This window comes from Bradyrhizobium ottawaense, from assembly GCF_900099825.1.
Classification (GTDB): domain Bacteria; phylum Pseudomonadota; class Alphaproteobacteria; order Rhizobiales; family Xanthobacteraceae; genus Bradyrhizobium; species Bradyrhizobium ottawaense_A.
Genome location: NZ_LT629693.1, coordinates 729875 through 844214 on the forward strand (window position 1 = coordinate 729875; position 114340 = coordinate 844214).

Below are 114340 nucleotides of genomic sequence, written 5' to 3' on the forward strand. Positions count from 1 at the left end.
TACGCGAAGCCCTGCGCAGCCTCGAGATCGCCGGCGTCGTCGGCCTGCACAAGGGCGCGCGCGGCGGCGCCTTCATCCTGAAGGGCGACCCCGATATCGTGACGCGATCAATCCGCGACATGTTCCATCTCGGCCGGATTTCGCTGGATAATCTGACGGAAGCCCGCACGCTCGTGATGCAAACGGCAATAGAGCTTGTCTGCGCGCGAATTCGGCCGACAGCGTTGGCAGCGCTGGAGAAGAACGTCGATCGGCTGACGACGCTTCCCACCTCCGGCAAGGCTTCGGAGCGCGTGGCAATCAGCGCAGAATTCTACCGCTTGATCTCGCAGGCCACCGACAACACGGTGTTGCAGGTAATCATCGAAGCCCTGACCGACATCGTGCTGCAGCAAGTCGAGCAATCCAACATCGAGTTCTTTCCGAACCTGATCGCGCACCGGCGACGGCTGGTCCAATACATTGCCACGCGTCAGGTGGACGAAGCCAAGCGGGAAATGACCGAACATCTGCAACGTCTTCGTCGCCATCTGATGCGCGCCGAGCGCACCGCGGCCGACAACAGGGCCACTAGCGCGCTGGCCGAAGAATCCTCGCTATAGATTTCCTGAGGCGTCCGTCACGAGCCGTACCTGGCTTCCGCAGCGCGGCGCAAAACAAAGCGGCAACCGGCCCCCTCCTTCATTCCCTGTCCATGCATCGCTGCCGGTCGATTGCAGCGGAACCGCCGTCATGCGCTGCCCAGCGGCGTGCCATGAGCGAAGCGCGGTTTGACATTCAAACCGGGCTGATCCTAGTATGGTCTGACCAATGATCCTTAAACAAAGAAATTAAAGATGACCTCACCCGCTTGCTCGATGGCTGAACTGCAGGCGGTGCTGCTGGCGCGCGACCTGCGTGACGGCGAAAAGGCGATCATCGGCACCAACAGCGACGTCCAGGTCGCGGCCTGCAATCTCGCACGCTGCCGGCAGGCGCCGACGCTGTGGTGGGTCTCGGGCCCCGGCGGCATGGTCAATTGCAACGAACCGGTGATCCGCTCGACCGCGCGCACGGAAAACATCGCCTGGAGCGAGGCGATGATGGACCTGCCGCAGATGGTCGATTTCATCGACTGGAAAATCCATTTTTTCGATTTTGCCATTCTCGGTGCCATCCAGGTTGACCGGTTCGGCAACATCAATACCGTCTGCGTCGGGCCCCACGATAAGCCGCGGCTACGCGGCCCCGGCACGGTCGGCATCAGCGCCCTCACCGCGCTGGCGCGGCGGTTCTACGTTGTGATGGCGCGGCACGACCGCGGCAGCTTTCCCGAACGGGTCGATTTTCTCAACGGCCCCGGCTTTCTCGACGGCGGCACTTCGCGCACCGACCGCGGCCTGCCCGAAGGCGGGCCCAAGCTGGTGCTGAGTCCGTTCGGCATTTTCGATTTCGAACCGGTGTCGAAAAAAATGCGCCTGAAGTCGCTCAATCCGGGCGTCACGGTTGAGCAGGTTCAAGAGGCGACCGGCTTTGAGCTGCTGATTGAGGGCACGCCCCCAGTCACGTCGATGCCGACCGCCGACGAACTGCGCGACCTTCGCGAAAACGTCGACTCGACCGGCGTGCTGCGCGAGCGGCGGCGCGCCTAGCCCGACAAGAATCGCAAAAAAATCCAGGGAAACGTCCAAGGAAACCTTCATGTACCTGACCGAAGAGCAGACCGCGTTCGTCGACAGCATCAAGAGAATGGTCGATCGGCACATCGCGCCGATCGCGGCCGAAATCGACGAGAGCGATCGCTTTCCCGAAGAGCTGGTGCCGATCTTTGGCGATATGGGCCTGCTTCAGCAGTGGGTGCCGGAGGAATATGGTGGCCCCGGCGGAAACCTGACGCTGTTGTGTCTCGCCAAACACGAGATCGCCAAGGTCTCGATGGCGTGCTCGATCCTGGCCGGCCAGAACTCGATCGGAATGGCGCTTCCGGTGCTGCATTTCGGCACCGAGGAACAAAAGCGCCGGTTCCTGCCGCTATCGGCCAAAGGCAGAACGCTGACGGCGGTCGCGATGTCCGAGCCGCATTGCGGCTCCGACGTCGCGGCCATGAAAACCAAGGCAGTGCGCGACGGCTCGTCCTATGTCATCAACGGCCAGAAGTGTTTCATCACCTTCGGCAGCGTGGCGCATTGGGTGCTGCTGTTTGCACGCACTTCCGAGGGCCGCGGCGTCGACGGTATCAGCGCCTTCATGGTGGATACCAAGACAACGGGATTCAAGGTCGGCCGCAACGAGCGCAAGATGGGGCTAGGCGGCGTGCCCAATGTGCAATTGTTCTTCGAAAACATGCGGGTGCCGCTGGAAAACCGGCTCGGCGAAGAGGGGCAAGGCTTCAAGGCCTGCATGCACATCCTCAACCTGAACCGGCCGACCGTTGCGGCTGCATCGATCGGTCTCGGCCAGGGCGCGCTCGACGCGGCGATCGCCTACGCCAAGGAGCGCAAGGCGTTTGGCAAGGCCATTGCGAGCAATCAGGGCCTGCAATGGATGATCGCTGACATGGCGATCCAGCTCGAGGCGGCCCGTGCACTGCTGTTCGAATGTACCCGGCAGGTCGACATGGGCGACTTCAGCCAGCTCTCGATGATGGCCTCGATGGCCAAATGCTTCGGCAGCGACGTCGCCATGAAGGTGACGACCGACGCGGTGCAGATTTTCGGCGGTGTCGGCTACCTCAAGGATTATCCGGTCGAGCGGATGATGCGCGACGCCAAGATCAACCAGATCTGGGAAGGCACCAACCAGATCCAGCGCATCGTGATCTCGCGCCATTTGCTCGGAAGGGAGGCCTGATGTCCAAGCTCAAGGATATCTCCGAAGCGCTCGACGGCATCGAGGACGGCGCGACCATCGGCATCGGCGGCTGGATTTTCAATTCGCAGCCGATGGCACTGGTGCGCGAGCTGATCCGCCGCAACAAACGCAATTTGCGCCTTGTCCCGGCTCCCGGCAGTATCGCACCCGACATGCTGATCGGTGCCGGCTGCGTCGCCGAAACCGGATGCGTGTTCATCTCCTTTGAGCAGTTCGGGCTGGCGCCGCATTTTCGCCGCGCCGCTGAATCCGGTTCGATCAGGATTCATGAGCTCGACGGCCCGGCAATTGCCGGCGGCCTGCGCGCCGCCGCCTGCGACCTGCCCTATGGTCTGATTCCGGACATGTGCACCGATCTGGCGCGCGTCAATCCGCAGACCTATCAACCCGTTCCCCGCACGACCGGCGAGCGGGCCATGCTGAAGGTGCCGGCGATTCACCTGGACGTGGTGCTGCTTCATGCGCAACAAGCCGACGAACTCGGCAATGTGCAATATTTCGGGCCGGTGTTCTTCGACGTGCTGATGGCGCAGGCAGCAAAGAAGGTCATCGTATCGGTCGATCGCATCGTGCCGACGGAAGTGATCCGGCGCAGCAATCACCTGACCAAATTGCCCTCGGCCTTCGTGCACAGCGTGGTCGAGACGCCATTCGGAGCTCATCCGACGTCGAGCGGCGGCCTGTATGAAGCCGATGACGATCATCTCGGTGAGTATGTCAGAGCCAGTGGCGGTGCCGCCTCGTTCGCCAAGTATCTCGAAACCTATGTCAGCGGCGTCGCCAGTCATCGCGACTATCACAAGCGCATCGGCAGCCCGCGGTTGCCCGAACCCGCGGCACCACAGGCCGGGGTCTGACGATGGCCGCGTCCCCTTCCCGCCCTCCATCGCGGCCGGGCCCGTTAAGCGGCATTCGGGTGCTCGATTTCACCGCGATGCTGGCGGGCCCGCACTGCACCCGCCTGATGGCCGACCTCGGCGCCGAGGTCATCAAGGTCGAGGGACCCGAAGGCGACTTGATCCGCGGACGTGCGCCGCTGCGCGACGGCCATAGCACCTATTTCGGCGCCCTGAACTGCGGCAAGAAAAGCCTGGCGATCGACCTGAAGAGTGACGCCGCCAAGGCCATCATTTATGACCTTGCCAAACTTTGCGACGTCGTGGTGGAGAATTTCCGCCCCGGCGTGATGGCGCGGCTCGGCTTCGATTACGCCGCGCTGGCGACGCATAATCCAAAGCTGGTTTACTGTTCGATCTCCGGTTACGGCCAGTCGGGCCCGGGCGCTACCCGTGCGGCCTATGCACCGATCGTCCACGCCGCCAGCGGTTACGATGCAGCCAACCTCAGCTATCAGACCGAGCAGGACTATCCGGCTTCGACCGGCATATTCATTGCCGACATTCTGTCGGGCGCTTACGCCTTCGGAGCCATTCAGGCAGCCCTGGTACATCGCGAACGAACCGGACAGGGACAGGCCGTCGATGTGTCGCTGATGGACTCGATGCTCAATCTGATGGTGTTCGAGTGCCAGGAAGCGCAGTTCCCGAGCGAGCAGAAGCGCCCGGTCTATGTGCCGATGAAGACGCGGGACGGCCACGTCATCATCGCCCCGATCAGTCAGAAGAATTTTGAGCAGATGGCGGAGGCGATGAAGCGGCCCGATCTGAAAACTGACACGCGGTTCTCGACGGGTCAGGCCCGCGTGCAGCACTGGACCGAGCTCATGGCGATCATGGAGCATTGGACCGAACAACGCACCGGGATCGAGGTCGAATCGATCATGGACGCCAACAGCGTGCCCTGCTCCCGATTTCTCACCGTCGCGGACGCCATGAAGGATCCGCAACTGGCGGAACGCGGCAGCCTGTCAGGGATCAACGACCAGGCGGGCAATTTTCTGGTGCCCAACGCGCCATTTCAGTTCCTCGCCACGCCGGCAGCGGCCGGCCCGTCGGTATCCGGACTGGGGACCGATAGCATGGACGTGCTTTCCGGCCTGCTCGGGTTTTCCGGCGAGAGGATCGAAAAGCTGCGACGCGATGGCGTTCTTTCTCCGAAGCAATAATGGAAACCAGGTTCATGACTGATCTCGTCTCGCTTGAAGGTCGCACCATCATCGTCACCGGCGCAGCGCAGGGAATCGGCAAGGCGATTACCGAACTTGCGATCGGATTGGGGGGCGCGGTGGTCGCACTGGATCTGAACGGCGATGCGTTGAAGGCCGCGGTAGGGTCGCTGCCTTCCGAGCGCGTGATGACGGTCACCGGAAGCGTGGTGGACGCCGATCTCGCCGCCCACACGGTCGAAGCGGCGGTGAAGCGGTTCGGCGCGGTGCACGGCCTCGTCAACAATGCAGGGATCACGCGGCCCGCCATGATCGAGAAGATGACCATTCAACAATGGCAGGAAGTGATCGACGTTCACCTCACCGGCGCGTTCTACTGGTTGCAGGCCGCGGGCCGCCACATGGTTCAGCGCGCCAAGGCCGGCGAAAAGAGCGGCGGATCGATTGTCAATATTTCCTCCGACGCCGGCCGCAAAGGCTCGATCGGGCAGATCAATTATGCCGCGGCGAAAGCCGGCATGTTCGGCCTGACCATGACCGCGGCCCGCGAATGGGGAAAATTCAACGTGCGAGCCAATTCGATCTGCTTTGGCGTGGTCGAAACCCCGATGACCGAGGTGGTGCGCGGACACAAGTTCCGCGACGGCATTTTGGCGCAGATTCCGATGGGACGCTGGGCCCAGCCTGAGGAAGTGGTGAAAACCGTGTGCTTCCTGCTGTCCGACGCCTCGTCCTACACCACAGGCCAGCATCTCGGCGTCAACGGCGGCTTCCACGTCACCGTGTGAAGCCAGGACCAAGTGAACTAATCGATCGCGCCATTTCTCTATCGGTAGCGACATTGCGGGAGAGAACAACAAATGGGACCGTCACCAGTCCTACGCGGTAGTCGTCGCCGACATTTGAGAGCGATTGCGCCCGTGCTGATTGCCGGCCTGCTCGCGGCCACCGGCAGCGCCGGTGCCGCCGAAAAAAAGTACGGTCCAGGGGTCACCGACACCGAGATCAAGATCGGGCAGACGGTGCCGTTCAGCGGCCCGGCCTCCTCCTTCGCCATCGTCGCGCGAATTGATGCCGCATACCTGCAGATGATCAACAGCAAGGGCGGCGTCAATGGCCGCAAGATCGAGCTGATCCAGCTCGACGATGCCTATAGCCCGCCGCGCGCCGTCGAGCAGACCCGCAAGCTCGTGGACAGCGACGAGGTGCTGGCGGTCGCGGGAACGGTCGGAACGCCGTCAAACCTGGCGGTTGCGAAATATCTCAACGCCGCCAAGGTCCCGCAAATCCTGGCGATGAGCGGATCTGCAGCGCTCGACAATGCGCAGCTCTATCCCTGGACGACGCTTTTTTACGCGCCGCAGGTCGTCGAAGGCCGCATCGCAGCGCGCTACATCCTAGACACCAAGCCGGACGCCAAATTAGCGATCCTTTTCCAGAATGACGAGTTCGGGAAGGGTTACCTCAACGCCTTCAAGGCCGAATTGGGCAGCAAGGCGCAGTCGATGATCGTGAAGGAAGAATCCTACGACCTGGGCTCTCCGACGATCGACTCGCAGATCGTTTCGCTCAAGGCATCGGGCGCGGACGCCTTCTTTCAGGCGACCACGCCGAAATTCACCGCGCAGGCAATCCGCAAGGCGCATGAGATCGGCTGGAAGCCGCTGCATGTGATCCTCGCAACCTCGTCGCAGCCATCGACAACGCTGAAATCGGCGGGCTTTGACGCTTCGACCGGCATCGTCACCTCGATCTGGCGCAAGTTGCCGGGCAATCCCGAATGGGCCGATGACGCCGCGATGAAGGATTACTTCGGCTTCATGAAGCAATGGGCGTCGAAAGAAGATCCCGAAGATCCGACCGCCCTGCTCGGTTACATCTGGGCGCAAATGCTGGTGGAAGTGATCAGGCGGTGTGGGGACGATCTGTCACGCGAGAACCTGATGAAACAGGCGACCACGATATCCGATCTTCAGATGCCGATGTTCCTCCCCGGTATCAAGATCAACATAAGTTCCACCATCCGGACACCATGGCGGGCGGCACAAATCGTTTCCTTTGACGGACGCGACTGGGTTCGTTCCGGCGGCCTCATCACGGTGCCGCTCGAGAACTGACCGGAATTCCCCACGAAACTGCGATCCAGCGGGCACGTATGACCACAGAGCAGATATTTCTCGACGAGCGCTCCACCGATCGAGACCAGGTGCTGGCCAATGCCGCGCGCGCGGCAAGCGGCCTTGAGGCCATTGGCGTTCGTGAAGGCGATGCCATCGCGCTGTTGCTGCGCAACGATTTCGCATTCATCGAGGCGACGCAGGCCTGCGCGCTGCTCGGCGCCTATTGTGTTCCGATCAACTGGCACGGCAAGCCTGATGACGTCAGCTACATTCTGGACGAGGCCAGGGTACTTGTTGCCCATGCCGACCTGATCGCTCCGTTACGCGGCGCGCTTCCGGCGGGCCTGATCGTTTTGATGGTGCCGACGCCAAACGAGGTTGAGATCGAGCTGGGCAAGACCGGCGAGCCGATGCCCGACGATATCATTTGGCCGGATTGGCTATCCGGTCATGCGCCATGGACAGGCGAGCCAAAGCGAAGCCGTGCGACGCTGATTTACACGTCCGGGACGACGGAACGCCCGAAAGGCGTCAAGCGCCGGCCTTCGAGCCCCGAGCAGGCGAGCGCCTACGCCGAATTGATGCGGACGGTATACGGCGTCACCAAGGGCTGCCGCGTCCTGATCGGTGGTCCGCTGTATCACGCCTCACCCAATGCCTGCCTGCGCCAGGCCATCGCGCAGGCCGAACTTATGCTGTTGCAAACCAGGTTCGACGCCGAGCGCACCCTTGCCGCGATCGAGCGGCATCGCATCACCCACGCCGTGATGGTTCCGACCATGTTCATACGGCTGGTGAAGCTGCCGGAGCAAGTTCGCCGCCGATATGATGTGAGTTCGCTGAGCTGGATCATTCATACCGGCGCACCCTGCCCGCCCGAGATCAAGGCAGAATTGATGGCCTGGTGGGGGCCCGTGATCTACGAGACCTATGGCGGTACCGAGGTCGGCGCCGTGATGCTGAGCACACCACAGGATTGGCTTGCACATCCCGGCAGTGTCGGCCGACTGACGCCGGGAGCGCGTATTGCGATTTATGGCGACGATGGTTCGCCGGTTGCCCCCGGCGGGATCGGCGAGATTTTCGTGCGTCAGCCGGCCTTGGCGGATTTCACCTATCTTAACCAGGATGAGAAGCGCCGGCAGATCGAACGCGACGGCCTCATCAGCGTCGGTGATGTCGGCTATATGAAGGACGATCGGCTATACCTTTGCGATCGCCGTTCGGACATGGTCATCAGTGGCGGCGTGAACATCTATCCCGCGGAAATCGAGCAGGCGCTGGTGCAATGCCCCGGCGTCAGAGATTGCGCCGTGTTTGGAATCCCGGACGATGATCTTGGCGAGACGTTGATGGCCGTCGTTGAAGCAGCGCCGGATGCCACAATCAGCGCCGATGATATCCGTGCGTTTCTCCGCCCGCGCCTTGCCAGGTACAAGGTTCCGCGGGACATCACGTTCCAGGACTCGCTGCCGCGGGAAGAGAGCGGAAAGATCTTCAAGCGCCGATTGCGCGATCCGTTCTGGGAATCTACCGGCCGTCGTATTTAGCTATTATCGCATTCATATCTCACCTGTTCTTTCCTTAGACCCTTTCGATAACGACCGCTGGAGCCATTCCGCCGGCAGCGCAAATGATCACGAGTCCTCATTTCGTCCGGTGAGAACTCTCACTGACATGCCCGCGGCGATCAAGAGCGGACGCACGCGCTACCCCTGCGGCCAAGGTTCATCCATTGGCCGCACGTGGCGTCTCTGCAAAGGCCTTCGCGATCTCGCGTAGCTGATATTTCTGTATCTTGCCCGCCGGGGCCTTCGGCAGGTCGGCGACAATCTCGACGCGTTCCGGCCAGTATTGTTTTGCGACCTTATGCTCCGCCATTAGCGCCTGCACCGCAGCCAGATCGAGCGTTTGCCCCGGACGGAGCACCACGAATGCACAGGCCCGTTCTCCCAGGCGAGGATCCGGATAGCCCACGATAGCGGTCGAAAGCACGGCGGGATGCTTGAACATCAGGTTCTCGATATCGAATACCGGCACGTTCTCGCCGCCGCGGATAATGATGTCCTTGATGCGGCCATCGATCCGTATATAGCCCTCGTCATCCATATAGGCCATGTCGCCGGTGTCGAACCAACCCTCGGCGTCGAACGGCTCCATGTCCTCGCGCTTGTAGTAGCCGAGGCACATCTGAGCGCCGCGGACCTTGAGCAAACCCTTCTCCCCGACCGCCGCCGGAGAGCCGTCCATCCGAATAACCTTCACCGCAACGCCCTCGAGCGGGCGGCCATCCGTCTTCGAGGATTTTTCAAGCGCCCGCTCCGGTTCGGTCAAGGTACTCGACAGGGACTCCGTCATGCCCCACAGCGAACAGACCTTCAGATCGAGTTCCCGGTAGACGCGATCGATCAGCGCGGGCGGAATTGGCGCACCGGCGCACAGGAAATTGCGTAGCCGCCCGGGCTTCGGCGATCCGCTCGCGACCGCTTCGCACATGTCGGCCAGAAACGTCGCCGCGCCCGCCGAATAAGTGACGCCCTCGTTGGCCATGATGGCGACGCCTCGCTTCGGCTCCCATACGTCCTGAAAGACGACGGTAGCCCCGATCTTCAGACCGAGCAGCATGCCTGCTGCAAAGCCGGTCATGTGACCCAACGGCGAACACACCAGCATCGTATCGCTCGCACCGAGGTGAAACCTGCCGCCGAGTGCAATGCTGCAGGCCATCAGCGAATTGAGACAATGCATGACGCCTTTGGGCGATCCGGTGGTGCCGGACGTGAACATCAGGACTGCCATCTGGTCGGTGGGGAGCGCGCCAATTTCTCCAACAGCCGGCGGACCGAGACGTTCGTTACCGGACAGGAATGCCTGATCGAAGCTGCTCGCACCTTCGCCGTCGACGACGATCACATGCTGAAGTTTCGGCAGCTTGGGCTGCAATGAACGCGCCATGTCCTCGTGGTCGAATCCACGAAACAGCTTTGGTACGATCAGCAGCTTGGTCTCGGCGAATTCGAGCATGTAAGACAGCTCGTGCTCCCGGAAGATAGGCATCAGCGGATTCACGATGGCACCGACCCGAAAGGCGGCGAGCGAGATCACCGCGAACTCCCACCAATTGGGCAACTGTACGGAGATGACATCGCGAGGGCCGATGCCGAGGCGTCTCAATGCGGCGGCCGTACGGGAAATCAGGTCGCCGAGCTCGGCGTAGGTGAACCGTCGGGGCTCTGCCCGATCCGCACGGTCAGCGATCAGCGCCAGCTTTTCCGGCGATGTGGAAATCGTCAGCTGCAGAAATTCGTCGAAGCTTCGGTCGACCCAAAAACCCTGGTCGCGCATCGACCGCGCGTGGGCAGCGGAATCAAATCGATTTTCGCTCATGCTTCCCTCCATGGACGTCGCAACGCGGCTCTTGGCGGCCAATTCGTTTGCTAGTGTACTAGTTTTGGAGCCCTTCGCAACTGCCAAATATGCGACATTTTTCGTATATCCGGGCGGGAATATTCAGAGGCACGCCCCCGGAAAGCAGATATGATAAGCGTGTGTCCGAATGCCGGAATTGTCTCTGCTGCGCGTACGGCCGTCCGCCAATCCCGGCGAAGCGTCAGATCGAAATATGGTAGCCGCCATCCACGGCGATATGCTGCCCGGTGATGTAAGACGCGCCATCGGAGAGCAGAAAACACACCGGCTTGACCGCCTCCTCCGGCGCGGCCCAACGCCCCATCGGAATCCGCGCCAATATGCCGTCCCGAAACTGGTCTCCCCTGATCGTTTCGGTCATCGGCGTCTCGACAACGCCGAAACAGACGGAGTTGGTCCGCACGCCGAATTTAGACCATTCCCTGGCGGCCGACATCGTCATGCCAAGCAGGCCGCTCTTGGCCGCAGCGTAGTTGATCTGGCCGACCGAGCCACCCCGTCCGGCGTCCGATGAGATGTTCACGATGGATCCCGGGCTTTCCCGGCCGGCCTTCCCCTGCGCAACCATGATGCGGCCCACGGCCTGGGTCCAGAGGAACGCGCCGGTCAGATGGACCGAAATGACTTCGCTCCATTGCTGCAGTGTCATCTTTTCGATCATCGCCGGCCGCGTGATTCCGGCATTGTTGACGAGACCGTCAATGGCGCCGATCCGCGCCTTGACATCGCTCACTGTTGCTTCCGTGAACTCTGGATCAGCCACGCTCCCCACATAAGACAGCAACCGGCCGTTCATGGCCGCGGCAAGGGCGTTGAGCTTGTCGGCGTTGAGATCGACGCCGACGACCCGCGCCCCGAGGCCGATCGCGAGACTGGCGACCGCCTGCCCGATACCCTGCGCGGCACCGGTCACGACAATTGTCTTACCTTCCAGTGACATCACATCTGGCATGGACTGCTCTCTCCTGGGCGCGGCGGCCGCCTGAAACCAACATCCTAGATACTATCGATCGAATCCAGATCGCCCATCGCCGTCGTGATCCGCTCGATCATCGTCAGCGACGTGTCCTCGGGCTGCATGTTCGGCAACAGCGGCGAGTGACACAGCGTGATCGTCCACATCGCGAGCGCATGCACAATCTGCTGACGGTAACGCAGGAAGCTGAGGTCGAAATCCGGTTTGACGCCGGTTGTCTCCGCAAATTTCTCGATGTAGCGGGCCAACAGCTCACGCTCCCAACTCCGGCGATCGTCCGGTGTCAGCGAGGCCGTCACGGCATAGGCGAAATCGCGCGACCAGTGGCCGCGCGAGAGACATTGCCAGTCGCATAGTCCCATCTGACCCGCGCCCGTCCGATACCAGTTACCGATATGCACGTCGGAATGGATGAGACCCTGCGGCTCGCTGTCATGCAGCGCGAGCGCGCGCATCGTTGCCGGCCAGACATCGTCACGGCGCGCCAGGACCTGGGCCGGAATAACGTGGGCGGCGGCGTCAAATGCCTTGCGGGTGTAATATTCCGTGCCCATTTTCGCAGCACCGATGGTGAACCAGCGGGGATAGCTGGCGAGCCACCGGTAGCGTTCGGCCAGCGTTGGATCACCGTAGAAGCGGCCGTGCAGCGAGGCCAATCGATCGACCATGTCGTCGGCCATGGCGCGCGTGACATAGGTCTTGTGATTGCAGAATGTCGCGGACTTGGTTGCGACCAGATCTTCCAGCAGATGAATCGCCGCAAACGTCTGCCGATCGTAGGCGGAGTGATAGCACAGCGGGGCTTCGATATCGAGCCGAGGGCGAATCTGCGTGTAGAAGCTGCCCTCGACGCGCGCCGTACCGTTGAAGCCGCCGATCATGCGGGTGACGATACTCGGCAGCGATTTGGTAAAGATCGACACCGGCAATCCGGCACGGCGGCCTTCCTCGTTGTAGGACACTTTCAACTGATGGCGTTCGTGGGTTCCTGCGCTCGCCGGCTTGACGTCGACCTGCGTAACGATGGCCCCAGGAGTCTTGCTGCACAAGACCGCCGTCAGCCATTCCGCCGTGACGGCATAGGGTGAACAGGGCACATCGTCGAACCGCCGCGCCTTTGGCCGCGCCAGACGCTCGTAAGCGACACGGCCTCCGATTTTCAGCGCGGCCAGGGCCGTATTGGTTGATCGCCCCATTTATCCAACTCCCCGTTAAGCTGCGCAAACCTCACCCGATCACGCGGGCCCGCCGTAACTCGCTGATGGTTTCCAATGACCACCCGATTTCACCCAACACGTCGTCGGTGTGCTGCCCGAGGACGGGCGGCGGCAAGCCGGCCTGACGCGCCGCCCTGTTGATCAGAACGGGATGGCCGACGCCCTTCAGCCGGCCCGCCGTCTGGTGTTCGTAGTCGACAATGATGCCGCTCGCCTTGGTGTGCGGATGGTCGAGCAATTGCGCGATCGAATTGATGGGTGCGCAGGGCACGCCGACGCCGGTCAGGACCTCATTCCAGTGCGCGACAGATTTTTGCCTCAGCGCGGCCTGAACATGATCGAGGGCTTCCTTGCGGTACGCAACGCGATCCGCATTCGTCCTGAACTTCGGGTCGTCGACAATCGCGTTCAAGCCGGTGACCCCGCAGAACTTGCGCCAGAGACTGTCGTTGGCGACCCCGATCATGATCGGACCGTCGGCCGCCTCGAAGGCCTGATAGGGGCAGAGCGATTCGTGGCTCGAACCGCATTTCGGCGGCTGCACGCCGCGCTCCCAGAAGGTCTGGAGATTATAGCCCAACAGGCCGAGCGCCGTTTCGAACAGCGAAACCTGGATCTCGCCGCCCTGCCCGGTTTTCTCCCGCGCATACAGCAGCGCCAGGATGCCGCTGAAGGCATGCACACCGGTCATCTGGTCAATCGGCGAGATCGGACTGCGGATGTAGCCGCCGTCCTCGTCTCCGGTCATCGACATGACCCCGCAAAACGCCTGCAGGATCACGTCATAACCCGGCGAGTTCTTCAGCGGCCCCGCGCGGCCGAAGCCGGAGATGCTGCAATGGATCAGACGGTCGTTGAGGCCGCGCAGCGTCGCCGCATCGATGCCGAGGCGCTCGGCGACACCGGTTCCGAAACTTTCGATGGCGACGTCGGCGGATTTAGCCAGGGCATGAACGATCTCGCGCCCTTTTTCGGTTTTCATGTCGACGGCGATGCTGCGCTTGTTACGGTTGGCGCTGAGAAAGACCGTGCCAAGGCCCGGCGCCGGAAACGGCGGCCAACCGCGCGTTTCATCACCCTGGCCGACGGTCTCCACCTTGATGATGTCGGCGCCGAGATCGCCGAGATATTGGGCGCACAATGGACCCGCGAGGACTTTCGACAGGTCGAGGACGCGGACGCCGGTCAGGGGTTTTGACACTGCTGTTCTCTCGATTGGAGTTGCGTCGGGGTCGCGGATTTTTCCGAAGCCGACGCCGATCAGGCGCCGGGCTCGGCGGAGGAGAAAGCGCCCGCGATATAGGCGGGAAAGCCATGATTCTTGACCAATAGATAATCCGCGGCGCGGCGCTGATCCTCGGAGAAGACGGCCCGCCATTTGTCCGCCGCGGCGTATGCCCGCGTCAGGCGTTCGCGCAACGCGCGTTTGCCGTCGGTAACAGGTTCCGCCTCGAGCCAGAACGCGGACTGAGAAATGACACCATCGAACACGGGTGGCTTGCTCGACCGCTGAAAGCCGGCACGAGCGAGGGCCTCCGCAAGCGTTGCATCCGCCGCTTCATCGACCCGCAGCGCCTCGGAAACGACCGCCACAGCCTGTTCGACAGGCGCCGGAATGCCCCCCGCCTTGCGAAGCCGATCATGATCGAGCCGGCCAAGAAACAGCGTCCTGATCATGTTGCGCGGCTCGCGCCGCTGGATGAGTTTTGCAAATATCTGCATCTCGGTGCGGATCGCCGCATCGAATGACTGCGGCAGTCCCTCGCTGACGCAATCGAGAATGGCAAGCGGCGCCGGATAGTTTCCGAGTGTTTCGGCCAGAACGCTTTGGCGTTTCCGCTCGATGATTGAAGCTGCATCATCCAGATCTACCGGTCGCCATCCGGGGCGGTCCCAGGGTTGCGACACCGACGCATGCGACAGCACCCATCGTTCCGCCGCCGCCACCTCTTCGCCGGCCGGCACGAGTTGATCGACCACGCCGGCGGCGAGAGCCGCCTGCCCGGACAATCGCGCACCTTCCAACAGGACTGGGAGCGCCTTTTCAATTCCGGCCAGGCGGGGCAGCCGTTGGGTTCCCCCGGCGCCCGGCAACAGCCCGACCAGCGACTCCGGCAAACCAAACGCAACCTTGGGGTCGTCGACCATGACCCGATGATGGGCCGCCAGCGCCAGTTCGCCGCCGCCGCCCAGCGCGAGGCCGGAGATGGCAGCCACGACCGGTTTGCCCGCGGTTTCGATCGCACGCAGCGCCTGGCTGAGCGGAAAAAAGTGGTCAAACGCCACGCGACCGCGGATCTCGGCCGGTGCGGCCATGATCATGTCGTAGGCCAGTCCCAACTCGGCGAGGTCGGCGCCGGCGCAGAATGCCGATCGCTTTCCTGAACGGATCACCACACCCCTCACGTCGCTTCCGCGCAACCATTGGCTAAAGACGGAAAGTTCGGCGATGGCGGCGTTGGAGAACACATTCATCGGACGGCCGGGCATGTCGAAAACAAGATGCAGGATATTGCTTTCGGTGCGTTCCGCCCGGAATTGCTGCAACTTCCCCAGTTCGCTCATGACCGTCTCCGCTGCCATATTTAGCGCCTATAGCATATCGTATATCTGTGTACTAGTTTAAACGAGAGATCTCGCGGTTGCAGAAAATCCCTCGTTCGGCTGCCTGACTTGTCGACCGGTGAAGCAAAAAGCCCGCGGCACCAGCTTGCCTTTGACCATCACGAACCATATAGTACACTACCTAACTAAATTGACGTGGACGGATTTCGATGATCGAGCGCACCATTTTCCGCGAGGAACATCATATTTTCCGGGAATCGGTCCGGCGTTTCGTCGATCGCGAGATCGTGCCGTTTCATGCGCAGTGGGAAAAGGACGGCATCGTGCCACGGGAACTGTGGCTCAAGGCCGGCGCCGAAGGCCTGCTCTGCTGTACCGTGCCCGAAGAATATGGCGGCATGGGCCTCGACTATCTCTTCGACGTTGTCGTGTTCGAGGAACTCTGGCGCTCCGGCGCGAGCGGCCCGGGATTTCTGATTCACACCGATCTGGTCGCGACCTATCTGCTTTCGTTCGGAACCGAAGCTCAGAAGCGGCAATGGCTGCCGAAGATGGTGTCGGGCGAAGCGATCGGCTCACTCGGCATGACGGAACCGCATGCCGGCAGCGACCTCAAGGCGATCCGAACCCGCGCGGTGCGTGATGGCGATGATTTCGTCATCAACGGCCAGAAGGTTTTCATCTCCAACGGCCAACTCTGCGATTTCGTCGTGCTGGCAACCAAGACCGACGGCAGCGCCGGCGCCAAGGGCGTGACGCTGTTCATCGTCGAGAGTAACCGGCCGGGATTTCAGCGCGGACGAAACCTCGAAAAGATCGGGATGAAGGCGCAGGATACCTCCGAGCTGTTCTTCGAGGACATCCGCATTCCCGCTACCAATATGCTTGGACAGGAAGGCAAGGGTTTCGCGCTGATGATGACCAAGCTGTCGCAGGAACGGCTCGCCCAGGCGATCCGGTCGGCGACCGTCGTCGAAACCGTCCTCGATTGGACCGTCGCGTATACGTCGGACCGAAGCGTGTTCGGCCAGAAGCTCGCGAACTTCCAGAATACGCAGTTCAAGCTCGCCGACCTGAAGACCAAGGCGACGGTCGCGCGCGTCTTTACCGATCGATGCATTTCGCTCTTCATGGAAGGAAAGCTCGATCCGGTCGACGCGGCGATGGCCAAGATGTTCACTTCCGAACTTCACTGCGAAGCGGTCGATGAATGCCTGCAGTTGTTCGGCGGCTGGGGCTATATGTCGGAATACCCGATCGCGCGCGCCTATGTCGACGCCAGGATCGTCAAGATCGCGGGCGGATCCATCGAGATCATGAAGACCATCATCGCCCGCCAGATGTTCGCGCAATGCGGCTTCGCTCTGGCCAAGAGCGGCTGATTGCACACAGCCGGCGGACGCCAACGGATCCCGCCGGGGAAAACAGACGACCAACAAAACAGACGACCCAAGCGTCGCAAACCACGGGAGTGAAATCTTGAGAGGCTTATCAGGCAAGGTAGCGATCGTTACCGGCGGCGGCCAGGGCATCGGGCGCGCCATCACCCTGCGGCTCGCGGAAGAAGGCTGCAAGGTCGCGATTTTCGACATCAATCCCGACGCAGGACATGAGACGGCGAAACTGGCGCCGCAGTCGGCGATCACAACCTATACCGTCGATGTCGGCGACCGGGCCTCGGTGGATCGCGCGGTCACGCGGGTCGAGGCCGAACTCGGCCCAACCTGGGTTCTCGTCAACAATGCCGGCTGGGATCGGCCGATGCCGTTCCTGAAGACTGACAAGGACCTCTGGGACAAGATCATTCGCATCAATCTGTATGGTCCGCTCAACACCCATCACGCCATCGCACCGCTGATGGTGGAACATGGCGGCGGCCGCATCATCAACATCGCATCCGATGCCGCCCGCGTCGGCACCAGCGACGAGGCGGTCTACTCGGCTTGCAAGGGCGGGCTTATCTCCTTTACCAAATCAATCGCCCGCGAACTCGCGCGGAAGAATGTACTCCTGAACGCGGTGTGTCCGGGTCCCACCAATACGCCGATGATGGCGGCGGTGCTGGGCGAAGGCGAACAGGCCGTGAAATGGAAGGACGCGATGGTGCGCGGTATTCCCCTGAAGCGAATGGGCGAGCCCGACGACTATGCCGGGATTATCGCTTTGCTTGCGTCGGACGACGGGAAATTCATTACCGGACAGGCCATCTCGGTCTCCGGCGGCATGAACATGATCTAGCAGATGTGAGGACAATATGATGTTCGACCCGACCAAATTCACCGATGTAATTTACGAAGTCCGCGATCGTGCCGCCTGGATCATCATCAATCGTCCCAAGGTCTATAATGCCTTTCGCGGTCAGACGCTTGAGGAACTAATTCAGGCGTTCCAGATTGCCGCGAACGACCGCCAGGTCGCGAGCATTGTGCTGACTGGCGCAGGCGACAAGGCTTTTTGCACCGGCGGCGACCAGTCGGCGCACGAGGGACAATATGACGGCCGCGGCGTCGTCGGACTGCCGATCGACGAGTTGCAGGGCCTGATCCGCGACGTTCCCAAGCCCGTCATCGCGCGCGTCAACGGCTTCGCCATCGGCGGCGGCAATGTGCTGGCAACGCTGTGCGATCTGACGATCGCCGCCGACACAGCTCAATTCGGACAGGTCGGCCCAAAGGTCGGTTCTGTCGATGCGGGCTGGGGCACCGCCTTGCTGGCGCGCCATGTCGGCGACAAGAAGGCGCGCGAAATCTGGTTCATCAACGACCGCTACACCGCCGAACAGGCGCGTGAAATGGGCCTCGTCAACAAGGTCGTTCCGGCTACCGAACTCGATGCGGCCGTCAAGGACTGGACCGACAAGCTTGCGCAGCGGTCACCGACCGCGATCGCGCTGGCGAAGCGTTCCTTCAACGCCGACACCGACAACATTCGCGGTATCAGCAACCTCGCGCTTCATGCCGTGAAGCTGTTCTACGATACCGCGGAATCGAAGGAAGGCGTCGCGGCCTTCAACGAGAAGCGGACGCCGGACTTCCACAAGTTCACGTCCTGAGTTCACGATTCGACAGTGAACGCCTCGCCCCTCGCATTCGCCGATGCCCTCTTCGGGCATCGGCTGATCACGCTGTGCAAAGGAAAACACCGTGCCGGCACGTAAGGTCATCATCTCCTGCGCAATCACGGGCTCGATCCACACCCCCTCGATGTCACCTCACCTCCCGGTGACGGCAGCGGAGATCGCCGAATCCGCTCTCGGTGCCGCCGAAGCCGGCGCTGCGATCGTGCATCTTCACGCCCGCAATCCGCAGGACGGCCGGCCGGACCAGTCTCCGGAAGCCTTCGAACCGTTTCTTCGCGTCATCAAGCAGCGATCCGACGTGGTCGTGAACCTGACGACCGGCGGCTCCCCCTATATGACCGTCGAGGAGCGGATCAAGCCCGCGGCGGTTTGGAAGCCGGAGGTCGCCAGCCTGAACATGGGGTCGATGAACTTCGGCCTGTTCCCGATGCTCAAGCGATACAAGCAATTCAAGCACGACTGGGAGCCGGCGATGCTGGAAGGCTCCCACGATCTCGTCTTCCGGAATTCCTTCAAGGACATCCGCTACGCCCTGGAAACGCTCAACTCGACCGGCGCGCGCTACGAGTTCGAGTGCTACGACACCAGTCACCTTTACAATCTGCATTACTTCTGGACCGAAGGTCTGGTGAAGGCCCCGTTGTTCATCCAGACCGTGTTCGGCCTGTTGGGTGGCATCGGCGCACACCCGGAAGACGTCATGCACATGAAGCGGACCGCCGATCGCCTGTTCGGCGACAATTATCGCTGGTCGGTGCTGGGCGCCGGCCGCGCGCAAATGCCGGTCGCGGCGATCGCGGCGGCCGTCGGCGGCAATGTGCGGGTCGGCCTGGAAGACAGCCTCTGGATCGGCGCCGGCCAACTCGCGGCATCCAATGCCGACCAGGTGACGCAGGTTCGAAAGATCATCGAAGGACTGGGGCTGGATGTGGCGACGGCCGACGAGGCGCGCGAAATCCTCGAACTCAAGGGCGGCGACAAGGTCGCGTTCTAAACCCTGATCGATCCGAACGATGCGGCGGCCGGACCGCCAACACCAATACACGGGAGGCCTCGATGCTACCCCATCGCAGGGTTTACAACGAAGAGCACGACCAGTTCCGGGAAACCGTGCGGCGTTTCGCAGCGTCGAAGATCGCGCCTGATTTCGCACGATGGGAAGAAGCCGGCATCGTCGACAGGAAGCTGTGGGGCGCCGGAGGTGCAGCCGGCCTGCTGTGCCCGCAGGTACCCGAGGAATTCGGCGGCGCCGGCGGCGACTTCCGGCACAATGCCGTCGTGATCGAGGAACTCAGTTATTCCGGCTTCGCCGGCCCTGCCACCGACTTCTCCGTGCACAACGATGTCTGCTGCGGCTATCTGCTCAGTTATGGAACCCCCGAACAGAAGAAAAAATGGCTGCCGCGCATGGTGTCGGGCGAAACCGTCTGCGCCATCGCGATGACCGAACCCGGCACCGGCAGCGACCTTCAGGGCATTCGCACCCGCGCCGTGCGCGAGGGCGACGAGTTCGTGATATCGGGCCAGAAGACCTTCATTTCCAATGGGCAGATGTGCGATCTCGTTATCGTCGTGGTTCGAACCGCGCCGGAAGGCGGCTCGCGGGGCATGAGCCTGGTTCTGGTCGAGACCGACCGGCCCGGCTTCCGCCACGGCCGTAACCTTGAAAAACTCGGGCATCTCTCCGCGGATACTTCCGAACTGTTCTTCGATGCCGTGCGCGTCCCCGTCAGCAATCTGCTGGGCGCGGAAGGCGGCGCGATGGGCGCGCTGATGAGCGAACTGCCGCAGGAACGCCTGACCATTGCACTGCATTCGATCGCCGCCGCACAGAAGGCGTTCGATCTTGCCAAGGACTACGTCCAGCAGCGCAGCGCCTTTGGATCGCCGATCGGCAACTTCCAGAATACAAGGTTCAAACTGGCCGACCTGAAATCCGATCTCGCGGTTGGCTGGGCCTATGCCGACCAGTGCCTGCATGACCATCTCAAGCACGAACTGACGACCTACGCGGCGTCAACCGCAAAACTCTGGATCACCGAAATGCATGGCCGGCTCGTAGACCAATGCCTGCAATTCTTCGGCGGCTACGGTTTCATGCGCGAATATGAGATCTGTCGTCTCTACGCCGACGCGCGGGTGCTGCGGATCTACGGCGGCACCTCGGAAATCATGCGCGAACTGATTTCACGCAACCTTTGAGTTTTCCTAGTAGCTCTTCGGCAGCTCCAGCACCTTTTCGGCGATGAAACTGAGGATCAGCTGCTCGGTAATCGGCGCGAGCCGTGTGATCGACACTTCGCGGAACAGACGCTCGACATGATACTCCTTGGCGTAGCCAAAGCCGCCGTGGGTCATGATCGCCTGCCACGCGGCATCGTGACCGGCGCGGGCGCCGAGGAATTTGGCGGCGTTGGCTTCGGCGCCACAGGGTTTGTCGTGATCGTAGAGCCACGCGGCGCGCATCGCCATCTGCCAGGCTGACTCCAGATACATCCAGTTTTCCGCCAACGGATGCTGGATGCCCTGATTCTGCCCGATCGGCCGGTCGAACACCACGCGCTCGCGCGCATATTTCGCCGCCCGCCGCAGCGCATCCTGGCCAATCCCGATCGCTTCGACGGCGATCAGGATGCGCTCGGGATTCAGGCTGTGCAGGATGTAGGAGAAGCCCTTGCCCTCCTCGCCGATTCGATCCGAATCCGGAATGAACAGGCCGTCGATGAAGATGGCATTGGAATCGACCGCCTTGCGGCCCATTTTTGGAATTCTGTGAACATCGATCTTCGATCGGTCGAGATCTGTGTAGAAGATCGTGATGCCGTCGGTCGGCCGCGCACAATCCTCGTATTTGGTGGTCCGGGTCAGGAGCATGATCTTGTTGGCGACCTGCGCGGTCGAGGTCCAGACCTTCTGGCCGTGCACGAGGTAGCCGCCAGGAACCTTCTGCGCGAAGGTCTTGATACGGGTGGTGTTGAGCCCGGCATCCGGCTCGGTGAAACCGAAGCAGCATTGGTCTTCGCCGGCGACCAACCGCGGCACCCAGCGGGCTTTTTGCTCCGGCGTGCCCTTCACCACAATCGGATGCGGCCCGAACAGATTGATGTGCACCGCCGAGGTTGCGGACATTCCGCCGCCGTGGCTTGCGACTTCATGCATCATGACCGCGGCCTCGGTCACGCCGAGGCCGGAGCCGCCATACTCTTCGGGCATCGTGATGCCGAGCCAGCCAGCCTCGGCCATCGCGCGATGAAACTCGAACGGAAACTTGCCGTCATCATCACGCGCCAGCCAGTAGTCATCGCCGAAGCGGGTGACGACCGCGCGCACGCCTTCGCGAATTGCTGCGTGGTCGTCTGCCGGCTCGAACTCGTTGGTCAATGCACTCATGTGCAGTCCTCCCCGGCCGAGGCGAGCGCGCGTTTCGCCGCGATCAAATGCGGCATGTCATACATTTTGCCGTCGATTCCGAGCGTCCCCGCCTCGGGTTGGGCTGCGAACGCCGCCACCACGCGGCGCGCATGGGCCAGATCGGCGTCGGACGGCGTAAAGCATTCATTGATCGTCGCAACCTGATTGGGGTGAATGGCGATCCGCCCGACAAAACCGTCGCGGCGCGCGATCCGGCAGCTTGCCGCCAGCCCCTCCTGATCCTTGAAGTCGCCATACAGCGTATCGAGCGCCATGACGCCGGCTGCGCCCGCTGCAAACAAGCATTGCGCCCGCGCCACCTGATAGGGAAATGTCCAGCTGCCGTCGGCTTCCTTGTTGGAAAGTGCGCCAAGCGCCGCGCCGAGATCCTCCGCACCCCACGTCATGGCGATGAGGCGACGGTTCGGGGTTGCATAGCTGGCAAAGCCGATCATCGCGGCCGGCGTCTCGGTTGCGACCACCAGCAGCTTTACATGACCCGGTGTGACCCCGGCAGCGACCTCCAGTACATCGACGTAATTCGAAATCAGCTCGATGTCCGCCATACCGCTGGCCTTTGGAATCAAGATGCCATCGAGGCCGGGGCGGACAATGGCGGCGAGGTCGCCAAGCGTCAGACCGCTACCAAGCGGATTGATGCGCACCAGGAACGCCCAATCGCGCGGTGGACCGCTCAGCAAAGCCTTTACCATCTCGCGCGCCAGCGCCTTGCGCGGCGGCGCAACGGAATCCTCGAGATCGAGAATCAGCGCATCGGCGCCGATGGCTGACGCTTTTGCGAATTTGTGTTCGCTGTCGGCAGGCACAAACAGAAGGGAGCGTAACTTCATGCGGGACGCCTCATCATCAGCCCGGTGCGACGGCAATAGGCGATTTCCTCGTGGTGCTGATTGAAGCCACGATGTTCGAACGTAACGATGCCCTGGGTCGGCCGGGACTTGCTTTCACGCACGGCCAGAATTTTCGTCTCGGCCCTGATCGTATCGCCGGCAAACACCGGGCGTGGAAACCTGGTATCTTCCATACCCAGATTCCCGACCGTCGTGCCCAGGGTAGTGTCCTGCACCGACAGGCCGATGATCAGGCCGAGCGTGAAGATCGAATTCATCAGCGGTTTGCCGAATTCGGTCGATTTGGCATATTCGTGATCGATATGGACCGCCGCCGGATTATAGGTCAGCGACGAGAACAGAATGTTGTCCATGTCGGTGACCGTCCGCCTGATCTCGTGGACAAACGTTTGCCCAACAGAAAATTGTTCAAAATAGAGCCCGGCCATTTCGTCACCTCGCTTCTCCCATTCGTACACACACGTACCAATTCATCGCCAATGGGTATCACGGAGCCTCCTTCAAGGCCTCCGGAAGCCTGGAACGATGAAACCCTTCAAACGGCGCGCTTCGGTTATGCGGCTCGAGCTTCCACGTGGTGCGCGCGTTCGGCGTGCCGCCATCGACCCGGACGCAGGAACCGGTGACGTAGGCGGCCGCCGGCGACAACAGGAAGAGGATGGCCGCCGAAATTTCGGCTTCGGTGCCGAACCGCTGCAAAGGAACGCCAGCCGTGAAATCATGCAGCTTCTTCTGCATTTCCGGCGTGTAGGTATCAAAGCCGCTCGACACGATGCCACCCGGCGCGACCGCATTGACGCGAACGCCCGAAGCGGACCATTCGCACGCCGCGGTTTCGGTCAACGTCAGCATTCCGCCGCGCGCCGCGCCGGAATGCGCGAACTCGGGCCAGCCGTGCCAGATGTCGGCAATGATATTGACGATCGCCCCGCCATTGGCCTCCATCCAGCGATTGTAGACCTCGCGCATGAAAATGAACCCGCCGGTCAAATTGCTGCGCACGACCGCCTCGAAACCCTTGGTCGAGATCGTCTTCAATGGCGCGCGATATTGGCCGCCGGCATTGTTGACCAGCCCGTCGATGCGGCCATAGGTGCCAAGCACGGCGTCAATCGCGGCGATCACCATCGTCTCGTCGCGGATATCGCAAACCTGCGCAAGAACCCGGCCGCCGTCTTCCTCGATCTCCGCCTTCACTTCCGCGAGTTTTTCAGGGGTGCGACCAAGGATAGCGACGTTGGCGCCGAGCGCCACCAGTTCGTGTGCGGTGCAACGACCGATGCCACTGCCGCCGCCGGTAACAATGATCGTCTGGCCTTTGAAGAGATCCGGCCTGAAAATCGACTGATATGGCATCGTATTCTCCGAACTGGTCGTACCGACCGGCGCCAGGCGAGCATTGAATAATTAGTACACTACATTATGATATGATGTATTCTCTTTCGCAAGCGAGCATTTGGAACTGAACGGGACCAGCGGTTTCAAGCCACAACGCGACGATATGGCTATCGGCGCATGACCGTGACATCCTGCCGGCGCGACGATGGCCGGTGCCCGAAGGGAAGCGCACGACATGGACAAGTTCACGACTATCACCGTCGAACAGCGTGACGCCGTCGAAATCCTCTCCCTCAATCGGCCGGATGCCCTCAATGCGGTGACGCCGGCGATGGCCGACGAGCTGACCGCCTATTTTTCGGAACTCCATGATCGCCTGACGACGCGTATCGTCATCTTCCGAGGCAATGGACGGGCGTTTTGCGCCGGAGCCGAACTCGGTTCGGATGCGTTCGCAGCTCCCGGCCCCGGGCGCCCGCAGCGGCAGCTCGACATGCAGCAGCGCTACTCACGGATCATCCGGCTGATGCGAAGCTGCCCGCAACCGATCGTGGCACTGGTTCAGGGTGCGGCCTGCGGCGCCGGGTTTTCCCTGCTGCTGGCCTCCGATGTTCGCTTTGCCACGTCGGCGGCGCGGATGAACGCCGCCTACATACGTGTCGGCGTCGGCGGCTGTGACATGGGATCCGGCTATCTGTTGCCGCGACTGATAGGCCTCTCCGTGGCGTCGGAATTGTTGCTGACCGGGCGGTTTCTCGAAGCGGACCGGGCCAAGGCCGTGGGGCTGGTCAGCGATGTCGTCGCCGACGACAAGTTGCTCGAGACCGGCCTCGCCTTTGCCGCCGAAATGGCCCGCGCCTCGCCGATGGGTTTGCGCCTGACCAAGCAAACCCTCAACGCGCTGATCGACGCGCCCGGCATCGATGCCGCGCTGATGATCGAAGATCGTCAGCAGGTGATGCTGCTTGAGACCGGCGACCACCAGGAGGCTGTCGCGGCATTCCGGGAGCGGCGGGACCCGATCTATTCCGATCGATAGAGCCCGCGCCTACTTTCCCGTAAATTTCGGTTTGCGCTTCTCACGGAAGGCTTTTATGCCCTCCTGCGCATCCGCGGTTCGCGAGATGGCCGCGAGGGTCTGTGCCTCCTCTTCCAACTGACTTTCGATCGAACGGTTGGGCGTCTGCAGGAACAGGCGCTTGATCCCGCCATAGGCTTCGGTGGGACCGGATGCCAACTCGCGCGCGATCTTTTCGGCCTCGGCAATGACCGCATCGTCGTTGACGACATAGTCGACCAATCCAGCCGCCAGCGCGGCGTCGGCGTCCATCGTTTCCGCCAGCAGGAAAAAACGCCGGGCGCGGGCGACCCCGATTCGGCGCGTCACTGTCGTTGTCGAGCCGCTATCGGGCGTGAAACCGATCCTGGCAAACGCGGACGAGACTCGCGCCGACTTCGCCAGCACCACCAGATCGCCTGCGGCCATCAGCGAGACGCTGCCGCCTGCCACATTGCCTTGCACGGCCACGACCACGGGCGCGCGCATCCGGACCATTCGGACGATGGCGGTATGCAGATCCGCCGTCCACGCCTTGATCGTCACGGGCAGCGCGGCGCCACGCGACGCCAGTGCCGCAAGATCGCCGCCAACGCTGAACAACCTTCCGCGTGCGGAAATCAGCACCGACCGGACATCGTCGCGCTCGCTCAATTCGGCCATGCAAAGGCTGAACTCGCGGCAAAAGTCGCCGTCGATCGGATTGCCGCGGTCGGGCTGGTTGAGAACGATGTGCGCCAGCCCGCCATCGACCGTGCATTCGAAGCTCGTTGGTGCGGTCGCCAGACCCATTGTGTTTCTCCCAGGCAGCTCAGGCTTATCGACGTCAGGCCGACCGGCCTTCCTTTTCCTTACGCGTGGAGGCTTGAATGGCCTCCCGCGCCCGCTGCCAGTCTTCCGGCGAAAGCTTCGAAAGCCCCGCGAACGTACTCGGCGCTGCCAGATGATGTCCGCCATCGATACTGATGGTGTCGCCGGTGATGTAGCTGCACCCATCCGAAATCAGAAAGATCATCAGGTTACGCAGTTCATCCATCTTGCCGAACCGGCGCAGAGGAACTTCATCCGCCTGCGTCGCACCGACGCCAGTCTCCACCAGCGGATTGAGCTTGTCCCAGGCGTTTTCGGTCGGAAACGGACCGGGTGCCACCGCGTTGACGCGAATGCCTTTCGGCCCCCATTCGACCGCGAGCGACATCGTCATCGCATGGACCGCGGCCTTGGCCATCGCGGCCGGCACCACATAGGCCGATCCGGTCCAGACCCAGGTCACCAGATTGCTGATGATCACGCCGGGAAGCCCCGCGGCAATCCAGCGCTTGCCGCATCCCTGCGCCGCGTAGAACGAGCCATCCATGATGGTCGACCTGATCGCCTCATAGCCACGCGGCGACAACGTCTCGGTCGGTGCCAGGAAATTGGCGCCGGCGTTGTTCACCAGGCCGGTGAGAGGTCCGGTGTTCCAGATATCCGCCATCATCTTTTCGATGCTGTCGGGGTCGCGAACGTTGGCGACCAGTGCGTCGGCCTGCCCTCCCGATCTCGTGCGGATCTCACCGACGGCCTGCTCCAGAATTTCCGGCCGGCGGCCGCAAATGAAGACGTGCGCGCCATGCGCGGCAAAGCCCATGGAAATCTCCTTGCCGAGCCCCGTGCCGCCGCCGGTCACGAGGATGCGCTTTCCCTTGAGGAGGTCCCGGTCGAACATGAAAGCGCAATCCTGCCAATCGATTCGTTGCTGCACGGCCCAAACTGGGGCGCCCGGGGAAATTAATACACTAATGTACTTGATCTGTAAATCGCACGCGCGCCCGGCTTCAATGATGAGGCGCATTGAATCCGAGCCTGAACCAGCTAATTTAAGCTTGTTTTGGCGGTTGCCGCGCCGAAAGAAGCGCGGCAACTGGTTTGCAGCAAGTTCATTCTTTTAAAAATACGCTTGTGTATGGTATGAGTCGAAACATCCAAATCGACAGGTCGTCGATATCAGGATATTTCCGAGGAATGAATTGACATGGTCGACCTGCCCGACTGGGATCTCCGACTAGGCTACCTCATCCACGACGTGTCCCGGCTACGCCGCATGATGTTCGACCGCGCCCTCGCTCCGCTTGGCATCACGCGATCGCAGTGGTGGGTGCTTGCATTCATTTCGCGCAAGGATGGACTTCCGCAAACCCAGCTCGCCAATGAACTCGACGTCGGCAAGGTCGGTGTGGGAGCATTGATCGATCGTCTGGAATCTTCCGGCTTCGTGCTTCGGCAGGCAGATCCGGTCGACCGCCGCGTCAAGCGCGTCTTTGTCACCAAGCAGGCCCGCGGCTTCCTGGAAAAGCTCCGCAAGGAGACTGACAAGTTCAATGCCCAGATAGCCCACGGGATTGACCGGAAGGCATTGGAGGCGACGTCGGACGCATTGCTGGCGATGAAGCGCAATCTGCTTGCGATGTCGGATGGCAACAAGCTGCCCGATAACAGCGAAGAGGCTGACGTCGGCAAGCGGAGCAAACCTCGCAAGGGGAAGAAGGCGGCGTAGGCGTCTCCGCCCTACTTGTTGAGCAGGCCGCATCGGTCGCTGGATGCACCATCTCGCAAACGGCTACTCTCTGGTTTCCCCATCGATGACGTCGCCGAACAGCTGCCAGTTGGTGCCCTCGAAGCGCATCAACTGCCATTGCTTGACCGGCGCGAAATCAGTCGGCGACGTGCTCACCTTGATCCCGGGCAACAGCATACCGAGTTCGACGTTGTTGAGGCTGGCCGCTTGTTTCATCACATTCTCGCGCGTGAGATCGTCGCCGCATTGCTTGAGGACATGCACCAGCAACTCGGCTGTGTTATATCCATTGACGATCAAGGTATCGCTGCGATTGGCCTCGGGATAATATTTGTCGAGAAAGGTATTGAGCTCCTTGAGGCCGGCATCGTCCTTCCACTTGGGATCGTTGGGATCCTTGAAGTAGGCCGCCGAGATGATTCCTTGTGCGTTCTCGAACCCGGCCGGCTTGATGACGCTGCCGATTGAGGCAGAGACGTAGCTCATGAGGTGGAGCGGCTTCCAGCCGAGTTCCGCGACTTTCTTGATCGCCTGGGCGGCAAACTTTGGTGTGGCCACGTCGAACAGCACGTCGGCACCGGTCGCCTTCAGCTTGACGATGTGGGAATCGATGCTCGGCTCCAGAACGTCAAAGGCTTCCTCGGCGACAATCATCGATACGGCCTTGTCGCCCAGGCCTTCCTTCATGCCCTTGAGGTAATCCTTCCCGAAGTCATCGTTCTGAAACAGGATGGCAATCTTTGCGCCTGGTTTCTCCTTCAGAAGATATTTCGCATAGGTGCGGCCTTCATTCTGGTAGCTCGGGGTGAATCCCATCGTCCATGGAAAATTCGTCGGGTCGTTCCACTTCGCCGCCCCACTTGAGACGAATAGCTGCGGCACCTTCTTGGCGTTCAGATATTTCTGGACCGCGGAATTCGTCGCCGTACCCAGCGCGTTGAAGACGAAGAGAACTTCGTCGCTTTCAACCAGCTTCCGCGTCTGTTCGACGGTCTTCGGCGGCGAGTAGGCGTCGTCGTACGAAACAAACCTGATCTTGCGGCCATTGACACCGCCTTCGGCGTTGATCTTCCGCAGATAGGCTTCGCCGGCTTTTGCCACCATGCTGAAGGCCGATGCCGGGCCGCTATAGGGAGAGGTATTTCCGATCTTGATTTCGCCGTCGGTAACGCCAGGGCCATATTTTTTATCGCTGGCGGATGCCTGACCGGCGAGAGTAAGGAGTGCGGCCGCGATGGCGAACCCTCTCTCAATGATCATGATTTCCTCCCGTTATTCTACAATTTCTGCGGTCGGTTGCCTTCAGGATCCGCCGGGCCGGGTCATCGCCGCCGACCGTCGCAGTAGATAGTACACAAACGTACTATCTGCTACATGTCAAATTGCCCAGAAGCCTTGCAAAAAACGCTTGCTGAAAATCAGAGGCAGCGCCGTATTCTCAAGCTGAGCGCCGCTTATTTCTTTTCAATCTTCGCGGTCTCGACGATCTCGGCCCAGCGCCTGGTATCCGTTTCCTGAAAAGCTCCCAATTCCTGCGGTGTCGACGGAAATGGCGTCGCGCCTACCGTCGTCAGATAGCTCTTTGCCTCGGCGCTGTTGACGAATTCGGTGACCAGGCTGTTGAGCCTGGTGACGATTTCGGGTGGTGTGTTGGCCCGGACGAATACGCCAACCCAGGCATTCAGTTCGTAGCCCGGCAATCCGCTTTCCGCGATGGTTGGAAGACCAGGCATCGTCTCGATGCGTTTCGAACTCGTCACGGCCAGCGCCCGCAGCTTGCCGTCCTGGACAAGCCCCTGCGCACTCGCGGGATCGGCGAAGACGCAATCGATCTGTCCGCCCATCAAATCCGTCAAGGCCTGCGGCATGCCGCGATACGGCACATGTTGCAGCTCGATTCCCTCGCGGAACCTGAACAGCTCGGCCGCTCCCCGGCTGGACGTGTTGCCGCTACCGAAGGACAAGGGCTTCCGCCGCTGCTTCGCCAGTTCGACGAATTCAGCGACGCTTGTGGCCGGAAAGTCCGACTTCACCGTCAGCATCATCGGTATCGTCATGATGCCGGCGACCGGCGCGAAGTCCGCCTTGGGATCGTAGGGCAATGAATTGAACAGGCTGATATTCGCAGCCTGGGTCGAATTCGTGGTCACAAACGCCGTGTAGCCGTCCGGCTCCGCCTTCAGAACGGCGAGTGCGGCAAGATTGCCGTCCGCGCCCGGCTTGTTTTCAACGCTAACGGAGACGTTGGTCGCAACGCGAATGCTTTCGGCCAGATGCCGTGTGACGCCGTCGGTGGCGCTGCCGGGCGGAAATGGCACGATCAACGTCAGCCGCTGGGATGGATAAGGCTCGGCGGACGCAGCAGAAACGGCGACGGCCAGAACGAAGAGGACGGCTGGGATGATCCGGGTAACTTTCAATTCGGTCTCCTCCCCTTATGTTGCCAATTGGATGGCAGACGGATCAAAACTGCGCCCTTGCCCGATATCGTACACATACGTACTATCTTCGAGTACGAATGCAATAGCATCGATGATCGATCGGGACGCCCGCACATCCAATTCTCCGCTATGTCTTAGATGGAACCATTGGCCATGAACAACAATCGCAATCGTCAGGTCATTCTGAAATCGCGGCCGGCTGATATTCCCCAGGCCGACAATTTCGAGATCATCGAGTCCGGTATTTCCGAACCACGCGACGGCGAGATACTGGTGCACAATATCTATCTCTCGGTGGAACCGGCCATGCGCGGCTGGGTCAGCAGCGTGGCCAATTATTCGGAACCGGTACGCACCGGCGAAGTGATGCGCTCATTCGCCGCCGGTGAGGTGCTGCTCTCGGCCCATCCCGACTTCAAGCCGGGCGACAAGGTGATGGGTATGTTCGGTTGGCAGGAATTCGCGACTGTCGGGCCCGCCGCTGTCACGCGAAAGATAGGGGAAGACGACCTCCCGCTTTCGCTCTCGCTCGGCGTCACCGGCCTCAACGGGGTCACCGCCTATTTTGGGCTGCTGGACGTCGGGCTTCCGCGCCCCGGCGATACCGTGGTGGTATCGACTGCGGCCGGTGCGGTCGGCTCGGCGGTCGGCCAGATCGCGAAGATTTCCGGCTGCCGAACGGTCGGAATAGCCGGCGGGCCAGCCAAGGTTGTCCAGTGCCGCGAGTTGTTCGGTTATGATGCCGCAATCGACTACAAGAGCGACGATATCGAATCCGCCCTCGCTGCGGCCTGCCCCAAGGGTGTCGATGTCTATTTCGACAATACCGGCGGTGCGATCAGCGATGTCGTTCTGCGCCATCTTGCCGTCGGCGCCCGGGTGGTCATTTGCGGAACCGCTTCGGTCTCGAGCTGGAATCCCTGGCCCAGCGGACCACGCGCCGAGCGTCACCTGCTGGTCAAGCGCGCACGCATGCAGGGCTTCGTTATCTTCGACTATGCACACCAGTTCGAAGTAGCCATCACGCGACTTGCGCAATGGCTTCGCGAGGGCCGGTTGCGGTATTCCGAAGACGTGCTCGAGGGTATCGAACAGGCGCCGGGAGCAATCGCCAGCCTCTATCGCGGCGAGAATACCGGCAAACGATTGATCAAAATTCGATGATCGCTAGCAGGAAAAATCTTCAGAATTCATTTTCGCCGATGACGCTCCCGGGCAGCATGCCCGCTACTTCGCCGCCGCCGAAGTTTCGGATTCGTCAATGAGCTTCCAGGAACTTCCCTCGAACTTCGCCATGCGCAGTGATTGGTACGGCGCATAATCTTCCGGCGTCGTATTGAGCTGAATTCCCGGCAGCATCATCTTGTAATGCTGACCTCTCATGCTCGTTGCCTGCTTCAGGAGATTCTCCCGCGTCAGGTCGTCCCCGCATTGCTTCAACGCATGCGCGATGCCTTGCGCGATAATGTATCCGGACAGCGCAACGAAATCGCCGGGATTGTCGTTCGGCACCCACTTCTTCATGAACTCGACATATTCCTTCACCTCGGGATCGTTGGCCCATGCCGGATCGCCGGCCTGCTTGGTGAACTGCGTCGTGATGATGCCTTGTGCGTTTTCGAAGCCGGCCGGCTCCAACACCGTCTTGACCGAATTGGTCGGGCTAGCAAGGAACTGCAAGGGTGCCCAATTCGACTCCTTCACCTTGCGTAGCCCTTGCGCGGTGAACTTCGGCGTCGAGAAATACAGCAGGACGTCGGCACCGGAGTCCTTCAGCCGGACGATCTGCGAGTCGATCGTCGGCTCGGTAATCTCGTATGCGACTTCGGCCACGACCTTGATCTTGTCGCCTAGTACGGATTTCAACCCGACCAGGAAATCCTTGCCATAGTCGTCATTCTGATAGAGCACGCCGACTTTAGCGCCCGGCTTGTGCTTGAGGATGTACTGCCCGAACGTTTTCCCCTCCATCTCGAAGCCCGGATACATCGGCACGCTCCAGGGGAAGTTCTGCGGGTCGGCGAATCGCCGGCCCCCAGCAGAAATGAAGATGTGCGGTACCTTGGCGCTGTTCAGGTACTTCTGGATCGCGACATTCGGTGTGGTGCCGACGGTGCCGACATCGGCCAGCACCCCATCGTCCTCGACCAGCTTCCGGGTCTGTTCGATCGCCTTCGGCGGACTGAAAGCGTTGTCGAGCGAGATCAGGTTGATCTTGCGGCCGTTGATGCCGCCGGCCTCGTTGATCATCTGGAAATACCCTGCCATCAAGCGGCCGTAACTCGAGAACGCCGACGCCGGCCCGCTATAGGGTACGGTCTGGCCGAGCTTGATCTCGGTGTCACTGACGCCGGGTCCGTATTTCATCTCGGCAGCCGAAATACCGCCCATTGATCCAAGGGTTATCGCGGCGACAGCGGTCAGCAATCCAAACTTGCGGATCATGTTTCACTTCCCCGTTTCGTCCATTTGAGCGGATCAATATATTTCGTACACTAGCATACGATTTGTCAGCTTACAATTGGCCTTGCGGCTTCTTTTTGTCACACGCGCCGGTCGGAATGCCTCAGTCACGAGCCGAACATTCCCGCTCAATGCACGGCTTCGATCCACGCGAAGGGGACGTACATCCGCAACCGTTCTCATTCCGAAATGATGTTGAGGTCCTCCAGCGAGATCATCTCACCCATGCCGACCCACTGCTTGCCGTTGAACTGCGCGAGCTGCATATTGTGGAACGCGTCGTAGTTGTCGGGAGAGTTGTAGATTTTCACACCGTTTAGAATGAGCGGCGGCCTGTAATCCCTGAGGTTCGTAGCCTGCTTGAGCAGGTTCTCGCGCGTCAAGTTGTCCCCGCACAGCTTCAGCACGTGCTCGATGGCCGCAGCATTGTTATAACCGGGCACCGCGGTGGCGTCTTCCAGGTTCAATCGTGGCATGTATTTTTGCACGAAAGCCTTGTACTCCTTGATGCCATCGTCGCCAGCCTCCGCCGGATCGGTAACATCCTTTTCCCAGCGTGCAGTGATCAAACCCTTTGCATTCTCGAGGCCGGCGGGCACCAATGTCGCGCCCACCGAAGCCGAATTCGAGTTGATGATGAAGGTCGGCTGCCAGCCAAGGCTCGCAGCCTTCCGGATGGCTTGCGCGGCGAATTTCGACGCGCTTAGCTGAACGAAGACATCGGCGCCGCTCGCCTTGCATTCGACGACCTGGCTTTCGACCGTCGGCTCGGTCATCTCATGGCTGATTTCCTTCACGATCATCTCCGAGGAACGCGCGCCCAGCCCGAGCTTCAACCCGCGCAGGAAATCACGGCCGAGATCGTCATTGACATACTGAACCGCGATCTTTCCGTTCGGCTTCGCCTTCAGAAGATACCTGCCGAACACCGCGCCCTGCGCGACATAGGAAGGATAGAACGGGACGATCCAGCGGAAGCCCTTGGGGTCGTTGAATCGCACGGCGCCGGAGGTGAGAAACAGGCTCGGAACACCCTTCGAATTGAGATATTTGGACACGGCCGCGTTGGGCGGCGTGCCCAGGAAACCGGCGATGGCGAACACTTCATCGGATTCCACAAGCTTGCGGGTTTGCTCGACGGCCTTTGGTGGACTGAACGCGTTATCGAGCGAGATCAGATTGACCTTGCGGCCATTGATCCCGCCGCGATCGTTGACCATTTCGAAATAGGCGGTTTGAGCCTGTCCATAAACACCGTAAGCCGAAGCTGGACCGCTATAGGGCGAGGTCGTACCCAGCTTGATCTCGGTATCGGTGACACCGACATCGTAGTTCTTGGCGGCGAACGACCTTCCTGGGTAACCCAGCGCGAACGCAGCGGTACCGATGCTCGCTAGTGCCGAGCGACGCGTAATTATCCTCATGGCCGCCCCTCCCGTTTGGTCGACGTCACTCGTTGGACCGAGCTTGAATGTTGGCCCTGATCGGGGCTAAGCGCGCGCCGAAGACAGGACGGCGCTCACTCCAGGCATATCGTCGCTTCGGCATGGACCGACGGCAGCAACGCACTGTCGATTTCCGCAAAATCGCGATCGGTCAGTTCGATCGGCGCCGAGAATGTCAGAGCATCCATGTGGCCGTTGAGAACGGTCGGATACCGCCATTCCGCCTTCGCGACCGTACGCGCGCCGATCCGAAACTCGACCGCCAGCGGCTGCGGCTTGCTGGAGCCCTGGCCGCTCTGATAGCCATCGCCGATGCAGTAGATTTCGAACTGGAAAGTCCGTGGACCGCGACGCTGGATCGCGATTTCGATATCCAGCAGGCCGAAGAGCGGATCGGCCTTAACGCCGTCCTGATAGAAATAGACGAAGGCTATCCTGCCGTACTTGCTGTCACCACGGCTCGCATCCGACGGCACCTGCGCGTCGCTGCGGCCCGGCGTCCGCGGCGGCATCGGACCGAGCAGGCACATCTGCGGAAGCGACCGGCACTCAACCACCTGCACGAGCCCCCTGCGTTGACAAGGAGTTTGCGGCTCCCGCGCGATCCAGTTTCTTCACGTCATGCTTGCGGCCCAGGAAGGCGAGCGCATTGTCGGCCAGAACGGCTTCGCTACCCAACGCGCGCGTCGCAAAGGCACCCGGTTGTTTCTGCCTGATCGCAAAGGGATAGTCGGATCCGACAACGATGTGTTCGACGCCGACCGCATCGGCAAGGAAAGCCAGCGATGCCGGATCGTAGAGGATCGTGTCAAACCAGAATTGACGGGCGATCTTCGACGGCGGTTGCGTCATCTGACCTTTCAGGCCGAGGGACCATCCGTAGTCCATTCGCGGCAAGATCCAGGACAGCGCGCCGCCGCCATGGCTGAGCAGGATTCGCAGCCGCGGAAATCGCTCGGTGGTTCCGGCGGCGAGCAGCGACACCGACGCGAGCGCGGTCTCCAACGGAAAGACCGCCGTCGCCGCAAACTCGGGGCTCGCTCCGATCCGCTCCATCCCGGCCGGGTGCAGCGGATGCACGAAAATCCCGAGATTCAGCGCTTCCGCGGCCTCATAGAGCGGAAACAGGGTTTCGCTCCCCAGTGCTACCCCGTTGATGTGTGTGCCGATCTCGATCCCGGCAAAACCGAGTGACTTGACCTTCTGCAACTGGCGCACGGCGCGCGCGACATCCTGCACGCAGATCATCCCGATACCCGCGAAGTTTTGCGGAGCCTCGGCGATCATTGCGGCGATTTGCTCGTTCATGACATCGGAAAGGAACTCCGCGTCATCGGGCGGCAGCCAGTGCGAAAGCAATTCCGGCATCGGCGACAGCACCTGCATATCGGTGCCATCTTCGACCATGTCGGCAAGGCGCTTGTCGACGTCCCAGGAGCGCGCATCGATTTTACGGAACACCTTGCTGTCGATCATCACCGCGGCGGTGCCGCCTGCCGATAGCTCGACGCTTGGCCACAGCCGGTCCCGCTTGGGATCGGCAGCCAGCCGCGACGGCACAACATGGGTGTGAATATCAATCACCGCGCCCACCGCGTCTCTCCCTGTCGCTCTTTGCGAGCTTATGCGCCGACCGTTCGATCGGCAGTTTTTACTTTACAAACAGGATTGATTGTTTCTAACTTGGTGTCAAGACGCAAAAGCGTCACGATGGCTGCCCGGGTTTGGCCAGCCGCAAGGGAGCGAACGCGGTGAACCTCTTGAAGACGCGCGTCGTGATCGTTGGAGCCGGACAGGAAGGTCGCGGGGCCGAAGCCTTGCGGGCGGCAGGCCACGTAGCGGCGTCGCCGTCCACGACATGGCCGTTCCGTGCCGTCTCGTCCCCTCCCGAAAAACGGTTTACCGGACCGACCTTGAAAACCCTGATTTTGAATTGAAGCGATCGCTTGCCTCATAGAAAGGACACCCCATGAACGCGGACAACGCCCACCCGGCACTGCTCGTGGATCCCGCCCAACGGATATTCAAGGTCGCGCGCCGCAACTTCGTCGATCATGAAATCTATCAGGCGGAGAAAGAAAAGATCTTCGACCGGTCCTGGCTCTATCTCGGCCACTCCTCTGAATTGCCGAAACCCGGCGACTACATCACCCGCGCGGTTGCGGGCCGCAGCATTCTATTCACGCGTGACGCAAAGGGTCGGCTTCGCGCCTTGATGAATACCTGCCCGCATCGAGGCGCCCAGGTCTGTCGCGAGCGCAAGGGTAACGCCAAATCGTTCCAGTGCTTCTACCATGGTTGGGTTTTCAGTGCCGACGGAAAGCTGCGAGGCCAACCGGGCGAAGAATCCTATCCCGAAGACTTCAAAAGCCGCGAGACTTCGAACATGCGGGCCGTTCCCCGCTACGAAAGCTATCGCGACTTCAATTTCGTTTCTTTCGATCCGAACATCGTTCCGCTCGAACAATACCTTGGCAACGCCAAAGAGTATCTCGACGTCATCTGCGATCAGACCGACGCCGGCATGTCGATCGTTGCGGGCAGCCAGGAATATTCGATCCGCGCCAACTGGAAGCTGCTGACCGAGAATAGCATCGACGGCTACCATGCGATGACGACGCATGCGAGTTACTTTGACATTCTGATGAATTCGACTGACAACATGAGCGCGGGCACGGGTGGCGGCTTCGGCTACGACCTCGGCAACGGGCATGCAGTACTGGAATATTCCGCACCTTGGGGTCGACCGGTCGCACAGTGGATCCCGGGCTGGGGCGAAGCCGGCAAAACGGAAATCGCCCGACAGTACGACAAGCTGATCCAGCTCTACGGCAAGGACCGGGCTGACAGGATCGCGCTGAAGAACCGCAATCTGTTCATTTTCCCGAACCTCGTCGTCAACGACATCATGGCCCTGACGGTGCGGACCTACTTCCCGATGGCGCCCGACTACATGGTCATCAACGCCTGGGCGTTGGCGCCGAACGACGAAACGGCGTGGGCGCGCAAATACCGGCTCAATAACTTCCTCGAGTTCCTGGGCCCCGGTGGATTTGCGACGCCGGACGATGCCGAAGCACTCGAACATTGCCAGCGCGGCTTCAAGAATTCGAAGGAAGCCATGTGGAACGACATCTCGAAGGGCATGGGCAAGGACAAGCCTTCGCACAACGACGAACTGCAGATGCGCGCATTCTGGACCCAGTGGAACAGGCAGATGTTCCCGACGCCAATCCCCAGCATCAAGGGCGTTGCAGCCTGAGGAGACCGCCATGCATTCCGTAAGCCGCTCCGACGTTGAAGACTTTCTGTTCGCCGAAGCCGACCTGCTCGACCAGTGGCGCCTGCCCGAGTGGCTGACCCTGTTCACCGACGACGCCAAATACGAGGTGCCCTGCACCGATCTGCCGCCCGATGCGTCGCCGGACACCAACCTGTTTTATATCGCCGATGACCGTGTGCGGCTCGGCGAACGGGTGAAGCGGTTGATGAAGCGCACCGCGCACGCGGAATTTCCACACTCGAAGACCAGCCGGATGGTCGGCAACGTACGGATCCACGCCCGAAGCGATGAGGAAATGGAGGTCAGTTGCGTGTTCCAGACGCTGCGGACCAAGGACGGCACGACCGATCTCTATTTCGGGAAAAGCAATTACCGGCTGACGACCAATGGTGACGGCCTGCGCATCAGGGAAAAGCGCTGCCTGCTCGGCAGCGAAGGGCTGCGTCCGCACGGCCGCATCAGCATCGTGCTCTAGAGGAAGATGGTTGCCAGATGGACTCCCGTTTTACCGACCAGGTTGTTGTCGTCACCGGCGCCGCAAGCGGAATTGGCGTCGTCATTGCGAAGCATTTTGCCGATGCCGGCGCGCGCCTCGTGCTGTCGGATATTGACGAAAAGCGTCTCAACCTGGTCGCCGAGGATATCGCTGCTTCAGGACGCGACAAGCCGACCGTCAGGGCCGGCGACCTTTCGCGGGAGGATGTCGCCGGCGGCGTTATCAAATCTGCCGTCGAAACCTACGGCACGCTCGATGTGCTGGTGAACAATGCCGGTGGCGGCATCATCAAACCATTCCTCGATCATACCCCCGACACCCTGCGCACGACCATCGATCGCAATCTGTGGACCACGCTATGGTGCACCTGGCATGCCGTTCCCATCATGAAAGCCAAGGGATATGGCCGGATCGTGAATATCGGCGCCGACTCGGTCCGGAACGGACTTTGGGATCATGCCGCCTACAATGCCGCCAAGGGCGGCGTGCACGCCATGGCCACCGGACTGGCCCGGGAATTCGCCAGGGACGGCATCACCGTCAACGTCGTGGCGCCCTGCATCGTCAATACGCCCCAGGTGCAGAAGGCCACCCTGATGTCGCCCCAAGCCCTGCAACGTTTCGTCGATGTGGTGCCGATGGGACGGGCCGGCGAGATGGATGAAGTGGCATCGATGGTCTGCTATCTGGCGTCAAAAGAGGCGTCGTTCGTCACCGGGCAGGTCATCAGTGTCAACGGCGGCAGCACAATGTTATGACCGACACCATGACCGAAACCGTCCTGATCGGCGTAGTCGCGGATTTTCCCAGCGGTGAAATTCGACCCGCATCGATGCCGGACGGCAGCACGGTCGCGCTCAAAACCTTCGTCATCAAAGCTATTGAAGAAAGCGTCCATGTCGAATTCTAAAGAACCGAAACCGACCACCCGGCACAGTCCTGGAACACTGCAAGCCCCTGCCCCGCGGCAAAAGCTGCGGTCGCGCCGAGACTCTTCCGCCGAGCCAAAATATGCGACGCGGCGGACCCAGGCGGAGCGCAGCGAAACCACGCGTAAGCAATTGCTGGAAGCCGCGGCCAAGCTCATCCGCCAGAAAGGATTCGGCGGTTTGCGAACGATCGAGGTGGCGAGCGTGGCCGGCGTTTCCCGCGGCGCGCTGATGCATCATTTCCCGAGCAAGCATGCCCTGGTGGTGGCGGTGCTGACCTATGTCAACGAAGTCACCTTTACCCAGAGTACGCGGCGGGCCCAACTGGCCCGAACCAGCGGCGATCCCATCGAAGAGATCATCAAGGATGCGCAGGACTTCTTCCTGGGCGACTATTTCTTCATCGAATTGGCCATCGCGATGAGCGACGAGAGCACGCGCCGCCTCAGGCATGAAACGCACCAGTTCACGCGCCAAACGCGCTTCTCTATTGAAGCTGCGTGGCTGGATACATTGATATCCTCAGGCATTCCGAAGCAACTGGCCAGTGACGTTCTTGCGCTGACGTTGAGTGCCGTGCGCGGATTTTCGGTCCGTATGCTCCTCGAGAACGATCCGGAGCAGTTCACGCGACTGATGAATGTTTGGCGTGACATCATCCATCAACACCTGGCGATGGCAATACCGGGTAAGCCTCGCCAGCGGGGCCGAAAATCATGACCGCGGAACAATCATCGTCGCGCATTCCGGCCATCCAGCTTTGCTATGTAAGACTTGCGGTTGCCCAGCCGCAAGTCGCGGCCACCTTCGCAACCGAGATCCTCGGTCTCCAGCACGTTCCCAACGAGCTCGAACCGTTTCTGTTTCGCTCCGATGAACGCTACCACACGCTGTGTCTCGCTGCCCGAACGGACAGGCCGAGTATCGGCATCGAGATTTCCGGCGAGCCGGAACTCGAGCGCGCGGCGAACGATCTCGCCATCAGCGGTTTCCTCGCGCGCGAAGCGACGGTCGAAGAATGTGCCCAGCGCTTCGTTCGCCGGGCGCTGATCGTCGAGGACGCCACCGGCAATACGATCGATCTGGTGTTGCGGCCCGCCATGAGCGGCCGACGTTATTTCCCGAGCCGCGACGCCGGAATCTCCGGATTGCAAAGCGTCGGGCTTCGCAGCCGCGCGATCAAGGACGATCTCAAGCTATGGACGGCGATCCTGGGCGCGAGGGTGACCGACCGCGTCGGCGACGTCACCTATCTCGCGATCGACCAAAAGCACCATCGCGTGGCGCTTTACCCTTCGGACAAAGCCGGTCTGGTCTACGTCTGCTATGGCGTCGAAAGTATGGATGCCGTGATGCAGAACAAGTATTTCGTCCAGGAACGGCAGATCAAGATCGTGCACGGACCAGGTCGCGAACCGGCCTCAGGCCAGATCTTCCTCCGGTTTGCCGGACCGGAGGGCTACGTCTTCTCCTACGGCTACGGCCTGAAGGACATCGACGCGGGTCATCGCCCCCGGCAATTCACGGCGGAAGCCTCCTCTCTGTGCGAGTGGGGCAGCGAATGCGTCGATATGGCCGAATTGCAATTCGCGCCGGCCAGTTGAACCGTCTCTACACAGGAGAGCATGATGATCGAGCTTAAGGACCTTTCATATGTGAGGCTCGGCGCTTCCAACCTCGAAGAGGCCGGGAGTTTTGCAACCAAATGCCTGGGCCTGCAGGTCGGCGAGCAGTCCGGGAAAGCCCTTTATCTCCGGTCGGATGATCGAGCCCACACGCTTTGCTATTTTGAAGGCGATCCGACCGATCAGACCGTCGGGTTCGAAGTGGAGGACGAGAGCAAGCTCAATGCCGCCGCGGCAACGCTGGACCAGTTGGGCCATCCGGTGCATGCCGGCACGCCAACCGAGTGCGCCTTGCGCAAGGTGAAGGCGTTCATCGGATTCAAGGATCCCACCGGCAATCAGATCGAACTGGCGGTCCGGCCGGAACGCAGCGGCAAGCGCTACTTCGCGTCGAGAGATGCGGGAATAACCGGTTTCAGCCATGTCGGCCTCAGCACGACCAATCCTGCCCGGGACGAACAGTTCTGGACCCAGGTTTGCAACGCACGCGTCAGCGATCGGATCGGAGACATCGCGCTGATGCGCGTCAACGCCATCCATCACACCATCGCGCTGGCGCCGGGACGTAGCCCCGGCATTCATCACGTCAACCACCAGGTTGAGAGCAACGATGACGTGCTGCGCTCTTACTATCATCTGTCCGGCCAGCGAGTCCCGATCGTCTTTGGCCCTGGTCGGCATCCAACCTCCGGCGCGCGCTTCCTCTATTTCAAAGGGCCGGACGGCATGGTTTTCGAATATTCCGTCGGCGTCGACGAGATCGAGGACGAGGCCACACACCGGCCACGGCAATTCGGCTTCGAGCCAAGCAGTCTCTGCATGTGGGGCTCCAGGTCTGCTGGCGTGCTTCCACCAAACTCTTGAGACGTCAATCACACAAATCATCCGCCAAAAGACGCGGAGCAGGTCAGGGCGGAAAACATGGATCTGGGATTGAAGGGCCGCACGGCTATCGTGTGCGCGGCAAGTCAGGGGCTTAGCAAGGCAAGCGCCATGGCCCTCGCGCGCGAGGGAGTACATCTCGTCATCGCGGCTCGACGCCGAGAGGTACTGGAGAGCGCGGCCGACGAGATTTCGTCCGCCACCGGCAACCGCCCCAAAACGGTCGTGGCCGACGTGACGACGAAGGACGGCCGCGATGCCATTCTTGCCGCCTGTCCCGCTCCCGACATTCTCATCAACAATGCCGGTGGGCCACCGCCTGGTGATTTCCGAAAGTTCGAACGCGAAGACTGGATCAAGGCGCTGGATGGCAACATGCTGGCACCGATCGCGCTGATCAAGGCGACGCTCGACGGCATGATGGCGCGCAGGTTCGGACGCATCGTCAATATCACGTCACATGCGGTGAAGGCTCCGGTCGCGATGCTCGCGCTGTCCAACGGGGCTCGTAGCGGCCTGACCGGCTTCATCGCAGGTCTCGCGCGATCCACCGCCGAACACAACGTGACCATCAACAACCTGTTGCCCGGCACCTTTGATACCGACCGCCTGAAGTCGAATCTGGCGGCATTGGCGAAGAATTCCTCGCGCGCCGTTGATAAAGTCACCGAGGAGATCAGAACCGCCAATCCCACCAAACGGTTCGGGCACCCCGACGAATTCGGTGCGACCTGTGCATTCCTGTGCTCGGTGCCGGCCGGCTACATCACCGGACAGAATATCCTGATCGATGGCGGCGCCTATCCCGGCACGTTCTGAGCAATTTTGCGACGCGCCCGACAAGAGCCGTCGGCTGCACTTCAACAGATAGGACAAAGGCATGACAGAGGTCCTGATCGTGGGCGCCGGCCCGGTGGGATTGATGACGGCGCTGGGCCTGGCGCGCGAAGGCGTTTCGGTGACCTTGCTCGAGGCGGAGGATGATATCGTCTACTCGCCGCGTGCTATCTCCTACGCCTGGTCGATATTGCCCGCACTCCAGCTGTTCGGCGTGCTCGACGACATGATTGCTGCCGGCCATATCGTCGATGATCGCTGCTGGCGCATTTTCAAGACCGGCGAGACCATCGTTTACAATCATGATGCGGTTCGCGGCATCACCGACCGGCCGTACAGTCTGACGCTCGGGCAGGACCTGCTTGCCAGGGTCGTGCTGCAGCATCTGCAGCGATATCCGAACGTGCGTATCCACTGGGGCACGAAATTCGCCGGCCTGACACAGACGCCCGGCAAGGTGGTCGTCGCCGCAGAACAGGCCGGCGCTCCGGTCGAGTTCGTGGCGGATTGGGTGGTTGCCGCGGACGGCGGACGGAGCGCTGTGCGTAAAGCCGCGGGACTGACGATGGACGGCTTTACCTGGCCCCAACGCTTCGTAGTGACGAACATCTACTATGACTTCGAACAGTACGGCTGGAATTCCGGCTATCTGGTCGATCCGGTCTACGGAGCCGTCGTCTACAAGATCAACCTCGAAGGTCTGTGGCGGTTCACTTTCGCCGAGCAGACGACGCAGCCGCTCGAAACGGTGATGGATCGAATTCGGCAATTCATCCGGACCGTTCTGCCGGGTGACCAGAAGTACGAACTGGCTCTCCACACCGCCTATAACATGCATCAACGGACCGCCGCCACCTATCGCGTCGGGCGCGTTGTCCTCGCCGGCGACGCCGCGCACCTCACCAACCCGACGAGCGGTTTCGGCTTGATGGGAGGCTTGTACGATGCGTTTGCGCTGAGCGAGGCGCTTGCCGCCGTTGTTCACGGAAGAGCCAGCGACGAGATCCTCGATCGATATTCCGAATTGCGACGAAAAGTCTATCACGAGGTCATCTCGCCAATCTCCAGCGAAAGCCTGCGTTTGGTGTTCAATTCCGGGGACGAGGATCGGCTCGAGAACGACCTGGCGCTGCTCCGGGCTCGAAAAAATGACACCGAAGCGATGCGAAAATTCCTCTCCGCCCCAGCCGCACTTGAGACCCCTTCGCTCGTTTCGGGTCTCACACTGACGCAAAGGGTCGCAGGGTCATGACTGCATTCACAGCCGAAAGGGCCCCTGCATGAAATCCGTTTCCCGTCGATCCGTCGTCGCCCTCGGCGCAACTGCCCTCCTCGCCGGCATCGGCGGCCGGGCCAAGGCTGCCGGAACATACGGTCCCGGCGTCAGCGACACCGAAATCAAGCTCGGTACCACGGCCTACTACAGCGGTCCGGCATCGACGGCCGCAGCCTATGGTCTGGCGCAGGTCGCGTATTTCCAGATGGTCAACGACCGCGGCGGCATCAACGGCCGGCGCGTCAATCTGATATCGCTCGACAACGCGTTCAGCCCGCCAAAAGCACTCGAGCAAACGCGAAAGCTCGTCGAGTCGGACGAGGTCTTTGCGATTGCCGGCTCCCTGGGAACGCCAACCAATGTCGCGATCCAGAAATATCTCAACGGCAAAGGCGTTCCGAACCTGTTCCTGACTTCCGGGGCAGAGCGGTTCAACGATCCCAAGGAGTTTCCCTGGATCGTTCCGTTCTATCCAATCTACGCCGCTCAGGGCGCGTTATTCGCCAGGCATATTTTGCAGGAGCGGCCATCCGCGAGGATCGCCATGCAATATGAGAATGACGACCTGGGCCGCGATTACGTCAAAGGATTAAAGCAGGGCCTCGGTGACAAGGCAGCCATGATCGTGAAGGAGCTGAGCCACGAGTTGTCCGATCCGACGATCGATGCGCAGATCGTGGACTTCAAGGGCGCAGGTGCGGATGTCCTGATCCAGTTCACTCAATCGAAATTCGCCGCTCAAGCGATCCGTGTCGCGGCCGGGCTCAACTGGCACCCGTTGCACATCGTGGCGTCGAATGCCGGTTCGATCGGGACGACATTCATTCCGGCCGGGGCCGAAGCCTCCAAGGGCGTGATCACCGCGACCTGGGAGCGAAATCCGGCGGATCCGACCCAGGCCGAGCACCCCGCCGTCAAGGACTTCAAGACATTCGCCGCGCGTTACATGCCGAACCTCGACCTGAACAATGCCGCGGCGCTGCCAGGCTACAACAATGCCTGGATGATCGAACAGGTGCTAAAGCGCTGCGGCGACGAACTCACCCGGGAAAACCTGTTGAAGCAGGCGACGACCTTGAAGGGCCTGGAGCCGCCGATGTTCATCGACGGGATCGGCGTTTACAACTCGCCGACCGACTATCGCGCGATCCATCACCTGCAACTGACCCGTTTTGACGGCACGACGCTGGCGCCGATCGGCAAACCGGTCCTGCTCGACGACATCAGTTGACGACAACATAAAGGATCTGGTTCGCACCCTCCGTACGGAGAACCAATGGTCCCGAACAGGAGATCGGCGCGACTCGATGCCGTGCTTCGGCATAACTGTTGAGACGTTCACGCCAACCAGCGCTTGCGACGGCGGTAATGTTTGACTGCGCAGTGGTCTGCACGATAGCCGCCGCCGAGGTAAGCGGCATCGAACTCTGGGCAGCAGGCCGGCGCAGATTCCGGTTTGTCGAGCAGATCACGCCGCTTCCGAAACATCGGTCGCCGCTGACACCGCGGGGCGTTCAATTCTTCCTGCTCACGTTGGTTGTCGCCAGATTTTCTTTGATCTCCCGGTGCACACATCGTGCACACGCAGCCTTCTAACTGATTGAAAAACCTAAATTCTCGCTCCAATCCATCATGGGCAAGTTTGAGCTAACTGCAGCAAATAATATCCAAGATGGTCAAATCTGCAATCGTCTGTGAACGCGCTTCAGTGAGTGCCGCGGTCAGGAGCGGACCTTACCTTATTTGTCTTTGTCGGCTACGGATTTGCGCGGAACTCGACCCGCCCGACCTGGCTTGACCTTTGCTTGCGGGCGCTGAGCGCCAAAACGCTTTCGGTTGAAAGGCACGGCGCCGGAGCCCGCAACAATTTCAATGTCTTCGAGTTCCAGCGGATGTCCGCGCGCGGACAGCAAAGTGGGATATTCGATTTGCTGTCCGCTGCTGCGCTCCTTGAAAACCACCTGCGGCCCTTCGGGCTCCGCAAGCCACTCATCTCCCCATTTCTTCAACGCCAGGTACGTCGGAAAGAAATCGCGCCCTTTTTTGGTCAATACATATTCGTAGCGACCGCCATGCTCGGGCAACGGCACGCGCGTCATCATGCCGAGATCAACGAACTTTTTCAGCCTTGCGCTGAGAATGTTCGGCGCCACGCCAAGATAATATTGAAACTCGTCGAACCGCCGGGTGCCGTAATAGGCTTCCCGAAGCAGCAGGATCGACCAACGGTCGCCGACCACATCCATGGCGCGGGAGATGGAGCATTCCTTATTGAACGAACGCTTCAAATGGTGTCTCGCAGATTATTGCCTCTGTGATTCCCGAGCATTTATAGCAGGAGATCGGCGCTTTCCTCCCTTTTCGAGGATCGAAATCCCTTAGCCGCGGGCGGAGCTGCGGTCAGGCTGCCTGCCCCGCCGGCTGCCGTGGCTCGGCCGCGGCTTCCGGCGCCAGCACACGACGGTGCGTCACGAGCACGCCCGCTTCGGACAGCTTCTGCAATTCCGCCTCGCTGACTCCCAGCTCCGCAAACACCTCCCTGTTGTGTTCACCCTGGAATGCTGGTGTCCCGATCGGGATCAGCTCATCCTTTGAGAAATGCCAGGGGCGGCCCGGCAATTTGTATTCGCCCCCGTTGCGATCCGAAACCAGTTGGACCGCGCCCCAGTAATCGCTCCAGTCCGACTTTGTGAGTTCCTTGATAGAGCGAATCTCGCCCATCGCGATCTTGGCCTCGTCGAACTGCGCGTCGAGCGTCGCCATGTCGGGGAAGGTCAGCATCCAGGACTGGATGATCTGGTGCAACGCGCCGAAATTCAGACGCCGCGCCGCCGCATTCGAAAACCGCGGGTCGTCCATCAGATCGGAACGCCGCATCGCGCGCAGCCAGGACGGGAACGTCCGGCTGCCGATGATGCTGGTGGCGACGGTGAAATGCTCGCCCTGCGGACCGGTGAAGAAAGAGCAATCGGTGGCGCCGAGCACCGCAGGCTCCGCGCCGATATCGTCGTCCGACAGATCGACATGTGCGCGCTCATTGACCGCCAGCAAGGTCGCCGCCATCGCGACGTCGATATACTGGCCCTGACCTGTTGCCTGACGGCTGTGCAGCGCCGCGAGGATGGCGATCACCGCCTGCAACCCGGCATAGACGTCGGCATGCGACAGGCTGTCGGTGCGCGGCTCCTTCAAGGCGTCGCCATAGTGCCGCACGCTGTTCTCGGTGAAGCCGGCTTCGGCTTGCACCGTCGGAGCATAGGCCATCCGGCTGCGCCATGGGCCGCCCTGGCCGTAACCGGTGATCGAAGCGTAGATCAGCCGCGGATTGCGCTTCGACAGCGTCTCATAATCGAGGCCGAAGAAGCCCAGCGTGCCCGCGCGAAAATTCTCCACCACGATATCGGCGGTGTCGCACAGCTTGAGCGCCAGCTCGTAGGCGCCGGGAACATTGAGATTGATGCTGACATTGCGCTTGCCGGCGTTTTGCTGCGCATAATAGCCCGACATGCCGTCGGTGGAAGGAAACGCAAAGCGCGACACATCCGGGCTTGGCGGCTCGATTTTGATGACCTCGGCGCCAAGATCCTGCAATGTCCGCGCACACAGCGGGCCTGCGAGCACGCGGGAAAAGTCGACGATGCGGATTCCGCTGAGAGGACCGGCCATGATCAGCGCCCCGCAAATTTGGCAAGACCAGGGCCGTTCTTGCGGAATGAGGCGAGACCGGCTTTCAGGTCTTCCGACGCCCAGATCGGCGCCTGGACCCTTGCCATCGCCTGGTCGGCGGCGGCCACCCCGTCATTGACGGCAATGTAGGCCAACTCCTTGGTGGCGGCATGCGCGAGCGTCGGGCCTTGTGCGAATTCCTCGGCAATCGCCATGGTCGCCTTCTCCAGCGATTCCTCGGGAACCGTGAGATTGATCAAGCCCCATTTCTCCAGCGTCGGCGCATCATAGCGCCGCGCCAGCATCGACATCTCCTTGGCGCGCAACGCGCCGATGCGCTGCACCTGGCGCTGGATGCCGCCCAGCAAGGGATGCAGTCCGAGCGTCGCCTCTACAGATCCGATCTTCGCCGACGAGGCCGCGATGATGTAGTCGCAGGACAGCGCCAGTTCGAGGCCGCCGCCAAGGCAGACGCCGTGGATGCTCGCGATCAACGGGATCGGCAGCAATTCCATGAAACGGAGAAACTCGACGCCGTTCAGGCGGCGGTTTTCGCCGCCGGTATCGCCGCTGCCCTGCTCCACACGCTTGTCGAAAATATCGAGATCGGCGCCGGCGGAAAAGTGCCGGAGTCCGCTGCGAAGCACGATCGCCCTGCTACCGGCCTTCTGCGCCTCTTCGACCTGTTCGACGATGGCATTGATGAGCTTCGGTCCGAGCAGATTGTAGGGCCGATAAACCATCGTCAACACGGAGATATTGCCGCGCTGCTCGCGCGTAACCAATGCATCCTCGGACACCACGCACCTCCCTTGTTCGACGCGACGCGCCAGCTCATTCATTGCGGGCAATTTACATCATGACTTGCATTTTGCAAGTCATGATGATTGCAGTTCTGCAAATTAGATGATTATCGTCATTCATAAGCAAAAGCCGCGGCATGCTTCTCCTGTAAGCCGGATTGCTGGCATGCTATTTCGGGAAGTGCGTCAACCGCCAATGGATCAGTTCGTCGGCGCCCGGCCCTGCCTGCGGCTGCAGGTCGCGAGCCTTGACCCGCTCCCCGGTCTCGTCGTCGACCATGGCGAGCTTCACCGCGTGCCCGGTCTTTCGATCGACGAATTTGAGCGGAGGCCCGGCATCGCCGGAAACCGCCCACTTGTCGCCGACCTGCAGCAGCGCCTGCGTCACCAGGATCAGATCCCGGCCCTTCGCCGTCAAAACATATTCGTATCGCTCGGGATTGGTCTGGTAGCGGCGACGCTCGACCAATTCATGATCCTCGAGGTGCTTCAGCCGGTCGGACAAGGTCGCATTGGTGACGCCCGTCGAGTGGCGCAAATCCTCATACCGCTTCAGCCCGAGCGACAGGTCGCGCAGGATGAGTACGGCCCAGCGGTCGCCGATCGCCTCCAGCACGCCGGCGATCGAGCACGCCATTCCATCAAAGCTCTTGGACTTCATAAAACGCTTGCCTCCTAGTCACTCTTATCATTAGAGTTACAAACTGTCGAGCGATATGTCCGCGGTGACTGACATCACCGTGGCATGACTGAACCGGCAATTTCGAACAACGGGACCATCTGCATGAGCGAGCTTCGTGACCTTGTCATCGATGCCCACGGCGGCATCGCGCGCTGGAATAAAGTGAAAACCATCGAAGGCGACATGTCCATCACTGGTGGGCTTTGGGCGCGAAGGGGATGGCCTGCCGTTCTCAAGAACGTCCACGTCACCGCCGCCACCGGCCATCAATGGATCAGCTACCGGCCGTTCATCAGCACGACCACGCGCAGTTCATGCACGCCTGAGCATACGGCGATCGAAACGCTCGACGGAAAGCCGGTCAAGGACCGCCGCAATCCGCGCGCCGCCTTTGACGGTCATACCGTCGAAACGCCGTGGGACGATCTCAACCTCGCCTATTTCAGTGGCTATGCGATGTGGAATTACCTCACGACGCCCTTCATCTTCGCGCTGCCCGGCTTCCAGACCGAGGAGATTGAGCCCTGGGATGAGAACGGCGAAAAGCGCCAGCGGCTCAAGGTTACGTTTCCGGATCACATTGCGACGCACTGCGCCGAGCAGGTCTTCCATATCAATGGCGAAGGCTTGATTTGCCGCATGGATTACAGCGCGCCCGTCGCCGGCGGCGCACCGACAGCGCATTATCTATCCGACCACCGGGATTTCGACGGGTTCAAGGTGGCCACCAAGCGGCAGGCGCTGCGCCGGAGGGCCGACGGTACCGCCCTTCCCGATCCGGTTTTCGTGGCGATCGATATCGCCAGGCTAAGCTTCTCATGACTGTTACCCAGCTCGGAGGAAAGCATGTCTGATACCGATGAGAAGCGTCACGTCGTGACGATCGACGTCAACGGCGCGCGCCATACCGCTTCCGTGGAAGCGCGCAAGCTGCTGGTTCATCTGTTGCGGGACGATTTTGGCTTCACCGGCACCCATGTCGGCTGCGACACCTCGCAGTGCGGCGCCTGCACCGTCGCTATCGATGGACAGGCGGTCAAATCCTGCACGGTTCTCGCCGTGATGGCCGACGGCGCGTCGATCACGACGATCGAAGGGCTCGCGCCCGCGGGTGGCGCACTGCATCCGATACAGGCGGCCTTCCATGAACACCATGCCCTGCAATGCGGCTTCTGCACGCCAGGCATGATCATGGCTGCCCGGCAGTTGCTGGCGCAAAACCCTGACCCGACCGAGGGCGAGATTCGCCATCACCTCACCGGCAATATCTGCCGCTGCACCGGCTACACCAACATCGTCCGCGCCGTTCAATCCCTCGCTTCGGAGACGCATCGCCATGACTGAGGCTACCGCGATCAAATATGTCGGCCAGCCGCTGCGACGCCGCGAGGACTTCAAGTTCGTCACCGGCAAGGGCCGCTATACCGACGACATCAAGTCGCCGGGCATGTTGCATATGGCGGTGCTGCGATCGCCCCATGCCCATGCCGTCATCAGCCGAGTCGATCTAACGGCGGCACAGGCAGCGCCGGGAGTTCGTCTGGTTTTGTCGGGGGCCGATCTTGCGGGCAAGATCGGTGCAATCGTTCCCAACTGGATCATACCGGGGACGAAGATACCGGACCGGCCCGTCGTCGCCGTTGACCGCGTCAGGTTCGTCGGCGAATGCGTCGCACTGGTGGTCGCCGAAACCCAAGCGATGGCGCACGATGCCATCGGTCTGATCGACGTCGACTACGAAACGCTTCCAGCCGTAACCGACGAGGAAGCGGCGATCCGCGACGGCGCACCGCAACTCCACGACAACGTGCCCAACAACATCACCACGGTCTACAAGATGGGTGGCGGCGACTACAGGAAGGCCGCACAGGAAGCCGATCAGGTCATCCGCCTGCGCGTGGCCAACAATCGCCTGATTCCGACCTGCATGGAGACCCGCTCCATCCTGGCCGAGCCCGACGTGAGCGGCACCCTGGCGATCTACCTGCAGAGCCAGGTGCCGCACATGCATCGCCGCTGGATCGCCGATGCGGTCGGCATTTCCGAGCATCAGCTGAGAATCGTCGCGCCCGATATCGGCGGCGGGTTCGGCGCGAAGATGCATCTCTATCCGGAAGAACTGCTCTGCCCGTATCTGGCGCGTCACCTCGGCGTTCCCGTCAAGTGGTGGGAATCGCGCTCCGAAAGCCATCAATCCACCAACCATGGCCGCGCCCACACGGAGACGATCGAGATCGCGTTCCGCAACGACGGCAAGATACTCGGCCTGAAAGTCGATACGCTGGGCAATGTCGGCGCCTATCTGTCGAACATGGCGAGTGGCGGCCCGACGGTGAACACGATCAATTTCGGCACCGGGGCCTACAAGATCGACCACTACGAGGCGCGCTCCAGGGTGATCGTGACCAACACGGTCCCGGTCGACGCCTATCGCGGCTATGGCCGGCCCGAAGGGGCGTACATCGCCGAACGCGCGATCGACGCGGTCGCACGGCACCTCGATATCGATCAGGTGGAAATACGCAGGCGCAATTTCATTCAGCGCACTGATTTTCCGTACAAGCCCTACAACGGGCCTGCGGTGACCTACGATAGCGGCGATTACGAAGGCTGCCTGGCAAAGGCGATGGAAGCCTTCGACTACGGGGCTCGCAGCAAGGAACGCGATCAATTGCGCGCCAAGGGCCGCTATCGCGGCATTGGTGTCGCGGCCTATACCCATATGTGCGGCATGGCGCCGTCACGCCGCCTGGCCCTGATGGGCTTCAACCGCGGAGGCTGGGAAAGCGCCCGGGTCAGCGTCGACTCGGGCGGTCGGGTCGTCATTTTTTCCGGATCCATGAGTCAGGGCCACGGCCATGTCACGTCGCTGGCGCAGATTGCCGCCGATGTCCTGCAGGTGCCGATCGAACACATCGACGTGGTGCAGGGCGACACGCGGCAGGTCCAGGCCGGTCACGGCACCTTCAACTCCCGCTCGATGGCGGTGGGTGGCTCGGGCGTTCACGTCTCCTCTACCCGCGTGGTCGCCAAGGCGAAAAAGATCGCCGCAAGCATGCTGGAGGTGGACGAAGCCGACGTTTCCTTTTCTGCAGGCCAGTTCAGCGTCCCGGGGACCGACATTGCCTCGGTGACGTTCGGCGCGGTGGCCCGGATGGCCTATGTCGGCCACAAGCTTCCGGACGGAATGGAGCCGGGTCTCGACGAGACTGTGTTTTACGATCCCAAGGGCATGGGCGCGCCTTCGGGAATCCACTTGGCCTATGTCGACGTCGATCCGGAGACCGGGATCGTCGATATTCTGGATTATGTCGCCGTCGATGATGCCGGCACCATCATCAATCCGCTTTTTGCGGCCGGCCAGATTCACGGCGGGGTCGTCCAAGGCATCGCGCAGGCGCTTTACGAAGAAGTCAGTTATGACCCTGATACCGGGCAGTTGATGACCGGCTCGCTGCTCGATTACGCGGTGCCGCGCGCGGAGCATGTCCCCACCATACGGTCGCTGTTTCAGGAGACGCCCTCGCCCACCAACCCGATCGGCGTCAAGGGCATCGGCGAAAGCGGCTCGATCGCAGCACCCCCATGCATGGTGCACGCCGTGCTCGATGCGCTTTCACCGTTCGGGATTAAACATCTGGACATGCCGATGACGCCGCCGCGCGTCTGGTCGGCGATCCAGAAGGCACGCGCCGGAGCAGACCGATGATCCCGGCCTCATTCGACTATGTCCGCGCCACGTCGCTCACCCACGCCATCGGCCTGCTGCAAGACGACCCCGACGGCAACAAGCTCGTGGCCGGCGGCCATACGCTGATCCCGACGTTGAAATTGCGGTTGGCATCGCCCGCGCTGTTGATCGATATCAGCGGCATCGATGAGTTAAAGGGGATCGAAGTTGCCGACCGCATCAGGATCGGAGCCTTGACCACGCATGCCGAACTGCTGGCTTCAAAACCTCTGCGAGAGGTGCTGCCGATCTTCCGTCAAGCCGCCGACATGATCGCCGACCCGCAAGTGCGCAATCGCGGCACCATTGGCGGTTCACTGGCAAACGCCGACCCTGCGGCCGACTGGCCGGCGGTCGTCATCGCGCTGAAGGGCGAACTGGAGCTGGCCGGCCCGACTGGACGCAGATGTGTCGCGGCAAGGGACTTCTTCGTCGACATCATGACCACCACGCTCGAGCCAGGAGAGGTGCTTGTTGCGATCCATATTCCGCGTCCGAACCCCGGCGCGAAATTCCGGTATCGCAAGATACGCCATCCGGCGAGCGGGTTTGCCGTTGTCGGGGTTGCTGTCGCGCTGCGCTTGCAAGGCGGCATCGTTTCGGAAGCCACGATCGCCATCACCGGCGCGACTGGCCGGGCCTTTGCGGCCGATTCCGCGAGCGCGCATCTGATCGGAAAGTCGCTATCGACTGAAAACATCGCAACGGCCGCATCGTTCGCCAGCGAACAGGCCGAGTGCCTGTCGGACCATTACGCCTCGGCGGATTATCGCAAGCATCTGGTTAAGACCGAGGTCAGCAGGGCGTTGGCGTCGCTGAATGGTGCCTGAGCGGGCCAGCTGATCTGCGCCGTTGACGTTGAAAAAGCAGAAAACTCAATAGAGGACGCCCGCCCTCTTACTCCGCATCGTAGAACGTCGCGGATTTTGACGCTCCCTAGGGGAATCGAACCCCTGTTTCAGCCTTGAGAGAGCCAAATAATGGCTCCTTCTCCGTTCGCCACCGTCCGCCTACGTTCAATAATTTCAATATGTTGAACGCCTATAATCCGGTATTGTTCGCCAAGTACGCGGACTTATATTCAACGGATATTCAACGTAAAACCGACCAACGCGATGTCGAAGACACTCACCGAGGCTCAAGTTACGACGGCTAATGCGCGCTCCAGGCTGGGGCTTGGCGTGCATTGGCGTCGCCTCGATGCGGAAGCGCATCTGGGCTATCGCAAAGGAAAGCAGAGCGGCGTTTGGTTTGTCCGCTGGCGTAATCACCACGAAGGCGGCAACTACAAGCAGGCGCCAGTCGGCGTCGCCAACGACATCAACGACAAGCCCGCCGCCGGGATTCTGACCTACGAATAGGCCGTGAGAACGGCACGGGAGGCCGTAGCTCGAGCCAGAACAGAAGCTGCGGCGCAGGCGGCGGGCCCGGCTCCTACGGTGCGATCGGCCGTTGAATCCTACATCAAGGAACGCGACGCTCGAGAAAAGCGCCGAACAGGTCGCGACGTCCGATCCGACGCGGGCACCAAACTGCGGCGCTACGTTCTTGGTCAAAAAAAGCGCGGCAATCAGGAAGCTGCGCAAGCTGCTCCTCTCGCATCGGTGCATCTGCATGCCTTGAAAGAAGACGACTTGATAACGTGGCGTGAGGGTTTGCCGGAGGACTTAAAGGTCACGACCAAGCAGCGGTTCGTGAATGACCTCAAGGCCGCACTGAATGCCGCGTGGCCGCGGCTTTCCGCAGATCGGAAGAAACTAAACCCGACGTTCCCCGCCATTGTGAAGGCCGGCTTCAAAGCCGAGCGGATCGATGATGATGATGATGTGTCGGTTGCACGGGATAACCAGATTCTCACGGATGAGGAGGTTGGCGGCATCCTTCAAGCTGCGTGTGAAGTCGATCAGGAGCAAGGATTTGATGGCGATCTATATCGGATCGTCGTATGTCTGGCCGCGACCGGCGCGCGGTATGCCCAGGTCAGGCGAATGCGTATAGGCGACGTTCAGGTTTCTGCACGGCGTCTGATGGTGCCGGGCTCCTACAAGGGGCGCGGCGGCAATAGCGGCTCAGACCCGGTCCCAGTGGGCGACGATGTAAGTGCGGTGCTTTTGCGCGCAATCGCAGGGCGGCCAAGCGATGCCCCTCTTTTCGAGCGATGGATCCATGAACAGGAGCCGAGGGGTATCGCCTGGAAGAAGTCTGAACGCGGTCCGTGGAAAAGAGCCGAACTTGCACGTCCCTGGAAGGCCATTCGCGAGCGCGCCGGTATGCCGGAGGTGATTCCCTATGCTTTGCGGCACTCGAGCATCGTGCGCGGTCTCCGAAAGGGCTTGCCCATCCAACAGGTCGCCAAACTGCACAACACCTCAGTCACAATGATCGAGCGGCACTACGCGAAATACATTGCGACCGCCTTGGAAGACCTCGCAAGGGCGGCAGTTGTGTCTCTGGTGCCGCGGAGTGATGGAAACGTGGGGCCGATGGGAAAACGCGCGTAGCCGCATCAGCCGTTGTCGCGGCACTCACTGTTTTGCTGTCGGTTCGAACGATCGGATGCAGAGGCGAACAGTGCGGTGGCGGAGAGAGTGTCAGTCAATCCCCATTGATTTACAAGCTGTTTTCATTCTAGCAGGTGGGAACCTACGGTCTTGGCTACCAACCAATGGCCGTTGGATGGTAGCTCATCCAAATTCTGGCCCAGCCCATCAATTTCAGTCGGTGGTCGACGTCATGAAGAGCCAACGTGCGGTCTCGCAAGTCAGCGTAACGCGGAGTGCCCCTGAACGTGCTGCGGCTTCCGACGGCGACTTCAACTGGTGGTCAACACCAGAAGAGACATTCAGCCGATCGAAAATCCCTCATACCCGCGCTCGGCGCTTTCGTTGCATATCGCCATGTACGTCCCGAGACCGCCAGCAAAGGCCAGCATCTCTCGCCGCTTGCCGGGTATGTTCGCGCCGACCCACCAGGAGTCGGCGCGGGGGATGAGAGTGGCGTCCACCGCTTCAAACACTTTCGCACGCCACGCTTCCTCCGCCGGCACCGTCGCCTCGAACTGCGCCCAGTTGCGTCCGCGTACATGGTCCAGCATCTTGGCGACCCACTCGCCCTGAAGCTCCGCGGCAGTCGGTCCATTGGCGAAAGCGTTCGGGCTGTGCGGACCATAGACAAAAAGGAGATTGGGATAACCGGCGGATGCCATTCCCAGATGGGCTCGAACGCCGTCCGCCCACTTTTGCTTCAGAGTCCTGCCGTCCGTGCCCCAGATATCGATGCTGGTCAGTCCACCTGTCACCGCGTCAAACCCGGTAGCCAGGACCAGAACATCTAGTCCGTACTCGCCGGCTGTAGTCTTGATCCCACTGCGGGTCACTTTCTCGATCGGCGTGTTGCGGAGATCGACAAGGCTCACGTTGGACTGATTGAAGATGTCGAAGAAATTCTGCTCCAACGACGGCCGCTTGGCGCCATAGGGATGAATCGGCTCCGTCGGCGCCAGGATCTCGGCAATGGCTGGATCCTTGATCCGAGCCCGCGTCTTGTCACGCCAAAAATCGTAGGCGGCGCGGTTCGACTGCTCGTCGATAAGAAGGTCATTGAACGAGCCAACCCACGGCGCAAAGCCGCCGATCTCCCAAACGCGCTCAAACGTCGCCTGCCGCTCCTCGGCGGATACCTCCGACGCGGCCTTCTCGAGAGACTGGTAGTCGAAACCTCCAAGCGTCGTTCTGCGCTTCTCGTAGGCGACCGGGTATCCCTTCTTCATGCGAAGAATTGTGTCATCGTCCAGCCTCTTCTGCCGCATCGGCAGAGCCAGATTAGGCGTGCGCTGGAAGACCGTGAGTTGGGCCGCCACTGCGGCGGCTTCTTGAGCCACCTGCACGCCGCTTGCCCCTGTGCCGATGACCCCGACCCGCTTGCCGGCCAAGTCCAAACCTTGCTGCGGCCAAAGCGCGGTGTGATGTCGTTCCCCGGCAAAGTCGCTCAGGCCCGGCAGATTCGGTGTGTAGGGCTTCGAACCCAAACCAACGCAGACCACGAAGTAACGGGGCCGGATTACGGAGCCGTCGCTCGAACGGACCGTCCAACGATTGCTCGCCGCGTCAAACTCAGCCTCCTCGACGCGCGCGTTGAAGCGAATGTCGCGGCTAAGGTCGAGCTTCTCGTCCAGATAGTGGAAGTAGTCACGGATTTCAGGCCACGCAGGATAGAGCTCCGTGAACTTCCAATCTCGCCACAGATCCTCGCGCGAAAACTGATACATCGGGCCGGGAGAATCGACGCGCGCTCCTGGATAACAATTCCAGTACCAGACACCTCCAAGGCCGCTCCCAGCCTCAATCGCTTGGACCGACATGCCCATACCGCGCAGGCGGTCAAGAAGGTAAACACCAGCAAATCCCGCGCCCACAACAAGAACGTCGAGTTCTTTCGCCCCGCCATTATCCGCTCGCTTCGCTTTGGTCGTGCTCATGATGGTCCACTCTTCGAAGGTCCGTTGATCTGGCGAAGGTGGACCCGCCGGTAGTCATGCAGTAGACTCTGGTCTGGCACATCCTTTGTGAAATGAAATCACAATGGCCCGGTTGGACGTAAATCGTTCCGGCGAGATGGAAGTTTTTGCGCGAGTTTTCGAGCTCGGTGGATTTTCCGCCGCGGCGCGCGAGCTTCGCATGACCCCCTCGGCGATCAGCAAGCTTGTCGGCCGTCTCGAGACCAGGCTCGGGGCGCGGCTGGTAAATCGTTCGACGAAGGGGCTTCAGTTCACGCCAGAAGGTCGGTTGTTCTATGACCGGAGCATACGACTGCTCGCCGACCTGGACGAGGTCGAGCGATCCGTCGCCAAATCCAAGGTCCCGAGCGGAAAAATCAGGGTGAGCGCTAACCTGCCGGTCGGGCGTTCGTTGCTGTTGCCGATCGTCCCCGCTTTTCTCGATGCCTATCCGAAGCTGTCTCTGGAGATATCCCTGACTGATCAGGTGATCGATCTTATCGAACAGCGAACCGACGTTGCACTGCGCAGCGGACCGCTTAAAAGCTCCCGGCTTATTGCGCGGAAGCTTGGCGCCGCGCGGATGGTGATCGTGGGATCACCGGGCTATTTTGCGCGACACGGCGTCCCGAAGACGCCTGATGAGCTGGCGCAGCATAATTGTCTTGACTTCTGCTATGCCCGAGCGGTGAAGAGCTGGCCTTTGTCCGAGGAGGGCGTGCAGAGAACGATACCGCCCTCTGGAAATGTCCAAGCCAGCGATGGCGATGCGTTGCGGACGCTCGCCCTCGACAATGTCGGCCTCGTTCGGTTGGCCTCGTTCATAGTCAGGGATGATATTGCCGCCAATCGTCTCGTCCCTGTCCTCGAGGCGTTCAATCCGGGCGACATCGACGAATTGCATGCTGTCTATCTTGGGCAGAGTGGGCTCCTGCCGCTTCGGATCCGTGTCTTCCTCGACTTTCTTGCCGATCGCATCAAACTCACCGACGACTGGCGGCCCAAGCACTTGTGACGGCGTGATCATTGCGAGAACAAGCGTAGCGACGTTCATCAGGATGATCGCCGCAGCGCCAAGATCAACAGCGAACCCAAGTCCGCGCGTTGTTGCGATAGCGCCTAGTACGAGGGCGAGCGCGCCCATCGACAGGTAGCCCAAGAGATAAAGTGCGGAGAGCACGCCGCCGCGGTTGCGCTCGATCGCCGCCACGCTGATCACTTGCAGACCGCCGACAAACAACAGGCTGTACGCCCCTCCCGCAACGGCGGTGGCCAGCAAGTAGATCACCAGATCACGGAAATTGACCGCCACCATGAGCAGCACCATGCCCAGACAAGAGACGAGCGCGCCGACCATCAGTGCCATCAGGGGCCTGAGAGCCCGGGCGATGATCCCGATCGCGGCCATCACGATGGGAAAGAGTGAAAGGACGGCGCTGTTGAGAAAGGAATTTGGCGAACCAATCAGGTCATGCTCGACTTGACCGCCGAGCGAAAGGACCAGAACGCCGAATGTATAGGCCGCTACCATGGCGGTCGATGACATCGCGAAGATCCGACGTACCCGCTTCGGAACGGATGGCATCCGCGAGCGCCAGTCGCGGCCGGCACCGCCCGGTGCATGATGTGGCAAGAGCCATGTTCCTGTGAGAAGGATGACGAGGAAGAGAGAAAGGACCCAGAAGCAAAGGCGCGTAGGCCATGGCCCATATTCCGTCAAGGCGCCGCCGAGCAGTAAAGCGGCGGCGAAGCCGGCAGCCTGCGCGCCCATCGTGACCGAGGCTGCGTACTTTGCAGATTCCGGACTGCTGAACTCCAAGATAGCGGCGGTCGAGGGGCTCGCAGCCAGGCCGACGCCGATGCCCATCAAGGCACGTCCCGCGAATACCCACCACACGTCAGGTGCAACCGCAAACAGCAGAGCACCGACCAGCGACGCAAAGAGGCCGGCCAACATGGTCGCGCGGCGACCGATCTGGTCGGAAATACCGCCGAAGCCGACCAGCATGACGACGACGCAGATGGGATAGATGGCGAAGATTCCCGCCGTCACCGTATGAGAGAGATGCCACTCCTCCGCATAAAGCCCGTATGTCAGTGCAGGCGCCGCGCTTGTCCACAGCGTATGACTGACCACCCCCGCCGAAACCAACAGGCTCGCGCGACGCCCGAGGACGAACCGCTCTCTCACCGGAGGCTGAGTCCGGTCCGCTTCGGTACGGTTAACGAAGGCAGGCGATTCCTCGAACATCGCTTTCGTCCTTGTCAGTTCGGCAAAAAGGCTCGGCCGGTCGCCGGACGCAACCGCGCTGTGCGCCGGCGACGCGCGTGGTCATTTCCAGGTTTGTGATCGGCCTTGTTCGGAATTAGGAAGCGGTTTTGCCGCCGTTCACGCTGATGATCTGGCCGGTGATGAACGACGCCTTGCGGGAAGCGACGAACACGATGGCATCGGCGATCTCCGCGGGCGTGCCCGCACGCTTGAGAGGCACGCCGGCGACCAGTCCGGCCCTTCTCTCGGCGGTGCCGGTGAACCGGTGCAGCATTTCGGTCTCGACAGGACCGGGCGCGACCGCATTGACGCGGATGCCTGATGCCGCACCCTCGAGGGCGGCGGATTTCGTCAGCCCCTCGACCGCGTGCTTGCTGGCGGTGTAGAGCGACGCACCTGGCGCGCCTCGATGTCCCATGGTGGACGAGAGGTTCACAATGCTGCCGCCGCCTTGCGCCTGCATCACGCGCATCTCATGCTTCATGCTAAGCAGCACGCCGAGCACATTGGTGTCGAAGGTCGCCGCGTAGCTTTCGGCGGTCTGGTCCGTCACCGGACCGGGTTTGCCTTCGGTGCCGGCATTGTTGACAGCCACATCGAGCCGGCCGAACCGGACCACGGCCTTGTCGATCAGGTCGCGGACGTCGTCTTCATGGCGAACATCAGCGCGGATGTATTCAACTTCCACGCCGAGGCTGCGGAGCTCCTGGGTCAGGGCATGTCCCGCCTCGTCGCGACGGCCGGACACGACAATCCGGGTGCCCTCTTGAGCGAAGGCCAGCGCCGTGGCGCGGCCGATACCGGTCAAGGCGCCGGTGATCAGGACGACGGGTGCAGTCATGGATATTTTCCTTTGACAACGGGCTGCATTGCGGGAGGAATCTTGGGAACGCACCACGCCGGAGGCCAAGGCGACCCACCGTCGTTTCGATTGCTTCCGTCGCAGGTGATGAGGCGGTTCTGGCGCACGCTACGAAATCCCCGGCAAGTTACGGAATGATCCGCTCACGCCGAAAGTCTGAAAACATCCGAAGAAACATCTCCTCAGTGTCCACCAGGTCGTGGAATCCGAAACGGCGGGCCTTGCTCGTATCCGAGACGATGTCGTAGTCCGATGCGAAAACGTTGTCCGGGTAGCCCCAGGCCGCAATCTCTTCGAAGCGGAATTTCTGCAATCCGTTCTTTTCGACGATTGCTTCCCAGATCGGCCCCTTGTCAGCCATGGACCGCGCAAGGTTGATGTGTCGTGGCGAAGCCAATTCCATCCCAAAGAAATTGGCGAACTTGGGCCACAGGTTCTGCCACCTGATGAGATCACTGTTGGTGATGTTGAAGGCCTGATTGGCGCATTTCGGATCGGTCGCCATCCACTCGACCGCCTTTGCCAGAAGTGCGGCATCGGTGCATTGGTAAAGTGCGGCATAGGCTCCCGGTTTGCCCGGGAAGCTCAGCGGCAGTCCCAATGCCTTGCAGACATTGGCATAGACCGCGATCGCCAGGGTCAGGTTCATCGGCCCTCCCGTGGAGAATCCGCAGACCGCGTGCGGACGCCCGACCGACCAGGTCCAGCGCTTTCCCTTCTGGAATTCTTCGAGAAAGTCTTGCTGGTCGTAATAGAAATTCGGCGGCATGTGCCGCGGATCGTCCTCTTTCGTCGGAGTTTTGTAGGGACCGAGGTGATTTCCGTACCACCTGGTGCCCTGGGAGAGATGAATATGCTCGAGCACGGGTGACGCGGCCTCGACGGTCTTGACCAGGTTGAAGAACATGTTGGCGTTCGCCGACACCGTCTCGCCGGGGTCCGACCGCTCGGTGATGGCCAAATAGAACAGGTGCGAGATATTCGTCAGCGGACCGAGATTGGCCCGGCAATCCGCCGGATCGAGAAGATCTACGGCGATATGCCTGTAATCGCCGGGAATCAGTGGCTTGCGGCGCGAAACCGCAACGATATCCCAGCCACCCTGCTCAAGCAGGTGAGCCAGCATGTAGCCGCCGGCCAGGCCGGATGCACCCGTAACAAGTGCGGTTCGCTTCGCCTTCGACATCGGTTCTTTCTCCTCTCAGTCACCCGGCGTGAGACCGGGGCCGAAAATTCACTTCGAACGACTCCTCGCCGCGCGCATCGACATGCCATCAAAGCCAGGTGGCAAGCGCCGGTTAACCGATCTCGTCGACACGGTCCGGGTAAAACGCGACGTAGTCCTTGATCTGCGCCATCGCTTCAAATGGCGTCTCATAAGTCCACACCGCGTTGCGTGAACGATCGCCGCCCGCTGGAATGCTGTAGTAGGAAGCGTCGCCCTTGTAGGGGCAGTACGTGGTGTGTTCGCTACGCGTTAGCGCGGCCATATCGACATCGCGACGGGGAATGTATTGAACGGGCGGATAGGACGCCTCGCGAAGCGTCAATGCATCGCTTGTGTCGGCGATCACTTTTCCGCCGACTTTGACCACGACGCGGGACCGGTTCGGTTCGATCGAAATGGGATGGTCGGGCCCCGGAAGCTTGATCGCCTTGTCAGTCATGATCTGTATCCTTCTGAATTGGAACGGTTTCTGGCTATCCAGAACCCGTCGTTGGGATTTCCCCGATCAATCGGCGAAGCGATCGCCGAACATCGGCCGACCGCTCTTCGACTCCGCCTGAGCCGCCTCATCCTGGAGGACGTCCCAGTGTTCGGCCAACACCCCGTCGGCGATGCGAACGACGTCGGCGGCGATCCAGTTTCTCGGGCGTCCTGTGCCAGAGAATCGCCCGTGCACGATGACAAAGTCATCTTCGGCCACGATCACGCCCGGCTCATATTTGAGGGACGCCGGACTACCCTTGATGAGGTTGAAGAGACCCTCGCGGCCCGGCTCGATGTGGGCGCTGTGCTGAATGTAGTTGGACGACCAGAAGCGTTCAGCGGCCGCGTAGTCTCGTTTATTGAACAAGGTGTCGAATGCCTCGAGGACGAGCGCCTTGTTCTTTGATTCCCTTGACTGACCCATTTCATTCTCCTGACGATACCTGCGTGGTGACCGCAGCGGACTACGCAGCCAGACCGGGTCGGCTTGAAATGGCTTCGTACCAGCGCTTCAGCGAACGGTGCCTGTCCGGAACCGGAAGGTTGATCGCCTTGGCGGCGAAATCCACCGTCACCAGTACGGTGATGTCGGCGACGGAGAAGCTCTCGCCAGCCACGAAAGCAGCGTCGCCCAATCGATCGTCGAAGTCGGCAAAGAAATTCTTCAACCGGAGCTTGCTACGCTCTGCCAGTTCGGGAATCTGCTCGTAATCATGAGGTCCGGCGATCGCGCGGCCTTTGAGACCGGGCGCGACATTGCGGACGGCTTCCATGACCGTGGCAAAGCCTTCCAGTTCAGCACGCCGCTCCCACATCGCCACCAGCGCCTTCTCCTTGGCCGTCTCGCCAAGCAAAGGCGGGGCCGGATGGGCTTCTTCAATGTACCGCCAGATCGCTGGCACTTCGCCTATGGCGGCGCCGTCTTCCAGCACCAGCGTGGGCACGACGCGGCGCGGGTTGATCGCGCGGTAGGCATCGGAATGTTGTTCGCCTTTGCCAAGATCGACTGTGACGAGGGGAACCGAAAGTCCCTTTTCGGCGAGGAATATGCGCACGCGCCGCGAATTGGGTGAGGAGGCGGAGTGATAGAGTTTCATTGCGCTTCCTCTTCGGACAAGAACAGGGAAACGTGCTGGACGAACCGCTCGGGATATTGGTATTGAGAACCGTGATTGGCGTCGGGATAGAGGATGAGCTGGGCGTCAGGCAGGTGCTGCTGCAGGATGAACGAGTTCACGGAGTAGATGATCACATCCTTGCCACCGTTGACGACGAGCGTCGGCTGGCGGATCGACTTCAGATATTCGAACGGCTTCTCCGTCGGCGCGCCCCATTCGCCGATCGCCTCGATCTGGGCGGGCGCGACTTTCTCGTTGACCTCGGGATCACGGTTCTTACTGCGTAGCCGGAAGCGCCTCAGGAATTCGCGGCCCGCAGCCTGGCTCTTCTCGGACTTCGTAAAATGCACGCGAAGCCAGAGATGATCGGGCTCGTCATAGGTAGCGCCGAAGATTTCCTGCGCCTCTGGCGTGAGCGTGGCCATGCCTTCGCCGCCGCGCGGGCCGGTGCCGACCAAGACTAGGCGCCTCACGAGGTCCGGTGCCTGAAGGGCGATTTCCTGCGCGACGAGGCCGCCTATCGAAAACCCGAGCACATCAACTTTCGCCAGTCTTAGCGCCTTGATGAACGCCACCGCGTTAGTGCCCATTTTCTCGATCCTGGTGGGCACCTCTCCGGAGGAACTGGATACACCGGCGTTGTTGAACAGGATGACTTCGCGCTCCCTGGCGAAACCGTCGGTCACTGCCGGATCCCAATGGTCCATGGTGCCGGTGAAGTGCTGGTTGAAGACGAGCGGCACGCCGTCCAGCTTGCCAAAGCGGCGATAGGCAAAGCGGATACCGTTAGCCTCGATAAACTGCGTTGGCGCGGTCTGGTGAGTGTGAATCATTTGGTCGGGCCTTTTTACTCAGTGGGTACGGCACCCGGTAAGAGCGCGAGGGCTGCTGTCGCGCAATCAACGTCGTTCTGCACCGCGGGCGCCCCGCTCACCCCGATCGCCCCGACAATTTCTCCGTCGACCTTGATGGGAAACCCTCCTCCGTATGCCGCCACACGCCTAAGCGTGGGGATGCCGGCCAAAAGCGACGGGTCGCCCTGGATGAAGTTGAAAAAATCCTGCGTGGAGACGCCGAACAGCGCCGTATAAGCCTTGTTCTGCGCAATCTCGATCGAAAGGATCGGGGCCCCATCCATCCGGCTAAAGGCCTTGAGATTACCGCCGTCATCGAGAACCGCTACATTCTCGTTAACGCCAAGTTCTCTGGCTTTCGCCACCGCTTGATCCACCATTTTCTGGGCCAGCTCGGAAGAGATACTGTGTTTCTTCACCACGTTAGCCATTGGACTCCCTCCACTTGATTTGTATTGTGCTTCGATCGGGCGTGGGTCGTAATAGTCGCGCCCGGACTGGATCAGCTAGCGGTCATGCCGCCGTCGACGTTGAGGATCTCGCCCGTAATCCACTTGGCTCCGTCCGACCCGAGAAAGAGGATGCCGTCGGCGACTTCCTCGGAGAGGCCGAGACGATCAAGCGGAACTTGCTTCACCAAGGCAGCCTTGTTCTCTGACGTACCGGTGAAGCGGGTGAGCATGCCGGTGTCCGTGGGCCCGGGCGCGACGGCATTCACGCGAATGCCCGACTTGGCGAGTTCGAGCGCCACTGACTTGGTGATGCCTTCGACAGCATGCTTGGCGCCGACGTAGATCGAGGCGAAAGCCGCGCCACGGTGTCCGTACGTCGAGGAGATGTTGATGATGCTGCCGCTCCCCTGGGCCTGCATGGCGCGCACTTCGTGCTTCATGCTCAGGACCACGCCAAGAACGTTGGTCTCGAAGGTCGCGGCAAAGCTTTCCGCGGTCTGATCCGTGATCGGACCGCCCTGGCCTTCGGTTGCGGCGTTGTTCACCGCGACATCGATACGGCCAAACCGCGCGACGGTATTGTCGACCATGGCGCGAACGTCATCTTCCCTGCGGACGTCGGCTTTAATGAACTCCGCCTCGGATCCCAATGAGCGAAGCTCCTTGACCAGCTCCTTGCCGACCTCATCACGGCGACCGGCAACCATCACCTTGGCGCCTTTCCTTGCGAAAGCGACGGCGGCGGCGCGCCCGATGCCGGTCAAGGCGCCGGTGATCAATACGACTGGGGTGCTCATGTTCCGGTTCCTCATTCATGTTTCCTGCCGGCGGAGCATGGATTGTCCCGCCGGGAAGCCTATAAGCCCCTACAGGTGTCTCCCGAGGGCACTTCCGTGATTAGGCAAGTAGGAACCGCTGGTGTCCGCGCCAAAGACTTTATAAGTTGGTGGACATGCCTGAGAGATATGGAAGGCGAGATGGAACTGCGGCACCTTCGCTATTTTATCGCGGTCGCCGAAGAGGGCAGCCTGACAAAACATCGGAAGGCTTGCTTGACATACGGCTTACATTTTCCTTGCAGGCGGCTTACTTTTTCCGTGCAGGAGTGCCCTCAGGCGATCTGCGGCCAACCCTAGGGGCGGTAGCGTGCGCTATTTCTTCGAGAATTACGCTCTCGACACCGACCGGCGCGAACTACAACGCGGGACCGACGTGGTCCCGACAACGCCACAGGTTTTCGATCTGCTCGATTACTTGATCCGCAACAAGGAGCGCGTCGTCAGCAAAGACGACCTCGTGAGCGCAATATGGAAGGGACGTATCGTATCTGATGCGGCGTTGACGACCCGTCTAAACGCTGCCCGAGGCGTGATCGGCGATTCCGGCGAAGAACAACGTCTTATCAAAACACTGCCACGCAAAGGCTTTCGTTTTGTTGGCGCGGTGCGTGAAACGAATCGGCCTTCCGGTACCGAGTCCGTTCCAGAAAGCCGCTTTGAATCGTCAACGCCCGCGCTCGCGCTCCCGGACAAGCCCTCGATCGCCGTATTGCCGTTCGAGAACCTGAGCGGCGATCCCGAGCAGGAGTATTTTGCGGACGGAATGGTTGAGGAGATCACCATAGCGCTTTCGCGGTTTAAATCGTTGTTCGTGATCGCTCGCAATTCGAGTTTCACTTTCAAGGGCAGAGCCGTCGATATCAAGGAGGTCGGACGCCAGCTTGGCGTGCGCTATGTCCTTGAGGGGTCTGTACGCAAGGCGTCGAGGAAAGTTCGCATCACAGGGCAGTTGATTGATGCCGTGACCGGCGCGCATATCTGGGCGGACAGGTTCGAACGAGACCTGACGGACATTTTTGCTCTCCAGGATGAAGTCACGGCCGCCGCTGTTTCGGCTATTCAGCCAAAGTTGCTTCAAACAGAAACTGCAATGGCGACGCGGCGACGACCAGAGAACCTCACCGCCTATGATTTCTATCTCCGTGCTATGCAGCAGTATTACATATCGACCCGCGAAGGTTTGGCCGAGGCGATCCGGCTAGCTCACCGCGCTTTGGAGCTGGACCCTCGGTTCGGGTTGGTCGCCGCTCTGGCAGGTATCTGTCACATGAACAACGTCCTTTGGGGCTACGCTGTTAATGCTCAATTCGACCGCAAGGAAGCAGTTCGGCTTCTGCGCTTGGCATTGGGCGTCGACGATGATGATCCAGACACGTTGACATGGGCTAGCTTGATCTCGGCGTTCATGGTCGGCGATTGTGAAACTGAGATCGAAATGGTTGACCGGGCCGTCGCGCTTAACCCAAATTCATTTCGGGCATGGAACGGAAGAGGCTGGGTCTTTAGAAATGCGGGGCTGCCCGATGAAGCGGTCCGGAGCTTTGAACGTGCCATTCGCATGAGCCCAGTAGACCCGGCGCTACACCATTCGTTTGTCGGGATGGGGTATGCCTTCATCGAGCTTTTCCGCTTTGACGAGGCTATCGTCGCAGGGAAGAAAGCCCAACGTCAGAACCCCGTCTATCCGGAACCATACCGCTGTCTCGCGTCCGCCTTCGCCCATCTCGGACGTGACGCCGAGGCGCGTGAGGCAGCGGCGTGTCTCCTTGAGGTTGATCCCGCCTTTACAATCTCTTCGTGGATCGCCCGGGGCGGGCAATCAAACGCGACGTTGCTGACGGAGGGGCTCCGGAAAGCGGGGCTGCCCGAATGAGCCCGCGCAAATTGTGCCGGACGAGGTCATCGAATACGAGACGCAAATTGCTGCGATGCATTCGCTCGATCCGGAGAACGCCGAACGCCTGTGGAATCTATCCTTGAAGCTGATTTCGTAGAAATTGGTACCGGCAGGTCCTCGCGACCAGCCGGCGTGCAAATCGCGGATGAACGTCGCAAGGAACCTTCGAGTGCAAACCCTGTGAGCCTTGTAGGGTCTATGTCGGCTTATGGGCCCATCGCGACAAGTGTAGCAGGTGTCGCTGAGGTCTTCTGATGAACGAGTTCACGGCGTAGCCGGGAAGCCTACAAGCCCCTACAGGTGTCTCCCGAGGGCACTTCTGTGATCAGGCAAGTAGGAACCGCTGGTGTCCTCGCCAAAGACTTTATAAGTTGATGGGCATGCCTGAGAGATATGGAAGCCGAGATGGAACTACGACACCTTCGTTATTTTATCGCGGTCGCCGAAGAGGGCAGCCTGACGCTCGCGGCTGAAAAACGGTTGCACACCGCGCAGCCTTCGCTGAGCCGGCAAATTCGCGATCTCGAATACGAGGTCGGCGTTCAGCTGATGATACGAAGCGTGCACGGCATCGAATTGACTGCCGCCGGTCGCGCCTTTCTCGACCATGCACGGCTGGCGCTTACCCAGGCGGAGGCAGCTACCGAGGCGGCGCGGCGAGCGGCGCAACCGCCGCGGAAATTGTTTGCGATCGGCTTCCTCACCGGCTACGAGATGGATTGGCTTCCGGCCGTGATGGAAATCCTGCGCGCCGAATTGCCGAGCACGGAAGTCGTCATCCACAGCCAGGACTCGCCGGATCTCGCGGCAGGTCTGATTTGCGGAAAGATCGACCTCGCCTTCATGCGTCCGGAGAAACAGGCACCCGGCCTGAAATTCAGGCTGTTGCGAAAGGACCCGCTGATCGTCCTGATGCCGCGCGACCACGCTTTGGCTGCCCGGAGTTCGATTCGCCCGCAGGACATCGCGAGCCAGACATTTATCGGAGTGTCCCCGGTCCGGGCACCGACCACATGGGCTGCGATCAACGATTACCTCAAGCCTATCGGCGTGAAACCCGACCATCAGGCCGAGAACCTGGCAATGGGGATTTCGCTGGTGGCGTCCACCGGAGGCATCGGCCTGCTTCCGCTCTATTCGCAAAATCTGTTGCCGAAAACCGTCGTCAGCCGACCGATACGCGGGACGCCGCCAACGGTCGACCTGGTCATCGGCTATAACGAGGCGAACACATCGCCGCTCCTGAAATCCATTCTCGCGAAACTGGATGATTTGAAGTTTCGAGTTACAAAGAGCAGTAGCCGCTAGATCCAACCATTTTACGTCCCCATGCTCGTGCGGTTGGTCTCTTCGATACATCACTGAACCGCCGTAGCGCGCGTTCAAGAAAAGCGCGGCAATCAGGAGGCTGTGGAACCTGCTGCTCTCGCATCGGTGCATCTGCATGCCTTGAAAGAAGACGACTTGATAACGTGGCGTGATGCTTTGCCGGAGGACTTAAAGGTCACGACCAAACAGCGGTTCGTGAATGACCTCAAGGCCGCGCTAAATGCCGCGTGGCCGCGGCTTTCCGCAGATCGGAAGAAACTAAACCCGACGTTCCTCGCGATTGTGAAGGCCGGCTTCAAAGCCGAGCGGATCGATGATGATGATGATGTGTCGGTTGCTCGGGATAATCAGATTCTCGCGGATGAGGAGGTTGGCGGCATCCTTCAACTGCGTGCGAAGTCGATCAGGAGCAAGGATTTGATGGCGATCTATATCGGATCGTCGTATGTCTGGCCGCGACCGGCGCGCGGTATGCCCAGGTCAGGCGAATGCGTATAGGCGACGTTCAGGTTTCTGCACGGCGTCTGATGGTGCCGGGCTCCTACAAGGGGCGCGGCGGCAATAGCGGCTCAGACCCGGTCCCAGTGGGCGACGATGTAAGTGCGGTGCTTTTGCGCGCAATCGCAGGGCGGCCAAGCGATGCCCCTCTTTTCGAGCGATGGATCCATGAACAGGAGCCGAGGGGTATCGCCTGGAAGAAGTCTGAACGCGGTCCGTGGAAAAGAGCCGAACTTGCACGTCCCTGGAAGGCCATTCGCGAGCGCGCCGGTATGCCGGAGGTGATTCCCTATGCTTTGCGGCACTCGAGCATCGTGCGCGGTCTCCGAAAGGGCTTGCCCATCCAACAGGTCGCCAAACTGCACAACACCTCAGTCACAATGATCGAGCGGCACTACGCGAAATACATTGCGACCGCCTTGGAAGACCTCGCACGGGCGGCAGTTGTGTCTCTGGTGCCGCGGAGTGATGGAAACGTGGGGCCGATGGGAAAACGCGCGTAGGCGACCTCATCCCCCAGAGTGGCATGTCCCGTTCTTATCCCAAGAGCAGACATGCCCGTGAACGGCAGCTTCGCGCCAGAAGGAGCCGTTCAATCCGCGAATTGGGGACTCGGCAACGTCGGCTTCGCCAGTTTCTGGTTTGCCGAACTCGAGCACATCCTCTCGAAACACCTAATCCACAGCCGGCACTGCAGCGCGTGCTGTTCAGCCTACTCACATTAGATGTCGCTAGATTTTCTTTGATCTCCCGGTGCACACATCGTGCACACGCCGCCTTCTAACTATTTGAAAAACTTAAACTCTCGGTCCAATCCATCATGGGGAAGTTTAAGCTAGTTCTAGCCAACGATATCTAACGTCGTCGCTATCCCATCAATGGGATGTCGTAGTTCGACCTAGACTCCCACCCTGGCGACGCAGTGGTGATCGCACCCGTCTCTGGGCGCATTCCCTGCTAACAGGGAATTTTACAGGGAAAGCCGCGATTTCGAGTCTAAGAGCTGGTTCCGGGGTCGGAAATTGAGGCGCCGCAGCGGTTTCTCGCATAATTCCCTAGGTAAGCTAACAGGGAAAAGCTTTGTACAGAGCAGGGTATTTTTGTTCGGGAACAGGGAGCTTCATCCCACGATCGAATGTCTCAGCCGATGAGATCCGGACCTCGAAGAGAGACTATAACTGTCAACCCAGCGGCTTGAACCACGAGCGGCTAGCCAATCCTCGTTCGGGATGATCGTGCTCCGAAGTGGCCCGGCGCTCTAATGGTCGCCAGGATTGCGACGTCGTCCTTAATTCCTGCCCGACGTCGCGAACCCATCCGGATGGCTGACCAAGACCTTGAGTAACGTCGACTGAAGGGTCATAGCCTCCCTCCAGCTGCTTGGGCAATTCTGCCCACGGTGCCTAATGGCCGCAGCGGCCTTGAAGCTTCGACGGCTCCGGGGTATGTGCGGCAGGATCATGGCTCAGCTGCAGTCAGGCTTCGTTCGGGAGCCGTCCCCGTTCGGAAGAGGCGACGTCATGACGCCCATCTCCAAGTTCCAAAGGCGCATTGGAGCTGTCGAGGAACTCAACCGTGGTAAACCACAAGTCGGCATCGCCAACGTTTTCGAGATCGTGGATTTTGTGTTCGCCCTTTCCATAGACGAAGTGCCGGGTCTCGCCGGCCGAATAGACGGCTTCGACAATCGTCCCATTCTCGGCGTGGGATCGCGCCCGACCCGGCGTCACCGCGGTCCAAAAGTAATCCAGCACGTGACGATGGAATCCAATGCGCTCGCCCGGCGCAAGTCGAATTTCCCAGACGCGAACCCGTTTGGTTTCGGACAATAGCCGCGTACCGACACGTCCATTGTACTGATTGGCCTCGAACTCCTTGCGAATTAATTCGGGCCAGGCGGCCCTGCCCTTTTCCGTCACATTAGCGTTCACTGTCGTGTCTCCTTGAGGTGAGTTATCGGCGAGGCGTCATTCGACGCCTAACCCCGTCTGGGCGCGAACGTGCTGAGCGCCGAACGATGCGCGGACCGAAGCGGCCGCCGTACTGCGGTCCAGCACCGACACCGCCCATGAAATCGCAAAAGCCAACGGCACCGAGACCAGGGCCGGATTGTCGTAAGGGAACGGTGCAGGCCCGAGCTTCAACGTGGCGGTCCAAACTCCCGGACTGAGCGCGACCAGTCCCACTGAAGCCAGCAGGCCGGCGATCGACCCGCTCACGGCGCCTCGTGTCGTGAGGTCAGGCCAGACGATCGACAGGAGTATCACCGGGAAGTTCGCGCTCGCGGCGATCGCGAAGACGAGTCCGACCATGAATGCGATATTCTGGTTCTCGAACACGACTCCCAAGCCCATCGAAAGCAGGCTGATTGCGACCGCCGCGGCCTTCGACACCAGCACTTCCTGCCGTTCGCTCGCTCGACCCTTGCGGATCACGCGAGCATAAAGATCATGGCTTGCGGCCGAGGCGCCCGCGAGCGTCAACCCTGATACGACGGCGAGAATGGTCGCGAACGCCACCGCGGAGATGAACCCGAGCAGTAGCGACCCGCCAACGGCGTCCGCCAGATGCAGGGCCACCATGTTGACGCCCCCAAGCAGTCCACCCGACGCATCCCGAAACTGGGGGTTCGCCGAAACGATCGCGATGGCGCCGAAGCCCAGCACGAACAGCAGACTGTAGAAGATGGAGATGAACCCCGTCGCCACCAGCACCGACGTGCGCGCCTGACGAGCATCGCTCACGGTGAAGAAGCGCATGAGGATGTGTGGCAGCCCGGCCGTACCGAAGATCAGGGCCAATCCGAGCGAGATCGCCGATATCGGATCCTTGACAAGTCCGCCGGGGGCCATGATCGCGTCGGCCTTCGGGTGCAGGGTGACCGCCTCTCGGAACAGGGCCTCCAGACTGAAGCCGAAGTGCCCGAGAATCAGGATCGACATCAGCACCGAACCTGACATCAGCAGCACGGCTTTGATGATCTGCACCCAGGTCGTCGCGAGCATGCCGCCAAAGGTCACATAGACCATCATCAACCCACCTACGATGCCGACGGCGTAGATGTAGGGAAGCCCGAACAACAACTGGATCAGCTTGCCGGCCCCGACCAGCTGAGCGATCAGATAGAAGACCACAATTACGAGGGTGTTCACTCCGGCGACCGCCCTCACCGGGATCTCGGACAGCCGATACGCCACCACGTCTGCGAACGTGTAGCGGCCGAGATTGCGCAACGGCTCGGCAATCAGGAACAGGATCATCGGGAAGCCGACGAGAAAGCCGATCGCGTAGATCATGCCGTCGTAGCCCGAGGTATAGACAAGCGCCGTGACACCCAGGAAGGTCGCCGCCGACGTGTAATCGCCGGCGATAGCAAGCCCGTTCTGGACGCCCTTGAGACCGCCGCCGGCGGTATAGAAGTCCTTGGCTGTGCTCGTACCCCGTCTCGCAGCCCACAATGTGATGGCAAGACTGATTGCGACGAAGCCGAGGAACATGGCGATCGCCGTTGCGTTCAACGATTGCCGCGTGCCGACCGCGGAAGTCAGCGCGTCGGCCGCTGCAGGTTTGGACAGCAGGACGAATGCGGTTGCGAACAAGGCCAGACAAGCCGAGCGCGAAATCATCGAAATTCCTCCATAAGAAGCTGACTGAGCCGATCGAAACGGGAATTGGCGCGCCGGACATAGACGGCCGTAAGAAGGAAACCGAGCGCGATCAGACCGATGCCGATCAACACGCCCCAGGTGATCACGGTGCCATCCCACAGTGGATGCCCGAGGAGCCGGGGCCAGAATGCGACGGTCAGGATGTAAGCGAAGTACGTGGCAGCCATGACGATCGACATGCCAACGCCAAGGCGTGTGCGTTCGCTCGCAAGCTGTCTGAACGCGGGATGGTCCTGGATGGATTGCAGGTCCATTGTTTTCTGTCCTCCCTTTTTTGAATTCGGTTAGGCGGCGATGCCCGTCGCGACGGCCGTCTCGGCCATCACCGCCTCGGGGCTGCGATGCCGCTCCGCCATTGCCCGTTCTTCGGCAGTGGCGATTTGCGCCTGCATGTATGCACCGAGATCCCTGGCACGACGGACGACCGCGGCTCCAAACGGAATTCGGCTCGACTCGAAGTTGGCGAGCGCCGCGGGCAGATCGGCCGGATGGGCTCGCAATGCATCGACCAGAGCAGCCGCATCGGCCGCCGCCTTTGTCACTCCCATTCCGACGTGAGGCCTGGCCACGAACGCAGCGTCGCCCAGGATCACCGTTCGGGATCCGAGCGCCATACCTGGCGTCTCGAGATCCAGAATGGCCTGTATGAACGGCTGTGCCGTGAGGCGAACGACCTCGGCAAATTGCGGTGCAAGCAATCTCTCCGCGTCCTGGCGCATTGAGGCGATCACGTCGGATCGAATCCTGGTCGGCGGAATCGACAATTCGTGCCGGACGCCGTCGATGTCCGTCAGGAGATCTGCCAACCCATGGTCGGCATCGGCCGGGCGGTACCAAACAAAATTGAAACGGCGCTCGCCGACTTCCATCTCTTCGTTGGCTCCGGCGACGGGATACCCGAGCATCTGCTCCCCGGGAGGGAGGCTGAAGGCGAACCAATCGCACAATTCTGCGCGCGTCCGCGGCGATAGGTCCCGCTCATTGACGAGGCCCCGCCAGGCGACGTAGCCGGCGTACGCAGGACGGACATTGGCCGCAAGCTGTGCCCTGACGCACGAGAATATGCCGTCCGCGCCGATCAGCAGATCTCCCGAGACCTCAGAACCATCGGAGAATCGCGCCACCACGCGATCGTCAAGCTCCGTGACGTCCACCAGGTTCTTGCCGTGATGATAGTGTTCCGCCGGGAGCGCTGCCTTCAGAAGCCCGTAAAGGCGTCCCCACGAAGTGAGGACCTGCCGCAACTCAAGCTCGCCCCCAATACGACCGCTCCGGTCCAGCACGCGGCGCCCCGGGACGACCACGCCAACGGCCGCGGCTGCGGAATCGATGCCGGCCCTGCTCAATACCTCGAACAACTCGCGATGGGTGACGATGCCCGCGCCACGCCCTGCCAGTTCGGCGCCGATACGCTCGTACACATCGACGCTCCAGCCTTCCCGCCGCAACAGCAATGCAGCGAACAGTCCGGCCATGGACCCACCGATCACGAGTGCTTTCGGCTGCGGCTGGCGCCTCCGGCGATCGTTACCCATGAGCAACCTCCCTTCGGTTGGTGGTGGTGCAGCGTGGAATCGTTATTTATCGATTGATCAATTATCGATACGCCACCGACCCGTGTCAACGCCTATTTATCACTTGATAAACAAAATGTGATGGCAGCGTCCTTGATCGGCTACGTCGGCAAATCGGTGTATGAAGGTGCAGAATTGCACTCAAACTGACGAATCAGGTGTGAAGCAGCCCAGCAGAGCGCGTCTCCGAACGCCGATCCGAGAGCAGCAGAGGCTGGACCCGTCCGAGCGGGAAGCCATTATCGCGCGGGAGGCCGTCTCGTTTTTCGCCGAGCACGGATTCGAGGGGCAGACCCGCGAGCTCGCAAAGCGGCTGGGCATTACCCAGCCCCTGCTCTATCGCTACTTTCCGAGCAAGGAAGCTCTCATCGAGCGGGTCTATCAGGAAGTGTTCGTCGGGCGCTGGAAGCCATCCTGGGAAAAAATCATCACCGATCGCTCGGTGCCCCTGAAGGCGAGGTTGGTCCATTTCTATCGCGAATACGCCGAGGTTATTCTCACCTACGAGTGGATCCGTCTGTTCATGTTCGCGGGTCTGAAGGATCTCGGATTGAATGCCCGCTATCTCAAAATGCTGCGCGAGCGCGCTTTCGAAAAGGTAATCGAGGAGATCAGGGTCGAGTACGGACGCCCCTCAACCCGCGAACTCCCGATTACCGTTCTCGAAATCGAAATGGTATGGGGGCTTCACGCGGCGATCTTCTATCTTGGGGTCCGTCAATTCATATACTCGATGTCCCTCGAAACGGATGTCAATTCGATCATCGACGCAAAGGTGGCGACGTTCCTCAGCGGCGTTTGCTCGATTCTACCGGCCAAAGCAGCAGTCTAGACCCGCTGGCCACAGCAGGCGCCTCCAAAAAGCGGAGAGGATACCGTGGATGCATTGGCGCGCTGCACAGCGACGACTTCGCGAACCTCCTCCGATTCCCTTCCGATCAAAGCCCAGCCGCTCTCTTGATGCGGGCCGCCGTGAACGGAAGCTCATACATCCGAACGCCCGTTGCATCCCTGATCGCGTTGGCGATCGCGGCTCCCGTCGGCCCCTGCGCGGCCTCAGCGACACCATAGAAGGCATCGCCGGGCCGATCTATCAGATGGACTTCAACCGACTCCGGCACGCTGTCAAACCGCATGATCGGATAGGCTGACCAATCCACCGATGTGACACGGGTACGGTCGAACGTCACCCGTTCGAAAAGCGTCCAGCTCATCGACTGCAAAATCCCGCCTTCAATCTGATTGCGGATACCATCCGGGTTAACAACCTGCCCGGTGTCCACTGCCGCCACGACGCGCCGGACGCGAACGCCGCCGCTTTGGCGTGGAAGCTCGATCTCGATGGCCACCGCGCACCAGGCCTCGAGGTTCTTGTAACGCGCAAAGCCGAAACCGAATCCGGTGCTCGCCGAACGCTTGACCCGAGCTGCCCAACCGAAGCGCGATGCTGCCGCTTCGATGACTTCGCGCGCGCGGGGATCGACGGTGTGCCGAAGCCGAAACGCGACCGGGTCTTGACCCGATCGCGCCGCCAATTCGTCGAGGACGCTCTCGATGGCAAGGACGTTGAGGTACCCGCCCAGGGAACGCATGGAGGATCCTCGCAACGGCATGTCGGGCAGAAAGTGATTAATTACCTTGCAGTTCGGGATCGCATAGAGCGGAATGGCATTCCGATCGCCGCCGCCTTCAGGCTGGGCCAGTGCGACGGGCGGCGCAGGCGGGAAGGCAAAGGATTTCAGTCGGGCGGCGACCAGCGTCCCAGGGGGCCCAGGCCGCATCATGTGCGACTGGCTCCAAACCTCGTGGTGCCAATCCGCAATGGCACCGTCCAGTCCGACCGTCGCCCTGAGCTTGACCACCATGCCGGGCCCGAATGGATCCCAGGCGTGCTCTTGTTCACGCATCAGTTGGACCCTGACCGGCCGACCGGGCATCGCGACCGCGAGCATCGCCGCGTCGGCTGCCGCGTCGTCGGCGCCATTATGTCCATAGCAGCCGGCGCCCTCCGCATGGATGCAGCGAACATTCTCGGGCGGCATCCACAGCATGTCGGCGATCGCATCGCGGAGGAAAAACACGCCTTGCGTATGGGTCCAAACGGTGAGTCTGCCCTCGCGGAATTGCGCAACGGCACAGGACGGCCCGATGGACCCGTGTGTCAGATAGGGTCTGCTGAAGGTCCCATCGACCAGAATACCCGATTTTCCCGGATTACCGCTGTCGTGAATCGTCGTGTCTCGGGAAGGCAGGTTCGTCAGAACTGACGGCAGGTCCGCGCTGTCCGGAAGGGCTTGCTGCTCGATCCAGGTCGTAGTCGCTGCGAGCGTTCGCATGCCTTGGATGGCTATCCATTCTTGGTCTGCAAGCACGCCTAGAAAGTTGTTGTCCTGAACGACCTTGACGATACCGCTTATCCGCTCGACCTGAGCGATGTCACAGTCTCGCAATGTAGCTCCGTAACTCGGCGGGCGAACAACGCGACCGTGCAGCATCCCATCGAGCCGCAGATCTTGAACGTAGGCGCTTCCCCCTGTCACCTTGGCCGGAATGTCGATCCGCTGCACGGGTTGGTTCATCACGGTGAAGTCTGCGGGCAAGGTCAAACGCGCGTTCTGCTTCGCGTCCACCGACAATAGTTGGTCGCGAACCAATTCGCCGTAACCAAGTCGCATGCGATTAGGGCCGAATACGTCGCCGTTGCGGACCTGTAGTGAGGTGGCGGACACGCCGAGCCTGCGAGCGGCCTCTTCGATAAGTATCTCGCGCGCCTGCGCCGCCGCGTGTCGAATTGCCGTGCCGGAGTCCTGCATCGAGTGGCTTGCGGCCGTGTATCCCTCATTGGGCGTCCGTGCGGTGTCTGCCGTGACCAGCGATAGCCGATCTAGCGGAACCTTGAGTTCCTCGGCCGCGACCTGGAGCAGCGCCGTCTTGAGACCCTGGCCAAGTTCGGCCTTTCCGGTGAGAATCGTAACGGCCCCCGATGCGTCGAGGCGAATCCAGGCGTCGATGCTTGGCGTGTCGTCGAGACTTCCCGGAAGACCGGCTTCGAGGGTGCTCCACCAGTTCCCGTTTCGGTTTGTCCATGCGCCCCGGAAAGCCGGAAGGCGACGATGAGCGCGCCGGCGCCCGCCAACACGCTGCGCCGCGAGACACCACGCATCATCGTCCTGTCCTCGCATCGGCAGTCTTCGGCTTCATCTCTTCCGCGGCACGCCGGATCGCACGCAAAATTCGCATGTGTGTTCCGCATCGGCAGAGATGAGGCTGAAGTTCGGCCCTGATCGACTCATCGGGGGCGTGCGGGTCGCGATTCAGCAGCGCCTGGGCACGCATCATCATGCCGGGAATACAATAGCCGCATTGTGCCGCTTGCTCGGCGATGAAAGCGCGCTGCATCGGGCCAGGCGCGTCCAGACTCCCAAGTCCTTCGAGCGTGGTGATCGTCCGTCCCTCCAACACCATCACCGGCATTATGCAGGAGAAAATGGCCTTGCCATCGACGATGACGGTGCAAGCTCCGCATTGACCGAGCCCACAACCATATTTTGCGGAATTCAGCCCGAGTTCGTCCCTGAGAACGTAGAGCAGTGGAGTGTCTGGGCTCGCCTTGATGGATCGGCTCTCGCCGTTAACGGTCAGCGTTGTCATGGTGCTTCACCGAACCTTCTGCCCTTTGTTGTCCAGTCCGACTCACGGATTGCCTCTTGCTTGCGCGACCGCTTTGGCTATCCCATCCCACGGCTTTTTCCCGGCAAACTCGGTGCGCAGATAGTTGGTGAGATCGGAAATCTGCCGGTCATCAAGAATATCGCCAAAGCCGGGCATGATCGGACGCGCAGAGCCGCCGGCGGATGCCGGTATTCCCCGCACGACAAGATTGACCAGGTTGGCGGGCGTCTCGCCGGCAACGGCGGTGGAGAGAGCAAGCCTCAAGCCGCCCAGCGGCAAGGGTCTGTCGCCTTCGTGGCACGACGCGCAAACGGCGGTGTAGATCGCTCCGCCCGGATCGGACGGGATAGACGGCGTGGCAGCCTGCACGCCGGCCACCTGCGGCAGACGTCCTGGACCTGATGGGTCCGGTATCTTCACATCGCTCCGTCCTTCACCCTTGCCGAGCGACGCAAGATAGGAAGCCATTGCGCTTACGTCCGCGCGGTCGACCAAGGACAGATTGTCGACCACGTTCGCCATGGGGCCCTGAGCCGTCCCATGCTGGGGGTGCGAGCCACGCGCGAGATAGTCCGTGAGGGCAGCCACGTCCCAAGCGATGGGCGATTGCGAGCTTCGACCGAGCGCATAGGCACGCCAGCCCTCGGCTTCGCCTCCTTCGAAACTGGCCGATGTCTTTTCCGCTCCTAGCAGATTTCGAGGGGAATGGCAGGCGCTGCAATGCCCGAGTCCATCGACCAGATACTTTCCCCTGTTCCACTTCTCATCCTTTGAAGGGTCGATGACAAAACGCACCTGACGCAGAAACAGAAGCTTCCAGAAGGCCAGCGTCAGACGAACATTGAGAGGAAACGGAAATTGATTTGGCGGCGCTGACGCCTTGACCGGATCGATCGACATGAAGAAGGCATACAATGCCTTCGCATCATCGTCCGACACGCGCGTGAAATGATCGTATGGGAACGCCGGGTAAAGGTGGCGGCCCTCACGATCCACTCCGGACCGCAGGGCGCGAATGAAGGCCTGCTCCGACCATCGTCCGATGCCGGTTTCGGGATCGGGCGTGATGTTGGTGGAGTAGATCGTTCCGAAGGGCGTCGGCATCGCAAGCCCTCCGGCGTATGGCGCTCCGCCCGGTGCCGTATGACACGTGGTGCAGTCTCCGAGTAGCGCGAGACTCGCTCCACGACGCGTCGCGGCAGGATCCAGAGTTCTGGCTGACGGAGGATCAACCGGAGGAATTGGCGATTCCCAGGCGTAGAGAAGTGCCAACGTCCCGCCCATCGCGCCGATAGCAAGCAGTGCGAGCAGAACGGACCTGAACTTCATCGCCTTCGCCTCCTGAATGGAGACGCCATATCAGGCGGCCGTGGGTGCTATCTTTTCAGTTTCACGCGGCACTTGAACAATCTCCCGATCAGGCGTCGACTGCAGGGAACTCTCCTTTTCGATCACCTGCTCGACGAGCAGAGTGTGGGCGCGTTCAGTCGAACGAAGCCCGTTGGGTATCGCCTGCTGCCCAGCTTCCCTTTGGTCGACCCCGCCGCCACAATGCATTACGCCCTGCTCGCGACACCAAATCAAAAAGCCGTCCAAAGCATGAGCGGAGAGTCCAATACGCTCGCAGGGCTGCGGCGTAAGGTGCCTGACGACGACCCGCTCATCTGGAAAACGAGCGTGCCGCCAAGGCAGCGATTGCCGCGTTTCGCAGAGAATCGTTACCGCGGCCACGCCGCCCGCCGCCCATGCAAGCCATCTATCTTTGACGGCCTCTTGCTATTTATCGTTTGATAATTAACTCTCGATCCTGCTTGAAGTCAAGTGTCAGACGTGCCGAACCGAAGCTGCGCGCCGACGAACGAGGATTGCTGCCATGTCTTTGCCGACGCTCACGACGGACCAACGGATCCCCGAACTCACCCGCGCACGCACATTTGCCATGGCGGTTTGTGCGGGTATCGCGGTCGCAAACATCTACTACAATCAGCCCCTGCTGGGCCTGATCGAAGCAAATTATCCAAACTCTTCCGTCATCGGACTGATACCCACGGCCACACAATTTGGTTACGCGGTCGGCCTCCTCTTGTTGGTGCCATTGGGCGATCTCGTCGAGAGACGACGCCTTATCGCTGTCCAATTCGCTGTTCTGGCGGCTGCCCTCGCATTCGCGGCGCTCGCTCCGTCCACGCTGGCGTTGATCGCGGCGTCGCTCATCCTGGGCGTAGCCGCCACTGTGGCCCAACAGATCGTCCCATTCGCTGCGACGCTCGCCGATGACCGGACCCGGGGCGCCGCGGTCGGCACGGTGGTAAGCGGAATCCTGGGCGGCATTCTTCTCAGCCGCACGATAGCCGGCTTCGTCGGATCACACTTCGGATGGCGCGAGATGTTTTGGCTAGGCGCGCCATTGGCCCTCGGCGCCGCCGCGCTGGTCCGTTTGATCCTGCCACGCCACCATCCGACGCAGACCATCGGATACGCTGCCGCACTGCGTTCGCTCGTCCACCTGCTCATCGAGGAGCCGGCGCTTCGGCTGGCCGCAGCGACGCAAGCGATGCTGTTCGCCTCGTTCATCGCTTTCTGGACCGTTTTATCTCTCCATCTGCAGGAACCGGCATTTGGGCTCGGTCCGGAGATCGCTGGCCTGTTTGGCATCATCGGTGCGTCGGGAATACTCGCTGCGCCGCTCGCAGGTCGAGTAGCCGACAAGCGGGGCCCTCATCTCGTGATTGCGATCGCTGCGGCTATCTCGCTTTCGTCCTGGGTTGCTTTCGCTGGCTGGAACACCGTCGCGGGACTGACCGTCGGCGTCGTGTTGCTCGACGTGGGAGTAAACGCAGCGCTCGTTTCAAATCAGCACCTGATTTTCGCCCTGCGTCCGGAGGCTCGGAGCAGGCTGAACACGGTGTTCATGACCGCAATGTTCATCGGTGGCTCGCTCGGGTCCCTCGGAGCGAGTTGGGCGTATGCGCACCTGTCATGGCTCGGCGTTTGTGGCTACGGGGCTGCGCTTGGGACAGCAGGCCTGCTCCTGCAGCTGCCGACGCTTCTGCCTCCGACCGGCCGGAAGGTCTCACATCACTGACCCCCACTCTTCGGATTTTGTGAACGGCCCCCATCAGGAGATTGCACGGAATGCGCATCGCGGTCGTCGGAGGTTCTCTTGCGGGACTATTCACGGCAACGCTGCTTACGCAGGATGGACACGACGTCACCGTTTACGAGCGATCGGTCCATGGGCTCGAAGGGCGCGGGGCCGGCCTGCTGGGCAGGCGCGAGACATTTGCCATTCTGCGCGCCTCGGGATGCGAGCACGTGGCTCGCGTCGGGGTGGTTGCGCGGGACCGCATCGTGTTCAGCGATGCGGGATCTACCGTTGACCAAAAGATGCCGCCTCAGACACAGATATCGTGGGACTACATCTATCGTGTCTTTCGGCAACGGATGTTGGATGGAGCGTATCTGGTCGATCGAAACGTCGAACATCTTCGCGAGCAAGCCGATCATGTTGTTCTTCGCTTTACCGACGGAAGCGAAGCGGTTGCCGACCTCGTCATTGGTGCTGATGGAATAGCATCCGTCGCGCGCGCCATCGTCGATGGCCCAACGGCCGCCAATGCGTACGCGGGCTATGTCGGATGGCGCGGCCTTCTTCCAGAACTTGCCTTGCCGGGCTTTGCGGCCGACGACCTCCTCGAACGTTTCGCATATTTCCGGATGCCCCATTCCCATGTGATCGGATTCCTGGTGCCTGGACCGAACGGCGAAACCGAGACCGGAAGTCGACGATACAACTGGGTCTGGTATCGGCCGGCCGTCGAACCGACCGCGCGGGACCAGGTGCTCACCGACCTCGAAGGCCGCGTCCACCCGTACTCGCTTCCTCCGGGCGCGGTTTCCGAAGGAGCCCGCGAGAATCTCGTTGACGACGCCAGGCGTCTGTTACCTCGCGCTTTCGCTGCGGCGATCGAAGCGACGACCCGCCCGTTCGTGCAAGGGATCTTCGACTACGAAACGGAGCGCATGGTCTCGCGACGGATTGCGCTGGTGGGTGACGCGGCATTCGTCGTGCGACCGCATACGGGAATGGGAATTGCAAAGGCTGCGGCAGACGCGCTCGCGCTGCGAAAGCACCTGTCATCGGCGACGCTCGCCGACGCACTCCGGGGGTACAAGCAAGAACGAGTACAAGTGGGCACAGCCATCGCCGCATCTGGCCGCGAATTGGGTGCGCATCTCATATGAACCCCTTTGTGGTCGTCGAAACAGCGAATTTGGGAGAGGCGGATGAGTTGGCATGCCGACCGTGACTTCACGGTTACGATCAGTGGTGGATCGGTTGCGGGGCTTTGCAATGCGATTACCCTTCGCAAACTCGGTGCAACCGTAAGAGTTCACGAACGCGTGCCGGGCCCGATGATGGCACGAGGGGCCGGCATCGTCGTTCAGAACGAATTGATGGGGCTGCTTGAGCAAAACGGTGCAGGTCCTCTCCCTTTCACGTCCTGCCGCGGTCGGCGATATCTCAACTCGGACGGCGGAGACGGCGTTCTGCAAGAGATGCCGCAGGAATTCACGTCTTGGGAAGCTATCCAGGCGGCACTGCGGGCCGGCGTTCCGAATGAATGTTATCGTGCAGGCTCAGAGGTGGTGACGGTGTCCCAGACGGGCTCCAGGGTCTCGGCGACCCTTGGCGACGGCTCTGTGGCGGAAAGCGATCTGTTCGTGGCTGCCGACGGCTCGGGCTCTGCAATACGGCGTAAAATGATTCCCGATGTCGAGGCGAGGTATGCCGGCTACGTTGCCTGGAGGGGTACGCTGGACGAGAGCAACGTACCTTCTGACCTTCTGGCCTTCTTCGACGACCGTTTCACCTTCTCCGAAGCCCGCAACGGCGGGCACATGCTGGCGTATTTCATCCCGGGAAGCGACGGCGCCGTTGCGGCCGGATCACGGCGTCTCAACTGGGTCTGGTATGTGCATGTTGATCCGACCGAGTTGACGAACGTGCTGACCGACAAGAACGGCATACGGCATCGATCTTCGCTTCCGCGCGGTACGACGCCGGAGAGGATCATTGCCGATCTGAAGGCGCGTGCTTTGCGCAACATTCATCCGAAGATGGCCGCGCTGGTCTCGGAAACGCGCGACCCTTTCCTTCAGACCATCCTCGACGTGACGGTGCCGAAAACCCTGTTCGGTCGGGTCTTGCTGACCGGTGACGCAGCTTTCGTCGTTCGGCCCCACACCGCGGGGGGAACCGCCAAGGCTGCCTACGAGGCGTCGGTTCTCGCGCGCGCATTGAAGTCGGCGCGCGCAAATGTTGACGTCGCGCTTCAGTCCACGGAGCGGCTGCAACTGGAATATGGCAACGCCCTCTACCAATACGGCCTCGCGCTCGGGAATCGCTGGTCGCGCGAAAGAAGCACCGACTAGCTCGATCAGCTGGCGCCCGGTCCGAACCGATCGACCAGAAAATCGATGAAGAGCCGGACCTTGACCGCAAGATGTCGCGTAGGTGGATAAACCGCGTAAAGGGCAAGCGGCGGCGCCGAATAGTTCGCAAGGACGGCTTGAAGACTGCCATTTTTTAGGGCCTCCGCCGCGATGAACTCCGGTATCAATGCGACCCCCCTACCCTTCGCCGCCACGTCGCGCAGCACCTCCGCATTGTTGACGCACAACGACCAGGCCGGCTGGATCCAGTGGTCGCCGTCGCCGCCCGTCAACTTCCACTGATTGCCCGTCAGCAGGAAACCGTAGGTCAGGGACACGTGATCGCGGAGGTCTTGCGGATGCATCGGCGTGCCATGACGCTTCAGATAGTCAGGCGACGCACATACCACCCGCGCGACGGGAACAATCTTGCGGGCGATCAGACTCGAGGATTCCAGTTCGGCGATGCGAAGTGTGACATCGAAGCCATCCTGGACGGGGTCGAGAAGATCGTCACTCAGCACAAGTTGAAGCTGAAGATCGGGATACTTCGCCATGAAGTCCGCGAGCGCCGGCCCCAGGCGTATCGTGCCGAACGACATCGGCGCATTGATCCGCAACAGACCGCGCGGTGCCGATTGCAGCTGCGTGACCGCCTGATCCGCAGCGTCAATCTCCGAGAGGATGGCGATGGCACGCTCGAAATACATCTGGCCGTTTTCGGTTGGACTGGCGTGCCGGGTGGTGCGGTTCAGCAATTGTACGCCGAGGCTCTCCTCGAGATCGCCGACATACTTGCTGATCGCGGAGCGCGAGAGCCGCAGTTGACGGCCGGCTTCGGCGAAGCTGCCACTCTCCACAACCTTTACGAAGGCTCTCAGGCTGCCCAGTTTGTCCATCCGCCCTCCGATTGTCGCCAAATTGTAGACACAGAGGTCATAAAATCATGGATTGTCCTCAAAACAAAGCCATCCGATATCTCACGCCAGAGCGATGTTGCTCATTCGACTTGGAGGAAGAGATGTCAGGACTTCATCACGTCACGGCCATTGCCGGCGATCCGATCCGGAATTTCGGCTTCTATACGCGGGATCTCGGCCTGCGGTTCGTCAAAAGGACCGTCAATTTCGACGATCCGGCCACCTATCATTTTTATTATGGCGACGAGACCGGTCGGCCGGGCACGATCCTGACGTTCTTTCCGTGGCAGGGAGTGCCACCCGGTCGTAGGGGCGTCGGCGAAACCCACCAAACCGCTTTCCGCGTGCCGCTTCGATCGCTGGGCTACTGGACGAAGCGCTTCCTGGAAAAGGGAGTCCATCACGAAGCGCTCGAAAAGCGTTTCGGGGAATCGGTTCTGTCGTTCACTGATCCCGACGGCATGGCGCTGGCTCTCGTCGGCGTGCCAGGAGCCGAGGATGAGCCGGCCTGGAACGACGGTGACGTGCCGGCCGAACATGCAATCCGCGGATTTCACGGAGTAACGTTGCTGCTTGACGATGCCAGGAAGACCGCGGCCATCCTCACCGACGTGCTCGGCTTCAGGGAGACGGCTCGAGAGGGTTCCGTGACCCGCTACAAGGCGGCAGGCGAGATTTATGGAAGCGTGGTCGACATCTATGAAGCGAAGGGATTCCTGAGAGGCCATGAGGGTGGCGGTTCGGTGCATCACATCGCATTCCGCGCAGCCGACGACGCCGAGCAAAGCAGGTTGTCTCAACGGCTCGTAGACAATCATGGACTGCATCCGACCGAACAGAAGGACCGCAACTACTTCCGGTCGATCTACTTCCGCGAACCGGGTGGCGTGCTGTTCGAGATAGCGACCGACATCCCTGGCTTTGCAGTCGACGAGCCGGTTGCGACGCTGGGACGCGCACTGAAGCTGCCGAGCTTCCTCGAGCCACACCGCGAAGAGATCGAGGGTGTCCTGCCGGAGTTGGAAGGAGCCGTGTCATGATGGACGAGTCCGCATTCGTCTATCGATTTGAGCCCGGAAGCAGAGCCGGTGCGCCTCCGCTCCTGCTCCTGCACGGCACCGGAGGAGACGAGAACGATCTGATGCAGGTCGGGGCTACGATATCGCCGGGTTCGCCGTTGCTCTCACCACGTGGGCGCATCCTCGAGCACGGTATGCCGCGCTTCTTCCGCCGCCTGGCGGAGGGCGTATTCGACGAAGAAGATGTGCGCAAGCGTGCTCTGGAGCTTGGCACGTTCGTCGACGGTGCGCGGCAGCGCTATGGTATCGAAGCGCCGATCGCCGTAGGATTTTCCAACGGCGCGAACATCGCGGCCGCGCTGCTTCTGATGAAACCGGAGGCACTCGCCGGTGCAGTCCTGCTCCGGGCCATGGTGCCTCTGTCGGAGCCACCCAGCGCGAGGCTCGACGGCAAGCCGGTGCTCATTCTCTCCGGGCAAGCAGACCCGATCGTTCCGGCCGGCAATGCCGCCAGACTTTCGGCGATGCTCTCGGATGCGGGCGCCAACGTGGTCCATAAGATCCTGCCCGCCGGACACCAACTTTCGCAGGCGGACGTCAGGTTGGCCCGCGATTGGACCGCCAGCGTTGACGCTCGAGTTGTCTAGCCGGATCTGGAGCCGAACTGTCACTCTGACAGTTCGGCTCCGATACATGGCCCGCGCCTGCCTCTCGACGACGGCGCTATCGTCAATCGCTTTCCATCACTTCGACCACTCGAGCCGCATAAAGCTCCTCCTGGTCCAGTTCACCTTCGACCCTGTGCATGACGCTGTCGTGGATGCGTGCGGAATTGAATAGTTCCAGGAGTTTCTCGCGGCCTGCTTCAACCGCGATCAGGACAGCACGGTAGTGCTGGAGTCTCCGTTCCCCATGGGATCCCTTGGCGAGAACATGGTCCTCGGCGATCGCGAGACGATGTCCGTACTGTTCGACCAGTCGCGGGTGGGCATGCTTGCCCTCGGCTCCAAGAGAATGCGCACGGATGGCATCGAACTGGGCTCGCGCGATTTCGGCCCGGACAGCCTCTTCGGAGAGCGTCTCTTCTCCGTGGAGCAGGAAATCCTTCCCGGCCAACGTCTTGGCGACCGGACCGAGCGTCAATCCGAGCACGACGATGGTCGCGGCGACAACGCAGAAGGTCACGAACAGGATGATATCGCGGCCGGGAAAATTCTCGGGCAATGACAGTGCGGCTGCAAGACTGACGACCCCGCGCATTCCCGCCCAACTCATCACTAACGGAACGGCTAGCGACGGATATGGATCCCGTTCGCGGAGAGATGGGATCAGCGCTCTCGGAATATAGGCCGTCGGGAAGATCCACGCGAATCGGGCGAGCACGAGCACCGCAAAGATCGTCGCGGCCGCCGGCAGAAGCGAAAGAACGGTTCCCCAATCCGCACCGAACCGGTGCAGAACGCCGCGAAGAGCCAGCCCGACAAGCACAAAGACCAACGCCTCCATCACGAAGGTTACGACAGACCAGACCGCGAGGGCCTGGACCCGAGACGCCGCGCTCAAGGTCTTGTGCTGCAGACGTCCAAGCACCAGCCCACATGCAACCGTCGAAAGCACGCCTGACACATGCAGGCCGTCGGCGAGTAGATAAGCGGCCCAGGCGGACAGGAAGGTCCAGACCACGGTGAGCCGTGCATCCGTCAATCTTCCGGCGACGAAGGCGCATATCCAGCCGAGCGCGCGAGACCGATCCCGATGCCCACAGCCGAGACGTAGACGAAGCTTCCTGCGGCCGCCCCCGCGCTGAAGGCACCGGTCAGTGCCGCAGCGACTGCGAAGCGAAAGAGGACGAGGCCCGAGGCATCGTTGATCAAGCTTTCGCCCTCCAGCAGCACGGCGATGCGCGGCGGGACATTAAGATGGTCCAGCACCGCACGCGCGGCCACGGCGTCAGGCGGCGAAACGATCGCGCCAAGCGCAAAACACGCGGCCCAAGGCAATGCCGGAAAGAATAAGTGCGTAACGACGCCGACCAGCAGCGTCGTTACCACGACGGCGCCGACGGCCAGTTGCAGGATTATCCGGAGATTGGCCCGAAAATCCGGCCACACCGTGAAGTAGGCGCCCGAAAGCAGAAGCGGAGGCAGAAAGAGCACCATGACGAAGTCCGGATCGAACTCCACTTGGGGAAGTCCCGGAACGAGAGCCAGAATGATGCCGGCCAGCACCAGCACGGACGCGGACGGCAGGCGCAGGCGACGGGCCACCGCGTCGAGCACGACGGCGATCATCAGGAGCAGCAGGATGGTCTGGAAGGTCTCGGAGGGGCTCATCGCGAGCGCTAGGCCGTCTTTTGCGGGGCGGGTTCGGACCCCGCTAAAAGCACCGCCGGCAGCGCGACAAGCGGGGGCAGCACGAAGCACCAGGTGCCAAACCTGGCATAGAGGCAGGCGCCAGCCGCGCACCCCAACGCGAATGCAGCCACACTCGCCGACATCTTGCCCAAGCGGGGCTTGGCAACGGTCAGAACAGAGACAGGCGCGCGTCGCAACACATCCGCGACATCGATCATGATCTGGGTTGTCGTTCCCGTCATCAGGGTGCTGGGTGGGTCCGTCCCCATGTGGATGCGATGGGCCGCGTTTTGAATGGCCATCGCGGCGACAAGGATCATCCCGGTGGCAATCGCGTGCCAGCTATCGCCTTGCACAAATGGTCCGAAATAGACGGCCGCGGCGCCACCCACGGCGAGAAGCAGCGTCTTGATGGCCAGCATCGAGCGGAGGATCGGCAGTCCCATGGCGGGGAGATAGAAGCTGAATATCCTCGTGACGATCACGACGACACAGAAGACGGGAAGGGCAAGAAGCTTGGCCAGCGCACCGGACGTTCCGAGCACAATGGCGGCACCGAACGTGACGAAGTTGCCGGTCACGTGCGCAGTGAAGAGTCCCTGAAGAGCGAGAAAGCCGGCGGTATCAACGAAGCCGGCGTTGAGAGTCATCAAGAGAGCGAGAAGGGAAATGGACTTCGACATGCTACCAGCCGTATTGGAGTTGGACACCCAGATAGTTGCTCGTGTGTCCACCGGCGCGGATGATCGTGTTGCCGACATCGAAATGCACGGCCTCGATGGCGCCCGCGAGATGGTCGTTGAACGCGTAGTCGACGCGAAGCTGACCATAGGCTCCGGTCCAGTTGCTACCGATGCCGGCAGTGCCCGCGATGGGCACGTTGGGCTGGACGTAGATCGCGTCGGCCGTTGTTTCCCGCCATTGCAAGCCGATGGCGCCCATCACCTTCAGCCGGCTCACCGGACTGACGGTGATAGAGGGTTTGAGATGCACCAGGTTCACGTAACCCGTGTAACCGGCAAGCGTGAAGTAGTAGCCGTTCGGGAAGAGCGGGTTGAACGTGCCCACCGTTCCGTCCGCCGGGCGGTGGTCTCCGGAAGCAGTATCGAACTGGATACCCAGGCGGGGCTGCCATGGTACGCTCGCCAACGTGTAGCCCGTTCGCGCACCGACGGCCCAGGCGCGAATGTCCGTGGTGCCCACCTGGCCTACCTGCCCCATGGCCTCCAGGTCCCAATCGAACTGCTGAGTCTTGCCAGCGAACCGTCCATCAAAGACGTGCCGGTGCTCCGCGCCAAAGGCGTCGAGGTATTTGGCGTTACTTCGTTCGTAGAGCGAATAGTAGCCGGACAGTTCGTTGTCTCCGAGCACCTTCCGTTCCACCCGCAGCGTGCTGAACTGGAACTGATCGTTCGACGTATCGTCGAAGGGGCGCCCGTCGAAATACTGGACGGGTCGGCTGACGAATCCGATGAAGCGCCAAACCCCGGTCTCCCAGTCAGCCCAGATGGCATCAAAGGATTGGCGTACGTTCGGTCCGTCTCGCGACGATACGAAACGCTGCAAGTCGAATGCGAAGTCCTGCCGCCCGGCGCGCGCCTTCAACGTCCCGCCGTCAAACCTGTTGACGTACTCCACGAAAGCGAGCCGGAGATCCAGGCGATCCTGGTCGACGGGTGTGACGTTGAACTTATGGAAAGATCGATCGTCCTCGAGTTGAACGAACGCGCGCCAATTTTCGTCGAAGTGAACATCGGCATGGATCTGCAGGCGCTGTAAGAGATAGCTGTCCACCGGCGTGTTGCCGGTACCGAAGCCGGCTGCGTTGTTGGTTTCGAAACGTTCGCGCAAGGTGACGCCCAACGAAATGTAGCTTTTCGGATCGGTGGCCCACAGCGGGATGTATTTGAGCCCGTCGAACGGTTCGGTGCGCAATCTGGGATCGGCAAGGACCGACCAGTCCTCCGCCCAGCGGTTCGCCTGAATCGCGGGCCTCTTGGGTAGAGCGGCGTCCCCGTCGTCTGCCTGCGCGCAATCGACGCCGGCGCCGAGAAGCGCAAGCACCAGGACGATCCAAAAAGAGTTGCGCAGACCGGCCCGTGCTGACATCGGCTGAAATCACCTCATTTGCTGTCGGCCCGGGATGCGCTCTTCGGCCCGGGCGAGTGTATTTCGGCGACATAGCCGCCCGGGAACATGACGAACGCCGCCGAGCGGCCGTCCGACGTGTAGGGTTCAACGAGTACCGTGGCGCCGGCGTCCTTTGCCTTGCCGAGCGTCGCGGCGAGGTCAGCCACTTCATAGCCCGTCGTCTCCCGCCCATAGGGATAAGGCAGATGACCATCCGTGACCAGCACGACCATCTTCCCGAAGGGGGACTCAATCCGGATGCGTCGGTAGGTCGCGTCGGACCTGCCGATCTCGATCCCGGGCGCCTTCGCATCGTCGGAGACGACCTTGCCGCGGGAGAACGCGACGAAGCTCCGGGTGAAGGCGGCCGCCCTGTCGGCCGAAACGTACACCCGATTCTCCGGGATCTTCTCGAAGGGAGCGTAGTTCGATTTGGTCGTGTGCCAGTAGAGCTGCATATTGACGCCGCCCGGCCACTGGATCACCGCGTCGCGCCCGATCGGATCCGGGAAGGTCGCGACGATCACGTCGGCGCCGGCTGCACGGGCGGACTTGATCGCAACGTCGATGTCGCTGACCAGGTATCCGTTGCGCTCGGCACCAAACGGGTACGGCACGGGCGTCTTGAAACCAAACACCGAGACCGTGCCGACCGGTGTCTGAAGCAGCTGCGAAGTCGTACTGCTTGGCGTGGGCGTGACAGTCGCAACCACCTGCTTGGTGCTTTGACCACCAAAAGTCGCGAGAAAACTCGATACGAACTTGTCCACTTCCTCGGGTGCGACATAGACATGGGTCGTATCGTATTGCGGCGCGACGGAGACCGTCTCGCGCCCGGCCCTGCCCGTATCCTTGGCGATCGCCGGCATCGCTGCGGCGGCGACAGCCGCGACGGACAGGAGCAGAATCGATGCGGATAGCCTTTTCATGGGCAACTCCCTAAGCGAGATTTACTACGAAACGTGGTTTCGACGAGATGCCGTCGCTTCGGCGTAAATCGACGCGACGACTAAACCGGCGATGAGGCCGAGGTGTTCGAAGAACGCATTCATCGCCACGAACTGTTCGTGGCCGGTGGATAGCCAAAATGCGTTCGCGGTCAGCATCGCTACAAAAGTCAGCACACCGAGTCCACCGGCCCCGACCCACACAAGCCGATTAGCGACGACGAGCAGCGAGCCGCCCAGCTCGATGACGATCGCAAGCGTCGCCCACAGCCAACCTGGATTGAGACCGAACCTTTCCTGCTCGGCTACGGCGCCGGCGAAGTCTGAGAGCTTGGCGACACCTCCGATCAGATAGGCCGATACCAGCGCGAGACGCACCAGCGGCCAAAGCCACGGCCAGGCGAGAATCTGGCGGATCAGGCGCGGCGTGTCGATGCGGCCGATCATCCTAGACCGCCCAGCAGGCACATCCGAGCGCGCCCCAGAAACTCCTGATGTCCGAAACCGGAAGTTTGCTGGACCAGGCGCGGGCGTGATCATGCCCATGCACGCCGCAGGCGCTGGCGCAGCCACACATCTGCATCGCCTGCGACCGTATGGCCTTCGCCTTCCCGTCCGACCCGACCCAGTTACCATAACCGCCGAAGCTGCGCACCGGCGACCAATCGGGCATTGCGGGCGGGGGCGCGGTGTCGTCGAGCGCCTTGAAATCTCCGGCGCCATAGACGATGCGGCCGCCCACGACGGTGAGATCGCTCGTCGTGTCCGCAATCTCGTTTTCGGCGCAGGAGAAATAGTCGCGATCCGGAACAATGAGGTCGGCGAACTGTCCAACCTGGATCCGCCCCTTCTTGCCCTCTTCATTGGAGAACCAGGTCACATTCTCGGTCCACATCCGGAGCGCCGCTTCCCTGTCGAGGCAATTTCGCTGCGGATAGAGGCGCAGACCTCCCACCGTCAAGCCGGTCACCAGCCACGCCAGCGAGACCCAGGGATTGTAGGACGCAACGCGCGTAGCGTCTGTTCCAGCAGAAACCTTGACGCCCTTGTCGATGATCTTCTTCACCGGCGGCGTCGCTTCGGCCGCGCCATAGCCGTAGCGCTCGACAAAATATTCGCCCTGATAGGCCATGCGGTGCTGCACGGCGATGCCGCCGCCAAGCGCCGCGATGCGGTCGATCGATTGGTCGGAGATGGTTTCGGCGTGATCGAAGAACCAGTGCAGACCTTCGAGCGGAGTGTCCTGGTTGACCTTTTCGAACACGTCGAGCGCGCGCGAGATCGTCTCGTCATAGGTTGCGTGCAGGCGCCAGGGCCATCTGTTCTGGACGAGAATGCGGACGACGTCCTCGAGCTGGCCCTCCATCTCGGGCGGCATGTCCGGGCGCGGCACGCGAAAATCCTCGAAGTCGGCGGCCGAGAACACCAGCATCTCGCCGGCGCCGTTGTGGCGGAAGTAATCGGTGCCCTGCTTGTACTTGGACGTCCGGGTCCAGTTCAGGAAGTCGTCCTTCTCACCCTTCGGCTTCTGGGTGAAGAGGTTATAGGCAAGCCGGATCGTGAGCTGTCCTTCGTCGGACAGCTTTTGAATGACCTCGTAGTCCTCCGGATAGTTCTGAAAGCCACCGCCCGCGTCGATGGCGCCGGTGACGCCGAGCCGGTTCAGCTCGCGCATGAAATGCCGGGTGGAATTGACCTGGTAGTCGAACGGCAGCTTCGGCCCCTTCGCCAGCGTAGCGTAGAGGATGTTGGCGTTCGGTTTCGCCAGCAGCAGTCCGGTCGGATTGCCATTTGCATCACGCATGATCTCGCCGCCGGGCGGCTCCGGCGAGTCCTTTGTGTAGCCGACGGCGCGGAGCGCGGCGCCATTCAGGATGGCGCGGTCATAGAGATGCAGGATGAAGACGGGGGTATCGGGCGCGGCCGCGTTGAGCTCGTCGATGGTCGGCAGCCGCTTCTCGGCGAACTGGTGCTCTGTGAAGCCGCCGACGACGCGCACCCATTGCGGTGGCGGCGTGATCGCGACCTGCTTCTTCAGCATAGCCATGGCATCGGCGAGCGACCACACGCCGTCCCAGCGCAGCTCCATGTTGAAGTTGAGCCCGCCGCGAATGAAGTGGAGGTGGTTGTCGATCAGGCCGGGCAATACGCGACGGCCCTTGAGATCGATGACCTTCGTCGACGGACCGGCGAGCGGCATGATCTCCCGATCGTGGCCGACGGCGCTGAACACGCCGTCCCTGATCGCCACGGCGCTGGCGGTCGGGTTGCCATGGTCAAGCGTGGTGAAAAGACCGCGGTGGAAAATGACATCAGGCGCGCCATTCATGATCCACTCTCCGTGGTCTTTACCGTCGCAGCGGCGTTGGATTGCAAACTACGGCCGCCGGGCAGCATGCCGAACATGTGGGGCGCGCACTTCGCCTGCCGCCAGGCAGCGGCGAGTCCATGACCCGCGGCGACCTGCTTGGCGATCGGGACGATCTGCTCGCCCGCCAGAATTCCCAACAGCCCAACCAGCGCCACCAGCGGCGGCGCCGGCGATCGGACATCAAGCAGGCTGTAGATGACGCCGACCAAAAGGCCGGCGCCGAGGGACAGAACATAGATCTTCATCGCAGGCATCCCGAGGAAGCTATTGAGAGCAATCAGGCCACCTTGGTGCCGGCCTCGGAGGCATGCTCGCCGAGAGCCCACTTCGAGAAGCGGACCTGAATGCCGTACGGCGAGTGCGCACGCAGGATGTCCATCATGCCTTCGTAGGTCTCGGTGCGCGCCCAATCCTGCTGGAGCTCAAACGCGTATTGGCACGACGTGATCGGAACCGCACCGGCCTGCACCAGGCGATCCATTGAACGGTTGTGCGCCTCCATCGAAAGATCGCCGCAGGCATCCGCCGCTACATACACCTCATAGCCTTCCTTGAGCATGTCCAGCGCCGGAAACATCACGCAAGCTTCCGTCCAGAGACCTCCGAGCACGAACTTCTTGCGCCCGGTTGCGGCAACGGCCTTCCGAAAATTCGCATTGAGCCACGAGTTCATAGACGTACGGTCGATGACGTCGTGTTTGGGAAACAGCTCCACGACTTCCGGCATGAACGGTCCGGAAAATGAATCTTTTGCAACCGTGGACAGGACAGTCGGAATCTTGAACAGCTTGGCGGCCTTCGCCAGAATCTGGACATTGTTGAACACCACGAGCCGGTCGTGTGACTGGACGCCCTGGTACATCGCCGGTTGATAGTCAATGAGCGCAATGGCGCTGTTGTCGGGGGTCAGCATTTCGAGTTTGGACATCGAGATTTCTCCTTGAATTGACGATCGCTGGCTGAAGCGAATGGCATCCTGCGTCCGCGCACCTTGCGTGTATGATCCGCGCCGACGCCGCGTGATTGGACAAGTTCATCACTGCTTGGACGAAGTCGCGATGAAGGCTTGCGTGCGACGAACCGTCCCTGACGACGCCTCAAGCTGGGATCGCCTCCCGCAGAACCTGGTTGGTGCGTCCGCCAGAAACGCGACGACGTGCAAAGAGCGCCGAGATCGTCCAAGCCATCGCACTTTCCATCCAGGATTTTGGCGAAGGATGGCCAGCCGCGCTCATGACATCAGCCGCTCGGCCACAGCCATAATGAAGGAATGATAGATGGCGCTGCTGAAACTGCGGGATGGTACCGACCTCTACTTCAAGGACCGGGGTAGCGGAAAACCGATACTCTTCAGCCACGGCTGGCCGCTCAGCGCGGATATGTGGGACGCCCAGATGCTGTTTTTCGCCAGCCGCGGTTTCCGAGCGGTGGCCTTCGATCGCCGTGGTTTTGGCCGGTCGGGTCAGCCGTGGGGCGGCTACGACTACGATACGTTCGCGGATGATATCGCCGAGCTCATCAAGTATCTCGATCTCGGAGACGTCGCCCTGGTCGGCTTCTCGATGGGAGGCGGAGACATAGTGCGCTACATGGCGCGCCACGGCTCCTCGCTCGTGTCAAAACTGGCGTTGGTGAGTGCCGTGACTCCCTTGTTCGGCAAGACGGTAGACCACGACGGGGTCGACAAGTCCGTCTTCGACGGCATCAAGGCCGGGCTCGTCGAGGATCGTCCGCAATTCCTGGACGACTTCAGTACGCTTTTCTATGGAACCAATCACGGCATGAAAGTGTCCCAAGGGGTGTTTAAGCAGACGCTGCAGATCGGCTTGCAGGCCTCCATCAAGGCGACGATCGACTGCGTGACCGCATTCTCCGAGACCGACTTCCGTCCAGATATGGCCAAAATCGACGTGCCAACGCTCGTGATCCACGGCGACGACGATCAGGTGGTTCCGCTTCAATACACCGGAAAGCTCGCGGCCGAGTTGATCACGTCCGCCAAGCTCAAGGTCTATTCGGGAGCCCCGCATGCGACCGCTATCACTCATGCGGATCTGCTCAATGCGGATCTGCTCAAATTCCTGAATTCGTGAAATTAAGGTGACCACATGACGGACGGTACCCCGCATCTTCTCGAACCGAAGGACTGTGCACTTCTCTTCGCAGATCAGCAGGCCGGGCTCGCCTTCGGCGTGGGGTCGGTCGACCGCCAAGTCCTCCTGAACAACGTGATCGCGCTGGCCAAAACGGCCATGGCGTTCAGCCTCCCGATCATTGCCTCGACCTCCGCGACGAAGGTTTACAGCGGGCCGCTGATGCCGGCGGTCAGCGCGGCTTTGCCCGGTATTGTGCCGATCGAAAGGCGCAACATGAACGTTTGGGAGGACGACAACGCGCGCAACGCGATCCTCGCGACGGGGCGCCGGCGCCTCGTCGTGTCGGGGCTGCTGACTGAAGCATGCGTTAGCTTCGCTGTTCTATCTGCCTTGGCCGCCGGCCTTCAGGTCTACGTGGTCGGCGATGCCTGCGGAGGTCTCACCACGGCCGGCCATGACCTGGCGCTTCGCCGTATGGAAGCAGCGGGGGCACAAGCAACGTCCTGGATCCAGGTCCTGTTGGAATTGCAGCGAGACTGGACCCGCCGAGAGACGTATGACCGCGCGCGGGCAATCGTAGAGGCTCACGGCGGCGGATACGGTATCGGGTTATCGTACGCGCGCGACATGATCCATCCGACCTAGATAATTCGGCGGATACCGCTCAACCTTCAGAACGAGCCCGACGCCAAGCGCCAGGGCTCGTTCCCACGCTGCGGGAAAAAACCCTCGTGAAGTAGCTCTGGTCGCCAAACCCGCAGATCAGCGCGATATCTGCCAACGGCAGTTTGGTGGTCGTCATAAGGCGTTTGGCCTCTTCGATCCGCAGCCGGGAGAGATACTCGTGTGGCGCAACACCCATACTGCGCCGGAAAGAGCGAGCGAAATGACTCGGCGTCAGTCTGCACTCGGCTGCTACATCGGCGATCGTCAAGCTGCTGGCGAGGCGAACACGCATGATATCCTTGGCGCGGCGTTCCTGCCACGGCGCAAGGCCGCCCTCCTGAATGCGCTCGCATGAGCGAATATCCCCGTAGGTCTGGGCAAAGTGGGCGAGCAAGCTCAATCCGAGCTGATCCAGAAAGAGCTGATTATTCGCCTTCTCCTCTTCCAGAGCGCTCAAGAGAACGCTTGAAAGCGTGGACAAATAGGGATCGCGACGATCACGAGCCCACTTGAGCGTAAAAACCGGCTTTGCGTTATTCTCGTAGGCGAAATCGTCAAGTGCGCGGCGCGGAATGTAGTATTGGACGGCGTCAAACGGGCCTCTGAATTCACACTGCGGATTGTCGCTCAGGTCAATGACGCTCACCGTTCCGGCGCCGAACGATCCGGAATATCTCTGGCGTCCCGCGAGCCAGCATGAATGCCTGTCCAAATCCCCCAGCTGATAAAGGATGCTAAACGCAGGCTCTGAGGGAATCGCGGCGGTCCGCTCACGAACAAAGCGGGTACATGTCAACCGCGTGACCGCAAGTGCGAGCTTGCCCTGGCGATTGACCTTGTGAACACAATCGCCTTCCATTCCGAGGTGCTTGCTGAGGCGACGACCAAAAAAGCCATCGGAGGAGGTATCGACGTCTTCGATCATCGGAGCTCATTCGGATTTATCGGGCCTATGATATGGTATCGACCAAACCCGGTTAAGAGAACCGGCTCCGTCGGACGTTTTTCACGGACCTAACTTCCGCAATGGACAAAATAGCTGGAATTTCCGTCTTCGTTCAAGTCGTCGACTCGGGAAGCTATGTCGCAGCCGGCAGAGCCATGGGACAGACCGCTTCATCGATTGGAAAGACGATTGTGCGTCTGGAAGAACGGTTGGGGGTACGCCTCTTTCACCGCAACACCCGAAGCATCAGCCTTACGACCGAAGGTGCGCGTTTCCTTGAGCGCTGCCGCGCGATCATGAATGAGATAGCGGCAGCGGAATCCGATCTCGCCGCGGCTCGGGAAGGCCCGCACGGTCGCTTGAGGGTAAGCGTCCCGATGGTCAGCGATGCATGGAACGCTGTCTTCGTCGAGTTCATGACACGCTTCCCCGAGATCGAACTCGAGCTGAGCTACAGCAACCGGAATGTTGACCTGATCGAGGAAGGGTTCGAGGCCGCCCTTCGGATTGGAAATCTCGAGGATTCCAGGCTCCGATCGAGAAAGATCGGTTCGTTTCGACTCGTCTTGGTGGCGGCGCCCTCATACTTATCCCGCCGGCCGGCGCCAACCCGTCTGGATGATCTTGGGGATCATCTGTGTCTGAGAACTCAAAATTCTTCGACAGGCAGACTATATCCCTGGCCCCTGGGGCGGGAGTTCATACGACGCAGCGAGCGCCTGCTGAAGCGGCTCGTGGCCGATCACAACGCCATGCTGCTCTCAGCCTGCCTTCAGGGACAAGGCATCGCCTGCATACCCGAGTTTTGGGCGCGCCGGCACGTCAAGTCCGGTGAATTGGTAACGATCCTCGAGCAGGAGACCGACAACAGGAGAACCGTGTCGGCGCTTTGGCCTATGGGACCATCCTCGCCAAAAACCTCGGCCTTCGTCGAGTTCATCGCCGACGAACTTCCCGCCATCCTACTGCCAAGCAACTGCACAACAACAACCCCGGCTAGTTGAGCGGGGGCAGGATGCTTTGCAATTCGGGACGACGTTGTTCGAGAAATCCCGGCAATTTGAGACCTTCTCCAAGGCGATCACGCGCCTCGTCAACTGCGAAGCCGGGTCCGTCGGTCGCTATCTCGAAAAGAACGCCGCATGGCGCCCGGAAGCCGACGGCAGTCAGATATGTTCTCTCAATCGGCTCAGTTACGGCGATGCCGTACATTCTTTGAAGCTTCTGGATCATGCCTGACTGATCTTCGGTGTCGGCCGCACGGAAGGCCACATGTCTGATCGTGCCTCCCCCCAGTCGGCCCCGAGACGAAGCCCCGACCGTCCGCAGCGTCAGCGTGCCTCCGGGACCGTCATGCGCGACGAAACGGATCGAATCCTCGGCTTTTGAAACGCGTTTGAATCCCAGTACGTCCTGGAGAATATCGACCGTGGCGTCCTCTCTACGGACGTTTAAAGTTACCTCATTCAGACCCATGACCGCTTGAAGGTCTTCGCTGCGCTCCGCTTCACGATGAATTCGCTTCGACTCCACCAGGGCAAGCGCGGTTCCATCGGGGTCGACGAAGCAAAGCATCGCCTCTCCAAATACCGAATGGTCCAATCTGCAGGCCACGTTTGCGGCTTTGAGCCGCTCCGACCACCATGCGGAGGATCCCGCCGGCACACGGAAAGCCGTCTGTACGACTTCACCGACTCCGACCATCCCCTTTGCGACGCATCGCCATGCCAAGGTACTTATCACCGTACCCGGGCTCCCCACGTTGTCGCCAAAATAGAGGTGGTAACTTCCCGGGTCGTCATAGCAGACGGTCTTCTTTACCCGCTTCAGACCCAAAATGTGGGCATAGAAATCTGCGGTGCGCTGCACATCGCCAACGACCGTCGTGATGTGATGAAGTCCACGTGCTGGCCGGCACGATCCATCTAGTTCAGCCACGACACGCGCTCACCGCTGCCTTGCTGAATGTGACTAGAAGACTTTCCATAGCCGATATGCATTCCCTGATGATGCGATCCAGATCGCGCACGAACGCAAATCGTCCCTCTGTTCGCGCCATTTGGTAGTCGCCGCTCCTGTGTGAGCGCATATTGAGGGCCACACCGGCCGAAATGTCTTGGATTTTAGCCCGATCACGAAAATGGGAGCCAAATGGAGCCGGGAGCCACGACTGGCATCTTAATTTCAATCTGGACGCAATCGTACAACCGCGCGCCAGAACGTGCAATCAGCGGGGCTTGCCTTGGATCAACATCGCAACAAAATTCTACCCGCCGAGCGCGACAAAAAACGTCGCCGACCTCGACCTCCTGCCTGGCGGCCGCCCCGTACCAAAACGTCCAAACGAGGTGGAGGATATGCAAGCCGGATGACTCCAAAGATGCTTCTCTAAGGCTCAGCCCCGCAACAGTGTTCGTTGGGCTCAACTCTCGGTCATCCGGCCGGAGGCTGCATCAATGCGCCGATCCTCGAAGGGTGAGAAACATGGCGGGTCTCTTTCGTTCGACAGCCTTGGGCGATCTCCATCTCACAAACAGGATCGTCATGGCGCCGATGACGCGCTCGCGCGCCGATGAGCGCGGTGTCATCAATTCTTCCGCTTCCGAATATTACGCAGCGCGTGCTGGCGCCGGCCTGATCATAAGCGAGGGCATCAACGTTGGACCGATGTCCAACGCCTTTGATCGAACGCCCGGCCTATGGACCGACGAACAAACCTGGGGATGGAAAGCCGTCGTCGATCGAATCCACGAGAAAGGAGGCCGCATCATCGCGCAGCTCTGGCACGCTGGACGCGCAAGCGCGCGTGGTCTGCTGTCCGACAAACAACCGCTGTCGCCATCGGGCGTGAATGACGATCTGGATCAGCTGCAGGTATGGGCTCTCCTCGCCAACGGTGCCTATGTGCGCGTCGCAGCTACGCCTTCCCGCGCGATGACCCTCGCGGAGGTCCAGGGCGCCGTGAACGAGTTCGGGCTGGCGGCCGCCAACGCTGTTCGCGCAGGATTTGATGGCGTGGAGATTCACGGCGCAAACGGCTATCTGGTCCATCAATTTCTGTCGCCGGCGATCAATCAACGAACCGATGAATATGGTGGGAGCATCGAAGGACGCTCCAGACTGCTTCTCGAAATCGTTGCGGCGATCTCTGATGTCATGCCGCGATCACGGATTGGATTGAGGCTATCGCCCTTCGCTGATTACAACAGTACACGCGACCCGAAACCGGAAGACACCTACGGATGGCTCGCACATTGGCTGCAAACCACCGGGCTTGCATATCTGCACCTGGCCGACACCAACGCCTGGACCGGCGCGCCTGATTACGAGAGAATGTTGCCGATATTCGGCGAACACTATCGCGGGCCTCTGATCGTCAATGCGGGCATCACTCCCGAGCGCGCCGACGAAATCGTAGTTTCCGGTGAGGCGGACGCAGTCGCGTTCGGCCGTCTCTTTCTCGCCAATCCGGACCTCCCGGCGCGGATACAAGCTGGCGGTCCGTACAATTCGCCGTGGCATTTCGGAATCTATGGTGGTTCGGACACCGGGTATCTCGACTATCCGAGCCTTGAGACCGTTGCGAAGGACTAAGGCGCGTTGGCCTGGCCCAAGATCCTCATCACCGGCGCCACCGATGGCATCGGCCAGCTCGCCGCTCTGGAATTAGCTCGTCGTGGGGCGCATCTCATCCTGACGGCACGCAGCGAGGCCAAGGCCGAAGTGACGCGTGCCGCGATCGAAGCCGCAGCTCCAGCCACACCCGTCGACATGCATTTTGTTGATTTCTCCGATCTGGCGGCCGTTGCCGCCACCGGACAGGCCATTGCGGCACGGCATCCTCACATCGATGTGCTCATCAACAATGCCGGCCTGCACGCCTTCCAGCAGCGCGTCACGAGGGACGGCTACGCGGAAATGATCGCGGTCAACTATATGGCCCCGTGGCTGCTCTCCGATGCCCTGCGGGAAACCCTGGTGCATTCCGCCCCGTCGCGCGTCATCACCGTCGGCTCGGAAGCATCTCGCCAGAGCAGGAATCTTGAGATCGAGAAGGACCTGTTCGACACCGCGCCCTTTACCGCGCGCGGATCGTCAAGAATCTATGGCCGCACCAAGCTGCTGGACATCATGTTCTCGCTCGAACTGGCCCGGCAGCTCGAAGGGACCGGGGTTGCCGTGAACTGCCTATGTCCGGGCTTCAACGTCACCGGGCTCGGCCGCGAACTAAGCTTCGCCCGCCCACTTGCCACGGCGCTGAACTGGTTCGGCATCGGCAACCCTGCGCGCGGGGCGCAGATCATCGTGCACCTTGCCACCGATCCGACCTTTGGCAAGCAGACCGGTGCGTATGTCTCCGTGAAGAACACCCGCCCACTCACCCCCATAGCCCCGGCAGACAGCGAGCAAGCACGGCGACAGTTGTGGGACACGACGGCAGCGGCACTTGCCCGCTTCAGATGAATTCGCGGACTAGCCATGTTCGCTCGGGAGTATCGCTCGCGTCGAACCTCTCACGATCAGTTCTGGACGAAGTACGACATGGCGGATTTCGGTCGAACCGCTCTTGATCGTATCGACGAGCATTCTGGCGGAAATCCGCCCCATCTCCCTGTGCTCGATGCGTATGGTGGTCAGCGGAGGCGAGACGACGTCCATCAGCGGCATGTCGTTGTGTCCGACCACCGACATGTCGTCAGGACAGCGCAGCCCCCGTTCCTTCAGCGCGTCGAGTACGCCGAGCGCCAACAGATCGTTGGCGGCGACGACCGCCGTGATGCGGCTTTCGGTGTCGAGCATCGGCGCCGCAGCTTGAGCGCCCGCGTCGCGGGTGTAGCCCGTCGACTCGCGCACGACGCCTCGCAATCCGTGATGGGACATGGCGCGCTCGAAGCCGTCCCGCCGCAGCGCCCCCGTCGACGTCGACAGGGGGCCGGCCACGTGCGCGATGCGCCGGTGCCCGAGACCGACCAGATGATCGACCGCCAGGCGCATTCCGCGGTCGTCGTCGGACACGACGGACGACACGCGGTCGCGCGCTTCGGATCGATTGACGAGGATCACCGGAATCCCGCGCTGAATACAGAAGCCGACGAGTTCGTCGTCCTGCGAAACCGTGGCCAGGATCAGGCCGTCAATCCGCTGGCTGAGCAGAGTCTCCACGAACGAAATCTGCTGCGAGGAAGCGTTGCCTGCATCCGCCACGATCGGCGCGTAGCCGTCCGCCGAAAGCGTTTCCGTGATGCCACCCAGGATCGGCGCAAACACCGGATTGGCGATATCGGGCAACAAAACGCCTATGAGATCTGATCGGCCCAAACGCAGGTTCGCGGCCAGGCGGTTGGGCTGGTAGCCGAGCGACTCGGCTAGCGTGACGATCCGCTTGGCAACGTCCTCCGCCACCAGGTGTCGCTTCTTGGGATCCAATGCCCGCGACACCGTGGACGGATGTACCCCGGTAGCGTCGGCGATTTGCTTGATCGTGGCGACAGGTCGATTCACCCAGCAATTCCCATCATTTACCTCAGTCCAAAACCAAGGATATACCGCCTCTTGACAATATGCAATCGATTGCAATATGACTGCAATCGATTGCATCGTGACCGCAATCGATTGCAGAGAGTATTCCATGGCGACAGGCATTATCGAGAAACTGGAGGACGTGACGCCGACCGTACTGCGGGCCATGTCCGGCACGGACAACGCCCGGCTCCGTAGCGTGATGGAAGCGTTCATCAGGCACGTGCACGCCTTCGCCCGGGAGGTGAAGCTTACCGAGGCGGAGTACGATCTCGGAATCGACTTCCTCAACCGGATTGGGCAGGCCACCCATCACAGCCACAACGAGGGCATCCTGTTCGCGGATGCGATCGGCTTCTCGACGCTAGTCTGCCTCCTCAACAACGGCAACGCTGGCGCGACCGAAACCGCCGCGGCGTTGCTGGGGCCGTTCTGGCGGGCCAACTCCCCCAAGACGGAGAACGGCGGATCCATCGTTCGCTCCGCGACGCCCGGCCCCGGACTATTCGTCGCGTGCGAAGTCGTCGACGTCGCAGGCAATCCTCTCGCGGGCGTCGAGGTCGACGTCTGGCAATCGTCGCCGGTCGGTCTCTACGAAAACCAGGACGATACGCAGGCGGACATGAACCTGCGGGGCAAGTTCACTACGGACGCCGCGGGACGCTTCTTCTTCAGATCGGTCAAGCCGGCAGGCTATCCGGTCCCCACTGACGGTCCGGTCGGCGACTTGCTTCGAGCCCAGAACAGACATCCCTACCGGCCGGCGCACATCCATTTCCTCGGCTTCAAGCCCGGCTACAAGACGCTGATCACGCAAGTCTTCGTTGACGACGACGAACACCTCGAAAGCGACGTGGTGTTCGGCGTAACGCGTGCGCTCGTGGGCGACTATCGCCGCAATGACGAGACCGAATCGGCCGCGTCCGGAGTCGAGGCGCCCTACACGCTGAATTATCGGTTCGTCATGGAAGTCGGCGAAGCGATCCTCCCCAAACCACCGATCAAGTGAGTCAGAAGATGAATCAGTCCATGAACGGCAAGGTCGTACTCGTCGTCGGCGGGGCCGGCAGCATCGGCGCGGTTGCCGCCTCACGTTTCGCTGAACTGGGCGCGCGCGTCGCGATCAGCCATCGCGATGTCCCGGAGGAAGCCGCGGCGGCGACGAAAGTGGCGCAGTCCCTGCCCGGCGAAGGTCACGCCGCGCTGATGGCCGATGTGGCACAGACGGACACCTTGAAGGGGCTGCGCGTCGAGATCGAGTGCCGCTTCGGGAGGCTCGACGTGCTGGTCAACGCCGCGGGCTTTACGAGGCCCGTCCCCCACGCCGATCTGGAAGCCCTGGACGACGACTTGATCGACAGGATGTTCGCCGTCAACTGGCGCGGACAGTTCGCGACGATCCGCACCTTCGCCCCGCTCCTCAAGGCTTCTGGAGACGGCTTGATTGTTTCGATATCGTCGATCGCGGGCACCAACGGGATCGGCTCGTCGATCGCGTACTGCGCGGCCAAAGCCGGTGTCGATGTCATGACCAAATCGCTGGCCCGCGTGCTCGCGCCGGACGTGCGCGTGCTCGCCGTCGCCCCGGGCGTGGTCGATACAAATTTCGTGCCGGGACGCGGCACTGACTTCAACGCGAAGACCGCGGCGACGACGCCGCTGAAGCGGATCGCCACGCCCGAGGACATCGCCTCGGCGATCATCGCCTGCGCCACGCAACTTGGCTTCGCCACCGGAACGACCTTCGTCGTCGACGGCGGCCGCTCACTCTGAAGGAAAATTCCATGCGATCTCCACGCGACAAGGTCATCATCACCTGCGCCGTAACCGGCAATCTGACGACGCCCGAGCAGACGCCTCATCTGCCCATCACCCCGGAGCAGATTGCCGAAGCCTGCCTCGGCGCTGCGGATGCGGGCGCCGCGATGGTGCACATCCACGTTCGGGATCCGTTGACGGGGCGGCCCTCGATGCTGCTCGACCACTATGCCGACGTCGTTCAGCGCATCCGCGCGCACAATCCCGAGCTCATCCTCAACATCACGACCGGACCGGGCGGACGCTTCGTGCCGTCCCAGCACGACCCGAAGGTTGCGGCGGAAGGCACGACCTTGATGGTGCCGGAACAGCGGGTCGAGCACATCACCGCGCTGCGGCCTGACATCTGCACGCTCGACCTCAACACGATGAATTCCGGTCGAGAGGTGGTGATCAATACCCCCGGCAACGTCCGCCGAATGGCAAAGGTGATCACTGAAGCCGGCGTCAGGCCGGAAATCGAGCTGTTCGATTCCGGCGACATCGCGCTGATGCACGATCTTCTGGCCGACGGCACGCTGCAGGGGCCGGTGCTGTGCTCGTTCGTCATGGGCGTGCGCTACGGGTTTCAGCCCGCCACCGAGACCGTGCTCTATGCCCGGGACCTGCTTCCCCACGACGCGGAATTCACCGCCATCGGAATCGGCAAGGCCGCGTACACGGCCGTGGCACAATCGTATCTTGCCGGAGGTCATGTGCGGGTCGGCCTTGAAGACTCCGTCTATCTCTCCCGCGGACGGCTTGCGACCTCCAATGCGGAAATGGTCGCCAAGGCGCGCCGCATCGTCGAGGACCTCGGAGGCGCGATCGCGACGGTCGAAGAAGCCCGTCGCATCGTCGGCCTGCCGACGCGCGCGGCCAGAAGCGCAGCGTAGGAGCGAGCGATGAACGCCATCACCAGCATGACTGCTGGATCGGAGCCGACCGACGTCGAAGCGACGTGCGTACGGCTCAATGCCAAGGCGACCGATGCGGCATCGATTGAACTACGCATCGAGCGACGCTCCCTTTCACGCCGACAGGACGAGGTCGTCGTGGCGATCGAGGCCGCCGGCGTCAATCCGTCGGATGTGAAGGCAGCCATCGGCCTGATGCCCTACGCGGTATTTCCGCGAACCCCGGGCCGCGACTTCTCCGGACGGGTGGTCGATGGTCCGCGCGAGTGGGTCGGAAAGTCCGTATTCGGCACGTCCGGCGATCTCGGTATCCGCCGGGACGGCACCCACACCTCGCATCTCGTCGTCGAGACGGCGGCGCTGGTCGAAAAGCCAGCCGGAGTCTCCGCCGACGAGGCCGCAGGAATCGGGGTACCCTTCGTGACCGCGATCGAAGGATTCCGAAGGTCGGGCATGCCGAAAGCAGGTGAGCATGTCCTCATCATGGGCGTGAACGGCAAAGTCGGCCAGGCCGCAGCGCAACTGGCAACGTGGCAAGGCGCAAATGTCATCGGCGTGGTTCGCAAGGACGAACCCTACGAAGGTCACGCCAATGCACCGATCGAGGTCGTCAACTCCGCCACGACCGACGTCGCGGACAGAGTCCGCGAACTGACCAACGGCAACGGCGCCGATATCGTCTTCAACACGGTCGGCGATCCCTACTTCGACGATGCGCATCACTCGCTCGCAAAGGGTGGGCGTCAGATTCTGATAGCGGCGGTCCGCAAGGTCGTGCAGTTCAACATCCTGGAGTTCTACCGCGGGCGGCACACGTACGTCGGCATTGACACGCTTGCCTTCTCCTCGGTCGAGAGTGCCGACGTTCTACGTAGCGTGCTGCCCGGATTCGCCGGCGGCTTCCTTCGTCCTTTCCCGATCAAGGATAGCTCGATCTATCCCCTGGCCGACGCGAAAGCGGCCTATGCCGCCGTGATCGGATCGTCGCGCGACCGCATCGTGCTGCGCCCGCGGGTCTGATCATGCACATCGTCCGCTTCGCCGAGGCGCCGGGATACACCGCGCCGGGCCATCACGACATGGCGATGGTCCGACTGCAAGGAAGAGAGGCCGGTCCGTCCGCCGATCTTTGGATCGGCGTGTCGGTGATCGCCCCAGGTGGCGGGACGACCCTGTCCTCGTCACCACAGGAGAAGATGTACGTCGCGCTTGACGGGACCCTCCATGTCTCGAACGGCGAGAACCAGGTCACACTCGGCAAATGGGATTCCTGCCGCATCGGCGGCGGCGAGGACCGCCGGCTGACCAACAGAACGAATTCGCCGGTGACAGTGCTTCTGGTGATGCCGCTCTCGGCCGACGAGCGCCAGCGCGGCTTGTGATCTATCATACATAACAGGGAGAAACCGATGAGCAGGATCTCGACTGACGGACGACCGAGGAAGCCCTTCTACGCTGTTCTGTACGTGCAGGTCCTGGCCGCGATCGCGGTTGCTATCGCGCTGGGTCACTTCTGGCCGGCCATCGCGGTCGACATGAAGCCGTTCGGCGACGGCTTCATCAAGTTGATCAAGATGGTGATCGCACTCGCGATCTTCTGCACGGTGGTGACGGGTATTGCCGGCATGTCGGACATGAAGAAGGTCAGCCGTGTCGGCGGAAAGGCACTACTCTACTTCGAGGTCGTCTCGACCGTGGCGCTGATCATCGGATTCGTTGCCGCCCACGTGGCGACGCCCGGCGCGGGCTTCAACGTCGATCCCGCGACGCTGGATGCCAAGGCCGTGGCGCTATATGCCGGCAAGGCGAAGGAGCAGACCGTCGCCGAATTCTTGCTCAACATCATTCCGAACACGGTCATGGACGCCTTCGCTCGCGGAGACATACTGCCGGTGGTGCTGATCTCGATATTGTTCGGCTGCGTTCTGTCGCGCCTGGGCAATCGCGCAAAGCCCATACGCGACATGATCGATGCGGGATCGATGCTCATTTTTGGCGCCATCAACGTCATCATGCGCTTCGCGCCGATCGGCGCCTTCGGCGCCATGGCGTTCACCGTGGGTCGCTACGGCATCGCCTCCCTTGGACCGCTGGCTAAGCTCGTTGGGCTGTTCTACCTGACCTCGGCGCTGTTCGTGTTCGGCATTCTCGGACCGATCGCCTGGTGGGCGGGCTTCAGCATCTGGAAATTCCTCGTATATATCAAGGAGGAGATCCTGATCGTGCTGGGGACCTCTTCGTCCGATCCGGTGCTGCCGAGCCTCATGGAGAAGCTCGAGCGTCTCGGCTGTTCGAAGCCCGTCGTCGGCCTCGTCGTTCCGACGGGCTACGTCTTCAATACCGACGGCTCGTCTATCTACATGACGCTTGCTGCTCTCTTCGTCGCCCAGGCCACAAACACCGATCTTTCGATCTCGCAGCAGATCGCGATCTTCGCCGTTGCCATGCTGACCTCGAAAGGCGCGAGCGGGGTGACCGGCGCTTCCTTCATCGCTTTGGTCGGAACCCTGTCTGTCGTCCCAACCATCCCGGTCGCGGGCATGGCGCTCATTCTCGGCATAGACCGCTTCATGAGCGAGGTGAGAGCCCTGGTAAACGTGATCGGGAACGGCGTGGCGACGATCGTGATCTCGCGGACCGAAGGCGAGCTGGATTTGGCTCGCTTGAACGCCGTGCTCGACGGTAGGATGGCAGATGCCGAGGAGGTGCAAGCTCCGGCGGGTCTGGTCGAGGACAACCCGCTTCCGGCGCGCCATCAGGCCTAGACGTTTCGTCCCGTCTGCCGGACCATTAGGGAATTGCATTGTACCCGTTTGTCTACAAATCGCTGCCGCTGCGGATTGTCTTCGGCGAGGGAACCTCGGCAAGGCTGGCGGAAGAGGCCGACTTGCTGGCGATCCGCCGTGCCCTGGTGCTGACCACGCCGGGCCACGAACAGCTCGGCCGCGCGATGGCCGGGCGTCTCGGCGACCGTTTCGCCGGGTTGTTTGCCGGCGCGGTCATGCACACGCCCGTCGGCGTGACCGAGGATGCCCTCAAGCGCGCGGCGGACTTGAAGGCGGACGGCGTCATCGCGGTGGGGGGCGGATCGACCGTCGGACTTGGAAAAGCCATCGCGCTGCGCACCGGCCTTCCTCAGATCGCGATTCCGACGACTTACGCCGGCTCCGAGATGACGCCGATCCTCGGCGAGACGCAGAATGGCGTGAAGACGACGCGATCCAGTCCCGAGATCATGCCCAGGACGGTCATCTATGACGTCGATCTGACGTTGTCGCTTCCCGTGCGTGTTGCCACCGTCTCAGGCATGAACGCGCTGGCCCACTCGGTCGAGGCTCTCGACGCCAAGGACCGCAATCCCGTCGTCTCGCTGATGGCGGCCGACGCGATCCGCGCGATCGTCAGCGCGCTGCCCGACATCGCCCGCACTCCCGACGACGTGAATGCACGCTCGCTGGCGCTCTACGGCGCATGGCTCAGCGGGTTATGCCTGGGATCCGTCGGCATGGCGCTCCATCACAAACTCTGCCACGTGCTCGGCGGCACCTTCAATCTGCCGCATGCGGAAACCCACGCGATCGTGCTGCCGCACGCGATGGCTTACAATTCCGTCGCGGTGCCCGATGTGGAGAAGCAAATAGCGGAAATCCTGGGAGCTCACGGGGCGGCTTCGGCGCTCCACGACTTGGCACACCGACTTGGCATTCCCGCGAGCTTGCGCGAGATCGGCATGCCGGAAGCGGGCATCGATCGGGCTGCCGAGCTCGCCATAGCCAATCCATACTGGAATCCGCGCCCGCTCGAACGTGGCGACATCCGGGAGCTGATCGCTCGCGCCTGGGCCGGCGAACAGCCGCTCGTCGATTCCTGAGCGATCGCTTGCGACCTGCAACTACTTCGTTGAGACAGGCGCCAGGCTGCCCAGCGGCCGTCTCCCGCCAAGACAAGAGTACCGAAGGTGACACCCGCTTCCGTCAGTAGTCCGGAGATTGATAGTCTTTTCCGTCCCGCAGCCTCGATCGCGGCGTCTTCCCAGACATTCATGTTGCGGCTTTCGATCCGAACCACGTCGGGGACTGCGGCCTGCGCTGCCGGCATCATTGGTCCGCTGCAGACCTTGCTTCCGAGGTCGACAATTCCGAATCCCTTTCAATTATCGGCTTTCCCATTCCATAACCGCTCATTCCGCGAATTGACTGCGTTGGCACATGGCCACCGCAAACTCGCGGTTTGGCGAACTAGATCACTCCGCTCCGGAAACATAGGCCCCGCCGCTGACACCGCAGCGCGTCCAGTTCAGCCTGCTCACCTTGGTTGTCGCTAGATTTTCTTCGATCTCTCGGTGCACACGTCGTGCACACGCCGCCGTCTAACTATCTGAAGAAACTATTCTTTCGTTCCAGTCCATCATCGGCGCCATGGAGAACTTCCAGCGTAAGTCATTCATTTCATTTAACTATTTTGTCTCCACTCGATCCTGTAAGTGATTGGACCGGCTGAGAAATTAAGCGCGACTAAACTACCGCAGATTGGATTTTCTAGGATCATACATGACCAGATTGGAAGCGAAAATCACCCGAATACGTTCTCAGTGCACACGGAGAGCCGAGTGCACACGCATGTGCTGGCCTTGAGTGCGTTAGCCTCGTAAGAGAACTCCCGCTCCAAGGGCCAGGCTGAGCGCGAGAACGCCGCGATCACGCGCCCCAGCGCAGCGCCGCCGTGTGCACGGGCGCATCCCACAAAGACTTCGCCTGGGCATCGAGCACCGATACGGTGACCGAGGCGCCGGCCATATCGAGGGCTGTAACATAGGAACCAGTCAGGAAACGCGTCGTCGTGATCGCCGCACCGTCCAGAATTCGCTTTGCGCTATTGACCATCAAATAGAGTTCGATCATTGGCGTTGCGCCGAACCCGTTGACGAGAAGCAGCACTTCGCTGCCTTGCTTCGGCGCAAGGTCCTTGAGGATCGCGCCAACAAGTTCCTCGGCAATCGCATCGGCAGACGCCAGCGGTACCCTGCGCCGGCCAGGCTCGCCGTGAATTCCGACGCCCATTTCCATTTCATTGTCGGCCAATGTGAAATTCGGCCGCCCCGCCGCTGGCACGGTGCACGGCAATAGCGCGACCCCCATTGAGCGCGTGCGACGGTTGACCTCGTCGCCGAGCGATTTGAGCGCGGCAATCGGCATTCCGGTCTCGGCCGCGGCGCCGACCATCTTTTCCACGATCAGCGTGCCCGCGACCCCGCGACGACCGGTCGTGTAGGTCGAGCTTTCGACCGCCACGTCGTCGTTCGTCACCACGCTCGCAACTTCTCGCCCGGCCATCTCGGCAGCCATGGTGAAATTCATCAGATCGCCTTCGTAGTTTTTGACGATGAAAAGCACACCAGCGCCGGTGTCGACGGCCTCCGCGGCCTCGATCATCTGGTCCGGTGTCGGCGAGGTGAAGACTTGACCCGGACAAGCGGCATCGAGCATGCCGAGGCCGACATAGCCCGCATGGAGCGGCTCGTGTCCCGAGCCGCCGCCCGAAATCAGCGCGACCTTGCCCTGCTTCAGGGTGCGGCGGCGCACGAATTTGCGCCCCGCGCCAAGAAGCAGGATGTCGGTGTGAGCGGCCGCGAAGCCATCAAGACTCTCTTCGAGTACCGCATTGGCGTCGTTGATCAGCTTTTTCATGAACGTCCTCCCGATTGTTACTTCCGGTCCGGATGGATCCGTCAGCCGACACTCTCGGCGTAGCGCGCGAGTTGCGCCGCGAAATCGACGACGAGTTGTTCGAGGGAACGGTTTTTCTTTTCGTCGCCGAGGTCGGGCACGGTCACCGTGATGTTGCGGGTGCGCGCTTCGCGATGGGGCGCGCGCAGGCGCCCGGGATGCGCCCGTCCATAGGCCTCGATGAATGCCGCGCGCTCGGCTCCGGAAAGATGGCAGACCTCGAAAATGATTGCGACGTGCTTTGCCGGTATCGGCACCAGATAGGCCGGATTGGTAATCTGGGTTACGAACGAACGGTTCTTGCCCAACGCCGCCGCGAGTTTCAGGCGTGTCCCGGACGGTCTGTTATCGAGCACCCGCCGCAGGATGGCCTTGTAGTCCGCGACATTGCTGTCGTCCGGCCGGTGGGCTTGTTCGCTTTCATCGTTGGTCATGGGTTCACCATGGCAATCGTGGCCTTGAGCCGGGCAACGGCAACTGGCGACACCGAGAGCGTTGTGAGTCCAGTCGCAAGCAGCGCCTTCGTCAGGCTTGTATCGGCGGCCGCGTCGCCGCAGAGCGAGACCTCGACCCCGCGCGCGCGTGCAGCCTCGACGGTAAGGGCAATCAGCGCCAGTACCGCAGGATTAGCGGTATCGTTGAGGTCGGCGACCGCGCCGATGTCGCGTGCCGCGGCCATCGTGTACTGCGTCAGGTCGTTCGAGCCGATTGAATAGAATCCGGCCTCGAAGTCCCCGGCGCAGAGCGCTGCCGCCGGTATCTCGACCATGATACCGAGCGGTGGGCGGGCACAGGCGATCCCTTGCGCCCTAAGTGCCTCGATCTCGTCATCAAGAAGCCTGCGCGCGCGGTCGAGTTCCGAAGGAACGGCGACCATCGGCAACATCACTTTCAGCGTCCCATGCACAGCTGCACGCGCCAGTGCCCTGAGTTGCAGGCGGAATACCTCCGGCCGCGAAAGCGATAGCCGGATGCCGCGAAGACCGAGGAACGGATTGCTCTCACCATCGATCGTCAATCCTGAAATCGGCTTGTCGCCGCCGGCATCAAGCGTGCGCATTGTAACGGGCCTTCCTTCCGCCCAATCGAGAATGCGCCGATAGACCGCATATTGGGTTTCCTCGTCCGGGAGGCCTTGAGAGGCCTCGAACAGGAATTCCGTTCGCACAAGGCCAATGCCGTCGCAGATCGCGGGATCCAGGCCCGCAAGATCTTCAGGTGCTGCAATATTGAGAAGGACCGTGATACGCCGGCCATCTGCCGTGATTGCAGGTTTGGCGCGACCGGCGTCTGCGATGGCACGTGCAGCATTGGCGGCACTCATGCGGTGCTCGAACAGGCGTCGCGTTTCCGGCTCGGGGTCGAAGACGACGGTGCCGGCATCACCATCGACGAGTGCCACGGCCGGCGGCCGCGCTTCCCATGACAGAGGGCCAAGTCCAACGACCATCGGGGTGCCACGCGCACGCGCCAGCATCGCAACATGGGAGGAAGACGAGCCCGCCGCAAGCACGATGGCACCACCGCAGCGCCAATCAGTTGCAAGGAAGGTCGAGGGCGAAATGTCGTCGCTCGCAATGATGGAACCGCCTCTGATCGCCGCGGGCGTGTCCGCGCCGTTCAGACCCACCAGCACGCGGTCGCGGATATCGACCAGATCCGCGACGCGGGCGCGGAAATATTCGTCTTCCGCCGAGCGATAGTCCGCGATCTCTGCATCGAGCACCGCGCGCCAGGCCTGGTCGGCAGGCGCGCCCGTCGAGATGGCCGTGAACGCGCCCTCCGCCAGCGCATCGTCCTCCAGCATCGCAACCTGGAATTCCAGAATGTCCGCCGCCTCGCCCTGCTCCGCCTCGATCAATTCGGCGAGCTCGGTTGTCGCACCTTCGATCGCCGCCTTCAGCGCGGCGGCTTCCTGTGCGGGATCGCCCGGTGTCCTGCGGCTCTCCACGGTGACCGTCAGAACGGTGACGGGTCCGATGGCCAGACCTGGCGACGCGGCACGACCGGTGAGATGGATCTCGGTCACCGCTTCAGGCCTCGCCGAAGCCGTCATTCACCAGCGCGAGCACGGCGGCGAGTGCCGCATCGCCGTCCGGGCCGGCGACGCGGAAATAAAGCATCGCACCCTGCGGGGCCTTCACCCGCATCACCTTCACCGGACTCTTGGCATCCGTCCACGGTCCGTCCGGTGCGAGAGCGATTTCGATCGACGCGGCAAAACCCTTGGCGCATTGCGTAAGCTTGACCGAAGGCCGCGCATGAAGACCGACCGGATTGACGAGAACCGCCGAGGCCGTTAGCGGCAAAACCGTTTTGGACGCCCGGCCGGCGTTGACATCATGCATAGAATTCCTCCGCGCTGCGCTGGACCGCGGTTAGCGGCGACCCGCCGGAGGACTCGGTCGCCGCTATCACGGCCCCCTCAACCACTGGAGCATTGCAGACCACGACGCGTGCACGCCGCTCTTCGGGCAACATCTCCACCGCCATCTCCGAATTTGTTTCTGCCCCGCCGAGGTCGACGAGGATTGCAACTCCGGCTGGCGACCAGGCGATCTCGATCGCCTCGAGGATGCCGGCAACATTGGTGCCGAGCCCGCCCTCAAGGTCGCCGCCTGTCCAGGCAAGCGGCACAGCATTGCCGACCATCTGACGCACCATATCGGCCGCCCCCTCCGCGATTTTGGCGGAATGCGAAACGATGACGATTCCGACGTTGCCAGAACTTGAATTGCTCATAAATCTGCCTCGAATTCCAGTGTTACGACTGCTGCGCCGATCAGGAGGGACGCCGAGCGCGAACCCGGATCCATATGACCGATCGAACGTTCGCCGAGAAAGGACGCCCGGCCGCGCGTCGCGAGCATCGGCGTCGTACGCTCGGCGGCCTCCGTCGCTTCCGCGGCGATCGCCGCCGCGTCGCCGCCGGCCGCAAGTATCGCCTGCACCGGCACGAGGACATCAAGCAGGGTCTTCTGCCCTGCTTCCGAGCGTCCGCGCGCCTTGACAGCATCGATCGCCTTACCCGTCGCCGCCACGAGATCGGCGCGCGCAGGCTCCTCCGGAAGCGCCTTGCCGAGCTCCATGAAGAAAGTGCCGACGAGCGGCCCGGAGGCGCCACCGACCTTCATCACCAGCGTCATGCCGATCGCCTTCAACATCTCGGGCGTCGATTTATCTGCAAGAGCCGGCAGGGTCGCGAGCACCGCCTCGAAGCCACGCTTCATGTTCAGTCCGTGGTCGCCGTCGCCAATCGCCTGATCGAGGCTGGTCAATTCGTCGGCATGCTCGATCACCGATACTGCCAGCGCCCGCACCAGCTTCTCCCTCGCTGTTCGATTGAGGCTCATGCCGCAATCCTCCGGCCGGCCGCATCGAAGAACAGCGGATTGTTGAGACAGAGCGACACGATGTCTCCGGCGCCGAGCCTGGCTTCGGGATCGGACAACGTCACGACCGGTTGGCCGCCGAGATCGAGGTGGAGATGGCTCTGGTCGCCGAGATGCTCGATCCGGGTGACGGTCGCCGACACTTCGCCGCCGCCGCGCGCGATCGTCAAGTGCTCGGTGCGCGCGCCGATAGTCTTGGCCCCGAGCGGCGCGCCGGCAAACAGCGCCGCCGGCAAGAGGTTGATCGCCGGCTGACCAAGCCGCGCGGCGACATGGGCGTTGATCGGGTTCTCGTAAATCTCCCGCGGCGTCCCGATCTGCATGAGCCGCCCGGCCTCGATGACACCGATGCGAGAAGCCATGGTCATCGCTTCGGTCTGATCATGGGTGACATAGAGGATGGTCGCGCCGAGATCGGTCTGGATGCGCTTGAGTTCAAGGCGCATTTCGCCGCGCAGCTTGGCATCCAGCGACGAGAGCGGCTCGTCCATGAGATAGATCGCGGGCGAGCGCACCAAGGCTCGGCCGATCGCGACGCGCTGCATCTGCCCACCCGACAACTGCGTTGCCTTGTTGTCGAGCTTGGTTTCGATGCGGAGCAGACGAGCGACTTCCCGCACCTTGGCGCGGATCTCGGCCTCCGGCACCCGCCGGATCGGCGCGCGCAATGCAAAAGCCATGTTCTCGAACACGGTAAGATGAGGATACAACGAATATTGCTGGAACACGAAAGCGACGTCGCGATCGGCCGGCGCGTCGCCAGTCACG

The 114340-nt window shown here is 61.3% G+C and carries 109 protein-coding genes and 3 pseudogenes (2 of these 112 cut by a window edge); 54 read left to right on the plus strand and 58 right to left on the minus strand.

Annotation, left to right across the window (positions count from 1 at the left end):
• The 8 genes from BLR13_RS03680 to BLR13_RS03715 all read left to right on the plus strand — a co-directional run.
• Positions 1-602, plus strand: partial view of a FadR/GntR family transcriptional regulator gene (locus tag BLR13_RS03680; RefSeq protein WP_143039796.1) — the 3' portion only. It extends 304 nt beyond the left edge of the window; 602 of the gene's 906 nt are visible here — the last part of the coding sequence; its start codon lies off the left edge, out of view; the stop codon is at positions 600-602.
• A gap of 234 nt (positions 603-836) precedes the next feature.
• Entirely contained in the window at positions 837-1631 is a 795-nt protein-coding gene (locus BLR13_RS03685; RefSeq protein ID WP_074827543.1) for a CoA-transferase, read from the plus strand.
• Between the two features lie 49 nt (positions 1632-1680).
• Entirely contained in the window at positions 1681-2829 is a 1149-nt protein-coding gene (locus tag BLR13_RS03690) for an acyl-CoA dehydrogenase family protein (RefSeq protein ID WP_074827541.1), read from the plus strand.
• A complete protein-coding gene (locus tag BLR13_RS03695; RefSeq protein WP_074827540.1) occupies positions 2829-3707 on the plus strand; it encodes a CoA transferase subunit A in 879 nt (292 codons plus the stop codon). The genes BLR13_RS03690 and BLR13_RS03695 overlap by 1 nt, the downstream gene beginning before the upstream one ends.
• Positions 3708-3709: 2 nt before the next feature.
• Positions 3710-4915: a CaiB/BaiF CoA transferase family protein gene (locus BLR13_RS03700; RefSeq protein ID WP_074827538.1), complete on the plus strand. Its 1206-nt coding sequence runs from the start codon at positions 3710-3712 to the stop codon at positions 4913-4915.
• A 14-nt stretch (positions 4916-4929) separates the two neighbouring features.
• Complete coding sequence (locus tag BLR13_RS03705; protein ID WP_074831931.1) at positions 4930-5703, plus strand: SDR family NAD(P)-dependent oxidoreductase; 774 nt, start codon at positions 4930-4932, stop codon at positions 5701-5703.
• Between the two features lie 132 nt (positions 5704-5835).
• Positions 5836-7032, plus strand: a complete 1197-nt coding sequence (locus BLR13_RS03710; RefSeq protein WP_244525077.1) for an ABC transporter substrate-binding protein — start codon at positions 5836-5838, stop codon at positions 7030-7032.
• 38 nt (positions 7033-7070) lie between these two features.
• A complete protein-coding gene (locus BLR13_RS03715; RefSeq protein ID WP_074827535.1) occupies positions 7071-8585 on the plus strand; it encodes an acyl-CoA synthetase in 1515 nt (504 codons plus the stop codon).
• Between the two features lie 178 nt (positions 8586-8763).
• Here the strand turns inward: BLR13_RS03715 and BLR13_RS03720 are convergent, their stop codons facing one another.
• The 5 genes from BLR13_RS03720 to BLR13_RS03740 all read right to left on the minus strand — a co-directional run bounded on the left by BLR13_RS03720 (position 8764) and on the right by BLR13_RS03740 (position 15222).
• A complete protein-coding gene (locus BLR13_RS03720) occupies positions 8764-10509 on the minus strand; it encodes an AMP-binding protein (RefSeq protein WP_143039795.1) in 1746 nt (581 codons plus the stop codon).
• 136 nt (positions 10510-10645) lie between these two features.
• On the minus strand, positions 10646-11416 hold the full coding sequence (locus tag BLR13_RS03725) for an SDR family NAD(P)-dependent oxidoreductase (RefSeq protein ID WP_074827534.1): 771 nt from the start codon (positions 11414-11416) through the stop codon (positions 10646-10648).
• 44 nt (positions 11417-11460) lie between these two features.
• Entirely contained in the window at positions 11461-12636 is a 1176-nt protein-coding gene (locus tag BLR13_RS03730) for a phosphotransferase family protein (protein ID WP_083387646.1), read from the minus strand.
• A 31-nt stretch (positions 12637-12667) separates the two neighbouring features.
• Entirely contained in the window at positions 12668-13858 is a 1191-nt protein-coding gene (locus BLR13_RS03735; protein ID WP_074827532.1) for a CaiB/BaiF CoA transferase family protein, read from the minus strand.
• 59 nt (positions 13859-13917) lie between these two features.
• Positions 13918-15222: an enoyl-CoA hydratase-related protein gene (locus tag BLR13_RS03740; protein WP_157793684.1), complete on the minus strand. Its 1305-nt coding sequence runs from the start codon at positions 15220-15222 to the stop codon at positions 13918-13920.
• A gap of 209 nt (positions 15223-15431) precedes the next feature.
• On the opposite strand from BLR13_RS03740, the gene BLR13_RS03745 reads away from it, so the two are divergent.
• The 5 genes from BLR13_RS03745 (at position 15432) to BLR13_RS03765 (ending at position 20503) form a co-directional block, all read left to right on the plus strand.
• Positions 15432-16604 (plus strand): acyl-CoA dehydrogenase family protein, encoded by a 1173-nt coding sequence (locus BLR13_RS03745; RefSeq protein WP_074827528.1) that lies wholly within the window; start codon positions 15432-15434, stop codon positions 16602-16604.
• A gap of 97 nt (positions 16605-16701) precedes the next feature.
• Positions 16702-17460: a glucose 1-dehydrogenase gene (locus BLR13_RS03750; protein WP_074827525.1), complete on the plus strand. Its 759-nt coding sequence runs from the start codon at positions 16702-16704 to the stop codon at positions 17458-17460.
• 19 nt (positions 17461-17479) lie between these two features.
• Positions 17480-18274 carry an enoyl-CoA hydratase-related protein gene (locus BLR13_RS03755; RefSeq protein ID WP_074831925.1) on the plus strand — a complete coding sequence of 265 codons (795 nt, stop codon included), beginning with the start codon at positions 17480-17482 and terminating at the stop codon, positions 18272-18274.
• Between the two features lie 91 nt (positions 18275-18365).
• Entirely contained in the window at positions 18366-19295 is a 930-nt protein-coding gene (locus tag BLR13_RS03760; RefSeq protein WP_074827524.1) for a 3-keto-5-aminohexanoate cleavage protein, read from the plus strand.
• 62 nt (positions 19296-19357) lie between these two features.
• Positions 19358-20503 (plus strand): acyl-CoA dehydrogenase family protein, encoded by a 1146-nt coding sequence (locus BLR13_RS03765; RefSeq protein ID WP_074827523.1) that lies wholly within the window; start codon positions 19358-19360, stop codon positions 20501-20503.
• A 6-nt stretch (positions 20504-20509) separates the two neighbouring features.
• On the opposite strand, the gene BLR13_RS03770 is transcribed toward BLR13_RS03765, so the two are convergent.
• From BLR13_RS03770 to BLR13_RS03785, 4 genes are read right to left on the minus strand one after another with little or no spacing between them, the layout of a single operon-like run.
• The gene (locus tag BLR13_RS03770; RefSeq protein ID WP_074827521.1) at positions 20510-21691 is read right to left on the minus strand and encodes an acyl-CoA dehydrogenase family protein; all 1182 of its coding nucleotides are present in this window, start codon (positions 21689-21691) and stop codon (positions 20510-20512) included.
• A complete protein-coding gene (locus BLR13_RS03775) occupies positions 21688-22563 on the minus strand; it encodes an HpcH/HpaI aldolase/citrate lyase family protein (protein WP_074827519.1) in 876 nt (291 codons plus the stop codon). The genes BLR13_RS03770 and BLR13_RS03775 overlap by 4 nt, the downstream gene beginning before the upstream one ends.
• Positions 22560-23012 (minus strand): MaoC family dehydratase, encoded by a 453-nt coding sequence (locus tag BLR13_RS03780; protein WP_074827517.1) that lies wholly within the window; start codon positions 23010-23012, stop codon positions 22560-22562. Before BLR13_RS03780 ends, BLR13_RS03775 begins: the two co-directional genes overlap by 4 nt.
• Positions 23013-23070: 58 nt before the next feature.
• On the minus strand, positions 23071-23940 hold the full coding sequence (locus BLR13_RS03785) for an SDR family oxidoreductase (RefSeq protein WP_074827515.1): 870 nt from the start codon (positions 23938-23940) through the stop codon (positions 23071-23073).
• 217 nt (positions 23941-24157) lie between these two features.
• Between BLR13_RS03785 and BLR13_RS03790 the strand changes: the two genes are divergently transcribed.
• Positions 24158-24961, plus strand: a complete 804-nt coding sequence (locus tag BLR13_RS03790) for an enoyl-CoA hydratase/isomerase family protein (RefSeq protein WP_074831922.1) — start codon at positions 24158-24160, stop codon at positions 24959-24961.
• Between the two features lie 9 nt (positions 24962-24970).
• On the opposite strand, the gene BLR13_RS03795 is transcribed toward BLR13_RS03790, so the two are convergent.
• Together BLR13_RS03795 and BLR13_RS03800 are read right to left on the minus strand one after the other, a co-directional pair.
• On the minus strand, positions 24971-25771 hold the full coding sequence (locus BLR13_RS03795; RefSeq protein ID WP_074827513.1) for an enoyl-CoA hydratase/isomerase family protein: 801 nt from the start codon (positions 25769-25771) through the stop codon (positions 24971-24973).
• A 34-nt stretch (positions 25772-25805) separates the two neighbouring features.
• Positions 25806-26687 carry an SDR family oxidoreductase gene (locus BLR13_RS03800; protein ID WP_074827512.1) on the minus strand — a complete coding sequence of 294 codons (882 nt, stop codon included), beginning with the start codon at positions 26685-26687 and terminating at the stop codon, positions 25806-25808.
• A 306-nt stretch (positions 26688-26993) separates the two neighbouring features.
• Between BLR13_RS03800 and BLR13_RS03805 the strand changes: the two genes are divergently transcribed.
• On the plus strand, positions 26994-27515 hold the full coding sequence (locus BLR13_RS03805; protein WP_074827511.1) for a MarR family winged helix-turn-helix transcriptional regulator: 522 nt from the start codon (positions 26994-26996) through the stop codon (positions 27513-27515).
• Positions 27516-27578: 63 nt separating this feature from the next.
• Here the strand turns inward: BLR13_RS03805 and BLR13_RS03810 are convergent, their stop codons facing one another.
• Together BLR13_RS03810 and BLR13_RS03815 are read right to left on the minus strand one after the other, a co-directional pair.
• Positions 27579-28796: an ABC transporter substrate-binding protein gene (locus BLR13_RS03810; RefSeq protein ID WP_074827510.1), complete on the minus strand. Its 1218-nt coding sequence runs from the start codon at positions 28794-28796 to the stop codon at positions 27579-27581.
• A 194-nt stretch (positions 28797-28990) separates the two neighbouring features.
• Positions 28991-29956 carry a Bug family tripartite tricarboxylate transporter substrate binding protein gene (locus BLR13_RS03815; protein ID WP_074827506.1) on the minus strand — a complete coding sequence of 322 codons (966 nt, stop codon included), beginning with the start codon at positions 29954-29956 and terminating at the stop codon, positions 28991-28993.
• Between the two features lie 174 nt (positions 29957-30130).
• Here BLR13_RS03815 and BLR13_RS03820 point away from each other — a divergent pair, with 174 nt between their 5' ends.
• Positions 30131-31141, plus strand: coding sequence for an NADP-dependent oxidoreductase (locus BLR13_RS03820; RefSeq protein ID WP_074831921.1), 1011 nt, complete (start codon positions 30131-30133; stop codon positions 31139-31141).
• A 63-nt stretch (positions 31142-31204) separates the two neighbouring features.
• Here BLR13_RS03820 and BLR13_RS03825 read toward each other — a convergent pair whose 3' ends face one another.
• The 4 genes from BLR13_RS03825 to BLR13_RS03840 form a co-directional block, all read right to left on the minus strand.
• Positions 31205-32422 (minus strand): ABC transporter substrate-binding protein, encoded by a 1218-nt coding sequence (locus tag BLR13_RS03825; protein ID WP_079586796.1) that lies wholly within the window; start codon positions 32420-32422, stop codon positions 31205-31207.
• Positions 32423-32619: 197 nt separating this feature from the next.
• Positions 32620-33864, minus strand: a complete 1245-nt coding sequence (locus BLR13_RS03830; RefSeq protein WP_074827504.1) for an ABC transporter substrate-binding protein — start codon at positions 33862-33864, stop codon at positions 32620-32622.
• Between the two features lie 95 nt (positions 33865-33959).
• Positions 33960-34448: a hypothetical protein gene (locus BLR13_RS03835; protein WP_074827498.1), complete on the minus strand. Its 489-nt coding sequence runs from the start codon at positions 34446-34448 to the stop codon at positions 33960-33962.
• The gene (locus BLR13_RS03840; protein ID WP_074827496.1) at positions 34435-35478 is read right to left on the minus strand and encodes an amidohydrolase family protein; all 1044 of its coding nucleotides are present in this window, start codon (positions 35476-35478) and stop codon (positions 34435-34437) included. The genes BLR13_RS03835 and BLR13_RS03840 overlap by 14 nt, the downstream gene beginning before the upstream one ends.
• 376 nt (positions 35479-35854) lie before the next feature.
• On the opposite strand from BLR13_RS03840, the gene BLR13_RS03845 reads away from it, so the two are divergent.
• The 10 genes from BLR13_RS03845 (at position 35855) to BLR13_RS03885 (ending at position 44444) form a co-directional block, all read left to right on the plus strand.
• On the plus strand, positions 35855-37147 hold the full coding sequence (locus tag BLR13_RS03845) for an aromatic ring-hydroxylating oxygenase subunit alpha (RefSeq protein WP_074827494.1): 1293 nt from the start codon (positions 35855-35857) through the stop codon (positions 37145-37147).
• A 10-nt stretch (positions 37148-37157) separates the two neighbouring features.
• Entirely contained in the window at positions 37158-37643 is a 486-nt protein-coding gene (locus BLR13_RS03850) for an aromatic-ring-hydroxylating dioxygenase subunit beta (RefSeq protein WP_074831918.1), read from the plus strand.
• Positions 37644-37660: 17 nt separating this feature from the next.
• On the plus strand, positions 37661-38422 hold the full coding sequence (locus BLR13_RS03855) for an SDR family oxidoreductase (RefSeq protein WP_074827492.1): 762 nt from the start codon (positions 37661-37663) through the stop codon (positions 38420-38422).
• Positions 38419-38574: a hypothetical protein gene (locus BLR13_RS39915; protein ID WP_154070871.1), complete on the plus strand. Its 156-nt coding sequence runs from the start codon at positions 38419-38421 to the stop codon at positions 38572-38574. Before BLR13_RS03855 ends, BLR13_RS39915 begins: the two co-directional genes overlap by 4 nt.
• Positions 38561-39313 carry a TetR/AcrR family transcriptional regulator gene (locus tag BLR13_RS03860; RefSeq protein ID WP_083387645.1) on the plus strand — a complete coding sequence of 251 codons (753 nt, stop codon included), beginning with the start codon at positions 38561-38563 and terminating at the stop codon, positions 39311-39313. The genes BLR13_RS39915 and BLR13_RS03860 overlap by 14 nt, the downstream gene beginning before the upstream one ends.
• On the plus strand, positions 39310-40197 hold the full coding sequence (locus BLR13_RS03865) for a VOC family protein (protein ID WP_074827483.1): 888 nt from the start codon (positions 39310-39312) through the stop codon (positions 40195-40197). Before BLR13_RS03860 ends, BLR13_RS03865 begins: the two co-directional genes overlap by 4 nt.
• 24 nt (positions 40198-40221) lie before the next feature.
• Complete coding sequence (locus BLR13_RS03870; RefSeq protein WP_074827481.1) at positions 40222-41082, plus strand: VOC family protein; 861 nt, start codon at positions 40222-40224, stop codon at positions 41080-41082.
• A 57-nt stretch (positions 41083-41139) separates the two neighbouring features.
• On the plus strand, positions 41140-41919 hold the full coding sequence (locus BLR13_RS03875; RefSeq protein WP_074827479.1) for an SDR family oxidoreductase: 780 nt from the start codon (positions 41140-41142) through the stop codon (positions 41917-41919).
• Between the two features lie 61 nt (positions 41920-41980).
• Entirely contained in the window at positions 41981-43189 is a 1209-nt protein-coding gene (locus BLR13_RS03880) for an FAD-dependent oxidoreductase (RefSeq protein WP_074827477.1), read from the plus strand.
• A gap of 28 nt (positions 43190-43217) precedes the next feature.
• Entirely contained in the window at positions 43218-44444 is a 1227-nt protein-coding gene (locus tag BLR13_RS03885; protein ID WP_079586792.1) for an ABC transporter substrate-binding protein, read from the plus strand.
• A 508-nt stretch (positions 44445-44952) separates the two neighbouring features.
• Here the strand turns inward: BLR13_RS03885 and BLR13_RS03890 are convergent.
• From BLR13_RS03890 to BLR13_RS03905, 4 genes are all read right to left on the minus strand, one after another.
• Positions 44953-45501 carry a winged helix-turn-helix transcriptional regulator gene (locus tag BLR13_RS03890; RefSeq protein WP_244525078.1) on the minus strand — a complete coding sequence of 183 codons (549 nt, stop codon included), beginning with the start codon at positions 45499-45501 and terminating at the stop codon, positions 44953-44955.
• A gap of 112 nt (positions 45502-45613) precedes the next feature.
• Positions 45614-46879 (minus strand): CaiB/BaiF CoA transferase family protein, encoded by a 1266-nt coding sequence (locus BLR13_RS03895; protein ID WP_074827476.1) that lies wholly within the window; start codon positions 46877-46879, stop codon positions 45614-45616.
• Between the two features lie 2 nt (positions 46880-46881).
• Entirely contained in the window at positions 46882-47679 is a 798-nt protein-coding gene (locus BLR13_RS03900; RefSeq protein WP_244525079.1) for an enoyl-CoA hydratase/isomerase family protein, read from the minus strand.
• Between the two features lie 172 nt (positions 47680-47851).
• On the minus strand, positions 47852-48343 hold the full coding sequence (locus BLR13_RS03905; protein ID WP_074827473.1) for a winged helix-turn-helix transcriptional regulator: 492 nt from the start codon (positions 48341-48343) through the stop codon (positions 47852-47854).
• Between the two features lie 123 nt (positions 48344-48466).
• Here BLR13_RS03905 and BLR13_RS03910 point away from each other — a divergent pair, with 123 nt between their 5' ends.
• The 5 genes and pseudogenes from BLR13_RS03910 (at position 48467) to BLR13_RS03930 (ending at position 54595) form a co-directional block, all read left to right on the plus strand.
• The gene (locus BLR13_RS03910; protein WP_074831915.1) at positions 48467-49186 is read left to right on the plus strand and encodes a hypothetical protein; all 720 of its coding nucleotides are present in this window, start codon (positions 48467-48469) and stop codon (positions 49184-49186) included.
• Positions 49187-49210: 24 nt separating this feature from the next.
• On the plus strand, positions 49211-49708 hold the full coding sequence (locus tag BLR13_RS03915; protein WP_074827472.1) for a (2Fe-2S)-binding protein: 498 nt from the start codon (positions 49211-49213) through the stop codon (positions 49706-49708).
• The gene (locus BLR13_RS03920) at positions 49701-52073 is read left to right on the plus strand and encodes a xanthine dehydrogenase family protein molybdopterin-binding subunit (RefSeq protein WP_074827470.1); all 2373 of its coding nucleotides are present in this window, start codon (positions 49701-49703) and stop codon (positions 52071-52073) included. The genes BLR13_RS03915 and BLR13_RS03920 overlap by 8 nt, the downstream gene beginning before the upstream one ends.
• Positions 52070-52924 (plus strand): FAD binding domain-containing protein, encoded by an 855-nt coding sequence (locus BLR13_RS03925; RefSeq protein WP_074827469.1) that lies wholly within the window; start codon positions 52070-52072, stop codon positions 52922-52924. Before BLR13_RS03920 ends, BLR13_RS03925 begins: the two co-directional genes overlap by 4 nt.
• A gap of 285 nt (positions 52925-53209) precedes the next feature.
• Positions 53210-54595: pseudogene (locus BLR13_RS03930) on the plus strand (tyrosine-type recombinase/integrase).
• A gap of 341 nt (positions 54596-54936) precedes the next feature.
• Here the strand turns inward: BLR13_RS03930 and BLR13_RS03935 are convergent.
• A complete protein-coding gene (locus tag BLR13_RS03935; RefSeq protein WP_074827467.1) occupies positions 54937-56571 on the minus strand; it encodes a flavin-containing monooxygenase in 1635 nt (544 codons plus the stop codon).
• A 103-nt stretch (positions 56572-56674) separates the two neighbouring features.
• Between BLR13_RS03935 and BLR13_RS03940 the strand changes: the two genes are divergently transcribed.
• On the plus strand, positions 56675-57604 hold the full coding sequence (locus tag BLR13_RS03940) for a LysR family transcriptional regulator (RefSeq protein ID WP_074831914.1): 930 nt from the start codon (positions 56675-56677) through the stop codon (positions 57602-57604).
• Positions 57605-57739: 135 nt separating this feature from the next.
• Here the strand turns inward: BLR13_RS03940 and BLR13_RS41575 are convergent.
• The 9 genes and pseudogenes from BLR13_RS41575 to BLR13_RS03985 all read right to left on the minus strand — a co-directional run.
• Positions 57740-58840 (minus strand): annotated as a pseudogene (locus BLR13_RS41575) (MFS transporter); the annotation flags it as partial.
• 115 nt (positions 58841-58955) lie between these two features.
• Positions 58956-59702, minus strand: a complete 747-nt coding sequence (locus tag BLR13_RS03950) for an SDR family NAD(P)-dependent oxidoreductase (protein ID WP_074827462.1) — start codon at positions 59700-59702, stop codon at positions 58956-58958.
• 148 nt (positions 59703-59850) lie between these two features.
• Positions 59851-60909, minus strand: coding sequence for an SDR family oxidoreductase (locus BLR13_RS03955; protein ID WP_074827460.1), 1059 nt, complete (start codon positions 60907-60909; stop codon positions 59851-59853).
• Between the two features lie 112 nt (positions 60910-61021).
• Complete coding sequence (locus tag BLR13_RS03960) at positions 61022-61390, minus strand: DUF427 domain-containing protein (protein ID WP_074827458.1); 369 nt, start codon at positions 61388-61390, stop codon at positions 61022-61024.
• Positions 61391-61456: 66 nt separating this feature from the next.
• Positions 61457-61858: a nuclear transport factor 2 family protein gene (locus tag BLR13_RS03965; RefSeq protein ID WP_074827454.1), complete on the minus strand. Its 402-nt coding sequence runs from the start codon at positions 61856-61858 to the stop codon at positions 61457-61459.
• Positions 61859-61898: 40 nt separating this feature from the next.
• Positions 61899-62531 carry a glutathione S-transferase family protein gene (locus BLR13_RS03970; RefSeq protein WP_074827452.1) on the minus strand — a complete coding sequence of 211 codons (633 nt, stop codon included), beginning with the start codon at positions 62529-62531 and terminating at the stop codon, positions 61899-61901.
• Entirely contained in the window at positions 62528-63295 is a 768-nt protein-coding gene (locus BLR13_RS03975; RefSeq protein WP_197679519.1) for an alpha/beta fold hydrolase, read from the minus strand. Before BLR13_RS03975 ends, BLR13_RS03970 begins: the two co-directional genes overlap by 4 nt.
• 104 nt (positions 63296-63399) lie before the next feature.
• Complete coding sequence (locus BLR13_RS03980) at positions 63400-63837, minus strand: GlcG/HbpS family heme-binding protein (RefSeq protein ID WP_074827449.1); 438 nt, start codon at positions 63835-63837, stop codon at positions 63400-63402.
• A 71-nt stretch (positions 63838-63908) separates the two neighbouring features.
• Entirely contained in the window at positions 63909-64655 is a 747-nt protein-coding gene (locus BLR13_RS03985) for an SDR family NAD(P)-dependent oxidoreductase (RefSeq protein WP_074827441.1), read from the minus strand.
• 349 nt (positions 64656-65004) lie between these two features.
• Here BLR13_RS03985 and BLR13_RS03990 point away from each other — a divergent pair, with 349 nt between their 5' ends.
• From BLR13_RS03990 to BLR13_RS41585, 4 genes are all read left to right on the plus strand, one after another.
• Positions 65005-66570, plus strand: coding sequence for a winged helix-turn-helix domain-containing tetratricopeptide repeat protein (locus BLR13_RS03990; protein WP_074827439.1), 1566 nt, complete (start codon positions 65005-65007; stop codon positions 66568-66570).
• A 429-nt stretch (positions 66571-66999) separates the two neighbouring features.
• The gene (locus BLR13_RS03995; protein ID WP_074831913.1) at positions 67000-67902 is read left to right on the plus strand and encodes a LysR family transcriptional regulator; all 903 of its coding nucleotides are present in this window, start codon (positions 67000-67002) and stop codon (positions 67900-67902) included.
• Positions 67903-68004: 102 nt separating this feature from the next.
• Complete coding sequence (locus BLR13_RS41580) at positions 68005-68421, plus strand: hypothetical protein (protein WP_244525080.1); 417 nt, start codon at positions 68005-68007, stop codon at positions 68419-68421.
• Positions 68412-68924, plus strand: coding sequence for a hypothetical protein (locus BLR13_RS41585; RefSeq protein ID WP_244525081.1), 513 nt, complete (start codon positions 68412-68414; stop codon positions 68922-68924). The genes BLR13_RS41580 and BLR13_RS41585 overlap by 10 nt, the downstream gene beginning before the upstream one ends.
• 972 nt (positions 68925-69896) lie before the next feature.
• On the opposite strand, the gene BLR13_RS04005 is transcribed toward BLR13_RS41585, so the two are convergent.
• The 4 genes from BLR13_RS04005 to BLR13_RS04020 are packed head-to-tail and all read right to left on the minus strand — an operon-like array spanning position 69897 to position 73624.
• The gene (locus tag BLR13_RS04005; RefSeq protein WP_074827437.1) at positions 69897-70352 is read right to left on the minus strand and encodes a hypothetical protein; all 456 of its coding nucleotides are present in this window, start codon (positions 70350-70352) and stop codon (positions 69897-69899) included.
• Between the two features lie 36 nt (positions 70353-70388).
• Positions 70389-72047 carry a cation/acetate symporter ActP gene (gene actP / locus BLR13_RS04010; RefSeq protein ID WP_074827433.1) on the minus strand — a complete coding sequence of 553 codons (1659 nt, stop codon included), beginning with the start codon at positions 72045-72047 and terminating at the stop codon, positions 70389-70391.
• Positions 72044-72343 (minus strand): DUF485 domain-containing protein, encoded by a 300-nt coding sequence (locus BLR13_RS04015; RefSeq protein ID WP_074827431.1) that lies wholly within the window; start codon positions 72341-72343, stop codon positions 72044-72046. The genes actP and BLR13_RS04015 overlap by 4 nt, the downstream gene beginning before the upstream one ends.
• A gap of 30 nt (positions 72344-72373) precedes the next feature.
• Entirely contained in the window at positions 72374-73624 is a 1251-nt protein-coding gene (locus BLR13_RS04020) for an FAD binding domain-containing protein (RefSeq protein ID WP_074827429.1), read from the minus strand.
• 199 nt (positions 73625-73823) lie between these two features.
• Between BLR13_RS04020 and BLR13_RS04025 the strand changes: the two genes are divergently transcribed.
• Positions 73824-74495 (plus strand): TetR/AcrR family transcriptional regulator, encoded by a 672-nt coding sequence (locus BLR13_RS04025; RefSeq protein ID WP_074827427.1) that lies wholly within the window; start codon positions 73824-73826, stop codon positions 74493-74495.
• Between the two features lie 106 nt (positions 74496-74601).
• Here BLR13_RS04025 and BLR13_RS04030 read toward each other — a convergent pair.
• The 3 genes and pseudogenes from BLR13_RS04030 to BLR13_RS04040 form a co-directional block, all read right to left on the minus strand.
• Positions 74602-76829, minus strand: a pseudogene (locus tag BLR13_RS04030) (molybdopterin cofactor-binding domain-containing protein).
• Positions 76826-77314, minus strand: coding sequence for a (2Fe-2S)-binding protein (locus tag BLR13_RS04035; protein WP_074827426.1), 489 nt, complete (start codon positions 77312-77314; stop codon positions 76826-76828). The pseudogene BLR13_RS04030 and the gene BLR13_RS04035 overlap by 4 nt, the downstream one beginning before the upstream one ends.
• Before the next feature lie 42 nt (positions 77315-77356).
• Positions 77357-78439 (minus strand): c-type cytochrome, encoded by a 1083-nt coding sequence (locus BLR13_RS04040; RefSeq protein ID WP_349517087.1) that lies wholly within the window; start codon positions 78437-78439, stop codon positions 77357-77359.
• Positions 78440-79208: 769 nt separating this feature from the next.
• Between BLR13_RS04040 and BLR13_RS04050 the strand changes: the two genes are divergently transcribed.
• From BLR13_RS04050 to BLR13_RS04060, 3 genes are read left to right on the plus strand one after another with little or no spacing between them, the layout of a single operon-like run.
• Positions 79209-80420, plus strand: coding sequence for an MFS transporter (locus BLR13_RS04050; protein WP_074827419.1), 1212 nt, complete (start codon positions 79209-79211; stop codon positions 80418-80420).
• A 50-nt stretch (positions 80421-80470) separates the two neighbouring features.
• The gene (locus BLR13_RS04055; protein WP_074827417.1) at positions 80471-81580 is read left to right on the plus strand and encodes an FAD binding domain-containing protein; all 1110 of its coding nucleotides are present in this window, start codon (positions 80471-80473) and stop codon (positions 81578-81580) included.
• A gap of 42 nt (positions 81581-81622) precedes the next feature.
• The gene (locus BLR13_RS04060; protein WP_074827415.1) at positions 81623-82771 is read left to right on the plus strand and encodes an FAD binding domain-containing protein; all 1149 of its coding nucleotides are present in this window, start codon (positions 81623-81625) and stop codon (positions 82769-82771) included.
• 5 nt (positions 82772-82776) lie between these two features.
• On the opposite strand, the gene BLR13_RS04065 is transcribed toward BLR13_RS04060, so the two are convergent.
• Positions 82777-83670 carry a LysR family transcriptional regulator gene (locus BLR13_RS04065; protein ID WP_074827413.1) on the minus strand — a complete coding sequence of 298 codons (894 nt, stop codon included), beginning with the start codon at positions 83668-83670 and terminating at the stop codon, positions 82777-82779.
• A 122-nt stretch (positions 83671-83792) separates the two neighbouring features.
• Between BLR13_RS04065 and BLR13_RS04070 the strand changes: the two genes are divergently transcribed.
• Both BLR13_RS04070 and BLR13_RS04075 read left to right on the plus strand, forming a co-directional pair.
• On the plus strand, positions 83793-84731 hold the full coding sequence (locus BLR13_RS04070; protein ID WP_074827411.1) for a ring-cleaving dioxygenase: 939 nt from the start codon (positions 83793-83795) through the stop codon (positions 84729-84731).
• Positions 84731-85357 carry an alpha/beta hydrolase gene (locus BLR13_RS04075; protein ID WP_074827409.1) on the plus strand — a complete coding sequence of 209 codons (627 nt, stop codon included), beginning with the start codon at positions 84731-84733 and terminating at the stop codon, positions 85355-85357. The genes BLR13_RS04070 and BLR13_RS04075 overlap by 1 nt, the downstream gene beginning before the upstream one ends.
• Before the next feature lie 82 nt (positions 85358-85439).
• Here BLR13_RS04075 and BLR13_RS41590 read toward each other — a convergent pair whose 3' ends face one another.
• Genes BLR13_RS41590 through BLR13_RS04115 form a run of 9 tightly spaced genes read right to left on the minus strand, consistent with a single transcriptional unit; the run spans position 85440 to position 93440 of the window.
• Positions 85440-86393 carry a cation:proton antiporter gene (locus BLR13_RS41590; RefSeq protein WP_244525083.1) on the minus strand — a complete coding sequence of 318 codons (954 nt, stop codon included), beginning with the start codon at positions 86391-86393 and terminating at the stop codon, positions 85440-85442.
• A gap of 17 nt (positions 86394-86410) precedes the next feature.
• Positions 86411-87001, minus strand: a complete 591-nt coding sequence (locus tag BLR13_RS41595; protein WP_244525084.1) for a cation:proton antiporter domain-containing protein — start codon at positions 86999-87001, stop codon at positions 86411-86413.
• Positions 87002-87051: 50 nt separating this feature from the next.
• Complete coding sequence (locus BLR13_RS04085; RefSeq protein ID WP_074827407.1) at positions 87052-87747, minus strand: YoaK family protein; 696 nt, start codon at positions 87745-87747, stop codon at positions 87052-87054.
• Position 87748: 1 nt separating this feature from the next.
• Positions 87749-89173, minus strand: coding sequence for an alginate export family protein (locus tag BLR13_RS04090; protein WP_074827405.1), 1425 nt, complete (start codon positions 89171-89173; stop codon positions 87749-87751).
• Positions 89174-89187: 14 nt separating this feature from the next.
• Complete coding sequence (locus BLR13_RS04095) at positions 89188-90123, minus strand: glyoxalase (RefSeq protein ID WP_074827403.1); 936 nt, start codon at positions 90121-90123, stop codon at positions 89188-89190.
• A 24-nt stretch (positions 90124-90147) separates the two neighbouring features.
• Entirely contained in the window at positions 90148-90588 is a 441-nt protein-coding gene (locus BLR13_RS04100) for a DoxX family protein (protein ID WP_074827401.1), read from the minus strand.
• 1 nt (position 90589) lies between these two features.
• Complete coding sequence (locus BLR13_RS04105; protein WP_074827400.1) at positions 90590-92470, minus strand: amidohydrolase; 1881 nt, start codon at positions 92468-92470, stop codon at positions 90590-90592.
• The gene (locus BLR13_RS04110) at positions 92467-92757 is read right to left on the minus strand and encodes a XapX domain-containing protein (RefSeq protein ID WP_074827398.1); all 291 of its coding nucleotides are present in this window, start codon (positions 92755-92757) and stop codon (positions 92467-92469) included. The genes BLR13_RS04105 and BLR13_RS04110 overlap by 4 nt, the downstream gene beginning before the upstream one ends.
• Positions 92758-92789: 32 nt before the next feature.
• Positions 92790-93440, minus strand: coding sequence for a hydrolase (locus BLR13_RS04115; protein ID WP_074827396.1), 651 nt, complete (start codon positions 93438-93440; stop codon positions 92790-92792).
• A gap of 349 nt (positions 93441-93789) precedes the next feature.
• On the opposite strand from BLR13_RS04115, the gene BLR13_RS04120 reads away from it, so the two are divergent.
• Together BLR13_RS04120 and BLR13_RS04125 are read left to right on the plus strand one after the other, a co-directional pair.
• Complete coding sequence (locus BLR13_RS04120) at positions 93790-94605, plus strand: alpha/beta fold hydrolase (RefSeq protein WP_074827394.1); 816 nt, start codon at positions 93790-93792, stop codon at positions 94603-94605.
• Positions 94606-94620: 15 nt separating this feature from the next.
• A complete protein-coding gene (locus BLR13_RS04125) occupies positions 94621-95253 on the plus strand; it encodes a hydrolase (protein ID WP_074827392.1) in 633 nt (210 codons plus the stop codon).
• 19 nt (positions 95254-95272) lie between these two features.
• Here BLR13_RS04125 and BLR13_RS04130 read toward each other — a convergent pair whose 3' ends face one another.
• Positions 95273-96199 (minus strand): helix-turn-helix domain-containing protein, encoded by a 927-nt coding sequence (locus BLR13_RS04130; protein WP_074827391.1) that lies wholly within the window; start codon positions 96197-96199, stop codon positions 95273-95275.
• A 101-nt stretch (positions 96200-96300) separates the two neighbouring features.
• On the opposite strand from BLR13_RS04130, the gene BLR13_RS04135 reads away from it, so the two are divergent.
• The gene (locus BLR13_RS04135; RefSeq protein ID WP_074827388.1) at positions 96301-97224 is read left to right on the plus strand and encodes a LysR family transcriptional regulator; all 924 of its coding nucleotides are present in this window, start codon (positions 96301-96303) and stop codon (positions 97222-97224) included.
• Here the strand turns inward: BLR13_RS04135 and BLR13_RS04140 are convergent.
• Entirely contained in the window at positions 97217-98158 is a 942-nt protein-coding gene (locus tag BLR13_RS04140; RefSeq protein WP_074827385.1) for a ring-cleaving dioxygenase, read from the minus strand. The genes BLR13_RS04135 and BLR13_RS04140 overlap by 8 nt on opposite strands.
• Positions 98159-98704: 546 nt before the next feature.
• On the opposite strand from BLR13_RS04140, the gene BLR13_RS04145 reads away from it, so the two are divergent.
• Positions 98705-99814 (plus strand): alkene reductase, encoded by a 1110-nt coding sequence (locus BLR13_RS04145; RefSeq protein WP_074827383.1) that lies wholly within the window; start codon positions 98705-98707, stop codon positions 99812-99814.
• Positions 99815-99820: 6 nt separating this feature from the next.
• The gene (locus BLR13_RS04150; RefSeq protein ID WP_074827381.1) at positions 99821-100684 is read left to right on the plus strand and encodes an SDR family NAD(P)-dependent oxidoreductase; all 864 of its coding nucleotides are present in this window, start codon (positions 99821-99823) and stop codon (positions 100682-100684) included.
• Between the two features lie 9 nt (positions 100685-100693).
• Here BLR13_RS04150 and BLR13_RS04155 read toward each other — a convergent pair whose 3' ends face one another.
• Positions 100694-101722 carry a LacI family DNA-binding transcriptional regulator gene (locus BLR13_RS04155; RefSeq protein WP_074827379.1) on the minus strand — a complete coding sequence of 343 codons (1029 nt, stop codon included), beginning with the start codon at positions 101720-101722 and terminating at the stop codon, positions 100694-100696.
• A gap of 127 nt (positions 101723-101849) precedes the next feature.
• Here BLR13_RS04155 and BLR13_RS04160 point away from each other — a divergent pair, with 127 nt between their 5' ends.
• Genes BLR13_RS04160 through BLR13_RS04190 form a run of 7 tightly spaced genes read left to right on the plus strand, consistent with a single transcriptional unit; the run spans position 101850 to position 108325 of the window.
• Positions 101850-102749 carry a dioxygenase gene (locus tag BLR13_RS04160; RefSeq protein ID WP_074827378.1) on the plus strand — a complete coding sequence of 300 codons (900 nt, stop codon included), beginning with the start codon at positions 101850-101852 and terminating at the stop codon, positions 102747-102749.
• Between the two features lie 20 nt (positions 102750-102769).
• Entirely contained in the window at positions 102770-103513 is a 744-nt protein-coding gene (locus tag BLR13_RS04165; protein ID WP_244525087.1) for an SDR family NAD(P)-dependent oxidoreductase, read from the plus strand.
• 11 nt (positions 103514-103524) lie between these two features.
• Positions 103525-104433: a 3-keto-5-aminohexanoate cleavage protein gene (locus tag BLR13_RS04170; RefSeq protein ID WP_074827375.1), complete on the plus strand. Its 909-nt coding sequence runs from the start codon at positions 103525-103527 to the stop codon at positions 104431-104433.
• A gap of 9 nt (positions 104434-104442) precedes the next feature.
• A complete protein-coding gene (locus tag BLR13_RS04175; RefSeq protein WP_244525088.1) occupies positions 104443-105474 on the plus strand; it encodes a quinone oxidoreductase family protein in 1032 nt (343 codons plus the stop codon).
• Positions 105475-105476: 2 nt separating this feature from the next.
• Positions 105477-105836 (plus strand): cupin domain-containing protein, encoded by a 360-nt coding sequence (locus BLR13_RS04180; RefSeq protein ID WP_074827372.1) that lies wholly within the window; start codon positions 105477-105479, stop codon positions 105834-105836.
• Positions 105837-105863: 27 nt separating this feature from the next.
• Positions 105864-107219 carry a dicarboxylate/amino acid:cation symporter gene (locus BLR13_RS04185; protein ID WP_074827370.1) on the plus strand — a complete coding sequence of 452 codons (1356 nt, stop codon included), beginning with the start codon at positions 105864-105866 and terminating at the stop codon, positions 107217-107219.
• A gap of 38 nt (positions 107220-107257) precedes the next feature.
• Complete coding sequence (locus BLR13_RS04190) at positions 107258-108325, plus strand: maleylacetate reductase (RefSeq protein WP_074827368.1); 1068 nt, start codon at positions 107258-107260, stop codon at positions 108323-108325.
• Positions 108326-109151: 826 nt separating this feature from the next.
• Here the strand turns inward: BLR13_RS04190 and dhaK are convergent.
• The 7 genes in view from dhaK to BLR13_RS04230 are tightly spaced (at most 41 nt apart) and all read right to left on the minus strand, a layout consistent with a single transcriptional unit that may run on beyond the window.
• On the minus strand, positions 109152-110141 hold the full coding sequence (gene dhaK, locus BLR13_RS04200) for a dihydroxyacetone kinase subunit DhaK (protein WP_074827366.1): 990 nt from the start codon (positions 110139-110141) through the stop codon (positions 109152-109154).
• Between the two features lie 41 nt (positions 110142-110182).
• On the minus strand, positions 110183-110614 hold the full coding sequence (locus BLR13_RS04205; RefSeq protein ID WP_074827364.1) for a hypothetical protein: 432 nt from the start codon (positions 110612-110614) through the stop codon (positions 110183-110185).
• Positions 110611-112209 (minus strand): phosphoenolpyruvate--protein phosphotransferase, encoded by a 1599-nt coding sequence (gene ptsP, locus BLR13_RS04210; protein WP_079587982.1) that lies wholly within the window; start codon positions 112207-112209, stop codon positions 110611-110613. The genes BLR13_RS04205 and ptsP overlap by 4 nt, the downstream gene beginning before the upstream one ends.
• A gap of 4 nt (positions 112210-112213) precedes the next feature.
• Entirely contained in the window at positions 112214-112528 is a 315-nt protein-coding gene (locus tag BLR13_RS04215) for an HPr family phosphocarrier protein (RefSeq protein WP_074827360.1), read from the minus strand.
• Positions 112521-112922 carry a dihydroxyacetone kinase phosphoryl donor subunit DhaM gene (dhaM, locus tag BLR13_RS04220; RefSeq protein ID WP_074827358.1) on the minus strand — a complete coding sequence of 134 codons (402 nt, stop codon included), beginning with the start codon at positions 112920-112922 and terminating at the stop codon, positions 112521-112523. Before dhaM ends, BLR13_RS04215 begins: the two co-directional genes overlap by 8 nt.
• Complete coding sequence (gene dhaL, locus BLR13_RS04225) at positions 112919-113533, minus strand: dihydroxyacetone kinase subunit DhaL (RefSeq protein WP_074827357.1); 615 nt, start codon at positions 113531-113533, stop codon at positions 112919-112921. Before dhaL ends, dhaM begins: the two co-directional genes overlap by 4 nt.
• On the minus strand, positions 113530-114340 hold the 3' portion of the coding sequence (locus BLR13_RS04230; protein ID WP_074831911.1) for an ABC transporter ATP-binding protein. Its footprint extends 197 nt past the window's final position; only the last 811 of its 1008 coding nucleotides appear in the window; the start codon falls outside the window, past its right edge; its stop codon occupies positions 113530-113532. The genes dhaL and BLR13_RS04230 overlap by 4 nt, the downstream gene beginning before the upstream one ends.

Coding starts and splice junctions, on each gene's coding strand:
- BLR13_RS03685 (WP_074827543.1), top strand. CDS start 837: ATGACCTCACCCGCTTGCTCGATGGCTGAACTGCAGGCGGTGCTGCTG.
- BLR13_RS03690 (WP_074827541.1), top strand. CDS start 1,681: ATGTACCTGACCGAAGAGCAGACCGCGTTCGTCGACAGCATCAAGAGA.
- BLR13_RS03695 (WP_074827540.1), top strand. CDS start 2,829: ATGTCCAAGCTCAAGGATATCTCCGAAGCGCTCGACGGCATCGAGGAC.
- BLR13_RS03700 (WP_074827538.1), top strand. CDS start 3,710: ATGGCCGCGTCCCCTTCCCGCCCTCCATCGCGGCCGGGCCCGTTAAGC.
- BLR13_RS03705 (WP_074831931.1), top strand. CDS start 4,930: ATGACTGATCTCGTCTCGCTTGAAGGTCGCACCATCATCGTCACCGGC.
- BLR13_RS03715 (WP_074827535.1), top strand. CDS start 7,071: ATGACCACAGAGCAGATATTTCTCGACGAGCGCTCCACCGATCGAGAC.
- BLR13_RS03725 (WP_074827534.1), bottom strand. CDS start 11,416: ATGCCAGATGTGATGTCACTGGAAGGTAAGACAATTGTCGTGACCGGT.
- BLR13_RS03730 (WP_083387646.1), bottom strand. CDS start 12,636: ATGGGGCGATCAACCAATACGGCCCTGGCCGCGCTGAAAATCGGAGGC.
- BLR13_RS03740 (WP_157793684.1), bottom strand. CDS start 15,222: ATGAGCGAACTGGGGAAGTTGCAGCAATTCCGGGCGGAACGCACCGAA.
- BLR13_RS03745 (WP_074827528.1), top strand. CDS start 15,432: ATGATCGAGCGCACCATTTTCCGCGAGGAACATCATATTTTCCGGGAA.
- BLR13_RS03755 (WP_074831925.1), top strand. CDS start 17,480: ATGTTCGACCCGACCAAATTCACCGATGTAATTTACGAAGTCCGCGAT.
- BLR13_RS03765 (WP_074827523.1), top strand. CDS start 19,358: ATGCTACCCCATCGCAGGGTTTACAACGAAGAGCACGACCAGTTCCGG.
- BLR13_RS03770 (WP_074827521.1), bottom strand. CDS start 21,691: ATGAGTGCATTGACCAACGAGTTCGAGCCGGCAGACGACCACGCAGCA.
- BLR13_RS03775 (WP_074827519.1), bottom strand. CDS start 22,563: ATGAAGTTACGCTCCCTTCTGTTTGTGCCTGCCGACAGCGAACACAAA.
- BLR13_RS03780 (WP_074827517.1), bottom strand. CDS start 23,012: ATGGCCGGGCTCTATTTTGAACAATTTTCTGTTGGGCAAACGTTTGTC.
- BLR13_RS03785 (WP_074827515.1), bottom strand. CDS start 23,940: ATGCCATATCAGTCGATTTTCAGGCCGGATCTCTTCAAAGGCCAGACG.
- BLR13_RS03790 (WP_074831922.1), top strand. CDS start 24,158: ATGGACAAGTTCACGACTATCACCGTCGAACAGCGTGACGCCGTCGAA.
- BLR13_RS03795 (WP_074827513.1), bottom strand. CDS start 25,771: ATGGGTCTGGCGACCGCACCAACGAGCTTCGAATGCACGGTCGATGGC.
- BLR13_RS03800 (WP_074827512.1), bottom strand. CDS start 26,687: ATGTTCGACCGGGACCTCCTCAAGGGAAAGCGCATCCTCGTGACCGGC.
- BLR13_RS03805 (WP_074827511.1), top strand. CDS start 26,994: ATGGTCGACCTGCCCGACTGGGATCTCCGACTAGGCTACCTCATCCAC.
- BLR13_RS03810 (WP_074827510.1), bottom strand. CDS start 28,796: ATGATCATTGAGAGAGGGTTCGCCATCGCGGCCGCACTCCTTACTCTC.
- BLR13_RS03820 (WP_074831921.1), top strand. CDS start 30,131: ATGAACAACAATCGCAATCGTCAGGTCATTCTGAAATCGCGGCCGGCT.
- BLR13_RS03825 (WP_079586796.1), bottom strand. CDS start 32,422: ATGATCCGCAAGTTTGGATTGCTGACCGCTGTCGCCGCGATAACCCTT.
- BLR13_RS03830 (WP_074827504.1), bottom strand. CDS start 33,864: ATGAGGATAATTACGCGTCGCTCGGCACTAGCGAGCATCGGTACCGCT.
- BLR13_RS03845 (WP_074827494.1), top strand. CDS start 35,855: ATGAACGCGGACAACGCCCACCCGGCACTGCTCGTGGATCCCGCCCAA.
- BLR13_RS03850 (WP_074831918.1), top strand. CDS start 37,158: ATGCATTCCGTAAGCCGCTCCGACGTTGAAGACTTTCTGTTCGCCGAA.
- BLR13_RS03855 (WP_074827492.1), top strand. CDS start 37,661: ATGGACTCCCGTTTTACCGACCAGGTTGTTGTCGTCACCGGCGCCGCA.
- BLR13_RS39915 (WP_154070871.1), top strand. CDS start 38,419: ATGACCGACACCATGACCGAAACCGTCCTGATCGGCGTAGTCGCGGAT.
- BLR13_RS03860 (WP_083387645.1), top strand. CDS start 38,561: ATGTCGAATTCTAAAGAACCGAAACCGACCACCCGGCACAGTCCTGGA.
- BLR13_RS03865 (WP_074827483.1), top strand. CDS start 39,310: ATGACCGCGGAACAATCATCGTCGCGCATTCCGGCCATCCAGCTTTGC.
- BLR13_RS03870 (WP_074827481.1), top strand. CDS start 40,222: ATGATCGAGCTTAAGGACCTTTCATATGTGAGGCTCGGCGCTTCCAAC.
- BLR13_RS03875 (WP_074827479.1), top strand. CDS start 41,140: ATGGATCTGGGATTGAAGGGCCGCACGGCTATCGTGTGCGCGGCAAGT.
- BLR13_RS03880 (WP_074827477.1), top strand. CDS start 41,981: ATGACAGAGGTCCTGATCGTGGGCGCCGGCCCGGTGGGATTGATGACG.
- BLR13_RS03885 (WP_079586792.1), top strand. CDS start 43,218: ATGAAATCCGTTTCCCGTCGATCCGTCGTCGCCCTCGGCGCAACTGCC.
- BLR13_RS03895 (WP_074827476.1), bottom strand. CDS start 46,879: ATGGCCGGTCCTCTCAGCGGAATCCGCATCGTCGACTTTTCCCGCGTG.
- BLR13_RS03905 (WP_074827473.1), bottom strand. CDS start 48,343: ATGAAGTCCAAGAGCTTTGATGGAATGGCGTGCTCGATCGCCGGCGTG.
- BLR13_RS03910 (WP_074831915.1), top strand. CDS start 48,467: ATGAGCGAGCTTCGTGACCTTGTCATCGATGCCCACGGCGGCATCGCG.
- BLR13_RS03915 (WP_074827472.1), top strand. CDS start 49,211: ATGTCTGATACCGATGAGAAGCGTCACGTCGTGACGATCGACGTCAAC.
- BLR13_RS03920 (WP_074827470.1), top strand. CDS start 49,701: ATGACTGAGGCTACCGCGATCAAATATGTCGGCCAGCCGCTGCGACGC.
- BLR13_RS03925 (WP_074827469.1), top strand. CDS start 52,070: ATGATCCCGGCCTCATTCGACTATGTCCGCGCCACGTCGCTCACCCAC.
- BLR13_RS03935 (WP_074827467.1), bottom strand. CDS start 56,571: ATGAGCACGACCAAAGCGAAGCGAGCGGATAATGGCGGGGCGAAAGAA.
- BLR13_RS03940 (WP_074831914.1), top strand. CDS start 56,675: ATGGCCCGGTTGGACGTAAATCGTTCCGGCGAGATGGAAGTTTTTGCG.
- BLR13_RS03950 (WP_074827462.1), bottom strand. CDS start 59,702: ATGACTGCACCCGTCGTCCTGATCACCGGCGCCTTGACCGGTATCGGC.
- BLR13_RS03955 (WP_074827460.1), bottom strand. CDS start 60,909: ATGTCGAAGGCGAAGCGAACCGCACTTGTTACGGGTGCATCCGGCCTG.
- BLR13_RS03960 (WP_074827458.1), bottom strand. CDS start 61,390: ATGACTGACAAGGCGATCAAGCTTCCGGGGCCCGACCATCCCATTTCG.
- BLR13_RS03965 (WP_074827454.1), bottom strand. CDS start 61,858: ATGGGTCAGTCAAGGGAATCAAAGAACAAGGCGCTCGTCCTCGAGGCA.
- BLR13_RS03970 (WP_074827452.1), bottom strand. CDS start 62,531: ATGAAACTCTATCACTCCGCCTCCTCACCCAATTCGCGGCGCGTGCGC.
- BLR13_RS03980 (WP_074827449.1), bottom strand. CDS start 63,837: ATGGCTAACGTGGTGAAGAAACACAGTATCTCTTCCGAGCTGGCCCAG.
- BLR13_RS03985 (WP_074827441.1), bottom strand. CDS start 64,655: ATGAGCACCCCAGTCGTATTGATCACCGGCGCCTTGACCGGCATCGGG.
- BLR13_RS03995 (WP_074831913.1), top strand. CDS start 67,000: ATGGAACTACGACACCTTCGTTATTTTATCGCGGTCGCCGAAGAGGGC.
- BLR13_RS41585 (WP_244525081.1), top strand. CDS start 68,412: ATGCGTATAGGCGACGTTCAGGTTTCTGCACGGCGTCTGATGGTGCCG.
- actP (WP_074827433.1), bottom strand. CDS start 72,047: ATGATTTCGCGCTCGGCTTGTCTGGCCTTGTTCGCAACCGCATTCGTC.
- BLR13_RS04015 (WP_074827431.1), bottom strand. CDS start 72,343: ATGGACCTGCAATCCATCCAGGACCATCCCGCGTTCAGACAGCTTGCG.
- BLR13_RS04020 (WP_074827429.1), bottom strand. CDS start 73,624: ATGGGTAACGATCGCCGGAGGCGCCAGCCGCAGCCGAAAGCACTCGTG.
- BLR13_RS04035 (WP_074827426.1), bottom strand. CDS start 77,314: ATGACAACGCTGACCGTTAACGGCGAGAGCCGATCCATCAAGGCGAGC.
- BLR13_RS04040 (WP_349517087.1), bottom strand. CDS start 78,439: ATGCCGACGCCCTTCGGAACGATCTACTCCACCAACATCACGCCCGAT.
- BLR13_RS04050 (WP_074827419.1), top strand. CDS start 79,209: ATGTCTTTGCCGACGCTCACGACGGACCAACGGATCCCCGAACTCACC.
- BLR13_RS04055 (WP_074827417.1), top strand. CDS start 80,471: ATGCGCATCGCGGTCGTCGGAGGTTCTCTTGCGGGACTATTCACGGCA.
- BLR13_RS04060 (WP_074827415.1), top strand. CDS start 81,623: ATGAGTTGGCATGCCGACCGTGACTTCACGGTTACGATCAGTGGTGGA.
- BLR13_RS04065 (WP_074827413.1), bottom strand. CDS start 83,670: ATGGACAAACTGGGCAGCCTGAGAGCCTTCGTAAAGGTTGTGGAGAGT.
- BLR13_RS04070 (WP_074827411.1), top strand. CDS start 83,793: ATGTCAGGACTTCATCACGTCACGGCCATTGCCGGCGATCCGATCCGG.
- BLR13_RS04075 (WP_074827409.1), top strand. CDS start 84,731: ATGGACGAGTCCGCATTCGTCTATCGATTTGAGCCCGGAAGCAGAGCC.
- BLR13_RS41595 (WP_244525084.1), bottom strand. CDS start 87,001: ATGATCGCCGTCGTGCTCGACGCGGTGGCCCGTCGCCTGCGCCTGCCG.
- BLR13_RS04085 (WP_074827407.1), bottom strand. CDS start 87,747: ATGTCGAAGTCCATTTCCCTTCTCGCTCTCTTGATGACTCTCAACGCC.
- BLR13_RS04090 (WP_074827405.1), bottom strand. CDS start 89,173: ATGTCAGCACGGGCCGGTCTGCGCAACTCTTTTTGGATCGTCCTGGTG.
- BLR13_RS04095 (WP_074827403.1), bottom strand. CDS start 90,123: ATGAAAAGGCTATCCGCATCGATTCTGCTCCTGTCCGTCGCGGCTGTC.
- BLR13_RS04100 (WP_074827401.1), bottom strand. CDS start 90,588: ATGATCGGCCGCATCGACACGCCGCGCCTGATCCGCCAGATTCTCGCC.
- BLR13_RS04105 (WP_074827400.1), bottom strand. CDS start 92,470: ATGAATGGCGCGCCTGATGTCATTTTCCACCGCGGTCTTTTCACCACG.
- BLR13_RS04110 (WP_074827398.1), bottom strand. CDS start 92,757: ATGAAGATCTATGTTCTGTCCCTCGGCGCCGGCCTTTTGGTCGGCGTC.
- BLR13_RS04115 (WP_074827396.1), bottom strand. CDS start 93,440: ATGTCCAAACTCGAAATGCTGACCCCCGACAACAGCGCCATTGCGCTC.
- BLR13_RS04120 (WP_074827394.1), top strand. CDS start 93,790: ATGGCGCTGCTGAAACTGCGGGATGGTACCGACCTCTACTTCAAGGAC.
- BLR13_RS04125 (WP_074827392.1), top strand. CDS start 94,621: ATGACGGACGGTACCCCGCATCTTCTCGAACCGAAGGACTGTGCACTT.
- BLR13_RS04130 (WP_074827391.1), bottom strand. CDS start 96,199: ATGATCGAAGACGTCGATACCTCCTCCGATGGCTTTTTTGGTCGTCGC.
- BLR13_RS04135 (WP_074827388.1), top strand. CDS start 96,301: ATGGACAAAATAGCTGGAATTTCCGTCTTCGTTCAAGTCGTCGACTCG.
- BLR13_RS04145 (WP_074827383.1), top strand. CDS start 98,705: ATGGCGGGTCTCTTTCGTTCGACAGCCTTGGGCGATCTCCATCTCACA.
- BLR13_RS04160 (WP_074827378.1), top strand. CDS start 101,850: ATGGCGACAGGCATTATCGAGAAACTGGAGGACGTGACGCCGACCGTA.
- BLR13_RS04165 (WP_244525087.1), top strand. CDS start 102,770: ATGAACGGCAAGGTCGTACTCGTCGTCGGCGGGGCCGGCAGCATCGGC.
- BLR13_RS04170 (WP_074827375.1), top strand. CDS start 103,525: ATGCGATCTCCACGCGACAAGGTCATCATCACCTGCGCCGTAACCGGC.
- BLR13_RS04175 (WP_244525088.1), top strand. CDS start 104,443: ATGAACGCCATCACCAGCATGACTGCTGGATCGGAGCCGACCGACGTC.
- BLR13_RS04180 (WP_074827372.1), top strand. CDS start 105,477: ATGCACATCGTCCGCTTCGCCGAGGCGCCGGGATACACCGCGCCGGGC.
- BLR13_RS04185 (WP_074827370.1), top strand. CDS start 105,864: ATGAGCAGGATCTCGACTGACGGACGACCGAGGAAGCCCTTCTACGCT.
- dhaK (WP_074827366.1), bottom strand. CDS start 110,141: ATGAAAAAGCTGATCAACGACGCCAATGCGGTACTCGAAGAGAGTCTT.
- BLR13_RS04205 (WP_074827364.1), bottom strand. CDS start 110,614: ATGACCAACGATGAAAGCGAACAAGCCCACCGGCCGGACGACAGCAAT.
- BLR13_RS04215 (WP_074827360.1), bottom strand. CDS start 112,528: ATGCATGATGTCAACGCCGGCCGGGCGTCCAAAACGGTTTTGCCGCTA.
- dhaM (WP_074827358.1), bottom strand. CDS start 112,922: ATGAGCAATTCAAGTTCTGGCAACGTCGGAATCGTCATCGTTTCGCAT.
- dhaL (WP_074827357.1), bottom strand. CDS start 113,533: ATGAGCCTCAATCGAACAGCGAGGGAGAAGCTGGTGCGGGCGCTGGCA.